Annotated in this window: 99 protein-coding genes; 50 read left to right on the top strand and 49 right to left on the bottom strand. The window is 71.1% G+C overall.

What is annotated here, in order from left to right; all coding sequences use genetic code 11:
• Nucleotides 1-73: 73 nt before the first annotated feature.
• From AW271_RS28860 to AW271_RS28870, 3 genes are all read left to right on the top strand, one after another.
• Nucleotides 74-541 carry a hypothetical protein gene (locus AW271_RS28860; RefSeq protein ID WP_062340753.1) on the top strand — a complete coding sequence of 156 codons (468 nt, stop codon included), beginning with the start codon at nt 74-76 and terminating at the stop codon, nt 539-541.
• On the top strand, nt 538-1,077 hold the full coding sequence (locus AW271_RS28865) for a ferritin-like domain-containing protein (RefSeq protein ID WP_063818148.1): 540 nt from the start codon (nt 538-540) through the stop codon (nt 1,075-1,077). Before AW271_RS28860 ends, AW271_RS28865 begins: the two co-directional genes overlap by 4 nt.
• 121 nt (nt 1,078-1,198) lie before the next feature.
• The gene (locus AW271_RS28870; RefSeq protein ID WP_030450894.1) at nt 1,199-1,384 is read left to right on the top strand and encodes a DUF4236 domain-containing protein; all 186 of its coding nucleotides are present in this window, start codon (nt 1,199-1,201) and stop codon (nt 1,382-1,384) included.
• A 98-nt stretch (nt 1,385-1,482) separates the two neighbouring features.
• On the opposite strand, the gene AW271_RS28875 is transcribed toward AW271_RS28870, so the two are convergent.
• The 3 genes from AW271_RS28875 to AW271_RS28885 form a co-directional block, all read right to left on the bottom strand.
• Nucleotides 1,483-3,222 carry a proline--tRNA ligase gene (locus AW271_RS28875; RefSeq protein ID WP_174553125.1) on the bottom strand — a complete coding sequence of 580 codons (1,740 nt, stop codon included), beginning with the start codon at nt 3,220-3,222 and terminating at the stop codon, nt 1,483-1,485.
• Nucleotides 3,223-3,269: 47 nt separating this feature from the next.
• Nucleotides 3,270-3,827 (bottom strand): hypothetical protein, encoded by a 558-nt coding sequence (locus AW271_RS28880; protein WP_062340755.1) that lies wholly within the window; start codon nt 3,825-3,827, stop codon nt 3,270-3,272.
• 158 nt (nt 3,828-3,985) lie between these two features.
• A complete protein-coding gene (locus AW271_RS28885) occupies nt 3,986-4,408 on the bottom strand; it encodes a hypothetical protein (RefSeq protein WP_245653254.1) in 423 nt (140 codons plus the stop codon).
• Nucleotides 4,409-4,605: 197 nt separating this feature from the next.
• On the opposite strand from AW271_RS28885, the gene AW271_RS28890 reads away from it, so the two are divergent.
• The 4 genes from AW271_RS28890 (at nt 4,606) to AW271_RS28905 (ending at nt 7,935) form a co-directional block, all read left to right on the top strand.
• Entirely contained in the window at nt 4,606-5,898 is a 1,293-nt protein-coding gene (locus tag AW271_RS28890; RefSeq protein WP_083977383.1) for an FAD-dependent oxidoreductase, read from the top strand.
• A 23-nt stretch (nt 5,899-5,921) separates the two neighbouring features.
• Complete coding sequence (locus AW271_RS28895; protein WP_062340756.1) at nt 5,922-7,055, top strand: DUF6986 family protein; 1,134 nt, start codon at nt 5,922-5,924, stop codon at nt 7,053-7,055.
• Nucleotides 7,056-7,139: 84 nt separating this feature from the next.
• Nucleotides 7,140-7,571: an Hsp20/alpha crystallin family protein gene (locus tag AW271_RS28900; protein WP_062340757.1), complete on the top strand. Its 432-nt coding sequence runs from the start codon at nt 7,140-7,142 to the stop codon at nt 7,569-7,571.
• A 16-nt stretch (nt 7,572-7,587) separates the two neighbouring features.
• A complete protein-coding gene (locus tag AW271_RS28905; protein WP_062340758.1) occupies nt 7,588-7,935 on the top strand; it encodes a MerR family transcriptional regulator in 348 nt (115 codons plus the stop codon).
• On the opposite strand, the gene AW271_RS28910 is transcribed toward AW271_RS28905, so the two are convergent.
• The 3 genes from AW271_RS28910 to AW271_RS28920 all read right to left on the bottom strand — a co-directional run bounded on the left by AW271_RS28910 (nt 7,921) and on the right by AW271_RS28920 (nt 10,314).
• Entirely contained in the window at nt 7,921-8,598 is a 678-nt protein-coding gene (locus AW271_RS28910; protein ID WP_062340759.1) for a copper homeostasis protein CutC, read from the bottom strand. The genes AW271_RS28905 and AW271_RS28910 overlap by 15 nt on opposite strands.
• 32 nt (nt 8,599-8,630) lie before the next feature.
• Entirely contained in the window at nt 8,631-9,227 is a 597-nt protein-coding gene (locus AW271_RS28915) for a GNAT family N-acetyltransferase (RefSeq protein WP_062340760.1), read from the bottom strand.
• Nucleotides 9,228-9,558: 331 nt separating this feature from the next.
• Nucleotides 9,559-10,314: a GntR family transcriptional regulator gene (locus tag AW271_RS28920; RefSeq protein ID WP_062340761.1), complete on the bottom strand. Its 756-nt coding sequence runs from the start codon at nt 10,312-10,314 to the stop codon at nt 9,559-9,561.
• Nucleotides 10,315-11,125: 811 nt separating this feature from the next.
• Here AW271_RS28920 and AW271_RS28925 point away from each other — a divergent pair.
• The 6 genes from AW271_RS28925 to AW271_RS28950 all read left to right on the top strand — a co-directional run bounded on the left by AW271_RS28925 (nt 11,126) and on the right by AW271_RS28950 (nt 21,585).
• Nucleotides 11,126-11,548, top strand: coding sequence for a GtrA family protein (locus AW271_RS28925; protein ID WP_169806408.1), 423 nt, complete (start codon nt 11,126-11,128; stop codon nt 11,546-11,548).
• A 53-nt stretch (nt 11,549-11,601) separates the two neighbouring features.
• On the top strand, nt 11,602-13,845 hold the full coding sequence (locus AW271_RS28930) for a glycosyltransferase family 2 protein (RefSeq protein ID WP_218008205.1): 2,244 nt from the start codon (nt 11,602-11,604) through the stop codon (nt 13,843-13,845).
• Nucleotides 13,842-15,317 carry a glycosyltransferase gene (locus AW271_RS28935; RefSeq protein ID WP_083977387.1) on the top strand — a complete coding sequence of 492 codons (1,476 nt, stop codon included), beginning with the start codon at nt 13,842-13,844 and terminating at the stop codon, nt 15,315-15,317. Before AW271_RS28930 ends, AW271_RS28935 begins: the two co-directional genes overlap by 4 nt.
• Nucleotides 15,318-15,325: 8 nt before the next feature.
• On the top strand, nt 15,326-19,420 hold the full coding sequence (locus AW271_RS42970) for a PQQ-dependent sugar dehydrogenase (RefSeq protein WP_063818149.1): 4,095 nt from the start codon (nt 15,326-15,328) through the stop codon (nt 19,418-19,420).
• Between the two features lie 115 nt (nt 19,421-19,535).
• A complete protein-coding gene (locus AW271_RS28945; protein WP_062340763.1) occupies nt 19,536-20,462 on the top strand; it encodes an NAD-dependent epimerase/dehydratase family protein in 927 nt (308 codons plus the stop codon).
• A 64-nt stretch (nt 20,463-20,526) separates the two neighbouring features.
• A complete protein-coding gene (locus AW271_RS28950) occupies nt 20,527-21,585 on the top strand; it encodes an NAD-dependent epimerase/dehydratase family protein (protein ID WP_062340764.1) in 1,059 nt (352 codons plus the stop codon).
• On the opposite strand, the gene AW271_RS28955 is transcribed toward AW271_RS28950, so the two are convergent.
• Both AW271_RS28955 and AW271_RS28960 read right to left on the bottom strand, forming a co-directional pair.
• A complete protein-coding gene (locus AW271_RS28955; protein ID WP_062340765.1) occupies nt 21,563-22,672 on the bottom strand; it encodes a sensor histidine kinase in 1,110 nt (369 codons plus the stop codon). The two genes, AW271_RS28950 and AW271_RS28955, sit on opposite strands and share 23 nt — an antisense overlap.
• Nucleotides 22,669-23,355 (bottom strand): response regulator transcription factor, encoded by a 687-nt coding sequence (locus AW271_RS28960; RefSeq protein WP_245653255.1) that lies wholly within the window; start codon nt 23,353-23,355, stop codon nt 22,669-22,671. Before AW271_RS28960 ends, AW271_RS28955 begins: the two co-directional genes overlap by 4 nt.
• Before the next feature lie 101 nt (nt 23,356-23,456).
• On the opposite strand from AW271_RS28960, the gene AW271_RS28965 reads away from it, so the two are divergent.
• The 3 genes from AW271_RS28965 to AW271_RS28975 are packed head-to-tail and all read left to right on the top strand — an operon-like array spanning nt 23,457 to nt 25,452.
• Nucleotides 23,457-24,125, top strand: coding sequence for a glycosyltransferase family 2 protein (locus AW271_RS28965; protein WP_245653256.1), 669 nt, complete (start codon nt 23,457-23,459; stop codon nt 24,123-24,125).
• Complete coding sequence (locus tag AW271_RS28970; RefSeq protein ID WP_062340768.1) at nt 24,122-24,748, top strand: TIGR04282 family arsenosugar biosynthesis glycosyltransferase; 627 nt, start codon at nt 24,122-24,124, stop codon at nt 24,746-24,748. Before AW271_RS28965 ends, AW271_RS28970 begins: the two co-directional genes overlap by 4 nt.
• Nucleotides 24,745-25,452 (top strand): methyltransferase domain-containing protein, encoded by a 708-nt coding sequence (locus tag AW271_RS28975; RefSeq protein ID WP_062340769.1) that lies wholly within the window; start codon nt 24,745-24,747, stop codon nt 25,450-25,452. The genes AW271_RS28970 and AW271_RS28975 overlap by 4 nt, the downstream gene beginning before the upstream one ends.
• Here the strand turns inward: AW271_RS28975 and AW271_RS28980 are convergent.
• Together AW271_RS28980 and AW271_RS28985 are read right to left on the bottom strand one after the other, a co-directional pair.
• The gene (locus tag AW271_RS28980) at nt 25,371-25,742 is read right to left on the bottom strand and encodes a hypothetical protein (protein ID WP_062340770.1); all 372 of its coding nucleotides are present in this window, start codon (nt 25,740-25,742) and stop codon (nt 25,371-25,373) included. The genes AW271_RS28975 and AW271_RS28980 overlap by 82 nt on opposite strands.
• Complete coding sequence (locus AW271_RS28985) at nt 25,739-26,848, bottom strand: molybdopterin-dependent oxidoreductase (RefSeq protein WP_062340771.1); 1,110 nt, start codon at nt 26,846-26,848, stop codon at nt 25,739-25,741. Before AW271_RS28985 ends, AW271_RS28980 begins: the two co-directional genes overlap by 4 nt.
• A gap of 114 nt (nt 26,849-26,962) precedes the next feature.
• On the opposite strand from AW271_RS28985, the gene AW271_RS28990 reads away from it, so the two are divergent.
• Nucleotides 26,963-28,270 carry a glycosyltransferase 87 family protein gene (locus tag AW271_RS28990; protein WP_062340772.1) on the top strand — a complete coding sequence of 436 codons (1,308 nt, stop codon included), beginning with the start codon at nt 26,963-26,965 and terminating at the stop codon, nt 28,268-28,270.
• On the opposite strand, the gene AW271_RS28995 is transcribed toward AW271_RS28990, so the two are convergent.
• Nucleotides 28,264-29,094: an NAD(P)H-binding protein gene (locus tag AW271_RS28995; protein ID WP_062340773.1), complete on the bottom strand. Its 831-nt coding sequence runs from the start codon at nt 29,092-29,094 to the stop codon at nt 28,264-28,266. The two genes, AW271_RS28990 and AW271_RS28995, sit on opposite strands and share 7 nt — an antisense overlap.
• A gap of 112 nt (nt 29,095-29,206) precedes the next feature.
• Between AW271_RS28995 and AW271_RS29000 the strand changes: the two genes are divergently transcribed.
• Nucleotides 29,207-29,575 (top strand): winged helix-turn-helix transcriptional regulator, encoded by a 369-nt coding sequence (locus AW271_RS29000; protein WP_245653257.1) that lies wholly within the window; start codon nt 29,207-29,209, stop codon nt 29,573-29,575.
• Here AW271_RS29000 and AW271_RS40200 read toward each other — a convergent pair.
• On the bottom strand, nt 29,536-29,952 hold the full coding sequence (locus tag AW271_RS40200) for a hypothetical protein (RefSeq protein ID WP_157554713.1): 417 nt from the start codon (nt 29,950-29,952) through the stop codon (nt 29,536-29,538). The two genes, AW271_RS29000 and AW271_RS40200, sit on opposite strands and share 40 nt — an antisense overlap.
• 240 nt (nt 29,953-30,192) lie before the next feature.
• On the opposite strand from AW271_RS40200, the gene AW271_RS29010 reads away from it, so the two are divergent.
• Genes AW271_RS29010 through AW271_RS29020 form a run of 3 tightly spaced genes read left to right on the top strand, consistent with a single transcriptional unit; the run spans nt 30,193 to nt 33,814 of the window.
• Complete coding sequence (locus tag AW271_RS29010; RefSeq protein ID WP_157554715.1) at nt 30,193-32,082, top strand: vWA domain-containing protein; 1,890 nt, start codon at nt 30,193-30,195, stop codon at nt 32,080-32,082.
• Complete coding sequence (locus AW271_RS29015; protein ID WP_062340777.1) at nt 32,079-33,434, top strand: extracellular solute-binding protein; 1,356 nt, start codon at nt 32,079-32,081, stop codon at nt 33,432-33,434. The genes AW271_RS29010 and AW271_RS29015 overlap by 4 nt, the downstream gene beginning before the upstream one ends.
• On the top strand, nt 33,434-33,814 hold the full coding sequence (locus AW271_RS29020) for a hypothetical protein (protein WP_218008206.1): 381 nt from the start codon (nt 33,434-33,436) through the stop codon (nt 33,812-33,814). The genes AW271_RS29015 and AW271_RS29020 overlap by 1 nt, the downstream gene beginning before the upstream one ends.
• On the opposite strand, the gene gad is transcribed toward AW271_RS29020, so the two are convergent.
• Genes gad through thrS form a run of 3 tightly spaced genes read right to left on the bottom strand, consistent with a single transcriptional unit; the run spans nt 33,808 to nt 37,714 of the window.
• A complete protein-coding gene (gene gad / locus AW271_RS29025; protein WP_062340778.1) occupies nt 33,808-35,178 on the bottom strand; it encodes a glutamate decarboxylase in 1,371 nt (456 codons plus the stop codon). The genes AW271_RS29020 and gad overlap by 7 nt on opposite strands.
• A gap of 36 nt (nt 35,179-35,214) precedes the next feature.
• Nucleotides 35,215-36,432, bottom strand: a complete 1,218-nt coding sequence (locus AW271_RS29030) for an aspartate aminotransferase type Ic (protein ID WP_062340779.1) — start codon at nt 36,430-36,432, stop codon at nt 35,215-35,217.
• Nucleotides 36,433-36,475: 43 nt separating this feature from the next.
• A complete protein-coding gene (gene thrS / locus AW271_RS29035; RefSeq protein WP_245653258.1) occupies nt 36,476-37,714 on the bottom strand; it encodes a threonine--tRNA ligase in 1,239 nt (412 codons plus the stop codon).
• A 276-nt stretch (nt 37,715-37,990) separates the two neighbouring features.
• Here thrS and AW271_RS29040 point away from each other — a divergent pair, with 276 nt between their 5' ends.
• Nucleotides 37,991-38,752, top strand: coding sequence for an SDR family oxidoreductase (locus AW271_RS29040; RefSeq protein ID WP_062340781.1), 762 nt, complete (start codon nt 37,991-37,993; stop codon nt 38,750-38,752).
• Here the strand turns inward: AW271_RS29040 and AW271_RS29045 are convergent.
• From AW271_RS29045 to AW271_RS29065, 5 genes are all read right to left on the bottom strand, one after another.
• Nucleotides 38,749-39,561, bottom strand: a complete 813-nt coding sequence (locus AW271_RS29045; RefSeq protein WP_157554717.1) for an ATP-grasp domain-containing protein — start codon at nt 39,559-39,561, stop codon at nt 38,749-38,751. The two genes, AW271_RS29040 and AW271_RS29045, sit on opposite strands and share 4 nt — an antisense overlap.
• 111 nt (nt 39,562-39,672) lie before the next feature.
• On the bottom strand, nt 39,673-39,933 hold the full coding sequence (locus AW271_RS29050; RefSeq protein WP_062340783.1) for a hypothetical protein: 261 nt from the start codon (nt 39,931-39,933) through the stop codon (nt 39,673-39,675).
• Between the two features lie 45 nt (nt 39,934-39,978).
• Nucleotides 39,979-40,236, bottom strand: coding sequence for a hypothetical protein (locus tag AW271_RS29055; RefSeq protein ID WP_030450924.1), 258 nt, complete (start codon nt 40,234-40,236; stop codon nt 39,979-39,981).
• Nucleotides 40,237-40,406: 170 nt separating this feature from the next.
• On the bottom strand, nt 40,407-41,894 hold the full coding sequence (locus AW271_RS29060) for a glycoside hydrolase family 3 protein (RefSeq protein ID WP_062340784.1): 1,488 nt from the start codon (nt 41,892-41,894) through the stop codon (nt 40,407-40,409).
• A 73-nt stretch (nt 41,895-41,967) separates the two neighbouring features.
• Nucleotides 41,968-43,269, bottom strand: coding sequence for an alkaline phosphatase D family protein (locus tag AW271_RS29065; protein WP_062340785.1), 1,302 nt, complete (start codon nt 43,267-43,269; stop codon nt 41,968-41,970).
• Nucleotides 43,270-43,333: 64 nt separating this feature from the next.
• Here AW271_RS29065 and AW271_RS29070 point away from each other — a divergent pair, with 64 nt between their 5' ends.
• The 4 genes from AW271_RS29070 (at nt 43,334) to AW271_RS29085 (ending at nt 46,286) form a co-directional block, all read left to right on the top strand.
• The gene (locus AW271_RS29070; RefSeq protein ID WP_062340786.1) at nt 43,334-43,987 is read left to right on the top strand and encodes a TetR/AcrR family transcriptional regulator; all 654 of its coding nucleotides are present in this window, start codon (nt 43,334-43,336) and stop codon (nt 43,985-43,987) included.
• Entirely contained in the window at nt 43,984-44,667 is a 684-nt protein-coding gene (locus tag AW271_RS29075; protein WP_062340787.1) for a DNA alkylation repair protein, read from the top strand. The genes AW271_RS29070 and AW271_RS29075 overlap by 4 nt, the downstream gene beginning before the upstream one ends.
• 64 nt (nt 44,668-44,731) lie before the next feature.
• Nucleotides 44,732-45,319: an RNA polymerase sigma factor gene (locus tag AW271_RS29080; protein WP_062340788.1), complete on the top strand. Its 588-nt coding sequence runs from the start codon at nt 44,732-44,734 to the stop codon at nt 45,317-45,319.
• A complete protein-coding gene (locus tag AW271_RS29085) occupies nt 45,312-46,286 on the top strand; it encodes a CU044_5270 family protein (protein ID WP_062340789.1) in 975 nt (324 codons plus the stop codon). The genes AW271_RS29080 and AW271_RS29085 overlap by 8 nt, the downstream gene beginning before the upstream one ends.
• Nucleotides 46,287-46,341: 55 nt before the next feature.
• Here AW271_RS29085 and AW271_RS29090 read toward each other — a convergent pair whose 3' ends face one another.
• The 5 genes from AW271_RS29090 to AW271_RS29110 form a co-directional block, all read right to left on the bottom strand.
• Nucleotides 46,342-47,754, bottom strand: coding sequence for a cellulose binding domain-containing protein (locus tag AW271_RS29090; protein WP_245653259.1), 1,413 nt, complete (start codon nt 47,752-47,754; stop codon nt 46,342-46,344).
• Between the two features lie 13 nt (nt 47,755-47,767).
• On the bottom strand, nt 47,768-49,039 hold the full coding sequence (locus tag AW271_RS29095) for a beta-N-acetylhexosaminidase (protein WP_062340791.1): 1,272 nt from the start codon (nt 49,037-49,039) through the stop codon (nt 47,768-47,770).
• Nucleotides 49,040-49,054: 15 nt separating this feature from the next.
• Nucleotides 49,055-49,876 carry a carbohydrate ABC transporter permease gene (locus AW271_RS29100; protein WP_062340792.1) on the bottom strand — a complete coding sequence of 274 codons (822 nt, stop codon included), beginning with the start codon at nt 49,874-49,876 and terminating at the stop codon, nt 49,055-49,057.
• Entirely contained in the window at nt 49,873-50,829 is a 957-nt protein-coding gene (locus AW271_RS29105) for a carbohydrate ABC transporter permease (RefSeq protein WP_218008207.1), read from the bottom strand. The genes AW271_RS29100 and AW271_RS29105 overlap by 4 nt, the downstream gene beginning before the upstream one ends.
• Nucleotides 50,830-50,930: 101 nt before the next feature.
• The gene (locus tag AW271_RS29110) at nt 50,931-52,199 is read right to left on the bottom strand and encodes an extracellular solute-binding protein (protein WP_062340793.1); all 1,269 of its coding nucleotides are present in this window, start codon (nt 52,197-52,199) and stop codon (nt 50,931-50,933) included.
• 136 nt (nt 52,200-52,335) lie between these two features.
• Here AW271_RS29110 and AW271_RS29115 point away from each other — a divergent pair, with 136 nt between their 5' ends.
• A complete protein-coding gene (locus AW271_RS29115) occupies nt 52,336-53,070 on the top strand; it encodes a GntR family transcriptional regulator (RefSeq protein WP_232320616.1) in 735 nt (244 codons plus the stop codon).
• Here the strand turns inward: AW271_RS29115 and AW271_RS29120 are convergent.
• Genes AW271_RS29120 through AW271_RS29130 form a run of 3 tightly spaced genes read right to left on the bottom strand, consistent with a single transcriptional unit; the run spans nt 53,062 to nt 56,674 of the window.
• On the bottom strand, nt 53,062-53,886 hold the full coding sequence (locus tag AW271_RS29120; RefSeq protein ID WP_062340794.1) for an alpha/beta fold hydrolase: 825 nt from the start codon (nt 53,884-53,886) through the stop codon (nt 53,062-53,064). The two genes, AW271_RS29115 and AW271_RS29120, sit on opposite strands and share 9 nt — an antisense overlap.
• A gap of 17 nt (nt 53,887-53,903) precedes the next feature.
• The gene (locus tag AW271_RS29125) at nt 53,904-55,295 is read right to left on the bottom strand and encodes an aldehyde dehydrogenase family protein (protein ID WP_062340795.1); all 1,392 of its coding nucleotides are present in this window, start codon (nt 55,293-55,295) and stop codon (nt 53,904-53,906) included.
• An 11-nt stretch (nt 55,296-55,306) separates the two neighbouring features.
• Nucleotides 55,307-56,674, bottom strand: a complete 1,368-nt coding sequence (locus AW271_RS29130; protein ID WP_245653260.1) for an NAD(P)/FAD-dependent oxidoreductase — start codon at nt 56,672-56,674, stop codon at nt 55,307-55,309.
• Nucleotides 56,675-56,782: 108 nt separating this feature from the next.
• On the opposite strand from AW271_RS29130, the gene AW271_RS29135 reads away from it, so the two are divergent.
• Nucleotides 56,783-57,487: a TetR/AcrR family transcriptional regulator gene (locus AW271_RS29135; RefSeq protein WP_083977395.1), complete on the top strand. Its 705-nt coding sequence runs from the start codon at nt 56,783-56,785 to the stop codon at nt 57,485-57,487.
• A 305-nt stretch (nt 57,488-57,792) separates the two neighbouring features.
• Here AW271_RS29135 and AW271_RS29140 read toward each other — a convergent pair whose 3' ends face one another.
• From AW271_RS29140 to AW271_RS29150, 3 genes are read right to left on the bottom strand one after another with little or no spacing between them, the layout of a single operon-like run.
• Nucleotides 57,793-58,827, bottom strand: coding sequence for an ABC transporter ATP-binding protein (locus tag AW271_RS29140; RefSeq protein ID WP_062340797.1), 1,035 nt, complete (start codon nt 58,825-58,827; stop codon nt 57,793-57,795).
• Nucleotides 58,824-59,603 (bottom strand): ABC transporter permease, encoded by a 780-nt coding sequence (locus AW271_RS29145; protein WP_063818150.1) that lies wholly within the window; start codon nt 59,601-59,603, stop codon nt 58,824-58,826. The genes AW271_RS29140 and AW271_RS29145 overlap by 4 nt, the downstream gene beginning before the upstream one ends.
• Nucleotides 59,596-60,417, bottom strand: a complete 822-nt coding sequence (locus AW271_RS29150) for an ABC transporter permease (RefSeq protein ID WP_245653261.1) — start codon at nt 60,415-60,417, stop codon at nt 59,596-59,598. The genes AW271_RS29145 and AW271_RS29150 overlap by 8 nt, the downstream gene beginning before the upstream one ends.
• A 155-nt stretch (nt 60,418-60,572) precedes the next feature.
• Here AW271_RS29150 and AW271_RS29155 point away from each other — a divergent pair, with 155 nt between their 5' ends.
• From AW271_RS29155 to AW271_RS29170, 4 genes are all read left to right on the top strand, one after another.
• Entirely contained in the window at nt 60,573-61,661 is a 1,089-nt protein-coding gene (locus tag AW271_RS29155) for a hypothetical protein (RefSeq protein ID WP_062340799.1), read from the top strand.
• Between the two features lie 12 nt (nt 61,662-61,673).
• Nucleotides 61,674-62,615 (top strand): SIS domain-containing protein, encoded by a 942-nt coding sequence (locus AW271_RS29160; protein ID WP_062340800.1) that lies wholly within the window; start codon nt 61,674-61,676, stop codon nt 62,613-62,615.
• Between the two features lie 211 nt (nt 62,616-62,826).
• Nucleotides 62,827-63,645 carry an SAM-dependent methyltransferase gene (locus AW271_RS29165; protein WP_083977397.1) on the top strand — a complete coding sequence of 273 codons (819 nt, stop codon included), beginning with the start codon at nt 62,827-62,829 and terminating at the stop codon, nt 63,643-63,645.
• Between the two features lie 10 nt (nt 63,646-63,655).
• Complete coding sequence (locus AW271_RS29170) at nt 63,656-64,303, top strand: MerR family transcriptional regulator (protein ID WP_062340802.1); 648 nt, start codon at nt 63,656-63,658, stop codon at nt 64,301-64,303.
• Here AW271_RS29170 and AW271_RS29175 read toward each other — a convergent pair.
• On the bottom strand, nt 64,271-64,945 hold the full coding sequence (locus AW271_RS29175; protein WP_063818151.1) for a ThuA domain-containing protein: 675 nt from the start codon (nt 64,943-64,945) through the stop codon (nt 64,271-64,273). The two genes, AW271_RS29170 and AW271_RS29175, sit on opposite strands and share 33 nt — an antisense overlap.
• A gap of 36 nt (nt 64,946-64,981) precedes the next feature.
• On the opposite strand from AW271_RS29175, the gene AW271_RS29180 reads away from it, so the two are divergent.
• Nucleotides 64,982-68,107, top strand: coding sequence for an NACHT domain-containing protein (locus AW271_RS29180; protein ID WP_062340804.1), 3,126 nt, complete (start codon nt 64,982-64,984; stop codon nt 68,105-68,107).
• Here the strand turns inward: AW271_RS29180 and AW271_RS29185 are convergent.
• The 3 genes from AW271_RS29185 to AW271_RS29195 are packed head-to-tail and all read right to left on the bottom strand — an operon-like array spanning nt 68,070 to nt 70,333.
• Entirely contained in the window at nt 68,070-69,278 is a 1,209-nt protein-coding gene (locus AW271_RS29185; protein WP_062340805.1) for an alpha/beta fold hydrolase, read from the bottom strand. The two genes, AW271_RS29180 and AW271_RS29185, sit on opposite strands and share 38 nt — an antisense overlap.
• Nucleotides 69,279-69,282: 4 nt before the next feature.
• Complete coding sequence (locus tag AW271_RS29190) at nt 69,283-69,684, bottom strand: hypothetical protein (RefSeq protein WP_157554721.1); 402 nt, start codon at nt 69,682-69,684, stop codon at nt 69,283-69,285.
• Between the two features lie 40 nt (nt 69,685-69,724).
• Nucleotides 69,725-70,333: a LuxR C-terminal-related transcriptional regulator gene (locus AW271_RS29195; RefSeq protein ID WP_062340807.1), complete on the bottom strand. Its 609-nt coding sequence runs from the start codon at nt 70,331-70,333 to the stop codon at nt 69,725-69,727.
• Nucleotides 70,334-70,691: 358 nt separating this feature from the next.
• On the opposite strand from AW271_RS29195, the gene AW271_RS29200 reads away from it, so the two are divergent.
• Both AW271_RS29200 and AW271_RS29205 read left to right on the top strand, forming a co-directional pair.
• On the top strand, nt 70,692-72,959 hold the full coding sequence (locus AW271_RS29200; protein WP_062340808.1) for a serine/threonine-protein kinase: 2,268 nt from the start codon (nt 70,692-70,694) through the stop codon (nt 72,957-72,959).
• Between the two features lie 134 nt (nt 72,960-73,093).
• Nucleotides 73,094-74,908 (top strand): CHAP domain-containing protein, encoded by a 1,815-nt coding sequence (locus AW271_RS29205; protein ID WP_062340809.1) that lies wholly within the window; start codon nt 73,094-73,096, stop codon nt 74,906-74,908.
• Here AW271_RS29205 and AW271_RS29210 read toward each other — a convergent pair.
• A complete protein-coding gene (locus tag AW271_RS29210; protein ID WP_062340810.1) occupies nt 74,896-75,774 on the bottom strand; it encodes a hypothetical protein in 879 nt (292 codons plus the stop codon). The two genes, AW271_RS29205 and AW271_RS29210, sit on opposite strands and share 13 nt — an antisense overlap.
• A 210-nt stretch (nt 75,775-75,984) precedes the next feature.
• Here AW271_RS29210 and AW271_RS29215 point away from each other — a divergent pair, with 210 nt between their 5' ends.
• From AW271_RS29215 to AW271_RS29230, 4 genes are read left to right on the top strand one after another with little or no spacing between them, the layout of a single operon-like run.
• Nucleotides 75,985-78,582 carry a helix-turn-helix transcriptional regulator gene (locus AW271_RS29215; protein WP_275935786.1) on the top strand — a complete coding sequence of 866 codons (2,598 nt, stop codon included), beginning with the start codon at nt 75,985-75,987 and terminating at the stop codon, nt 78,580-78,582.
• Nucleotides 78,583-78,630: 48 nt separating this feature from the next.
• A complete protein-coding gene (locus tag AW271_RS29220) occupies nt 78,631-79,947 on the top strand; it encodes an alkyl sulfatase dimerization domain-containing protein (RefSeq protein ID WP_062340812.1) in 1,317 nt (438 codons plus the stop codon).
• Between the two features lie 36 nt (nt 79,948-79,983).
• Nucleotides 79,984-80,742, top strand: coding sequence for a HipA family kinase (locus AW271_RS29225; protein ID WP_062340813.1), 759 nt, complete (start codon nt 79,984-79,986; stop codon nt 80,740-80,742).
• Nucleotides 80,739-81,125: a DUF3037 domain-containing protein gene (locus AW271_RS29230; RefSeq protein ID WP_062340814.1), complete on the top strand. Its 387-nt coding sequence runs from the start codon at nt 80,739-80,741 to the stop codon at nt 81,123-81,125. Before AW271_RS29225 ends, AW271_RS29230 begins: the two co-directional genes overlap by 4 nt.
• A gap of 62 nt (nt 81,126-81,187) precedes the next feature.
• On the opposite strand, the gene AW271_RS29235 is transcribed toward AW271_RS29230, so the two are convergent.
• The 3 genes from AW271_RS29235 to ispG all read right to left on the bottom strand — a co-directional run bounded on the left by AW271_RS29235 (nt 81,188) and on the right by ispG (nt 85,013).
• A complete protein-coding gene (locus tag AW271_RS29235; RefSeq protein ID WP_062340815.1) occupies nt 81,188-82,030 on the bottom strand; it encodes a GNAT family N-acetyltransferase in 843 nt (280 codons plus the stop codon).
• Between the two features lie 34 nt (nt 82,031-82,064).
• Nucleotides 82,065-83,756 (bottom strand): alpha/beta hydrolase, encoded by a 1,692-nt coding sequence (locus tag AW271_RS29240; protein ID WP_063818152.1) that lies wholly within the window; start codon nt 83,754-83,756, stop codon nt 82,065-82,067.
• A 90-nt stretch (nt 83,757-83,846) separates the two neighbouring features.
• Complete coding sequence (ispG, locus tag AW271_RS29245) at nt 83,847-85,013, bottom strand: flavodoxin-dependent (E)-4-hydroxy-3-methylbut-2-enyl-diphosphate synthase (protein WP_062340816.1); 1,167 nt, start codon at nt 85,011-85,013, stop codon at nt 83,847-83,849.
• A gap of 327 nt (nt 85,014-85,340) precedes the next feature.
• On the opposite strand from ispG, the gene AW271_RS29250 reads away from it, so the two are divergent.
• Nucleotides 85,341-86,417: a lytic polysaccharide monooxygenase gene (locus AW271_RS29250; protein WP_245653262.1), complete on the top strand. Its 1,077-nt coding sequence runs from the start codon at nt 85,341-85,343 to the stop codon at nt 86,415-86,417.
• A gap of 53 nt (nt 86,418-86,470) precedes the next feature.
• On the opposite strand, the gene dxr is transcribed toward AW271_RS29250, so the two are convergent.
• Nucleotides 86,471-87,649 carry a 1-deoxy-D-xylulose-5-phosphate reductoisomerase gene (gene dxr / locus AW271_RS29255; protein WP_157554723.1) on the bottom strand — a complete coding sequence of 393 codons (1,179 nt, stop codon included), beginning with the start codon at nt 87,647-87,649 and terminating at the stop codon, nt 86,471-86,473.
• Nucleotides 87,650-87,866: 217 nt separating this feature from the next.
• On the opposite strand from dxr, the gene AW271_RS29260 reads away from it, so the two are divergent.
• Both AW271_RS29260 and AW271_RS29265 read left to right on the top strand, forming a co-directional pair.
• On the top strand, nt 87,867-88,853 hold the full coding sequence (locus AW271_RS29260; protein ID WP_218008208.1) for a trypsin-like serine peptidase: 987 nt from the start codon (nt 87,867-87,869) through the stop codon (nt 88,851-88,853).
• A 51-nt stretch (nt 88,854-88,904) separates the two neighbouring features.
• Nucleotides 88,905-89,843 carry a trypsin-like serine peptidase gene (locus AW271_RS29265; RefSeq protein WP_062340820.1) on the top strand — a complete coding sequence of 313 codons (939 nt, stop codon included), beginning with the start codon at nt 88,905-88,907 and terminating at the stop codon, nt 89,841-89,843.
• Here AW271_RS29265 and ppk2 read toward each other — a convergent pair.
• Both ppk2 and AW271_RS29275 read right to left on the bottom strand, forming a co-directional pair.
• Entirely contained in the window at nt 89,840-90,763 is a 924-nt protein-coding gene (gene ppk2, locus AW271_RS29270) for a polyphosphate kinase 2 (protein ID WP_062340821.1), read from the bottom strand. The two genes, AW271_RS29265 and ppk2, sit on opposite strands and share 4 nt — an antisense overlap.
• A 66-nt stretch (nt 90,764-90,829) precedes the next feature.
• Nucleotides 90,830-92,260, bottom strand: coding sequence for an aldehyde dehydrogenase family protein (locus AW271_RS29275; RefSeq protein WP_062340822.1), 1,431 nt, complete (start codon nt 92,258-92,260; stop codon nt 90,830-90,832).
• Between the two features lie 193 nt (nt 92,261-92,453).
• On the opposite strand from AW271_RS29275, the gene AW271_RS29280 reads away from it, so the two are divergent.
• Nucleotides 92,454-93,119, top strand: a complete 666-nt coding sequence (locus tag AW271_RS29280) for a TetR/AcrR family transcriptional regulator (protein WP_245653263.1) — start codon at nt 92,454-92,456, stop codon at nt 93,117-93,119.
• Here the strand turns inward: AW271_RS29280 and AW271_RS29285 are convergent.
• On the bottom strand, nt 93,088-94,473 hold the full coding sequence (locus AW271_RS29285) for a PucR family transcriptional regulator (protein ID WP_062340824.1): 1,386 nt from the start codon (nt 94,471-94,473) through the stop codon (nt 93,088-93,090). The two genes, AW271_RS29280 and AW271_RS29285, sit on opposite strands and share 32 nt — an antisense overlap.
• Before the next feature lie 101 nt (nt 94,474-94,574).
• On the opposite strand from AW271_RS29285, the gene gabT reads away from it, so the two are divergent.
• Nucleotides 94,575-95,921: a 4-aminobutyrate--2-oxoglutarate transaminase gene (gene gabT, locus AW271_RS29290; RefSeq protein ID WP_062340825.1), complete on the top strand. Its 1,347-nt coding sequence runs from the start codon at nt 94,575-94,577 to the stop codon at nt 95,919-95,921.
• A 354-nt stretch (nt 95,922-96,275) separates the two neighbouring features.
• On the opposite strand, the gene AW271_RS29295 is transcribed toward gabT, so the two are convergent.
• Together AW271_RS29295 and AW271_RS29300 are read right to left on the bottom strand one after the other, a co-directional pair.
• Complete coding sequence (locus tag AW271_RS29295) at nt 96,276-97,478, bottom strand: saccharopine dehydrogenase family protein (protein WP_062340826.1); 1,203 nt, start codon at nt 97,476-97,478, stop codon at nt 96,276-96,278.
• 89 nt (nt 97,479-97,567) lie between these two features.
• Complete coding sequence (locus AW271_RS29300) at nt 97,568-98,716, bottom strand: type 2 periplasmic-binding domain-containing protein (RefSeq protein WP_157554725.1); 1,149 nt, start codon at nt 98,714-98,716, stop codon at nt 97,568-97,570.
• A 792-nt stretch (nt 98,717-99,508) separates the two neighbouring features.
• Here AW271_RS29300 and AW271_RS29305 point away from each other — a divergent pair.
• Nucleotides 99,509-100,951 (top strand): MFS transporter, encoded by a 1,443-nt coding sequence (locus AW271_RS29305; RefSeq protein ID WP_157554726.1) that lies wholly within the window; start codon nt 99,509-99,511, stop codon nt 100,949-100,951.
• A 92-nt stretch (nt 100,952-101,043) separates the two neighbouring features.
• Here AW271_RS29305 and AW271_RS29310 read toward each other — a convergent pair whose 3' ends face one another.
• The 3 genes from AW271_RS29310 to AW271_RS29320 all read right to left on the bottom strand — a co-directional run bounded on the left by AW271_RS29310 (nt 101,044) and on the right by AW271_RS29320 (nt 105,333).
• The gene (locus AW271_RS29310; protein ID WP_062340829.1) at nt 101,044-102,522 is read right to left on the bottom strand and encodes a CoA-acylating methylmalonate-semialdehyde dehydrogenase; all 1,479 of its coding nucleotides are present in this window, start codon (nt 102,520-102,522) and stop codon (nt 101,044-101,046) included.
• Nucleotides 102,519-103,796 (bottom strand): aspartate aminotransferase family protein, encoded by a 1,278-nt coding sequence (locus AW271_RS29315; protein ID WP_062340830.1) that lies wholly within the window; start codon nt 103,794-103,796, stop codon nt 102,519-102,521. Before AW271_RS29315 ends, AW271_RS29310 begins: the two co-directional genes overlap by 4 nt.
• 67 nt (nt 103,797-103,863) lie before the next feature.
• Nucleotides 103,864-105,333, bottom strand: coding sequence for an MFS transporter (locus tag AW271_RS29320; RefSeq protein ID WP_062340831.1), 1,470 nt, complete (start codon nt 105,331-105,333; stop codon nt 103,864-103,866).
• Between the two features lie 54 nt (nt 105,334-105,387).
• On the opposite strand from AW271_RS29320, the gene AW271_RS29325 reads away from it, so the two are divergent.
• The 5 genes from AW271_RS29325 (at nt 105,388) to AW271_RS29345 (ending at nt 110,685) form a co-directional block, all read left to right on the top strand.
• Nucleotides 105,388-106,137, top strand: coding sequence for a TetR/AcrR family transcriptional regulator C-terminal domain-containing protein (locus AW271_RS29325; protein ID WP_062340832.1), 750 nt, complete (start codon nt 105,388-105,390; stop codon nt 106,135-106,137).
• A 26-nt stretch (nt 106,138-106,163) separates the two neighbouring features.
• Nucleotides 106,164-107,762 carry a PucR family transcriptional regulator gene (locus AW271_RS29330; RefSeq protein WP_062340833.1) on the top strand — a complete coding sequence of 533 codons (1,599 nt, stop codon included), beginning with the start codon at nt 106,164-106,166 and terminating at the stop codon, nt 107,760-107,762.
• On the top strand, nt 107,759-108,793 hold the full coding sequence (locus AW271_RS29335; protein ID WP_062340834.1) for a DmpA family aminopeptidase: 1,035 nt from the start codon (nt 107,759-107,761) through the stop codon (nt 108,791-108,793). The genes AW271_RS29330 and AW271_RS29335 overlap by 4 nt, the downstream gene beginning before the upstream one ends.
• Before the next feature lie 92 nt (nt 108,794-108,885).
• On the top strand, nt 108,886-109,107 hold the full coding sequence (locus AW271_RS29340) for a hypothetical protein (protein ID WP_034382748.1): 222 nt from the start codon (nt 108,886-108,888) through the stop codon (nt 109,105-109,107).
• 243 nt (nt 109,108-109,350) lie between these two features.
• Nucleotides 109,351-110,685, top strand: coding sequence for a phosphodiester glycosidase family protein (locus AW271_RS29345; protein ID WP_245653264.1), 1,335 nt, complete (start codon nt 109,351-109,353; stop codon nt 110,683-110,685).
• Here the strand turns inward: AW271_RS29345 and AW271_RS29350 are convergent.
• Entirely contained in the window at nt 110,675-111,559 is an 885-nt protein-coding gene (locus tag AW271_RS29350) for a phenylalanine 4-monooxygenase (protein WP_062340836.1), read from the bottom strand. The two genes, AW271_RS29345 and AW271_RS29350, sit on opposite strands and share 11 nt — an antisense overlap.
• Nucleotides 111,560-112,609 lie beyond the last annotated feature (1,050 nt).

A 112,609-nucleotide genomic window follows, 5' to 3' on the forward strand; every position in this document is an offset into this window, starting at 1 on the left:
GCGTCAGTGTGGCGCGGGTCTGGTCTCGTCTGGAGCGCTCTACCATGGGCGGGTGCCTGTGGGAGAGTCCGGTATGAACCTGTCCCGGCGTGCCCTCCTGGGTGCCGGGGCCGGCCTGGTGCTGGTGGGTTGCGCGAAGGGCCAGGAGGCCGCGTCACCGGCGGCTTCGCCCTCCCCCGATCCGCACGCCGCGCTGCTGGCCGGGCTCATCGGCGGCAAGGAGAAGCTGGTCGCGCTCTACCAGCAGGCTGCGCTGTCCAACACGAAGCTGGCGCCGGTGCTGCAGCCGTTCCAGCAGCGCCACCTGGCCCATCTGGCGGCCCTGCGCAGACATCTGACCGAACCCGGTTCCCCCGCCGCGACCCCGACCCCCGTGGTCAACCCGGAGGTGACCGTGGAAGCGCTCAAAGAGGCCGAGCGGGCCGCGGCGGCCGAGCGGCCCGAGCAGGCCGCCGCCGCCAAGCCCGTCGTGGCGCAGCTGGTGGCCAGCATGGGGGCCTGTGAGGCCGTCCACGCCCAGGCTCTCGGGCGGCTGAAGTGAGCGCCTCCGTCGCGCTCTCGAAGGCGCTGGCCGCCGAGCACGCCGCCGTGTACGCCTACGGCGTCATCGGCGCCAAGACGAGCGGCGCGCTCCGGGTCCGCGCCACGACCGGCTTCGACGCCCACCGGGCCCGCCGCGACCAGTTGCGCGCCCTGATGCGCCGCCGGGGCGAGACCCCGGCCGAGCCGGGCACCTACCAGCTGCCCTTCGAGGTGACCACGGCCGCCCAGGCGGCCCGGCTGGCGGCCTACGTCGAGGAGCGCGTCTGCGCCGCCTACGTGGAACTGTCGGCCGACACCGACCCGGGGCTGCGGCGGCTGGCGGTGCTGGCGACCCAGGAGGCGGCCGTACGCGGCTTCGGCTGGCAACCGCAGATCACCGCCTTCCCGGGCATGCCGGGCCTCGACCACGCGGTCTCCAGCCCCGCCGTGACCGAACCCACGCCCATGAAGCCGAGCTCGGGCGAGCCGCGGCAGCCTCAGGAGTCGACGGCCCCGGCGATGCTCCCCGCACCGGGACCCGCCCCGACGCCCTGAGGCCGGGCAGCCTGACGACCCGTGCGCGGGGCTGAAAGCGTCACCGCGGCACTGTCGCCGGAGCACCCCGATTCATGAACGTTTCCGTTTATTCCCGATTTCTCGGGTAGTTCAGGACGTCATGAGTTGGGGCTTCCGAAAGACGATCAAGATCGGTCCGTTCCGGATCAATTTCTCGCGCGGCGGAGTCGGCCACAGCGTCGGCAAGGGTGGCGTGCGGTACACGAAGCGCGCCGACGGTGGAAAGCAGGTCAGCGTCGACCTGCCCGGTGGGTTCTCCTGGCGGCGGTCGTTGAGGCGCCGCTAGATCGGATAGCTCCCCTCCGCGCGAGCGGAGGGGGCGTGAGCGGGCGGTTCGTCACACTCCCCCCATAGTGACGAGCCGCCCCTCGCTGTGTCGGCGGGCTAGGCGCAGGCCTCGACGACCTTCTGGACGGCCTCGCCGAGCGGGATCTCGGCCCGCTCGCCCGAGGCGCGGTCGCGGAGCTCGACCACGCCGGTGGCCACGCCCCGGCCGACGATCAGCACAGTCGGGAGGCCGAGCAGTTCGCTGTCCTTGAACTTCACGCCCGGGGAGACCTGGGGCCGGTCGTCGAGGAGCACGCGCAGGCCCTTGGCCTCCAGCTCCTCGGCGATCTGCGTGGCGATCTCGATCTGGTTCTCCTTGCCGGTGCCGACGATGTGCACGTCGGCGGGCGCGACCTCGCGGGGCCAGGCCAGGCCGAGGGCGTCGTGGCGCTGTTCGGCCATCACGGCCACGGCGCGCGAGACGCCCACGCCGTAGGAGCCCATGGTGATGCGGATCGGCTTGCCGTCGGGGCCGAGGGCGTCGAGCTGGGCGGCGTCGGCGTACTTGCGGCCGAGCTGGAAGATGTGGCCGATCTCGATGCCGCGGTCGATCGACAGGTCGCTGCCGCAGACGGGGCAGGCGTCGCCGGCGCGGATCTCGGCGGCCTCGATCGTGCCGTCGGCGATGAAGTCGCGGCCGGCCACCACGTGGGCGGCGTGCTTGCCGGGCTCGTTGGCGCCGGTCACCCACGTGCTGCCGTCGACCACGCGGGGGTCGACCAGGTAGCGGATGCCGAGCTCCTTGAGGACCTGCGGGCCGATGTAGCCGCGCACGAGACCGGGGTGCCTGGCGAAGTCGCCCGCCTCGAAGATGGCCGGCTCGCCGGGGGCCAGCGCTGCCTCCAGTCGCTTGAAGTCGACCTCGCGGTCGCCGGGCACGCCGATGACCAGGGTCTCGGGCTCCTTCACGCCGGGCGTGACGACCTTGACGACCACGTTCTTGAGCGTGTCGGCCGCGGTGATCTGGAGGCCGTGGTGCTCGTTCATGTAGGCGACGAGCGTGTCGATGGTCGGCGTGTCGGGGGTGTCGAGCACCGTCAGGGCCGCGCGCTCGCCGGTGAAGGCCGCGGGGGCGGGGGTGGTGACGGCCTCGGCGTTGGCGGCGTAGCCGCAGGTGCGGCAGGCCACGAAGGTGTCTTCTCCGGTGGGGGCGGGGGCGAGGAACTCCTCGGAGGCCGAGCCGCCCATGGCGCCGGAGGTCGCGAAGCAGATCTTCACGTCGATGCCGAGGCGCTCGAAGATCCTGATGTACGCCGCCCGGTGGTTCTCGTAGCTGCGCTTGAGGCCCTCGTCGTCGAGGTCGAAGGAGTAGGAGTCCTTCATCACGAACTCGCGGCCGCGCAGGATGCCGGCGCGGGGACGGGCCTCGTCGCGGTACTTGGTCTGGATCTGGTAGAGCGTGACCGGATAGTCCTTGTAGGAGGAGTATTCGCCCTTCACCATGTCGGTGAACATCTCCTCGTGGGTGGGCCCGAGGAGGTAGTCGTTGCCCTTGCGGTCCTTCAGCCGGAACAGCGTGTCGCCGTATTCGGTCCAGCGGCCGGTGGCCTCGTAGAAGTCGCGGGGCAGCAGGGCGGGGAAGAGCACCTCCTGGCCGCCCATGGCGTTCATCTCCTCGCGGACGACCTTGGCGACGTTCTCCAGGACGATCTTGCCCAGGGGCAGCCAGGAGTAGATGCCGGGGGCGACGCGGCGCACGTACCCGGCCCTGACCAGGAGCTTGTGGCTCGGGACTTCGGCGTCCGCCGGATCCTCACGCAGGGTGCGCAGGAACAGGGTCGACATCCGCAGAAGCACGGCTACTCCTCGATAGGGCTGCTGTAGTCGTAAAAGGCTACCGAGAATCAGAGCGCCTGAAGCACCAACCCGTATCCGGCGCTGTAGGCGAGTCCGATCACGGCGCCGTAGACCCGGTCGCCGAGGCGGCGGCGGAACAGCAGCAGGAAGCCGGCCCACAACACCGCCGAGGTGGTGAGGGCGTAGGGCCACTCGTCCGACAGGACCAGCAGTTCCTCGGCGGTCATCGACAGCAGCACGCCCGCGGTGAGGCCGTAGCAGACGCCGCCGACGCGGTCGCACCGGGTCGCGCCGTAGCCCAGGGGGCCCAGCAGCGCGATGATGGCCAGGCCCACGACGATGCCGCCGGGCGCGGTGCCGAGCCCGGCGAAGGGCGCGTCGTGGTGGATCGCCGAGCCGGCGGTGATCTGGCCGACCAGCGCCCCGAACGCGGCCATGCAGCTGTTGAGTAAGGCCCAGCCGAACCCCGCCGCGCCCGCCCCGACGATGACGGCGAGCACCATGATCATGTACGGGTCGTACACGGCCATGATCCAGAAGGGCGCGGCGCCGGCGAGCCCTGCGCCGATGAATCCCACCAGTGCGCCGCCGACCAGCGCCGCCACCAGATACCACTGGCTGCGCCGATCGCGCCGGTCAAGTGCGATGAATTCCTGTTCAGGGCCAAGTGGGCCGTGTTTGCTCCGACTGAAAGCCCAGACCATCGATTCCCCCGAGCGATGTCCGCGTACAGCACTTTCAGTCTATAAGCGGACAAAGAGGATCACCCGCCCAGGAGCTCCTCCCACGGCTGGCGCGATCCGGTGCGCCGCGACGGGTCGAGGGCCTCGGAAAGACGCCACACGCCGGGGCGGGCGCGCATGCGGTCGAGCCCGAGCGGGTCGATGGCCCGCAGGTCGAAGCTGACGCCCATCACGTCGAGGCGGGCGCACAGCGGGGTCACCGGAGCGAGCGGGCCGACCAGCGGGCCGGGGAAACCCGGCTCGCGCACCCGCTCGATGAGCAGGTCGGCGACCTCGGTGGCGAAGGGGCCCTCGCGCCACTCGATCTCCCAGCCGTCGGTCCCGGGCCACCAGCCCAGGTCGCGGCAGGTCTCCATCATCTCGGGCTCGGTCGCGAAGGCGGCCATCACGCGGCCGAAGGCCTCGTAGCGCCGCGCGCCGATCTCGTCGCGGTGGAATCTCATGTCGGGGAGCGTTTCATCTCCCGTGCCATCCGCACCCGGATTTACGCCGGTGCGCCGTCGCCGTTTCCCCGCTCCGCCCACGAGGTCCAACTGTGATCGCGGAACAGATGTGGCGCAACCCCCAATATCGCACTGGCTACCCGGCCCCGGATGGGTAAAGAATCCGGAGAGCGGCTTCTTTGCAAGGAGGCATCCCCGTGGCGCTGCGTGTCGCTGTGGTGGGCTCCGGCCCGGCCGGGATCTACACCGCCGAAGCTCTGACCAAGCAGTCCCCCGGCCCGGTCGAGGTCGACGTCCTGGAGCGCCTGCCCACGCCCTACGGGCTGGTGCGGTACGGAGTGGCGCCCGACCACACCTCGATCAAGTCGATCGCGTCCTACCTGCGCCGGGTCCTGGAGGCCCCGGGGGTGCGGTTCCTCGGCGGCGTCGAGCTCGGCCTCGACCTGTCCGTCGACGACCTGCTGACCTGCTACGACGCGGTGGTCTACTGCACCGGGGCGATGGTCGACCGCAGGATGGGCGTACCGGGGGAGGATCTGCCCGGGAGCGTGGCGGCCACCGACTTCGTGAACTGGTACTGCGGCCATCCCGACGCCCCCGACTTCACCCTCGACGCCGAGGACGTGGTGGTGATCGGGGTCGGCAACGTCGCGGTCGACGTGGTCCGGATCCTGGCCAAGACCGCCGACGAGCTGCGCTCCACCGACGTGCCCCACAACGTGCTGACCGCGCTGGCCGAGTCGAAGGTCAAGCGGGTGCACATGGTGGGCCGGCGCGGGGCCCAGCACGCCAAGTTCACCCTCAAGGAGCTGCGCGAGCTCGGCGACCTGCTGAACGCCGACATCCTGACCTTCCCCCACGAGGTGGCCTGCGACGACCTGACCGAGCTGACCCGCCAGATCAGGGGCAACGTCGACGTGCTCCAGTCGTGGTCGGCGCGGGTGCCGGAGAACCGGCCCCGCCGCCTGGAGGTGCGTTTCTGGCTGCGGCCCGTCGAGATCCTCGGCGTCTCCCACGTCGAGGGGGTACGCCTGGAGCGCACCCGGCTCGACGGCCGGCGCGTCGTGGGCACGGGCGAGTTCGAGACGATCCCCGCCGACATGGTGCTGCGCTCGGTCGGCTACCAGAGCGTGGCCCTGCCCAGCGTGCCGTTCTCCGAGGAGACCATGACCGTGCCCAACGTGGCCGGCAAGGTGCGCGACCGCGAGTTCGTCGCGGGCTGGCTGAAGCGCGGCCCGACCGGGGTGATCGGCACCAACAAGTCCGACGCCGCCGAGACCGTCCGCACCCTGCTGGCCGCGGTGACCGAGAGCCCTCGGGAGGTGCGCGTCGACGACCTGCTGCGGGAGCGCGGCGTGCGGCCGATCACCTATCCCGACTGGCTGGCGATCGAGCAGGCCGAGGAGAAGCTGGCCCGCACCCTCGACCGGGGCGAACGGGTCAAGCTGGTGGGGCGGGCGGCCATGCTGGAGGCGATCGGCCGGAGCTGATCGGCGGGGGTTAGGGTCGGTTCGTGGAGATCAACGTCGCGGGCTTCGACAACGTCCACCGGACCCAGCAGGCGCGGTTCCCGGTCAGGGAGATCGCCTGGCAGCCGGTCCACACGGTCTACGTGCCGGCGAACCTGCTGACCGCCTCGACGGTCGCCGACTGGGGCGCGGAAGCGGCCCGGCTGCTCGCGCTGACCACGCCCGAGGAGTTCGCCGAGCTGTTCGGCGGCGACGTCCACGACCGGGTGGCGCGCACGCTGGCCCGAGAGCCGATCCAGGACCTGCGCGTCGACTTCGAGGACGGCTACACCGGTGCCGACGAGGACGCCGACGTGCTGCGGGCCGCCGAGGCGGTGGCGGCCATGCCGGCCCTCCCCCGGCGCTGGGGTCTGCGCGTCAAGTCGTTCGCCGACGGCGACCCGGGGCGGTCGTTGCGCACCCTGCGCAGCTTCCTGGCGCGGGTCGCCGAGCTCAGGGGCGGGCTGCCCGACGGCTTCGTGATCACCTTCCCCAAGGTGCTGATGGAGTCCTACCTGGGCATGTTCGCCCGCGCGCTGGCCGAGCTCGAACACGACCTCGGCCTGCCGACGCTGGGCTTCGAGATGCAGGTCGAGGCCCCGCAGACGATCCTGTTCCTCCAGCGCTCCCCCGACCTGGTGGCCAACCTGCGCGGGCGGTTGCGGGCGGCCCACTTCGGCGTCTTCGACTACACCGCCGCCTGCGGCCTGCCGCCCCACGAGCAGCGGCTCGACCATCCGGCCTGCGACCACGCCCGCCACGTCATGCAGACGGTGCTGCACCCCGAGGGCGTCGAGCTCTCCGACGGCTCGCTGGCCGCCGCGCCCGCCTCGGGGTCCAAGGCCGACGTGCTGGCCCTGTGGCGGCGGCACGCCGAGACGGTGCGCCACTCTCTGGCCCACGGCTACTACCAGGGCTGGGACATGCACCCCTCCCACCTGGTCAGCCGCTTCGCGGTGGTCTACGCCCACCATCTGGCGACCTACGACGAATACCGGGCGAGGGTGCGCGCCTGGCAGGCGAGCCGCCAGGAGGGCGGGGTGCTCGACGAGCCCGCCACCATCAAGACCCTGGTCGCGGCGCTGCGCCGGGCCGATCTCGCACTGGGACTTGACAGCGCTTCGACAGAAAACCTATAACTCTGCTTGTAGGTTCTCTCTCTGACAGGAGACAGGTTGACGGGAGCCCACAGGGGCCTCCCGGATCTTCGGAGGTGATGCGCGATGTTGCTGACGTCGATCGACCCGTTCGTGCAGGAGTTCGAGCGGCAGTTCAGTCAGCTGACCCGGCAGTACACGAAGGACGAGACCACCGCGGTCATGCCGATGGACGGCATCCGCCGCGCCGACGACGTGGTCCTCCGCTTCGACCTTCCCGGCATCGACCCCGGCTCGGTCGAGGTCACCGTCGACCGGGGCGTGCTGACCGTCTCGGCCCGCCGCTCGGAGGAGTACGCCGAGGGCGAGCGCCTGTTCGTGCGGGAACGGGTCATGGGCGCCTTCACCCGGCGGGTCTACCTCTCGGAGCACCTCGACGCGGAGGCCATCGAGGCCGCCTACGACAACGGCGTGCTCGCGGTGCGCATCCCGGTGCTGGAGAAGGCCAAGCCGCGCAAGATCGTGATCAGCACCGGCCACCGGGCCATCGACGGCTGAACGGGAAAGGGGGCGGATGAGCGCCGAACTGCCAGGGGCCTACCCGGTCGGCCTGTCGGCCATGGACGACGAGTTCGCCCCCATGTTCAGCGTGGGGCAGGTCGCCTCGATGCTGGAGGTGCAGCAGGCGTTCCTGCGCCGCATCGACCAGCAGCAGGTGGTCTCGCCCCAGCGGTCGGCCGGCGGCCAGCGCCGCTACAGCCGCCACGACATCGGCCAGATCCGGCAGGTGGTCGTCCTGATGGGCGAGGGCATGACCCTGGCGGCCGTCCGCCGGATCATCGAGCTCGAGTTCGAGGTCATCCGGCTGCGCCGCGAGCGCGACGAGCTCCTGGCCCGCCTGCGCCGCCTAAGCGTCGAGTAGCGCGCGCCAGCGGGCCACCCGCCGGGGGTCGACCGCCGACAACCACGACTCGCGGGCCGCGCTGCCGATGTGGAACGCCTTGATGCCGTAGTCGAGCAGCACCGGCACGTGGTCGAACGACAACCCTCCCCCGGCCATGATCAGCGCCGCGTCGCCCGCCTCGGCCCGGGTGCGCAGCACCGGCAGCCCCTCGCCCACCCCGCGCGGGGAGCCGGAGGTCAGGATCGTGGCCAGGTTGGGCAGCAGCCGCACGGCCCGCCAGCCCGCCTGGACGTCGGCCGCGTGGTCGACCGCGCGGTGGAAGGTCCACGGCAGCGGCGCGGCCGCGTGGATCAGCGCCTCGGTGGCCGCCAGGTCGACGGCTCCCTCGGCGGTCAGGAAACCGAAGACGAAACCGGCCGCGCCGGCCTCGGCCATCTCACGCACCTGGGCGCGCAACCGGGCCAGTTCCTCGTCGCCCGCGGTGAAACCGGCGTCGAGCCGGACCATCACCATCTGCGGCAACGTGCACTTCTCGGCGATCGCGGCGACCGTCTCCGCCGGCGGGGTGAGCCCGCCGGCGGACATGTCGGCCACGACCTCAAGGCGATCCGCGCCGCCCTCTTCTGCGGCCACGGCGTCGCGCACGTCGAGCGCGATGACTTCAAGCAACGGTCCGGTCATGGGGGAACAGTAGCGGGTCCCATCGCGCCTCTTCAGTGGGTCAGCAGGACCTTTCCGGCCGCGGTCAGGTCGCGCACCCGCGCCTCGGCACGGCCGCCGCGCAGTCCCGCCGGCCGCTCGAACAACGCCCCCGACGCGCGGTGCGGGAGGTCGACCGTGCGGACGTGCCGGAAGCGCTGCCCCAGGTAGTAGCCCTGGAGCCGGGTGTTCTCCTTGGAGCAGTCGAGCCGCACGTGCCGCCGCCCGGCCGCCAGGGCCCGCAGGCCGGCCCAGTCGAGCAGCACCTCGCCGAGTCCCCGGCCCGAGTGGGCCCGGTTCACCGCGAGCTTGTGGACGTAGAACGCCGATTCCGGACGGTCGGCCGCTGTCCAGAACTCGGCGTCGGCGTGGTCGTCCAGGGCCATCACGGCGGCCGTTTCGTCATCGACGGTCAGGACGTAGAGGACTCCCTCCTCAACGAGAGGGGCGATGCGCGCGGCCGGGAAACCGCCGCTCGGCCACTGGCGGACACCGAGACCGTCGAGCCACCGCGCCGCGTCCGCGAGAAGAGTGAGCACGTCGGGAAGGTCGGCGGCGTCCGCCCGGCGGAGCACAAGTTCTGCGGAGAGGTTGAGGGTGTCGATGCGCATGGGGGATCCCTTCGTTGCTGCGGGTTTACGTGTGATTACTGAGAGTGACCAATTAGGTGCGCAGGGCATCCGTCGCCCCTAAAGCGCGACCTGATTGGACGAAATGGGAGGGGGCTAACAGCCCGCGCGCCTCTTCGGCGGATTCACGGCGCGAGCCACAGCCGGCCTTCGGCCGCCCGCGTCTCGCTAACGGCCTCGCGTCAGAAGGCAGGCCTGATACCTGCGGTGGCGGCGTTTGACGCACAGGCGAGCGCCGCCCCGAGCGCGGCCCGGGGGGCGCTCGCGGCGCGACCACAGGTGAGACGGTCCTAGATGGACGGCCTGAGTTCGGTCAATGACGTTCCAGCTCGTACCTGATCAGATGCTTGTCGGCGGGGAGCACCGACACGGCGACCCGGACGGGTGCTTCGTCAGGGTCGTACCCGACACGGACATAGACGACAACTGGTGTACCGGGTTCTAGCTGTAGACGTGTCGATTCATCCGGAGTTGGCATACGTGCCGAAATATCGTCGACAAAGCGGACCTGGGGGTGCCCCAGCTCCTCGAGAACCCGGTTGGCCCCGCGGGTGATGTTGCCGGGACGCACGATCTCGGAGTCGGCGACCAGCCTGAGCGGGTAGTAGGAGTCGTTCGTGTTGTACGGCTGCCCGTCCACGTACCGCAGCCGCCGGCGCACCACGGTGAGGGCGTCGTCCTCGACGAGTTCGAGGCGGGTGGCGACGTCGTGGGGCGGCTGCACGATCTGCACTTCTATGTTCTGCTCGGCCACCCGCCCCTCGGAGGTGACGGCGTGCACGAAGGCGTCGAAGCGCGGGAAGTCGCCGCCGAGGGGTAACAGCTCGTCCTGCGGGCGCATCAGCAGGGGGCGGCGTTCGCGCACGAAGGTGCCGCGCCGGCGCATGCGGAGGATGAGGCCCTCGTTCTCCAGCTCACCCAGGGCCAGGCGGACCGTGTTGCGGCTGACCTGATGGCCGTCCATGAGCTCGGTCTCGGTGGGGATCTGATCACCCGGGCGGAACTCACCCGAGTAGATGGCCTTCCGGAGTTCGGCGGCCACCTGCTGGTAGAGCGACGATCGTGCCATCTTTCCTCAATCCACCCTTTTGTGCCAACAAATCTAGACGATCTCGGTCTAACTTGGAACAACCACTTGACCCCACGGCGTGAGCGCCGCATTATCCAAACGTTGGTACAAATCCATCCAATGGGGGTGGGCCGGTGTTGGCGGTCCGTTCGGGTAGGCCCTACCTGCCCTGGCGCGATCCCTGTGAGGCGACGCGACTCCTGAGGTACGCGCTGCATCGTCAGGGCTTCACCCACACCTACCAGAGCAACGGAAATGGGATGTCCGTTCTGTCGGTATCGGCCGATCTGACTGTTTGGTGCAAGCACGGGTCGTTCGTCTGGAATGAGGATGGTCACGAGATGACACATCCGTCCGACGACCCGGTGGGCGCGGCCCGGTTGATCCAACGCCACTACCGCGCACCGCTCGAAGAAGACGACGGTGCCCCAGTGACTCCGCGCGATTAGCGGCGCCTACGACCCCATCCCTCGCCGGGGTCGTCGGCATCCTCGCCGCGCCGCGCGGAGCGGTGCGTGTCCTGGCGGGTCCCCCACGCCCGCCAGGACACGCCACCGTTAATCCCCTGTTGACCGCGCCGACCGGCGAAGGCCCCCCGTGACCTGCCGGGACCGTTCCAAGACGGTATTTCGGCCGACGCGCCATTGTCATTCGGCCGTGTCAGAAGTTCACATACTTAACTTCTCTACAGAAGTTCTCGCTAGCTATAGTTCACGCTGCGATAACGCCACCCTTGTGCGCATGTCATGAAACTTCATGACGCTTGGCACGTACCAATCCGCGATCACCAGGCACAAGCCGTGGGGGACGAGTGGCGATTGTTCCGGATTATCACTTACGTGTGGTGCGATTTCTCCTGGTGGGTGGTTTCTGCTTCGGAGTCCAGTACCTCGCGATGACCGCAATGGCATCGGCCGGCGTCCCGTGGACCCCCGCCGATGCCATCGGTTTTCTGCTGTCAGCCCAGCTCAACTTCGTGTTGAGCTCGAAGTTCACCTGGGGGGACCGCCGCTTCCCGCTCACCGTCAAGAGGTGGTCGAGCTACAACGGCACCGCGCTCCTGTCGCTGGCCGTCAACACCGGCGTTTTCGCCCTAGTACATCCATTTCTGCCAACTCTCATTTCAGCTGCGACCGGTGTCCTAATCGGCACGATTGTCACCTATCTCATATGTGACAAGTTCGTATTCGCCACCCGTGAGAAGGCCCGAGAGAAGGCCGAGGCCCTCGCGTGACCCTCGAGATTCCCAGCGCGCCCCCCCGAGCCGCGCGCTTATACACCGAAGGCGTGACCGTCGTCATGCCGGCGTTCAACGAAGAGGAGAACCTGGCGGCGACGGTCGAGGACTTCCTCACCACGCTGGCCGGCATGGAGCACCGGATCGTCGTCGTCAACGACGGCTCCCCCGACGGGACCGGACGGGTGCTCGACGAGCTCGCCGAGCGCCACCCCGGCCGGGTCATCGCGGTGCACCACCAGGTCAACCAGGGGTACGGCGGCGCGGTCCGCACCGGCATCGCGGCCGCCCTCGACCAGACCGACATGCGGCGCATCCTGCTCACCGACTCCGACGGCCAGTTCAGGGCCGAGGACCTGCTGACCTTCCTCCAGGTGCAGCGCGACGAGCGCGCCGACGGAGTGATCGGCTACCGCAAGCACCGCGCCGACCCGTTCGTGCGCACGGTCAACGCGTGGATCTGGACCCAGCTGAACCGGGTGCTGCTGCGCACCCGCAGCCGTGACGTCGACTGCGCCTACAAGCTGCTCGACCGCAAGCTCCTGGACGACCTGACGCTGACCGGCGAAGCCGCCGCGATCTCGCCGGAGCTGCTCGCCAAGATCGGCGCGGGCCACACGCGCATCGTCGAACACCCGGTCAACCACTACCCGCGCCAGCACGGCCACCAGACCGGCGCGTCGATCAGGGTCATCCTGCGCTCGCTCACCAGCCTCGCCGGCGTCTACCGCGACCTGGTCAGAGACGGCCTCAAGTGGCGCCGCACCCGCCGGGCGCTCACCCCCGACGACCCGCTGCTCGCCGTGGTGACCGGCCTCGCGGCCGTCCTGTCGGTCGTGGCGGCGGTCTACTACTTCAACCAGGGCGTGGTCCTCAGCTACAAGGACGCGGTCTCGCACGTCCTGATCGCGGCCCGCGTGGTCGACAGCCCGACCGCGGGCGTCGCCCAGCTCGGCGGCGTGTGGCTGCCGTTGCCGCACGTCCTGGCGGTGCCGTTCGTGTGGATCGAGTGGTTCTACACGACGGGCATGGCCTCCAGCATCGTCTCGATGATCTCGTTCGTCATCACGGTGCGGTACCTGTACAAGATCGCCGACGGCATGGCGGGCACCCGCTGGGCCGGCGTCGCGGCGGCCGCGGTGTTCGCGCTGAACACCAACGCGCTCTACCTGCAGGCCACCCCGATGACCGAGTCGCTGCTGTTCGCGTGCATCGCGGGCGCGGTCTACCACCTGCAGGAGTGGTGCCGGACCGGACGCTACGGCCAGATCGCCCTCTCCTCGATGTGGACCGTTCTCGCGACGCTGACCCGGTACGAGGGCTGGGTGCTGTGCCTTGCGGTCACCTGCGTCGTGGGCTACACCGCGCTGCGCCGGTGGCGCGGCTACACCCACATCGAGGCGAACCTGATCTTCTTCTCGGTGATCGCCTACAGCGGCATCGCGGCCTGGTGCGGCTGGAACTGGATCATCTTCGGCAACCCGCTCTACTGGCAGGTCGGCGAGTACGCCAAACCGTCTCTCTGGGTGACCGCCGGCGACCAGACCGTCGGCGACATCGTCGTTTCGGCCCAGACCTACCTGATCGCGATGGCCGACGACGTCGGCTACGTGACGCTGGGCCTCGCGGCGCTGGGCGTGATCCTCTACTTCGCCCGCCACCGCATCCACGCGGCCACGCTGGCGCCGTACGCGCTGCTCGGGTTCCTGCCGTTCTACATCTTCACCCTGTACGCCGGGCAGCGCCCGCTGCACGTCGCCGAGATCCACGGCGACCTCTACAACGTGCGGTTCGGCATGGTGATGGCGCTGGGCGCGGCGGTGTTCGCGGGCTTCCTGGTGGCGTACGTCAAGCAGGCGCGGCCGTTCGTGGCGGTCGCCGTGGCGGCCACGGTGCTGGCGGTGCCGGGCACCAAGACGCTGGAGGAGCCGGTGGCCTACCTCAACTCCCCCGGCGGGCGCATCGACGTCGGCTCGGCCACCTGGCTGAAGCAGAACTACGACGGCGGCCGGGTGCTCATGCAGAACTTCGGCAACGAGCTCGTCACCTTCCAGTCGCAGCTGCCCCTCGGGGAGATCATCTACGAGGGTTCGTTCCGGATGTGGGAACCGGCGCTGGCCGACCCCGTCACGAGCAAGGTGCGCTGGATCTACATGCGCTCGTCGCGGGGCTCGGAGGACGGCGTCTACACGTCGCTGCACAACACCCGGGTCCTCAACGAGAACTACCAGCTCCTCTACCAGGACGCCGACCGCCTGATCTACCGCGCCATCCGAACGGAGCCCGTGCGATGAGCACCACCGCCGTCATCCCCGACGAACTGAGCGCGCGCCGGCTGCTCAGCCGTGGCCAGGCGGTCACCGGCACGCTGGTGATCGCCCTGCTGGCCGGGGCGCTGGCGCTGCACGTCGTCACCGGCTGGGGCCCCGGCCCCATCTGGTACGGCCAGGCCGCCGTCGCCATCGTCACCGCGATCTACGTCGCCGTCATCGCCTTCAAGCTGGCCATGGTGTTCGGCGCGTGGGGCTCGCCGGTGCTCCGGTTCGAGCCCTCCGACATCGACACCATCCCGCGCGACGCGCTGCCCCTCTACACCGTCCTGGTGCCGCTGCACCGGGAGGCGGAGGTGCTGCCGTTCCTGATCAAGCGGTTGTCCCAGATGGACTACCCGGCCGACAAGCTGCAGATCCTGCTGCTGATCGAGGAGGACGACGACGCCACCCGCGGCGCGCTGGCCGCCGTCGACCTGCTGCCGCAGTTCGAGGTCGTGATCATCCCCCACTCCAACCCGAAGACGAAGCCGAAGGCGTGCAACGTCGGGCTGGAGAAGGCGCGCGGCGAGTTCTGCGTCATCTACGACGCCGAGGACCGGCCCGACCCCGACCAGCTGCGCAAGTCGGTGCTGGCGTTCCGGCTGCTGGCCGACCGCGTGGTGTGCGTGCAGGCCGAGCTCCAGTACTGGAACCCGTGGACGAACTGGCTCACCCAGTGCTTCGCGGCCGAGTACGCCACCAACTTCTCCCTGTCGCTGCGCGGCCTCGACCGGCACCGGCTGGCCATCCCGCTGGGCGGCACGTCCAACCACTTCCGCACCGACGCGCTGCGCGCGCTGGGCGGCTGGGACGCCTACAACGTCACCGAGGACGCCGACCTCGGCATCCGCATCGCCCGGCGCGGCTGGGACGTGCGCATGATGGTGTCGGTCACCGAGGAGGAGGCCAACAGCCACCTGGGCAACTGGGTGCGGCAGCGGTCGCGGTGGATCAAGGGCTACATCCAGACCTGGCTGGTGCACACCCGCCACCCGGTCAAGCTCTGGCGCGAGCTCGGCACCCGCCGCTGGATCGCCTTCCACCTGACGCTCGGGTTCTCCACGTTCACCACGCTCGTCAACCCGTTCTTCTGGCTGATGACGCTGGTCTACGTCTTCACCGGCACGCAGTACATCGAGGCGCTGTTCCCGGCCGTGGTGCTCTACCTCGGCGTGCTGACGATGATCCTCGGCAACTTCCTGATGATGTACTGCCTGATGACCGGCTGCATGGAGCGGGGGCTGCACCGCGCGGTCAGGGCGATGCTCACCGTCCCGCTCTACTGGGGCCTGATGAGCGTCGCGGCCTACAAGGCGTTCTTCCAGCTGCTGCGCCCCTCGCGCCGGCACTACTGGGAGCTCACCGAGCACGGCCTGGTCGACCACGCGTCGGCCCACGAGGACGAGACCGCCACCCGGCCCGCTCCGGCCCCTTTGCCGGCCCTCACCGACTAGGCACCACCATGCGCACCCTCACCGCGTTACTGCTCCTCGTCGTGCTCGTCGTCGTGCCCGCGCCGGCGGCGCAGGCCGCGCCGCCGGTCGAGTTCGACAAGACCCTGCTCGCCGACGGCCTCGACATGCCGACGGCCTTCCGGTTCGCGCCGGACGGCCGCATCCTCATCGGCGAGAAGAACGGCGCCATCAAGCTGATCAAGAACGGCGTGCTCCAGACCACGCCGATGATCACCCTGCCGACGGCCAACGCCGACGAGCGCGGCCTGCTCGGGCTGGAGCTCGACCCCGACTTCGCCACCAACCACCACGTCTACGTCGCCTACACCCGCAGCGACAACTTCAACCGGCTGAGCCGCTTCACCGTCACCGGCGACACCATCGCCGCGGCCTCGGAGCTGGTGCTCGTCCAGTCGAACCAGCAGTCGAACGTGTTCCACCACGGCGGCGAGCTGCGTTTCCTCCCGGACGGCAAGCTGTACTGGTCGCTGGGGATGAACACCTACAACCCCAACTCCCAGAACCTCGGCACGCCGCACGGCAAGATCCTGCGCGTCAACAAGGACGGCACGATCCCGCCGGACAACCCGTTCGCGACCACCCCGGGCGCCGAGCGGGCCATCTGGGCCTACGGGCTGCGCAACCCGTTCCGGTGGGACGTGGTGCCGAACGGACCCAACGCCGGGAAGATCCTCACCGGCGACGTCGGCGGCTCGGAGTGGGAGGAGATCAACCTCGTCGAGAAGGGCGGCAACTACGGCTGGCCCCTCGCCGAGGGCTTCTGCGCCGGATGCGGCTACGCCAACCCGGTCTACACCTACCCGCACACCGCTCCCCCGGCCGCGGCCGGGTCGGTGACCTCGCTGGAGATCTACACCGGGGGCACGTTCCCGGAGGAGTACGACAACGCGGTCTTCTTCGCCGACTACACGCTCGGGTTCATCAAGTACCTGAAGATGGACGAGGAGTTCAAGAGCGTCATCTCGGTCAACGACTTCGACCTGAACGCCGGCACGCCGGTGCAGCTCTCGACCGGGCCCGACGGGAACCTCTACCAGCTCGACATCTACCCGGGCGCGTTCTACAAGATCGCCCCCTCGGGCGGCAACCGCGCGCCGGTGGCCAAGGCGGCGGCCACGCCCTCCGACGGCCTCGGGCCGCTGGAGGTGCACTTCTCGTCGCTGGGGTCGGGCGACCCCGACGAGGGCGACGAGGTGACGTACCTGTGGGACTTCAAGGACGGCACGACCTCGACCGAGGCGAGCCCGACCCACACGTACACGACCAACGGCACCTATGACGTCACGCTGACCGTCAGCGACGGCGCGAAGTCGACGCAGGCCGCGGTCAAGGTCACCGTCGGCAACCGGCGGCCGACCGGCACGATCACCGCGCCGGTCTCGCTGGCTACGTACGACGCCGGCGACGTCATCACCTACGCGGCCACCGGCGTCGACCCCGAGGACGGCACGCTGCCGGCCTCGGCGTTCTCGTGGTCGGTGATCTTCCACCACGCCGACCACGTGCACCCGTTCCTCGGGCCGGTCAACGGCGTGCGCGGCGGCACGTTCACCATCCCGCGCGTCGCCGACAACGTCGCCACGACCTGGTATCGGGTGCAGCTCACGGTGACCGACGCGGGCGGGCTCCAGCACACGTCGTTCGTCGACGTGAAACCCAACCTGGTCGAGCTGACCTTCACCTCCGACCCGCTCGGGCCGACGTACACGGTCGACGGCGTGCCGTTCACCGGGACCAAGGTGGAGCAGGCGGTCGTGGGGGTCGAGCGGGTGCTGAGCGCCCCGGCGACCCAGTTCTGGAACGGCAAGCAGTACGCCTGGCAGGGCTGGTCGGACGAGGGCGAGATCACCCACACGATCATCACCCCCGGCGAGGACGCCACCTACGGGGCCGACTTCCTGGAGCTGACCCAGCCCCCGGCCCCGTGGGCCAGCGCCGACATCGGCCCGCGCACCGTCGCCGGGACCACCTACTACGACGCCGGGTCGTTCACGATCAAGGGCGGCGGCAACGACGTCTGGGACCAGACCGACGAGTTCCGGTACGTCTTCCAGCCGCTCCAGGGCGACGGCACCGTCATCGCCAAGCTCACCGAGCAGACCAACACCCACCCGTGGGCCAAGGCCGGCGTCATGATCAAGGAGTCGGCCACCCCGATGGCTCCCTACGCGGCCGTGGCCCTGACGCCCGAGAACGGCATGCACTTCCAGTACGACTTCCAGGGCGACGGCGGCGGCTACCCGTCGCTGGGCGGCTGGATGAAGCTGACCCGGACCGGCGACGTGTTCACCGCCTACCGCTCCGCGGACGGCGTGGTGTGGACGGCGATCGGCACCACCACGCTCCCGATGGCCGCCCAGGCGACCATCGGCCTGTGGGTCAGCTCCCACGACATGACCGCGCTGAGCGAGGCGGTCTTCGAGAACGTGCAGGTCACCCAGGGCTCGACGGTCGGCCCGGTGCCGTCGCCGTGGACCCGCGTGGACGTCGACGGCGCGACCCCGGCGGGCTCGGCCACCTACGACACGGCGACCGGGACGTACACGGTCAACGGCGGCGGCACCGACGTGTGGGCCGACACCGAGGAGCACTCGTTCCTCAACCGCCCGCTGACCGGCGACGGCTCGATCACCGCGCGCGTCACCTCGCAGTCGGAGACCGCGCCGTGGGCGAAGGCGGGCCTGATGATCAGGGGCCCGTCGTCCTACGCCGACCTGTTCGTCACGCCCGAGAACGGCATGCACTTCCAGACCTCCGACCCGTCGTCGGTGGTCGGCGGCCCGTTCGTCTTCCCCGACGCGTGGGTCCGGCTGACCCGAGAAGGCGACGTGATCAAGGCGTTCCGGTCGCCCGACGGGGAGAACTGGACCCCGGTCGGCCAGCACACCCTGCCCGGCCTGCCCGAGACGGTCTCGGCGGGCCTGTTCGTGACCGCCCACCGCGACGGCACCGTCCTGGGCACCGCGACGTTCGACCACGTGACGTTCGAGTCGGCCGACGACAACGGCCTCCCGGCGTTGTGGACGGGCGGCGACGTGGGCAATCCGGTGCTGCCCGGCTCGTCCGGGGAGCTCGGCGGCGTGTTCACCGTCACGGCCGGCGGCGACGACGTGTGGGGCGCGACCGACCAGATGCACTTCGTGCGCCGCTCCCTGACCGGCGACGGCACCATCGTCGCCCGGGTGAACGCGCTGACCCGCGCCGAGGCGTGGACCAAGGCGGGCGTCATGTTCAAGGAGACGACCGTGTCGGGCTCGCCGTACGCGGCGTTGCTGCTGAGCGCCGACCACGGCGTCCACCTGCAGACGACGGGCGAGCACGACGTGACCGGCTCCGACCTGGAGACCCCGGACGTGTGGCTGAAGCTGGTCCGCGCCGGGAACACGTTCACCGCCTTCGACTCCGACGACGGCGTGACCTGGACCCGCATCGGCGCCCGGACCGTGACGATGGCCGCCGCGGCGCAGGTCGGCCTGTTCGCCGTCTCCCACGACGGCAGCCAGACGACCACGGCGACGTTCTCCGACGTGACCGTGACACCGGCGAACACGACCGGCCTACCGGCCGGCTGGAACTCCGTCGACGTGGGCGGCCCCGCCCTGGCCGGCACCGCCAGCGTCAACGGGAGGACCTTCACCGTCTCCGGCGCGGGCGGCGACGTGTGGGGCACGGCCGACCAGATGCACTACGTCTACCGCGACCTCCCGGCGAACGGCACGATCGTGGCCCGCGTGATCAGCCAGGAGAACACCGACGACTGGGCCAAGTCGGGCTTGATGATCAAGTCTGCCGCGACGGCGCTGTCGCCGTACTCCGGGGTGTTCCTGACCCCGGCGCACGGGATCCACCAGCAGGCGAACTTCAACTCCGACGCGGACGGCGGAGCCGCCACGGCACCCGTGTGGCTGCGGGTGTCCCGGGTGGGGTCGACGGTGACCACCTACCGGTCGGCGAACGGCGAAGACTGGACGGCGATCGGCACGGCGACCATCGCCGGGCCGGCGACGATCGGGCTCTTCGTCTGCTCCCATGAGGCGGGACAGCTCAACACGACGGTCTTCGACCAGGTGCTGGTGAGCTGAACCGCTCGACATATGCCGGGCGCCTCCCTGCGCGGGGAGGCGCCCGGCCCCTTTCCGGGCCGGTCCGGCGGCGCGGGAACGCGGCGCTGACCTGCGGGTTCCGTAGTTTTCTGGCATGCGAGTTCTCGTCACAGGAGGAGCCGGGTTCATCGGCTCCCACATCGTCGCCGCGCTCACCGCCGCCGGTCACGAACCCGTTCTCGGTGCGGACCCGCGTGGTGTCGACGCCGTCTGCCATCAGGCCGACGTCGTCGGCGGCTTCGCGGACGCGCCCGCGATGGTGGCGGGCAACAACCACGCCACCGCCGTGTTGCTGAAGGCCATGGCCGAGGCGAAGGTCCTGCGGCTGGTACAGGCCGGGTCGGTGGCGGTCTACGGCGAGGGCCGCCACCACTGCCCCTCCCACGGCGTGGTCCACCCCGGCCCCCGGGAGGTCGCCGACCTCGCGGCCGGCAGGTTCGAACCGTGCTGCCCGTGGTGCGGGACCGAGCTGCGCCCAGGTTTGACCGGGGAGGACTCCCCCACCCGCCCCTGCGACGTGCACGCCGCCACCAAGCTCGCGCGGGAACACCTCGCCGCCTCCTGGGCCCGCGCCACCGGCGGCACCGCGATCACGCTGCGCTACCACGACGTCTACGGAGCGGGCGACCTCCCTGCCCAGGTCATGGAGGACGGTCGCCAGCGGCGCGACTTCGTGCACGTCAAGGACGTGGCGGCGGCGAATCTGCGGGCGCTGGAGGCCGATCGGCCCAGAGGGAGCCATTCGGCGTACAACACCGGCAGTGGCGAGCCCCGGACGGTGGGAGAGATGGCGGCGGCGGTGGCCGTCGCGGCGGGGCGGCCCCGGCCGGTGGCGAGCGGGGAGTTCCGGCTCGGGGACGTGCGGCACATCACCGCCGACTCGGCGCGGTTGCGGCGGGAGCTCGGCTGGGCGCCCCGGGTGCGCTTCGCCGACGGGGTGGCCGAGTTCCGGCGGGCCGGGGGCCGGTGTGAGCCGGCGTTCCTGCTCGGTCATCCGGCGTTCGGGTTCGTGCGGGTGTGACGGAACCCTTACGGCCCGGCGCGGGAACACCCTCCGGGGCGTGGTCTTCCGTAGCGTCCCTGACATGCGAGTTCTCGTCACAGGAGGAGCCGGGTTCATCGGCTCGCACATCGTCGCCGCGCTCACCGCCGCCGGTCACGAGCCGATCGTGTACGACGCCCTGCTGCCCGCCGCCCATCCCCGGGAGCCCGAGATCCCGGACGCCGTGTTCGTCCGGGGCGACGTCCGCGACGCCGGAGCGCTCAGGGCCGCCCTCACGGGGGTCGACGCGGTCTGCCACCAGGCCGCGATGGTCGGGCTGGGGTCCGACTTCGGCGACGCGCCCGACTACGTGTCGTGCAACGACCACGGCACCGCCGTGCTGCTGTCGGTCATGGCCGAGCTCGGGGTGTCCCGGCTGGTGCAGGCGGGCTCCATGGTCGTGTACGGCGAAGGCCGTTACGTCTGCCCGGGCCACGGCGTCGTGCGGCCCGGGCCCCGCGACGTCGCCGACCTCGACGCCGGGCGGTTCGAGCCGCGCTGCCCGCTCTGCGGCGCGGAGATGGCCCCCGGCCTGGTCACCGAGGACGCGCCCGTCGACCCGCGCAACGTCTACGCCGCCACCAAGCTCGCCCAGGAGCACCTGGCCGCCGCGTGGGCGCGGGCGACCGGCGGGCGCGCGGTGTCGCTGCGCTACCACAACGTCTACGGGCCCGGCATGCCGCGCGACACCCCCTACGCGGGGGTGGCGTCGTTCTTCCGGTCGGCGCTGGAGCGCGGGGAGGCGCCCCGGGTGTTCGAGGACGGCGGGCAGCGCCGCGACTTCGTGCACGTCAGGGATGTGGCCATGGCCAACCTGGCCGCGCTCGGCGCGGTCGGCGACCTGCCCGGGGGGCGGCACGCCGCGTACAACGCCGGGAGCGGCCACCCCCACACCGTGGGCGAGATGGCGGCCGCGCTGGCGACCGCGTTCGGCGGGCCGATGCCGGTCGTGACCGGGGAGTACCGGCTGGGCGACGTGCGGCACATCACGGCCGACTCCGCGCGGCTGCGCCGTGACCTGGGCTGGAAGCCCTCGGTCGTGTTCGCCGACGGGGTGGTGGAGTTCGCCCGCGCGCCTCTCAGGTCACCAGCGGCAGGGTGACCTCGAACCGGCAGCCGCCGGGCACGTTCCGGACGTCGGCCCGGCCCGCGTGGGCCTCGACGATGCCCCGGACGATCGCCAGCCCGAGCCCCGCCCCGGCGGGCGGGGTGCGGGCGGCGGAGCCGCGCCAGCCGGTGTCGAACACCCTCGGCAGGTCGTCGGCGGGGATGCCGCCGCAGCCGTCGGTCACGGCCAGCACCGCGTGGCCGTCGTGGCGGGCCGCGCTGACCGCGACCGTGCCGTCGGCCGGGGTGTGCCTGATCGCGTTGACGAGCAGGTTGGCCAGCACCCGGGTCATCTCCTTGCCGTCGACCTCGACCGGGACGTGGTCGAGGTCGTCGCCGACCAGGCGGACGCCGCGTTCCTCGGCCAGCGGGGCGGCGCCGAGCAGCGCGTCGGCGGCCAGGTCGCGCAGCGACATCCGGGCCGGTACGGGCAGGAACGCCCCCGCCTGGACGCGCGACAACTCGAACAGGTCGCCGACCATCGTGGTCAGCCGGTCGACCTCGGCGCGGATCTGCCGGTGGTAGCGGGCGGGGTCGTCGGCGACGCCGTCCTCCAGCGCCTCGGCCATGGCGCGCAGGCCGGTCAGCGGGGTGCGCAGGTCGTGGGAGATCCAGGCGACCAGTTCGCGGCGGGAGGTCTCCAGGGCCCGTTCGCGCGCCCGGGAGGCGGCCAGCTTCTCGCTGGTGGCGGCCAGTTCCCTGGCCAGTCCGGCGAGTTCGGCGGTCGCGGGCGTCTCGGGGGGGGCGAAGTCGCCGCCGTCGCCGAAGTCGCGGGCGGCGCGGGCCAGGTCGTGGCTGCGGGCCACCACCCAGCGGCCCAGCAGCAGCGCGGTCGCCAGCGACACCACGGCGGCCATCGTGATGACGAGGGTCACCACGGTCAGGTCGTGGGGCGACAGGAACATCGCCCAGGCCACGGCGAGGGTGCCGGCCAGCATCGCGGTCACCGCGACGACCGCGACCACGGCCAGGGAGACCGTCACCGACCGGTGGCGCAGCGGCATCAGCACGGCCGCGCCCAGGAGGCCGGCGGCGACCGCGCCGCCGAACGCGAACAGGGCGATGAGCAGCAGGTCCCTCATCGGGCCTCTCCCGGGTCGAAGCGGTAGCCCACACCCCAGACGGTGTGGATGAGCCGGGGCCGGGCCGGATCGTCCTCGATCTTCCCGCGCAGTCTCCTGACGTGGACGGTCACCGTCGACAGGTCGCCGAAGTCCCAGCCCCACACCTCGCGCATCAGGCTCTCGCGGGTGTGCGCCCGGTGGGGGTGGGCCAGGAAGTGGGCCAGCAGATCGAACTCGCGCAACGTCAGGGTCAGCTCCACGCCGTCCTTCTGGGCGCGGTGGGTCGCCGGGTCGACGGTCAGCCCGGCCGCCCGCAGCGGGCCGGGCGGCCCCGGCCGGCCCGCCCGGCTGCGGCGCAGCACCGACTCGACGCGCAGCACCAGCTCACGCGGGCTGAACGGTTTGGTCACGTAGTCGTCGGCGCCCGTCTCCAGGCCGGCGATGCGGTCGTCCTCCTCGCCCCGCGCGGTCAGCATGATCACCGGCACCGCGCTGGCCGCGCGCAGGCGGCGGCACACCTCCAGCCCGTCGAGGCCGGGCAACATCAGGTCGAGCACGACCAGGTCGGGGCCGCCGCGCAGCGCCAGGTCGAGCCCGGCGGGGCCGTCGGCGGCCCGGTCGACGGTGTGCCCGGCGACGCGCAGGTAGTCGGCCACGACGCCGGCGACGGTCGGGTCGTCCTCCACGACCAGGATCCTCATGAGCCCAGCCTGGCACCGAAGAGCATGCATATCGGACGGCGTCCGCGTTTCGTAAGGACTCAATGGCCGTCTTCCGGCCCGGTCCTTCCTACGGTGGCAGGGTGATCGAAAAATCCGTGGACGTCGTGCTGCCCTGCCTGAACGAGGCTGAAGCCCTGCCGTGGGTCCTGGAGCGGATCCCGCCGGGCTGGCGGGCGCTGGTCGTGGACAACGGCTCGACCGACGGGTCGGCGGAGATCGCCCGCTCGCTCGGCGCGACCGTGGTGGCCGAATCCCGGCGCGGGTTCGGGGCGGCCTGTCACGCCGGGCTGCTGGCGGCCGAGGCCGACGTCGTCTGTTTCTGCGACTGCGACGCGTCGCTCGATCCGGGGCTGCTGACGGAGTTCGTCCAGCTGCTCTCCGAAGGCGACGACCTGGTGCTGGGGCGGCGGCGGCCGCAGTCGCGGGGGGTGTGGCCCGCGCACGCGCGGGCCGGGAACTGGGCGTTGTCGAAGATGGTGCGGCGGCGGACCGGCCTGCGGCTGCACGACCTCGGCCCGCTGCGGGCCGCGCGGCGGGAGGCCCTGCTCAAGCTCGACCTGACCGACCGGCGCAGCGGATATCCGCTCCAGATGGTGGTCAGGGCCGCCGACGCCGGGTGGCGGGTGCGCGAGATCGACGTGCCCTACCTGCCGCGCAGCGGGAAGTCGAAGGTCACCGGTACCTGGAAGGGAACGTTCCAGGCGGTCCTGGACATGCGCAAGGTGCTGCGCGAGGGAGCCGCCCGATGACGACCCTCCTGGTGATCGCCAAGCAGCCGGTGCCCGGCCGGGTCAAGACCCGGCTGACCCCGCCGTTCACGCCCGGGGAGGCCGCCGCGCTGGCCGAGGCGGCGCTCGCCGACACCCTGACGGCGGTGCTCGCCACCCCCGCCGACCGGCACGTGCTGGTCCTCGACGGCGCTCCGGGCCCGTGGACGCCGCCCGGCTTCGAGATCCGCCCCCAGTGCGGCGGCGGCCTCGACGAACGCCTGGCCGCCGCGTTCGCCGCCTGCGCCGGCCCGGCGCTGCTGATCGGCATGGACACCCCGCAGGTCACGCCCGACCTGCTCGAACCGGCGCTCGACTTCACCGGGTGCGACGCCTGGTTCGGCCCCGCCGACGACGGCGGCTTCTGGGCGCTCGGCCTGGCCGACCCCGACCCGGCGCTGCTGCTCGGCGTGCCCATGTCGGTCCCGGAGACGGGGGCCGCCCAGCGGGCCCGGCTGCGCGGCAAGGGCCTGACGGTCGCCGACCTGCCGGCCCTGCGCGACGTCGACACCGCCGACGACGCCCTGCTGGTGGCCGCCCAGGCGCCGTGGAGCGCCTTCGCCGACCTGCACGCCCGCCTGGCGCTGCGGACGCCGGCCCGATGACGGCCTGGCTCGACGACCCCTACACCGTGGCGTTGCGGAACGGGCGCGGCCCGCTGTTCCTGCGGCGGGCCGACGGCGGGCTGCTGCCGCTTGAGGTGGACCGCTGGTGCGCGGGGGCGGACGCCGCCGACCGGTCGGTGCTGGCCCGCTGCCGGGGCGCGGTCCTGGACGTCGGCTGCGGCCCCGGCCGCCTGGTCGAGGCCCTGGCCGGGCAGGGCCGCCGCATCCTCGGCGTGGACGTCAGCCCGGCGGCCGTCCGCAGCACCCGCGGCCGGGGCGGCATGGCCCTGTGCCGGTCGGTGTTCGAGCCGCTGCCCGCCGAGGGCCGCTGGACGACGGCCCTGCTCATCGACGGCAACGTCGGCATCGGCGGCGACCCGGCGGCCCTGCTGACCCGGATGGCCGACGTCGTGGCCCCCCACGGCCTGCTGATCGCCGAAGCCGACCCCGAGGACGTCGACGAACGCCACGAGGTGGTCCTGGACGACGGCCGCGGCGGCGCCGGCCCCGCCTTCCCCTGGGCCCGGGCGGGCCGGGCCGCGCTCCGCCGCCACGCCGAGCGGGCGGGCTGGACGCGGGTCGCGGAGTGGACGGTGACCGGCCGCCACTTCGTGGAACTGGCTCAGCGCCGGCGGCGCAGCAGCACCAGCACGACCGCGACGACGGCCACCGCCGCCAGGCAGATCAGCAGGTTGCGCGGGTAGTCCTGGACCAGCACGGTCGGGTTGGGCGAGGGTCCCGGCCGCAGCAGCGCCGGGATCGTGATCAGCACCAGCCCGCCCATCGTGATCAGCGCGCCGCGCACCACGGCCCGGTCGGGCAGCCGGGCCACCAGCAGGCCGGTGACCAGCACGATCGGGCCGATCAGCACGTCGTGCAGCGCGATGGCCCCGGCGAACCAGACGACCACCCCGAGCAGGCCCGGCAGCGGCAGCAGGAAGAACAGGCCCACGCCGATGAGGAAGACCCCGGCCGCGCCCACCGCGATTCTCATACCGCCTCCAGCCGGGACACCCACTTGGTCTGCAGCACGCCGGGCCGGTTCGGGGCGATGATCCGCGCCGGGTAGCCGTGGTCGAGCGAGAGCACCTCGTCGTTGAGGCGCAGCGCGAGCAGGGTGGACGGGTCGTCGGCGTACTGGGCGGGCATCTCCATGACCCGGTAGTAGCCCCAGACCTCCAGCGACTCCACCCGCACGGCGGTGCCGGGCGGCGCGCCCGCGCGGGCCAGCAGGTCGCGGATCGGCACCCCGCTCCACCACGCGTCGGCGCTCCAGCCCTCGACGCAGGCGATCGGGAGCCGCACCCGCCGCTGCGGCAGCGCTTCGAGCTCGGCCAGGGTGATGCGGTAGGGCTTCGGCCCGGCGACCTCCAGCGCCCAGCCCTCGGACGAGGCGTAGGTGACCTGCGCGGCGGCGGCCGTGCGGTTGATCGGCATGCCCTGGGTCGCGACGTCCGGGCTGCGCGGCGCGAGCAGGTCGAAGCCCCGCAGCGCCGACAGCGACTGCCCGACCGTGGTCAGCGTGACCGCGCCCACGGCCGCGCCGACCCCCGCGAGCAGGGCCCGCCGGTCGGCCGCGTCGACGTCGGCCTTCTTCTTCCGCCAGTTCTCCCTGATCAGCGGCGCCTTGACGGCCAGGTGCAGGAGCAGCGAACCGGCCACGATCCAGGCGACGGCGTAGTGGGTCTGGGTGAACGAGAACGGCCACGGATACCACTGGAGGATGTTGATCAGGCCGGTGAACAGCTCGAACACGGTGGCCGCCACCAGCAGCGCGATCGACAGCCGCTCCACGAGATGGGGCAGCGACCGGAACGCCGGCCAGGTGAACAACCTCGGGTAGACCGCCCACAACTTCGCCATCACCAGCACGATCGCCGCCAGCCCCGACGCGACGTGCAGCCCCTGCGTGAGGCGGTAGCCCCAGGCCGGCCGGACCGGCAGCAGGCCGGTCATCCAGCCCGGCGGATGCTGGAGCACGTGGCTGATCAGCCCGGTCAGGAAGCAGACCACGACGGCCGACCCGAGCCACCGGCCGATCGCGACAGCCGTCCGCGCGTCGTGCAACCGGCCCCTGAACTGCGGAAGCGTGGGATTCATGGATCCCATGCAATCGTGCCGGAGGCCCATAGGCGGGGCTACGACACCTTACGAATCACGGACGTCCGGCCCGGCGGCCGGTTCCCGGGCCCGCATCGCTGAGACCCTGACCTGGTGAAACTCACCGTCGCCCTGCTGACCGCCCTGGTGGCCGCGCTGGCCGTCGCCGTCACCCGCCGCGGCCAGCTGGCCGACCCCGCCGGGCTGATCGGCTGGTACGCGGTCTGCTGGGCGCTGTTCGCGGCGGCGGCGTGGTCGCTGCGGCGGGTGCCACCGGGGCGGGCGGCCGCGCTGGTGGTGGCGGGCGGGCTCGTGGCAGGCGCCGTCGGGCTGCTGGACGTCCCGCGCACCAGCACCGACTCCTACCGCTACGCCTGGGACGGGCGGGTCCAGGCGGCAGGCGTCTCGCCCTATGACCACCCGCCGATCGCCGAGGAGCTGGCCGGGCTGCGCGACGACTGGTTGTTCCTCGACGGCCCCGTGTGCGAGACGGCCTACATGTCGTGGTTGTGGGGCGGCGGCTGCACCCGCATCAACCGGCCGAGGGTGCCGACCATCTATCCCCCGGTGTCGGAGGCGTACTTCCTGGCCGTGCACACCCTGTCGCCGCCGGGTTCCCGGCACAAGCCGCTGCAGGCGGGCGGCCTGCTGCTGGCGATGGCGACCACGTTGCTGCTGGTGCGGCTGGCCGGGCCCCGGGGGGCGTGCCTGTGGGCGTGGTGCCCGGCGGTGCCGATCGAGGCGGTCAACAACGCCCACGCCGACGCGCTGTCGGTGTTCCTGGCGGTCGGCGCGCTCGGCCTGCTGACCCGGCGGCGCGCCGCCGGGGGCGCGCTGCTCGGCGGGGCCGTCGCCGCGAAGTTCCTGCCCGCCGTCCTGCTTCCCGGGGCGCTTTCGGGTGTACGCCGCCCGCGCGACGCCATGACCGTCCTGGGGCCCGCCCTGCTGGTGGCGGTCCTCGCCTATCTCCCCTACGTGCTGACGTCGAAGGCGTCGGTGTTCGGCTACCTGGGCGGTTACGCGTCGGAGGAGGGCTACGCGGCCGGGTCGGACGGGCGGTACGGGCTGGTCCGGCTGCTGGTGCCCGACGTCTGGGCGTTGCCGGTGGTCGTGCTGCTGCTGGGGGCCGTGGCGGCGTACACCATCTGGAGGGGCGACCCCGCGCGGCCCTGGCAGGGCGGGCTGGTCGTGACCGGCGTCGCGTTCCTGCTGCTCACGCCCGGCTACTCCTGGTACGCCCTGCTGCTGGTCGCCCTGGTCGCCCTCGACGGGCGCTGGGAGTGGCTCGGCGTGGCCGCCGCCGGGGCCGTGGCCTACGTGACCGGCCTCGGCGTGGCCGCCTACGCGCTGGCCGCGCTGACGGTGCTCGTCGGCTGGTCGGTGCGGACCCGGGCCCGCACCGACCCCGCCCTTACCTACTGAGCCAGCGCCTCCCGCAGCGACACGGGCGGCCGGCCGAGCAGCTTCGCCAGGTCGTCGCCCGAGGTCGCCAGGTTCCCTTCGGCGATCCCGAGGTCGATGCCGACCACGAAGTCGGCGACCTCGTCGGGCAGGCCCGCGCCCTTGAGGACCTCCCGGTACTGCTCGCCGGTCAGCGGCGCGTAGCCGACCGTTGTCCCGGTGACCTCGGTGACGACCTCGGCCAGGGTGGCCAGGGTGAAGACCTCGGCCGCCAGTTCGTACACCTGCCGCTCCGGCCCCTGGGTGAGCACCGCCGCGGCGGCGTCGGCGAGGTCGGCGCGGGCCGCCCCGCCGATCGGCCCGTCGCCGGCCGCCCCCGCGATCCCGTGTTCGAGGTAGGTCGGCAACTGGCCGGTGTAGACCTCGTAGTAGAAGCCGTTGCGCAGGAAGACCGACCGCAGCCCCGACTCGGTCAGCAGCTTCTCGGTGGCCCGGTGGTCGTGGGCCAGGTCCATCGTGGAGGTGGCCGCGTTCAGGATGCTCGTGTACGCCACCAGCTCCACCCCCGCCTCGACGGCCGCCGCCACGACGTTGGCGTGCTGCGTGAGCCGCCGCCCCGGCTCCGACCCCGACACGAACAGCAGCTTGCCCGCCCCCGCGAAGGCGTCGCGCAGCGCGCCGGGGTCGTCGTAGTCGGCCTTCCGGATCTCCACGCCCAGGTCGGCGGCCTTCTCGATCTGGCGTCCGATCCCCCGGATCTCCCCGGCGGGCACGCCGCGGCGGATGAGGCTCTCGATGGCGAGCCGGCCGAAGGGTCCGGTGGCGCCGGTGACGACGTAGGTCATCTCGCTCCCTCTCATTACGATGTAACGGAGGCAACAGGGCAGGTCAGGTCATGCTTCCCCATCGATAGCGGGCACCTTGAAGTGCAGTACTCACCTGGAGGATAGTGAGCAGGTGGACAGCCTGAGAGACTGCGCGAGCCGCCAGGTGCTCGACCGGATCGGCGACGCGTGGAGCGTGCTGATCGTGACCCACCTGCGCGGCGGCCCGCTGCGCTTCACCGAGTTGTCCCGCAAGATCGACGGCGTCACCCCGAAGATGCTCACCCAGACCCTGCGCGGCCTCGAACGCGACGGCCTGGTGACCCGCACCGTCCACGCGGTGGTGCCGCCCCGGGTCGACTACGAGCTGACCCCGCTCGGCCGCAGCCTCGAAGGCGTCGTCGACGCCATCACGGCCTGGGCCGACACGCACATCGGCGACGTCCTGACCGCCCGGGGTTCCTACGACTCGAAGCCGTCGACGGCGAAGAACCCGTCGTGAGCGCCACATCCGGTGGCGATTTCGGCCCCCGCGAGCCATGACCCGCCCTGCTTGAAGGCGTCGCCGTCGAGGATCTCGCCCTTCCCCGGCACCCGCACCCCGCGCCGCCCGTCCGCCGCGCGGACGGGCGTGGTGTCCTTCGGCCAGACGGGCACGACGGTCTTGTCGCGGGTCACCGCGACGAGGCACGACTCGTTCTCCAGCCACGTCAGGCGGGCTTTCAGCGAACCCAGATTCGCCGGTTCCAGGTCGTGGACGACAATGGCCGGATCGGAGCCGATATGGCAGAAGAACGACGTACACGAAAGCGCTGAATTCGGGCGCTCTATGGGCGCTTCCACGGCGGAATCAGCGGCGCTACAGGCCGAGATGCCCATGACGCAGGCGAATGCGACAATTGTTGTCGGCCTCATGAAAGCGCCCCCCGACGGTTCGATTAGCGCCACCTTAACGGGCGGCGCGTCGAATGCGGCCGATATCCAAAGCAGGCCGTGACACGGTGGTGGCTGACCGCAAAGGTCTCAATTCCAGCATTCCGCGTGAAATACGGACGCCCACTGCTTACGCTCTGTCCGCACCGGATCGAGTGCACGGACCGGCAAGGGGCAGCGGAGTCCATGAGTCCTCCAGGCGATTCAGCGCACGGCGCCAACCCCTGGTTGGCGCCGCTCTTCGCGCTGCTGGGCTCCCTCACCGAGGTCGCGCAGGCGGTGACCGGCGACGAGATCGCCGCGCGCTGGCTCATTCGCGCCGCCGTCGCCGTCATCGTGCTCGGCGCGATCCGCCACGCGCTCCGGGGCCGGCTCGCCCGCTGGCGGCCGAGCTTCGGCGGCAGGCTCGCCACGGCGACCGCGTCCACGCGACGGCTGGGCTCGGCCCTCTGGCCCTGGTTGCGCATGCTCGCCATCGGCATCGCCGCCGGAGGCGCCGTGCTCGCCCTGTGGGTGCTGGCCTCGGCCGGGTGGCGGCTGCTCCAGGCGCATCTCGGACAGTGCCCGATGCCCCGGGAGATCATCGTCAGCGTGCCGTCGTACGACGTCGCCCGGTTCGAGGACCTGACGGACGCGTTCACCCGGGCCCGCGCCACGGGCCGGTGCGCCGGCACCCGGATGAAGGTCGTCGCCTCGCCGCCCATCGCCGGTCTGGCGGCCGCGTCACGCAACGGCTGGCGCACCCCCGACGGGCAACGGCTGATCGGCCCGCGGCCCGACCTGCTGGTCGTCGAGAGCCGGGAGATCGCGAACATGCTCGACGTGGCGACGGGGAACGGGCTCGTCGAGGACGTGGGGCAGATCGCGTACACGGAGATCGTGGTCGGGGTCACCGAACCCCTGCGCAACCAGGTCGAACGGGACACGCGGGGAGCCGGCCTCGAATCGGTGCTCCGGTTCTTCACCGAGGACGACCGCAACTTCGTCCGGCCCGACCCGCTGATCAGCGGCGCGGGACTGCTGGCCACCGTCGGCCTCGACTCTCACCGCGTCTTTCCCGACCTCGAATCGGCCGAGGACCGGATGCGGACTCTGCCGGAGGAGATGGGCGACGCGTTCTGGAACGACCAGGCGAACCCCGTTTCCCTGCTGTGCAACCTGCAGCGCGATTTCGACCCCCGGCGGAACAACCTGCTGCGCCGGTCGGCGTTTCTGGCGCCCCGCCACCTGATCGAGGATTACAACCGCCGCACCGCGCGATTCTGCGCCGAGGGCGACCGGGGCGACGGCCGGTTGTGGATTCCCGAGATCCCGCCGCTGGCCGTTCTCGACTATCACGCGATCAGGCTCGCCTGGCCCGATCGCGACAGCCCCGAACGGGTCACGGTGGTGCACGACCTGGCCGACTGGTTGCGAACGCAGGACGTGCTGCCCGGAAGCGAACCCCGGCGGCAGGCCGCCAAGGCCCGGCCGACCGGCGCGGCCGGCGAACTGGCCCGCGCGATCGAGACGATCAGAGGACGGGAACAGCGGCTCGACGTGGCCCTGGTGCTCGACGGGTCGGGCTCGATGCAGCGGCACCTGCCGGTGGCGGTGCGGTCGGTCAAGGAGATCGTCGACGCGCTGCGGCCCACCGACCAGGTCTCCGTGGACATCGCGCGCCGGCCCTCGCGCCAGGGACCGCCGCAGGTCTACCCGGCCTACCCCCTCGACACCGTCGGCGCGCAGGGCGAACAGGTCGTGCAGTACCTGGGCCAGTGGACCCCGCGCGACTGGGACCTCGACGTGGCCGAGACCATCGCGCGCATGAGGAACCGGACCATGCACGTGCTGGTGATCGTGACCGACACCAGCATGGGCAAGCAGGCCGATCTGCGGCGCATCACCGCCGAGGTCATCGGCAACGCCGCCGAGATCCCGAGCGACGCGCCCGTCTACATCGTCAACACCGGCGACGACGACTGCCCGCCCGCGCTGCGTCCCGACGCCGGCCTCGGCGACAGCGGCGCCTTCTGCGTCGACGCCGCCGGCCTCGACGTCACCACGGCCCTCGACCGGCTCAGGGAGCCCTCATGACCGGCCGCCGACGGCTGCTCTGGCCGTTGATCATCGGGTTCCTGGTCCCCCTCGCCTTCGGCTGGTCGAGCCTGACCTCGGCCCCCGCCCCCGATTGCGAAGGCGACCCCAACGAGGTGATCGTGGGCGCGGGCTACGACGACAGCATGGACCGCTCACAACGAAGCGTGGTCGACGCCTGGAACGAGAACGGCTACCGGGCGCGGTTCGTCGAGATCTCCCGGATCCCCGACGACGCCAGAGCCGAGATGGCCGCCACCGACCCCGACGGCGGCTGCCCCTACGACGTCCTCGTCCAGGACGTCGCGCATCTGGCCGAATCCGTGGAGAAGGGCACGGCCTCCCCCGTCGAACTGCCCCGCCCGGCCGCCGAGTTCATGGCCAGATCGGTCGCCGCCGGCCAGATCGCCGGAGTGCAGTACGGCGTCCCGTTCGCCGCCGACGTCCCCCTCGCCTACGCGATGGGCCCGGCCGACGCCCTCATCGCACGCATCTGGGGCGACGACCGGTCGGCCGCGAAACCCCCGGGCCAGGCGCTGACCCAGCTGACGAACTACGAGGGCGCGATGGTCAACCTCATCGAGGCGATCGGCCCCGAGGTCGTGCCGCTGCTCTCCGACCCGGGCGCCATGCCCGACGGCGCGACACTGCACCGGATCGTCGGCCCCCGCCTGGAGTCGTGGCGGACCGCGCTGACGACCGGCCTGATCGACGGCGACTCCACCGCCCACTCCGAGAGCCGCACCCTGCAGGCCTTCCGCGCCGCCTCCCGGTCGGCCCCGGTGGTCATGCGCCACTGGCCGTCGGTCTTCCGCGCCCTGTGGCTCGACCGCCGCTTCCGCGACGCCGACGGCAAGCTCACCTTCTCCTACCGCCCGCTCCCCCGGGGCGGCGTCCTCGGCGGCTCACTGCTGGTCATCTCCCCGAAGGCCCGCAACCGCGCCGCCGCCGAACGCCTGGTCGACCATCTGACGCAACCGGCGGTCCAGGCGAAACTGTTCGCCTGCGGCAGCTACGCGCCGGTCCTGGGCGCCGCCTACGAGGTGAGCGCCTACGAGACCCGCCGGTACACCGAGGCGCTGACCTGCCTGCGCGGCGACTCGGAGCAGCCCGACACCCTGGTCGCCGAGTTCGACGACTTCGCCACCACCGTGCGCCGAGCCATGGACGACGCCCTGCTGCGCCCGCAGATCCCCTACTACAGCCGCCTGAGCGAAGTGTTCCGCACCTGCGCGCTGACGGTCCTGCTCTCGGGCGGCCCCCGTGACCTCGCCTTCTACGACGCGTTCGCCGAGCGCCTCCGGGCCGCGGCGGCGGGGCGGCTGCCCGAGGAGAACTCGGCCTGCGGCTAGTGCGCGATCATGACCCCGGCTGGCTGGCGCTCAAGGACGCCCCGCTCGTGTTGTGCGCGAGTTTCGTCGTGGCGGAGGCGACGGCCCGGCTGCTGCGCGGCCGCGACGACGTCACCTTCGTGGTCACCGGCGAGGACGGCCGGGCCGACGAGGATTTGGCGTGCGCGCAGTACCTCGCCCGCAGAGCCGTCGAGGCCGAGACCGACGCCGCCGGATTCCTCCAGCGGGCAGGCCGATCGCGGGCCGCCGCCGAACTGGCGGAGGGGGTGCGGCAGGGGGTGCATCCCGACGACGTCACCCTCTGCCTGGAACTCGACCGGTTCCCCTTCGCGATGACCGCGAGCACGGAGGACGGGCTCACGGTCCTGCGCCGTCAGTGATGGAAGCCCATCGCCTTCATGTCCCGGTGCATCGGATGGGGCTGCGCCTCCAGGTCGGGCAGCACCCGCTCCAGATCCGCCAGCAGCAGATCGGCCAGGTCATGGGTGAACCCGTTCCGCACCACGATCCGCAGCACCGCCAGATCCTCCCGGTCCTTCGGGAACGTGTACGCCGGCACCAGCCACCCCCGCTCCCGCAGCCGCCGCGACACGTCGAACACGTCGAAGGCCGTCACGGAGTCGGCCGTCGTGAACGCGAACACCGGCAACTCGTCGCCCCGGGAGATGAGCCGGAACACCCCCAGCTCGCCGATCTTCCGCGACAGGTGGGTGGCCACCGCGCGTGAGATCCCCTGGACCTCCTGGTACCCCTGCCGCCCGAGCCGCAGGAAGTTGTAGTACTGCGCCACCACTTCGGCCCCGGGCCGGGAGAAGTTCAGGGCGAAGGTCGGCATGTCCCCGCCGAGGTAGTTGACCCGGAAGATCAGCTCCTCCGGCAGGCACGAGGTGTGCCGCCACAACACCCACCCCACCCCGGGATACACCAGCCCGTACTTGTGGCCCGACGTGTTGATCGAGGCCACCCGGGGCAGCCGGAAGTCCCAGACCAGCCCGGGGTCGAGGAAGGGCGCGATCATCGCCCCCGAGGCGCCGTCGACGTGCACGGGGATGTCCCAGCCGCGCGCGTCCTGGAGCGCGTCGAGCGCCCCGCAGATGTCGGCCACCGGCTCGTACGACCCGTCGAACGTCGACCCGAGGACCGCGACCACGCCGATGGTGTTCTCGTCGCAGTACTTCACCGCCTCCTCGGCGGTCAGGTGGAACCGCTCCCCCGACATGGGCACCAGCCGGGGCTCGACCTCCCAGTAGCGGCAGAACTTCTCCCAGCACACCTGGACGTTGGCCCCCATGACCAGGTTGGGTTTCCCGGGCCCCGACCAGCGGCGTTTCAGCGCCAGGCCGGCCAGCATGCACGCCTCGCTCGAACCCGTCGTCGAGGTGCCGATCACGTCGGCGGGTGAGGGGGCGTTCCACAGGTCGGCCAGGATGCAGACGCAGCGCCGTTCGAACTCGGCCGTCTGCGGATACTCGTCCTTGTCGATCATGTTCTTGTCGGCGCACTCGGCCATCAGCCGGGCGGCCTGCGGCTCCATCCACGTCGTCACGAACGTGGCCAGGTTGAGCCGGGCGTTCCCGTCGAGCATCAGTTCGTCGTGGACGAACTGCCACGCCGCCTCGGCGGGCACCGGTGTGTCGAAGAGCCGGTGGGTGGGGGCGGTCAGGTCGAGACCCAGCGCCGTGACCGGGTTGACCGATCGCGACGCCGGGTGCTTGTGGTGCGCGTGTCCGGAATGCAACGCCATGCTCGATGTCTATCAGTCACCGAGCCGTCACACGGGTCAGGCGCGCTCGGCCGCCACCAGCCGCACGCAGACCGCCAGGCCGCTGATCGCCGCCTCCAGCTCCGCCGTGTCGGGGAACGTGGGGGCGATGCGGATCACCGAGTCGGACGGGTCGTCCCCGTAGGGGTGGGTGGCCCCGGCCGGGGTCAGCGCGATGCCGGCCTCGGCGGCGCGGCGCACGACCTCCTTGGCCGTGCCCTCGGGCACCGAGAGCGAGATGAAGTAGCCGCCGAGCGGCGACGACCAGGTCGCCAGGCCCGAGAGCTCCTTCGACAGGATGCGGTCGACGGTCTCGAACTTGGGCCGGATCAGGTCGGCGTGGGCGCGCATGTGGGCGCGCACGCCGTCTTCGTCGCGCAGGAACTCGACGTGGCGCAGCTGGTTGACCTTGTCGGCGCCGATCGTGCCCTTGCCCAGGTAGCCGAGGAACCAGGCGATCGTCTCGGGCGAGCCGCCGAAGAACGACACGCCCGAACCGGCCAGGGTGACCTTCGACGTCGAGCCGAAGACGAACACGCGGTCGGCGTTGCCGGCCTCGGTGGCCAGCGCCAGCAGGTCGGCGAGCTCGGCCTCCTCGTCGAAGAGGTGGTGGATGGCGTAGGCGTTGTCCCAGAAGATCCGGAAGTCGGGCGCCGCGGTGGTCATGGTGGCCAGCCGCGCGACGGTCTCGGCCGAGTAGGTGGTGCCGTCGGGGTTGGAGTACTTCGGCACGCACCAGATGCCCTTGATCGCCGGGTCGGCGGCGACGAGGCGCTCGACCTCGTCCATGTCGGGACCGGCGGGGGTCATCGCGACCGGGATGAGCTCGATGCCGAAGCGCTCGCACAGCGCGAAGTGGCGGTCGTAGCCCGGCACGGGCGCCAGGAAGGCCACCCGCTCCTCGTCGGCCCACCGCCGGGCGGCGCCGAGCGGCACCCCCAGCAGGCAGTGGACGATCGCGTCGTGCATCAGGGCGAGGCTGGAGTTGCCGCCCACGATGAGCTGCGAGGCCGGGACCTGGAGGAACCCGCTGAACAGCGCCCGGAGCTCGGCCAGGCCGTTGAGCCCGCCGTAGTTGCGGGTGTCGGTGCCGTCGGCGGAGCGGTAGGACGTCCCGGGCAGCGAGAGCATCGGGGTGGAAAGATCGAGCTGGGCCGAGGCGGGCTTGCCCCGGGTCAGGTCGAGCTTCAGTCCCCTGGCCTTCAGCTCCTCGTACTCGGCACGCACGTCGCTCATCGCGGGTTCCCTCGGTAGTAATGGGCGGTCAGCGAAAGCTTAGTCACCACAACCCGCTCTCCCGCCGCGAGGTGATCTCCCCGATCCTCGCCAGCGCCTCCCCCACCGGCAGGGCGGCGAGCTTGCGGCCGTCCCGGAGCCGGATCGACACCTCGCCGGCGGCGACCTCCCGGGACCCGATGATCAGCTGGTACGGCGCCAGCCGCGCCTCCCGGATCCGCGCCCCCAGGCTGCCCTTCTCCGGCCCGGCCAGCTCGGCGCGCAGCCCGAGACCGGCACAGCGCGAGACGACCGAGTCGGCGAACGCCACCTCGTCCTCCCCGAGGGGCAGCACCACCGCCTGCACCGGCGCGAGCCAGGCCGGGAACGCCCCGCCGTGCACCTCGATCAGGTGGGCGACGGCCCGCTCGACGCTGCCGACGATGCTCCGGTGGACCATGACGGGCCGGTGCCGGGCCCCGTCGGGGCCGGTGTACTCCAGGTCGAACCGGGCGGGCTGGTAGAGGTCGATCTGGACGGTCGACAGGGTCGACTCGCGCCCGAGGTTGTCGGCGATCTGGATGTCGATCTTCGGCCCGTAGAAGGCGGCCTCGCCCTCGACGGCCTCGTACTCGACGTCGTGCAGCACCTCGCGGAGCATCTCCCCGGCGCGCTCCCACAGGCCCGGGACCGCGACGTACTTCCCGGAGGCGCCCGGGAGCGAGAGCCGGTGGCGCACGGGCTTGATGCCCATGGCGGCGTGGGCGGCGGCGATCAGTTCGAGGGCGGCGCGGGCCTCCTCGACGGCCTGTTCGGCGGTGCAGAAGATGTGCGCGTCGTTGAGCTGGATGGCGCGTACGCGGGTCAGCCCGCCCAGCACCCCTGACAACTCCGACCGGTACATGCCGCCGAGTTCGGCCAGCCGGAGCGGCAGGTCGCGGTAGCTGCGCCCGCGTGCGCGGTAGATCAGCGCGTGGTGCGGGCACAGGCTGGGCCGCAGCACCACCTGCTCCCCGCCGACCGCCATCGGCGGGTACATGTCGTCGCGGTAGTGGTCCCAGTGGCCGGAGATCTCGTAGAGCTCGCGCTTGCCCATGATCGGCGAGTAGACGTGCCGGTAGCCGTTGCGTCTCTCGACGTCGCGGACGTAGTCCTCCAGCGCCATCCGGACCGCCGCGCCGTCGGGCAACCAGAAGGGCAACCCGGCGCCCATGAGCGGATCGCCGTCGAACAAATCGAGCTCGCGGCCGAGCCTGCGGTGGTCGTACATGATCGTGTCTCCCTTGGTGAGAAGGGGGCGCACACGAACACCGAAGCCCGGGGCGGTGCGCCCCGGGCTTCGAAGTAAGGCAGTGGTCAGCGCGCCGGGACGGAGTCCGGCGTCGTCGTCAGATGGGCGCGCTGCATACCCGAACGCTAACACGAGGGCTCTTCCGAGGTCTCCCAAAATTCCGGCCCCCTCCCACCCGGGGGTCGGCGGCCATCATGCCCCGCGCGACCGACGTTTCCGCCGAACCGGCCCGCCCCCTGTGGAAAGCCGGTGTTCCGAACAGACCGACCGGTCGGTACCCTCAGCCTCATGACTCTCTTCTCGGTCGAAGGCAAGATCGTCGTGGTGACCGGCGGGTCCCGTGGGATCGGGCGGATGATCGCCCAGGGGTTCGTCGACGGCGGCGCGACCGTCTACCTCACCGCCCGCAAGAAGGACCAGCTGGAGGAGGCCGCCGCCGCGCTGGGGTGCGGCTCGGTGCAGGCCGACCTGTCCACGCGCGAGGGGGTCGAGGCCGTGCACGACCTGGTCGCCGCCCGTCACGACCGGCTCGACGTGCTGGTCAACAACGCCGGCGCGGCCTGGGGCGCGCCCCTCGACGACTATCCCGATTCGGCCTTCGACAAGCTCTGGAACATCAACGTCAAGGGCGTCTTCGCGCTGACGCAGCGGTTCCTGCCGCTGCTCAGGAAGGCCGCGAGCCCCGACGACCCGGCCCGGGTCATCAACATCGGCTCGGTCGACGGCCTGCGCACCCCCGCGATGGAGAGCTACGCCTATTCGGCCACGAAGTCGGCGGTCCACATGCTGACCCGGCACCTGGCCGACCGCCTGGCCAAGGAGTCGATCACCGTGAACGCCATCGCCCCCGGCCCGTTCGAGTCGAAGATGATGGCGTTCGTGCTCGACGACCCGCAGGCCCGCGAGATGGTCGCCGCCAGCGTGCCGCTCGGCCGGATCGGCCGTCCCGACGACATGGCCGGGACGGCGATCTTCCTGGCCTCACGGGCCGGTTCCTACCTCACCGGGACCGTCATCCCGGTGGACGGCGGCATCACCGCCCACGGCTAGGAGAGCATCTCCTTCAGCGCGCGGGCGAAGAAGGCCGGCGCCTCGAGTTCGGTGTCGAGGTAGAGGAACGGCTCGGTGAGCTCCAGCTCGATCAGCACCGGCTCGCCGCCGGGCATGCGCACGAGGTCGACCCGGGCGTAGAGGAGCGGCTCGGCCACCTTGCCCAGGATCTCTTCGGCCAGGTCGAACTGGTCGTCGTCGGGGTCGCGCAGGGTGGCCTTGGCCCCGGCGTCGTTGAGGTCGCCGACGCCCGCGACCAGCAGCGGGGTGCGCCTGACGGCGTGGCTGAACTGGCCGTTGAAGTAGTGGAGGGACAACTCGCCCTCGTGCTCGACGCTCTCGACGTAGGGCTGCACCATGATCGGCCGGCCCTGGGCCTCAAGGGAGGCGGCGAACGCGGCGGCCTTCTCGGCGGAGGGGGTGCGGATGGTGTCGCGGGCGCCCGCGGAGATGGTCGGCTTGACGACGTACTCGGCCCAGTCGGGCAGGGCGAGGGAGCTCCAGTGGGTCGGCACGGTCGGCACGCCCAGGTGCTTCAGGTAGGTCTTGTCGGTGTTCCAGGCCAGCACCGACGCCGGGTTGAGCACCCGCGTGTGCTGTTCGGCCCGCCAGGCCCAGTCGATGAACTCGTCGCGCCGGCCCACGTAGTCCCACGGTGAGCGGACCACGGCCGCGTCGAACTCCGACCAGTCGGCCTCGGGGTCGTCCCACCGGACCGGTGCGCCCTCGATCCCCTCGGCGAGCCAGGCCGAGAGCACGGTCTCGCGTTCCGGATCGGGCCCGTCCCAGGTGACATACGCGGCCTTCATCGACATTCCCCTTGCATGTGCGGATGACGTACAAGGACCCATCATGGCCGCAACGCACGGCGGCGCGCGCCGGGCCCGGAAGGAGAGCCCGGCGCGCGCCGGAGTCGACGACTAGTCGTCGAAGCGGTAGGCGAGGCCCGCCACGCTGTTGCGGGCGGTGACCGAGACACCGTTGATGGTGTTGGAGTTGGTCGACGAACCGCCGCCGATGTTGGTGGCGGCGACGTTGCCGAACACGTTGCCCGACTGGGCGGAGCCGCGGTTCACGCTGCCGTTGCTGATCCAGGTGTCGGCCTGGGCGGGCGCGGCGGCCAGCAGGGTCGCGCCACAGGCGGCGAGGACGGCACCGGTCACGGCGAGCTTCTTGAACATGTTCTCTCCTTCGGGTGGGGTGAGTGCTGGGGACGCGACCGCGGTTTACTTGAAGATGTAAACCACGGTCACGCTGCCGCCAGTGGCGGTAGCGGAGATGCCGTTGATGGTGTTGACGTTCGTCGAACGGCCGGAGCCGGCGTTGCGCGCCGCGACCCAGCCGAAGTTGTTGCCCGACTGAGCCGAACCGATGTTCGCGCTCCAGTTGTCGGACCACGTGTCGGCGTGGGCCGGGGTGGCGATGAGGCTCGCACCCGCGGCGGCCGCGAGCATCGCACTGGTCACGCAGATCTTCTTGATCACTACGGCTCCTTCTCGCGCTTTCCTTGACGGTCTGTTTGACTGGCCGGTCAAAGCACTGCCGAGCATATAGCTCTGCGTAGTCGATTGATAGCACTCTGTGATCAGAATTTTGGTCTGGAAATGGAAACGGCCCCGCGGCTGCGCCCGCGAGGCCGTTGCTTATGGGGATTTCACGGCAAACGACCGGTCAAGGTCTCGGCCGCCGCCTGACCGCAGACGCGCGACGCGCCGTGTGTCGCGATGTGCACGGAGCCCAGGTCGGTGCGTCCCGGCAGGCCCATCTCGACCACCACGCCGTCGGGGCGGGCGGCCAGCATGTGGCCGAGGGCGTCCATCTGCCAGGCGTGGCGGTGGGCGTCGCGCACGACCACGACCAGCGGGCGGTCGGCGGCCCGGTCGAGGAGGTCGGCGGGCACGCCGTCGGCCAGTTCGGCCTCGCCGAGACGGGTCACCGTGGTGCCGGGGAGGAGCGCTCCCAACGGCTCGCCGACGCCCCACGGCTGGCCCTTGTCGATGGCCAGGTTGGTGTCGGGCGACAACTCGACGACGTGGGGGGCCGTGCTGAGCGGCAGGCGGGCGCCGTCGTGGTGGACGACCCTGATCGCGCGGCGGGCGGCGGCCAGGCCGACCGGCCCGCCGTTCAGCACCCGGTCCTGGAGCGGCAGCCGCCAGGCGGCCAGCTTGGCCACCCGGGCGCACGCCTCGTGCAGGCGGGCCTCCGGCAGCAGGCCGCTCACGACGGCGTCGGCGATCGACTCGCGGATGTGGTCGAAGGTCGCCTCGTCGGCGTGCTCGCCGCCGACGCAGATCGAGTCGGCCCCGGCCGCCACCGCGCGGGCGGCCGCGCCGCCGATGCCGTAGACCTGCGCGACGGCGGCCATCTCGATGGCGTCGGTGATCACCACGCCGTCGAAGCCGAGCTCGCCCCGGAGCAGGTCGGTGAGGATGCGCGGGCTCAGCGTGGCCGGCATCGCCTCGTCGTACGCCGGCACGACCAGGTGCCCCGTCATGATCGCCCGCACGCCCTCCTCGATGGCAGCGCGGAACGGCCAGAGCTCCACCTCGTGGAGTTCCTCGCGGGTGACCGCGACGACCGGCAGGCCGTGGTGGGAGTCGACGGCGGTGTCCCCGTGGCCGGGGAAGTGCTTGGCGCAGGCCGCCACGCCGGCCGACTGCAGGCCCCTGATCCAGGCCGCCGTGTGGCGGGCGACCAGGCCCGGGTCGGCGCCGAACGAGCGCAGCCCGATCACCGGGTTGTCGGGGTTGGAGTTGACGTCGGCGGCGGGGGCGAAGTTGATCGTCACCCCGGCGGCCGCCAGGTCGTGTCCGACGTCCCTGGCCACCTCCTCGGTGAGATGCACGTCGTCGACCACGCCGAGGGCGTAGTTGCCGGGGCGGGAGCTGCCCGTACGGGCCTCCAGCCGGGTGACGTCGCCCGCCTCCTCGTCGATGCCGACCAGGAGCGCGGGGTTCTCCGCGCGCAGCGCGGCCGTGAGGGCCGCCAGCTGGTCCGGCGTGTCGACGTTCCGGGAGAACAAGACCACTCCGGCGAGGCCGTCGGCGAGACGCCGGCGCAACCAGTCGGGGGGCGAGGTCCCGACGAAGCCGGGGAGGATGACCGAATCAGCCAGACGCAGCAGCTCCGTGCTTCGCGTCATGCGGCACCGCACTTGGGCATGCCCGAAATCTAATAGGAAAGTTTCCTATTCGCTAGAGGTCTTACCTGCAATTTCACAAGTCGATTCGTTCGAGCTTGTTACCGACGGCACGGAACGAGGCCGCCGTGGACACCGGGGCGCCGGGGCGGTCGACGTGGGCGACGGCACGGTAGTCGGCCGTGAACTCCTCCATCGAGACGTTCGCGACCAGGTAGCCGCGCCGCCCGTCGAAGAACGCCAGATGCGGGTTGCGCTCCAGCGCGTCGTCGCGGACGGCCGGCGGCGCGCTGCTGATGGACGTCGCGACGAATTCCACGCCCCTGTCAAGACGGGCCGCCCAGGCGTTGTGGACGTCGCCGCTCAGCACCACGAAGTTCTCCGGCGCGGCGTCGAGGACCTTCTTGCGGCTCTGCGGGTAGGCGTCCCACGCGTCGGCGCTCGGCGGGGTGCGCGGCGCGAAGAACAGCGCCTGGGCCAGGACGGTCCAGCGGGCCGTGGACGTCTTCAGCTTGTCGAGCAGCCACGTCGTCTGGGCCGGCCCGAGGATGTCGCCCGCCACGCGGTACTGCCGGGCGTCGGCCACCAGCAGGTCGAGCACCCGGCCGAACGGACGCCGCCGGTAGTACTGCATCGCGTCGCCGGCCGGCTTGACGCGGTAGGGCAGGTGCTCGGCGTTGGCCTGGTAGGCGGCCTTCCTGCGCTTCGGGTCGGCGGTGCGGCCGCCGTAGTTGTTCACCACCTCGTGGTCGTCGGGGACGGTGATCCAGGGCGCGGCGGCGTGGGCGGCCTGCAGGTCGGGGTCGAGGCGGTAGAGGGCGTAGCGCTCGCGGTAGGCGTTGAGGGTGACGCAGGCGGCGGTCGAATCCTTCAGCGGGCGCACGTAGCGGCCGGGCTCGGGAACGGCGGGCTTGCCGTACTCGTAGATGTAGTCGCCCAGGTGCAGGACCACGTCGGGGGCGTCGGCGACCAGGTGCTCGTAGGCGGTGAAGTGGCCGTGCTCGTAGCGCTGGCAGCTGGCCACCGCGATCCTCAGCGGCGCCGTCGAGTCGGGCGCGGGCGCGGTCTTGGTACGGCCCACGCGCGAGGTGTGGCCGTCGGCGCGGAAGCGGTAGAAGTACACCGAGGCCGGGCGTAAGCCGGTGACCTTGACGTGCACGCTGTGCGCGCCCGCCGGCTGGGCCCTGGTCGTGCCCGAGGCCGTGAGCTTCGCGAACGTGTCGTCCTCGGCCACCTCCCACCGCACGTCGAACGCGCTCGCGGGCATGCCGCCGCCGTTCAGCGGGTCGGGGGCGAGCCGGGTCCAGATGATCACACCGTCGGGCGCGGGCTCCCCCGAGGCGACGCCCAGCGTGAACGGGAATTTGATTTTCGCCATCCTCGATCATCGCCGATTCCGCGCTCTGAATGGTCCGTCGGCGACAACGGACCATAATGGGTGGGTGAACCAGCGCAAGAGCACCGCGACGGCGCGCAGAACCCACGGGGTGACCGCCTCGGAGCGCCGCGACCACCTGGTCAAACTGGCGGCTGAACTGTTCGCGCGCAAGGGCTTCCAGGCCACCACCGTCCGGAACATCGCCGACGAGGCCGGCATCCTGTCCGGCAGCCTCTACCACCACTTCGACTCCAAGGAGTCGATCGTCGACGAGGTCCTGCGCACGTTCCTCGACGACCTGACCGCGCGCTACCGGGTGATCCTCGACTCGGGCAAGGGCCCGGCCGAGGTGCTGGCCCAGATGGTGCGCACCGGCTTCGCCACGCTCGAACCCCACCGGGCGGCGATCACCGTCATGCAGAACGACTGGAACTACCTGCGCTCGCTGGAGCACCACCGCTTCGACTACCTCGTGAAGGCCGAAGACGAGATCGAGCGCATGTGGCTGGAGCAGATCAAGAAGGGCCAGGCCACCGGCGAGCTGCGGGCCGACGTCGACCCGAAGCTGACCTACCGCATGCTGCGCGACTCGATCTGGGTGGCGGTGCGCTGGTTCCGTCCGGGCGGGCGGCTCAACACCACCGCGCTCGCCGACCACTACATCACGGTCCTGTTCGACGGCCTGGCGACCGGAGAGCGGACCAGCCAGCCGGGATGAGCCTCGTCGACGCGGTCCGGGCCGCTCTCGGCGACCTCGCCGACCCGGAGAAGGCGCCGGTGATGCGGGCGTACATGAAGTCGGAGATGCCCTTCCTCGGCGTGCAGAGCGGGCCGCGGCGGCTGGCGTTGAAGAAGGTGTTCGCCGACCACCGGCTCGACTCCGCGCCGGTGTGGCGGCGGGCCGTGCTCGAACTGTGGCGCGAGGCCAAATACCGCGAGGAGCGCTACGCGGCGGTCGACCTGACGGGCTTCCGCTTCTACCGCCCGTGGCAGACCCTCTACACCCTGCCCATGTACGAGGAGATGATCGTCACCGGCGCCTGGTGGGACCTGGTCGACGAACTGGCCGTCCACCGCGTGGGCGGTCTGCTGCGGCAGTTCCCCGAGACGATGCGCCCGACGATGCTCGAGTGGGCCCACGGCCCCGACCTGTGGAAACGGCGCACCGCGATCCTGTCGCAGAACACCTTCAGGGAGCACACCGACAGCGCGCTGCTCTACGCGTGCATCGAGCCGAGCCTGTCCGACACCGACTTCTTCGCCCGCAAGGCGATCGGGTGGGCGCTGCGTGAGTACGCCAAGACCGACCCGCGCGAGGTCGTGCGCTACGTCGAGCACCAGGGGCTGAGCGGGTTGTCGCGGCGCGAGGCCCTGAAGAACGTGCCGGGCAACGACTAGCGCGAACCCGATTCGCGTCATCGGGTGAGTGCAGGGTGATCGGCCCCTAGGAACGGAGCCCCGTTTGATCACCCATGGCCCTGACGACGCGGAGGTGATCGAGCGCGCCCGGCGTGATCCGGCCGCCTTCTCCGTGTTGTTCGACCGGCACGCGCCCGCGCTGCACCGGTACGTGCTGCGCCGTCTCGGTGACTCGCTGGCCGACGACGTCGTGGCCGAGACGTTCCTGACGGCCTTCCGCCGTCTCGGGCGGTACGACACCGCCCACCGCGACGCCCGCCCCTGGCTGCACGGCATCGCCGCCAACCTCATCGGCCGGCACCGCCGGGCCGAGCTCAGGGCCTATCTGGCGCTGGCCAGGACCGGCGTCGACGAGGTCGCCGAGAGCTACGCCGACCGGGTCGAGGCCAGGGTGTCGGCCTCGGCGCTGCACCGGGAGCTGGCCGAGGCGCTCGCGGTGTTGTCGCCGGGCGACCGCGAGGTGCTGCTGCTGGTCGCCTGGGCCGACCTCAGCTACGAGGAGGTGGCGCGGGCCCTCGGCATCCCGATCGGCACCGTGCGGTCGCGCCTCCACCGGGCCCGGCGCAAGACCCGCGCGGCCCTGGGCGGGAGCGACCCGTCCGCCGTCCAGGAGGAGGCCCGCCGTGGATGACCTGAAGCTGCTGGGCGAGCTGCGCGCTGACGCCCCGGAGCCCTCCGCCGACCGGCTCGACGCCCTGCGCCCCCGTGCGCCGCGCCGCCGCCACGTCCGGTTCGTGCCGCCCCTGCTGCTGGTGGCCGCCGCGGCGGGCGTCGCGGTCGTGGTGGTGGGCGGCGTCGGCACGCCGGTCCCGGACCTGCCGACGACGGCCCGGCCGGTCGTCACCGCCGGGATCCGGCCGATGAACGCGGAGGTGGTGCTGCGGCGGGCCGCCCGGGTGGCCGAGCGTGGCGCGCCCGTCCCGGCGCCCAGAGACGACCAGTGGGTGTACTGGAAGCTCCTCGTCCAGAACGGCGACGACCCCGCGCCGATCGCCGAGGAGTACTGGATGCGCTTCGACGGCACCGCGCAGTCCTTCCGCCGCGCGCAGGGCGGGATGGAGCACCTGGCCATCGAGCCGGAACCCGGCGACGACCAGCTCACCCCGCGCGAGTTCGCGGCCGAGTTCGCCGAGCTGCCCACCGACCCGGCGCGGCTGCTGGACCACGTGAAGAACGATCCGGTCTGGAAGGCGGACGGCGAGCACGAGGACGCGCGGGCCTTCCGGGTGTTCTCGGTCTTTCTCTACCAGGAGGTTCCACTGCCGCCCAAGCTGAGAGGGGCGATGTTCCGGGCCCTGGCCGAGATCCCGGGCGTGCGCGTCGACGCCGGGGTCCGCGACGCGGCGGGCCGGACCGGCATCGGCGTGGCCTTCGAGGGGGACGTGCCCGGCTCCGGCGTCCGGCGCGACCTGAACGGCCAGGTGACGACGCGGTCGTATCTCATCTTCGACGACACGACCTACGAGTTCCTCGGCCGGCGGGAGGAGCGGTTCAAGAATGAGATCCTTGGCACGATCTTGGTTCGGGCCGGAACCGAATTCGTCAGCGCCGTGGTCGCGACGGGCGTCGTCGACGAGCCGGGGCAGATCCCCGGATAGGCCGAACGGCTCGCGCGCCCCGAATGCGCGCGAGCCGTCGCTCAGCCGGGGAGGGTCAGCTCGCCGGGACGGTGTCGACCCAGCTCGTGCCCGCGGTGCGGTAGTTGTTCACGCGCTGGATGACGGTGGCGGGCGCGACCACCTCGTTCTTGGCGTGGTAGAACCAGTCGACCTGCTGGATCCACTGACGCTGGGTGCTGCTGCCGACGAGGCCGCCGCTGATGAACCACAGGTTGAAGTTCACCGACTGCACGGTCTCCGGGTAGTAGTCGCCGCCGTGGGTGGCGAACAGCTGCCCGTCGATGTAGTACTTGATCTCACCGCCGGAGACCTGGAGAACCAGGTCGTGCCAGCCGGCGTAGCTGATGCGGTTGGCGGTGTGGGTGTTGACCGCGAGCCAGGGCTCGTTGCGGTAGGTCTCCCACGAGGTGGCGTACATGATGTTCGCGGGCTCGCCCCAGCCGCCGTTGGGGAGGTACTCGAAGTCCTGCTCGCTGTAGTTGGGGTCGAGGTCCTGGTTGAGCGGGGTGATCGTGAAGAAGGTCTGCACGATGTGGTCGCCGTCGGGGCCGGTCGTCGGGGTGTCGGTGAAGAAGACCCGCGCGGCGTAGGTGCCTTCGAGGAACTTGCGCTGGTGCAGCACCTCCGACTGCTGGGTGCCCGACGAGGTGCCGTCGGTGACCGACTTGAGCTGGAGGGCCTTGTTGCCGCCGCTCACGGTCGGGAAGGTGACGTTGGACGCCGGCCAGGTCGCGCCGGGGATGCCAGGGCCGCCCTGGTTGGTGCGGATCGTCCAGTTGTGCGCGTTGATGTTCGGGTCGGTGTGCGAGGAGTAGCTGAAGTCGTCGAACACGACGCCGTTGTTGCCGCCCGGGTTGTTGGGCGAACCCGAAGGAGAGGGCGAGGGAGACGGCGACGGGCTGGGGTTGCCGCCCGCCGGGGCGTTGCCCCACAACAACGCGCCCGACTGGTAGACGGTGATCTTGTTCCAGTCGGCGTAGGAGGTCTGCGCGCCGAACGAGTAGTCGTCGCTCTGCGTGATGCGCTGCCAGTCGGCCCGGTAGAACCGCAGCTGCATGTCGCTCGTGGAGGCGCCCGGGGCGAGCGACCCGCTGGTGAAGCCGATCTCCAGGTAGCGGTCGGCGGTGGCCGTGCCGGGAGAGATCGTGCCGAAGGTGCCGGTGATCGTCGAGCAGCCGACGACCGCCCACGAGCAGGCGAAGCGGTACTGCTGCGACGCCGAGTCGGCCTTGAAGTAGTAGCGGATCTTGACGGTGTTCAGCGCCACGGTGGTGGTGCCGGTGTTGACCAGGTTCAGCCAGGGCTCGACCTGGTCGGCCTGGGCGCCCGACGCGCTGGTCTTGTACTGGACCTTGACGGCGGTGGCGGCCTCGGCCGGCAGCGCGACCAGGCCGATGAGGGCGAGGGCGGACATCAGTCCGCCGGCTAACCACTTCTTGCTGGACACATCTGTCCTTTCTTTACGGGATGAGCGGACCCACCGAGACGCCTTGCGCGGCCAGGCGGGACAGGTGGGGGTCGAGACGGCGCAGGAAGTCGGAGTAGTCGCCCGCCGAACCCCAGGCGACCTCGGCGAAGGCCAGCAACCGGGGGAAGGCCTGGCGTTCGACGTCGGCCGGGGTCGGCATGTACTCGGTCCAGAGCTGGGCCTGGACGCCGATGATCCCCGGGGCCGACGGGGGCGCGAAGTGGTAGGTGTTCGACAACGACAACACCCGGTCGGGGAAGAACGGGCCGGCCTCCTGCTCGGGCGGGTAGTCGAGGTAGGTGCGCAGGTGCGGGGCCAGCACCACGTCGCGGCCCTCGAGGGCGGCCAGCTCGCCGCTCTCCTCGTCGAGCCAGGTCATGGTGGTGGCGCCGGGGGGACCGTCGGGCTTCTCGTACCAATAGACGAGCTTGCGGCCCTTCTTCGCCAGGTGCTCGGCCATCCGGGCGGTGATCCAGGCCCGGCACGCGTGCGCGCCCGGCAGGCCGAGTTCGCCGATGCGCTCCTGGGCCCGCGGGGTGTGCTCCCATTCGGTGTTGCGGCACTCGTCGCCGCCGACGTGGACGTACTCGCCGGGGAACAGGTCGCAGACCTCGTCGAGCACGTGGTGGAAGAAGGCGATGGTCTCCTCTTCCAGGTTGAGGGTGTGCTCGCTTATCCCCCAGCTGGTCCACACGTCGTAGGACCGCGAGGGGTCGTTGCCGAGTTCCGGGTAGGCCGCCAGGGCCGCCTGCACGTGCCCCGGCAGGCCGATCTCCGGGACGACGCGGACGAACCGCTCCTGCGCGTACCGGACGATCTCCCGGATGTCCTCGTGGGTGTAGTGGTCGCCCGAAACCTCGGTGAGACGCGGGTAACGCCGGATCTCCAGCCGCCAGCCCTGGTCGTCGGTGAGGTGCAGGTGCAGCACGTTCAGCTTCAGCTCGGCGATCAGGTCGATCAGCCGCAGGATGAACGCCTTGGGCATGAAGTGCCGCGCCACGTCGAGCATCACCCCGCGCCACCCGAACCGGGGCGCGTCCTCGATCACCCCCTCCGGGAGCCGCTCGCCGAGCTGGCGGAGCGTCTGCCGCCCGTAGTAGGCCCCGGCGGGCCCACCGGACGCCAGCTCGATGCCGCCCTCGCCGACGGTCAGGCGGTAGCCCTCCTCCGGCAGGCCCGGGTCGGGTCGGTGCCGGACGAGATCCTCGGAGAACGTGACGGAGCCCCCGAGGACGGCCAGGTCACGTGGCCGCGGAATGATCACGTTGGGTTTCCTTTCTCAGCCCTTGACCGCGCCGGCGATGATCCCGGAGGTCACCCGGCGCTGGAGGATCAGGAAGATCAGCAAGACCGGCAGCATGAAGAGCGTGGCGGCGGCCATGGTGGCGCCCCAGTCGGTGCCGAAGACGTTGGAGAAGGACGAGAGCCAGACGGGCAGCGTGCGGTCGTCCTGGTTCTTGATGATGAGCGCGTTGGCGAACGCGAACTCGTTCCACGCGGTGATGAAGCCGAACAACGAGGTCGACATCAGGCCCGGTGCGAGCAGCGGGAGCACGACCTTGCGGAACGCGGCCGACCGGCTGGCGCCGTCCATCTGGGCGGCCTCCTCCAGTTCCTCCGGGATGGCCGCGAGGAAGCCGCGCAGGGTGACGATCGTGAAGGGCAGCGTGCTCATGAAGTAGATGAGCGTCAGCATGGAGAGCTTGTCGAGCATGCCGGTGTCGCGGGCGATGATGAACATCGGGATCAGCAGCGCCTCCCACGGGGCCATCTGCGCGATGAACACCATGAGGATGAACGCCTTGCGGCCGCGCCAGCGCATGCGGGCCACCGCGAACGCGGCCAGCAGCGCCACGACCAGGCTGAGCAGCACCGCGCCGAGCGACACCAGCAGCGAGTTGCGCCAGAACAGGGCGAAGCCCTCGGAGCCGATCGCGGTGGCGAAGTGGTCGAGCGTCGGGTGGAGCGGGAGGAACTGCGGGGTGTCGGCCTGGATGTCGCGGGTGGGCTTGAACGCCGTGACGACCATCCAGTAGACGGGGAAGACCGAGACGACGAGCACCGACAGGGCGGCGAGCGTGATGGGGAGACGCCTGATCACTTGTCCGCTCCCTCGTGCTTGTACATTCGGCGCAGGTGCGGCACCAGCACGACCAGGAGGATCAGCACGGTCAGCGTCGAGATGGCCGAGCCGAGGTCGTATTTGTGCAGCGACTGGGCGACCTGGTAGGCGTACACCGGCAGGGTGGTGGTCGCGCCGTCAGGGCCGCCCTGGCTGATCGCCCAGATCTGGGCGAAACACTTGAAGACCCAGATGATCTCCAGCGACGTGATCAGGCCGAACAGCGGCCGGAGCATGGGGAAGGTGACGTCGCGGAAGACCTGCCACCCGGTCGCGCCGTCGATGCGGGCCGCCTCGAACAGCTCCTGGGGGATGGTGGTCAGGCCGGCGTACAGGGTCAGCGCCGCGAACGGCACCGACTGCCAGACGACGAGCAGCACCATGATGGCGAACGTGGCGGTCCCGTTCGCGAACCACGTGTAGCCGTCGAACCGGCTGAACCCGATGGTGGTCAGCAACCAGTTGACCACTCCGAGCTTCGACTGGAACAGCCACTGGAAGATCGTGGTGGCCGCCAGGACGGGCGTCGCCCAGGTCAGCACCAGCCCCGCCAGGACCGCCAGCCGCAGCCTCTTGCCGAGCCGCGCGACCATCAGCGCGACCAGGGTGGAGATGACCATGATCAGGACGACGTTGACGCCCGTCCAGACCAGGGTCCTTCTGACGACCGCCCAGAACTCCGCCGAGCCCAGCGCCTCGTGGTAGTTCTCCAGCCCCACGAACGCGGCCCCGCCCCTGATGAGCTCGCCGGTCCTGAAGTGCTGGAACGAGATGATCACACTGCGGATCAGCGGATAGAACAGCAGGTAGGCGGTGCCGGCGACGGTCGGGATCACCAGCAGGTACGGCCACAGGGCCGGGAGGCCGCGCCTCCGTCTCGGTGGCGGCGGGGCCGCCGCGGCGACGGGCCGCTCGGGAGCCTGCGTGACCACAGGAGTCCTTCCTTCTCTGTACGAACCGGTCAAGGACGGGCCCGCCCGCGCGACCCCGGGAATTGGGAGACGCGGCCGGCACGGACGGGCCCGGGACTGTGTCAGGACTTCGTGTTGAGGATGTCGGCGATGACCTGGGACGCCTTGGCGGCCTCGGCCGCGCCGTCGGTGCCGGTCAGGTAGGTCGTCATGTACTCCTTGATGACGTTCTTGGCCTCGACCGCCGCCCAGTTCGCCGAGTTCGGCGTGGCGTGGCCGTTGGCGGCGCCCTTGGCCATCGCGGCCGCGCCCTCGCTGGTCAGCACGCCGCCGAGCGAGACCCGGTTCGGCACGTAGGACATCTCGGTGGCCATCGCCGTCTGGAACTTCTCTCCGGCGAGGGCCTTGATGACCTCGTACGCGAGATCGGGGTTCTTGGACGCCTCGGGGATGATCAGGTCGCTGCCGCCGGTGAAGACGGCGCCGGGCTTGTCGGCGGTCTTGCCGGGGATCGGGAAGAAGCCGAGCTTGCCGGCCAGGTCGGGGTTGGCCTTCTCGATGGCCACCGCGCCGCCGGGCGAGGAGATGAGCTGCGCGACGTTGCCCTTGGCGAACACGTCGGCCTGCGGCGGGTTGGCCTCGTCGGAGTCCTTCGGGCCCTCGCCGAGCGCCTGGAGCTGCTTGTAGAAGTCGATCCCGGCCAGCGCCTGCGGGCTGTCGAGGCCGCCCTTCCACATCCCGCCCTCGTTGAGGGCCAGGTCGCCGCCCTCGTCCCAGATGAACCCGGCCAGGGTGTACCAGTTCTGGCCCGGCAGGTAGATGCCCTGGTTGCCGTCGGCGTTGAGCTTGGTGGTCACGTCGATCCACTCGTCCCGCGTCGCGGGCGGGGTGGTCACGCCGGCCTTCTCGAACAGGGCCTTGTTGTAGATGACGACGCGGTTGGCGGCGTACCACGGGATGCCGAACTGCTTGCCGTCGATCTTGCCGGGGTCGGCGAGGCCGGGCAGCCAGTCGGCCCCCTGGAGCTCGGTGACCTTGTCGGTGAGGTCCTTCACGCCGCCGCTGGCGGCGTACTCGGCGACCTGGGTGTTGCCGACCTCGATCACGTCGGGGGCGTCGTTGCTGGCCAGGGCGCTGGTGACCTTCTGGCCGATGCCGTCCCACTCCTGGATCTGGACGTCGAGCGTGACCCCTTGGTGCGCGGCCTCGAAGTCGCGCTCGAAGGTGCCGAGCAGGGCGTCGGACATGCTGTCGCGCATGATCCAGACGGTGAGCGCGGTCGCGGCGGGCGCGGTGCTGTCAGTGGGCGACTCGGTGGACGAAGAGCCGCATGCGGTGAGCCCGGCGGCGAGCGCCAGGACCGCCGCCGCGGCGAGGAACCGGGGGGCCATTGGTTCTCCCAGTGGTCAGATATTGGTAAGCAATCTGCCTGCTGGCGCTAGAGTGGTCTTAACCAGTAGACCCGTCAAGACCCGTTATTCAGTGTTTACATTCGACAACTGGTAAGACGCTGGTAAGGTCGGGGACGTGACTGTCAACATGCGGGCGGGGCTGAAGCGCGACCGGGTACGCGACTTCCTGCTCGACTACGTGGCCGACAAGAAACCCGGCGAGGCCATCCCGTCGGAGCGTGACCTGTGCAAGGAACTGGGCGTCTCCCGCCCGACCCTGCGCGCGGCCATAGACGACCTGGTGCGCTCGGGCGTCCTGGTCCGCGAACACGGCCGCGGCACCTTCACCGGCCCCCAGCGCGTCACCCAGGCGCTGTCGGCGACCCAGACTGGATCGTTCTACGCGCCGCCGGCCGAGGGGAAATGGCTGAGCGCGATCCTGGAGTTCGCCTCGTCACCGGCCGGCCCGCAACTGACCAGCCGCCTGCAGCTCGCGCCCGCGACGCCCGTCCTGCGGGTGGTGCGCCTGCGCGTCGTCGACGACGCGCCGATGGCGATCGAACGCCTCCACCTGCCCCACGAGCTGGTCGCCGGGCTGCGGCCGGCCGACATGGAGACGGGGTCGTTCTACAAGGTGCTGCGCGAACGGTTCGGGGTCGACGTGCGCAGCGCGGTGCAGACCATCGAGGCGACGGTGACCGACGAGACGGAGGCCGAACTGCTGGGCGTGCCGGAGCACTTCCCGGCGCTGCTGGTGGAGCGCACGACGCGCGACGTGAACGGGCGCATCGTGGAGTTCACCCGGTCGATCTACCGGGGCGACCGCTACCGGGTGACCTCGGAGCTCTACTTCGACGCCGAGTCAGGCTGACGACACGACGGTCGCGACGAAGGCGGGGGCGTCGTCGAGCCACGGATAGTGCCCGGCCCGGGGCTGCACGACGCAGTCGGCGACGGGGAACAAGCCGGCGAACTCGCGCACCTTGGCGGGGACGCTGTTGACGTCGTACTCCCCGGCGACGAGCAGCACCGGCGCGGCCAGCCGGCCGAGCGCCGCGCGGGTCGCGGCCGGGTCGTAGGCGCCCTCGGAGCTGAAGATCCCGGCCGCCTCCGCGTTGCGCGCCGGGCCTTCGATCGCCGCTCTGGCCGCCGCGTCGTAGCGGCCGTGGAAGAACGGCGTGATCGCCTCGGGGTCGGCCGGATGCCCTCCGATCAGCCGTTCCAGGGCTTTTATGGCCTCGGGGTACCAGGGCTCGCCGGCGCGCAGGCGGGCCACGGCGAGCCGGTCCTCTCCCGTCGGGTCGAGCCCGACCGCGAACAGGCTCGGGGTGACCAGCACCAGGGAGCCGACCGCCTCGGGGTGCGCGGCGGCATACAGGACCGCGAGATTCGCCCCCGCGGAGTGGCCCAGCAGGGCGATCCGGCCGAGGCCCAGATGGAGGCGGAGCGCCTCCACGTCGGCGACCTGGCGGTCGCAGCGGTACGTCGCCGGATCGGCCGGGGTCGCCGAGCCTCCGGTGCCGCGCGGGTCGAGGATAACCAGCCGGCGGTGGGCCGGCAGGCCGCCGAGGTCGCCCAGGTAGGCGGCGTCCTGCATCGGCCCGCCGGGCAGCACGACCAGGGGGTCGCCCTGGCCCGTGACGCGGTAGGACAGGACGGTGCCGTCGAATGCGGAGAACGTGGGCATCGAACGTATTTTGCCAGTCAGGCCGGGCGGAAGGAGTCGCGTTCGGCGGGGGCGGCGTGCTTGATCATCAGGTGCCGCGTCACCGAGTACTCCCCCACCGCCTCCTGGCTCATGTCCTTGCCGAACCCGCTCCCCTTCACCCCGCCGTGCGGGGCTTCGGAGGCGATCGGCAGGTGGTCGTTCACCCAGGTCACCCCCACGTCGAGCCGGTGCGAGACGCGCAGCGCCCGCGCGACGTCCGACGACCACACCGAGGAGGCCAGCCCGTAGGGCGTGTCGTTGGCCAGCCCGACCGCCTCGTCCTCCCCGTCGAAGGGCAGGGCGACGAGGACCGGCCCGAAGACCTCGCCCTGCACGATCTCGCTCGACTGGTCGGCGTCGGCCACCAGGGTCGGCGCGTAGTAGTAGCCGGGAGCGTCGAGCGGGCCGCCCCCACGGACGACCCGGCCCGACGCCCGCGCGACGAAGCCGTGCACCCTGTCCCGGTGCTCGGCGGAGATGAGCGGGCCGATGTCGGTCCCCTCGGCCCAGGGATCGCCCGGGCGCACTTTCTCCAGCGCGGCCGCGAGGGCGTCCACGGCCTCCGCGTAGCGTGCCCGCTCCACGTAGACCCTGGTCGCCGCTGTGCAGTCCTGTCCGGTGTTGTACGTGGCCCCCATGGTCACCCCGAAGGCCATGGCCTCCAGGTCGGCGTCGGCGAACACCAGGGCGGGGGCCTTGCCGCCCAGCTCCAGGTGGACGCGCTTCAGGCCGTCGACCGCGCCGCGCATCACGGCCCTGCCGGTCGCGGTCGAGCCGGTGACGCTCACCATGTCGACGCCCGGGTCGGTCACGAGGGCCTGGCCGACGTCGCCGCCGCCGGTCACGACGCCGAGCAGCCCTTCGGGCGCGCCCGCCTCGGCCATCAGCTCGGCCAGGCGCAGGGTGGTGCGCGGGGTGCGCGGGGCGGGCTTGACGACCACGCCGTTGCCGGCCGCGACGGCCGGGCCGACCTTCCAGACGGCCATGATGAACGGGAAGTTCCACGGCGCGATCGAGCCGACCACGCCGATGGGCCGCCGGATCAGCACCGAGGTGTAGCCGGCGCTGAGCACGCCCGCGCCGGTGCCGTCGAGCGAGCGGGCCGCGCCGGCGAAGAAGCGCAGGTTGTCGGCCGCGAAGGGCAGTTCGCCGTCGCGGAAGACCGCCGCGGGCTTGCCGGTCTCCTCGACCTCCAGGCGGGTCAGCTCGTCGGCGTCGCGTTCGACCAGGTCGGCCAGGCGCAGCAGCACCCGGGCGCGCTCCGACGGGGTCGCCTCGCGCCACTGCTCGAAGGCGGCCCGCGCCTGGGCGACCTTCGCCGGGACGTCGGTGCTGTCGGGGATGTCCTCGATGACCCGGCCGGTCGCGGGGTTGATCAGAGTCGTCATGTGCGGGTCTTCTAACTGTCGAAACCGATGCCGAAGCGGTCGAGCACGCGCAACCACGGGCCGCGCCTGCCCTCGTTCGCGTCGGCGCGGGCCAGGGCCCGGCGGGTGAACTCGACCACCGGCCACCTGAGGGGCTCGGGCGGGAACGGCACCGGGCGGCGGCGCACCATCGTCAGCCCGGTACGCCGCGTCTCCCGCCGCGCCAGCAGGTCGAGCCCGGCGAGGGCGCCGAAGCGCGAGGCGCCCACGCCGAGCCCGGTGTAGCCGAGGGCGTAGGCCACCCGGCCGCCGAGGGCGGTGCCGAAGAACGGGGTGAAGCGGCTGGTCGAGTCGATCAGGCCGCCCCAGCGGTGGGTCGCCCGCACGCCTTCGAGCTGCGGGAACGTCTCCAGCAGATGGCGGGCGAGCAGGGCGTGGGAGGCGGGGCGCTGGTCGGTGCCGCCGCCCGCGAAGTTGTAGACGGCGTCGTAGCCGCCGAACAGCAGCCGCCCGTCGGCGGTCAGCCGGTAGTAGTGGAACTGGTTGCCCGCGTCGGTGATGCCCTGCGCCTCGGCCCACCCCAGCGAGGCCCGCCGTTCGGCGTCGAGCGGCTCGGTGACCAGCACGTAGTCCCACACCGGCAGCACGTAGTTGCGCAGCCGCCGCAGCGGCGACGGGAACGCGTTGGTCGCGATGAGCACCTGGCGGGCGTCGAACGCGCCGTGGGGCGTGGGCACGCGTACCGACGAACCGGAGCGTTCCATGCCGGTCACCGGCGTGTGCTCGTAGATCCGCACGCCCAGGTTCTCGGCGACGCGGCGCAGGCCCCAGGCCAGTTTCACCGGGTCGACGAGGCCGCCGGTGCCGCGCAGCCGGAGTCCGCCCAGGTAGGTGGGCGAGTGGACGTCGGCCCGCATGTCGTCGGCGTCCAGGAATGTGGCGTCCTCGCCATGGTCCCGGTGGCGCTTTTCGGCGGTCCGCAATTCGGTGACCTGGTGGGGCGCAACGGCGACCGTCGTCTTGCCGATCAGCCGCAGGTCGGCGTCGATCTCGTGCCGGGCCACGAAATCGGCGATGGCGGCCAGGTTCTCGCGGCCGATCGCCAGCAGCAGATCGATCTCCCCAGGCCAGCGGTGCGCGCCGTGCGTCAGGCCGTGGGTGATGGAGTCGGCGATGAAGCCCCCGTTGCGGCCGGTGGCGCCGAACGCGATACGTTCGGCTTCCACCAGAACGACGTCGCAGGCGGGGTTTTCTTGTTTGGCCAGCACAGCAGCCCAGAGGCCGGTGAAGCCGCCGCCCACGATCAGCAGGTCGGCCGTCGTGGTCCCCGTCAGCGGCGGATACGCGGCCGGAGCGGGCCGGTCGGTCCAGAAGACCCGCGGCAGTGCGTCCGTAATCACGATCCCCTCCGACCGATATTTGTTGAATCGTGATTCAAATACTTATCGAGCAACCACGTCAAGAGCTGCGACACTAGTTGTGAGATCCTCCATACGGGGCGGGGTGCGATGACTCAGCGCAAGAGCAGGGCAGACCGGCGGGTCGAGCTGATCGACGCGGCCAGGCGCGCGATGATCCAGCACGGTGCCGAGGGCGTCCATCTGAACCAGATCGCAGAAGAGGCGGGTCTCACGTCGGGTGCGGTGCTCTACCACTACCCCGATCTGCGCGACCTGCTGATCGAGGCCCACCACGCCGGCATGGAGCGCTTCTACGAGCAGCGGGTCAAGAAGATCAGCGGCATCGCCGACCCGGCCCAGAAGCTCATCACCACGATCCGCTCGGGCCTGCCCGAAGGGCCCGACGACGCGGGCGTGCGCCTGCTGTGCGAGCTCGGCGGCGCGGCCGGCCGCAACCGCGTCTACGGCACCCTGCTGACCACGCTGTACGACCGCCAGGTGGCGATGTACCAGACCATCCTGGAGATCGGCGCCGCCCAGGGTGTCTTCAAGCTGGCCGGCGACTCGGAGCAGATCGCCCGCAACCTGGTCGCCCTCGAAGACGCCTACGGCTACCGCATCATCGCCCGCCACCACTCGATCGGCCCCGACGAGGCCGTCGGCCTCATCCTCGACTTCGCCCGCATGTCGACCGGCCACCCGCTCAAGGAGACCCCGGCGGCCCGCCAGAAGACGACCCGAACCCCCCGCCCCAGGAACGGCGGCCCGGCCCGGGGCGCCACCACGACCCCGCCCCAGCAGGACGCCTCCTGAAAGCCGCCTACCCGGGCGTCGCGCGACGGTGCGACCACGGCCAGACCCCGCATGCGGCCGTAGCCGGAGCAGGGCCCTGGGAGGCGGCCCGAAACGCCGCGGAACGCAACCAAAGCGCGATGCGGGCACTGAAGCGCCGCCGCCGAGCCGCAGGGTGCGCCTGATCGCCACGCTGATCGCGGCGCCTGCCGGCAGCGGCTCGCACCAGCTGCCCGGCACGCCGCGCAGGTCGTCGCACTGCCGGAAAACAGCCCGCCGCGTCCCGGAATGACCGGAACGCGGCGGTGGTGGATCTGAAGCCGTCGTCAGTTCGCGATGAGGACCGCGTCCTCCGGGCGCCACGTGACGCCCACGACGGTCCCCGGGGTGATGCGGGCCGAGCCCTGCGTCGCCGCCAGGACCTTGCGGCCGAGGCCGGTGACCTCGACCGCGATGTGCGACACGCCGCCGTAGAAGCTGACGTCGACGACCACGCCCTGCACCATGCCGGGGGTCGGCTCGGTCAGCCTGACCCGTTCCGGGCGGATCGCCAGCGCCGCCGAGCCGTCGGCCGTGGTCGCCTTCGACGGCAGCGGGCCGAGGCCCTCGGCCGAGAAGACGCCGCCGCGGATCGCGCCCGTGAACAGGTTGTTCGCGCCGATGAAGTCGGCCACGAAGTAGGTGCGCGGGCGGTCGTAGAGGGTCACGGGGGCGTCGACCTGCTCGACCCGGCCCTGGTCCATGACCGCGATGCGGTCGGCCAGCGACATGGCCTCCTCCTGGTCGTGGGTGACCACGACGAAGGTGATGCCGACCTCGTGCTGGAGGCGCTTGAGTTCGAGCTGCATCTCGGCGCGGACCTTCTTGTCCAGGGCCGAGAGGGGCTCGTCCAGGAGCAGCAGGCGGGGGCGCTTGACGATGGCGCGGGCCAGCGCCACGCGCTGCTGCTGGCCGCCGGACAGCTGCGCCGGACGCCGGTTCGCCATCGGCTCCAGGCCGACCTTCTCCAGCACCTCGCCCACCCGGGCCTTGATCTCGGCCCGGGGGAGGTTCTCGCGCTCCAGCCCGTAGGCGACGTTCTTGGCCACCGTCATGTGCGGGAACAGCGCGTACGACTGGAACATCAGGTTGACCGGCCGCTTGTGCGGGGCCAGTTTGAGCAGGTCGGCGCCGTCGAGGCGGACTCCCCCGTGGTCGGGCGTCTCGAATCCGGCCAGGATGCGCAGCAGCGTCGTCTTGCCGCAGCCCGACGGGCCGAGCAGGGCGAAGAACTCCCCCTGCTGGATGTCGATCGAGACGTCCGAGAGGGCCGTGACGTTCCCGAACCTCCGGGATACCCCCTCGATGGAAAGCAGTGTCATTTGAGGGACTCCGTGATTCGGGTCATGCGCTGGACGGCGAGCACCGCGACGACGCTGACGGTCAGCAGGAGGGTGGCCAGGGCGTTGATGTCGGGGGTCACGCCGAACCTGACCATCGAGTAGATGACGATGGGCAGCGTCGGGTCGGTCGGGCCGGCCGAGAAGAAGGCCAGCACGAACTCGTCGAGCGAGAACGTGAACGCCAGCAGGGCGCCGGCCGCGATGCCGGGGGCCAGGCCGGGCAGGGTGATGCGGAAGAACGTCTGCAGCGGGCTCGCGCCGAGGTCGGTCGAGGCCTCTTCGAGCGAGGTGTCCATCGAGGCCAGCCGCACCCTGACGACCACCGCGACCAGCGGGATGCCGAAGGTCAGGTGGGCCAGCAGGATCGACGTCAGCCCCAGCGTGAAGTCGATCGCGGTGTAGAAGATGAGCAGGCCGATGGCCAGCATCAGCTCGGGCAGGATGGCCGGCATCGTGGCGATGGCCTCGATCACCTTCGAGCGGGTGTGCCGGGCCAGGCCGACGGCGAGGAGCGTGCCGACGACCGTCGAGACCACGCAGGTGCCGACCGCGACGATGAGGGTGTTGCCGAGCCCCTGGAGGATGGTCTCGTCGCCCGCGAGCTTGCCGTACCAGTCGAGGCTGAAGCCCTCGAAGATGTACGGGTTGTCGCCCGCGTTGAACGACATGAAGACCACGACCGCGATGGGCACGTAGAAGAACAGGTAGACCAGCCACAGGGGCAGGAAGACGAGACGCGACGACTTCTTACGCACTTCTCGTCCTCCGCGAGACGACCGCCTGGGCCAGCAGCAGCACCACCGTGACCACGACCATGACCAGCGCGATCGTGGCGCCGAAGGGCCAGTCGCGGGCCTTGAGGAACTGGTCGCGGATCAGGTTGCCCACCATGATCGCCTTTCCGCCGCCGAGGATCTCCGGCACGACGAAGTTCCCGAAACTGGGCACGAACACGAGCACGGCCCCGATCAGCGCGGACGGCAGCGTCAACGGCAGCGTGACGCTGAAGAACGTGCGGACCGGAGAGGCGCCCAGGTTGGCGCTGGCCTCCCGCAGGCGCGGGTCGAGCCGCTCGACCGCCGAGTAGATCGGCAGGATCATGAGCGACAGGTAGCCGTAGAGCAGGCCGACGACCACGGTGCCCCGGTTGTAGAGCAGTTCGAGCGGTTTGTCGATCAGGCCGATGCCGGTGAGCGCCTCGTTGACCAGGCCCGGACCACTGAGCAGGATCGTCCAGGCGTACATCCGGATCAGGAAGTTCGTCCAGAACGGCAACATGACGGCCAGCAGCGCGATCGTCTTCCACTTCGGCGGAAGCTGCGCGATGGCGTATGCCGTCGGATAGCCGATCAGCAGTGCCAGCACCGTCACCAGGCCCGCGACGACCAGGCTGTCCTGGATCACGTTCAGGTAGAGCGGCTGGAACAGCCTGCTGAAGTTGGCGGTGGTGAACTCGTAGACCACTCCACCGAAACGACCGCGCTGGAAGAACATGGTGCTGAGCATGAGCAGCATCGGCACCACGGCCAGCAGCGTCAACATGATCAGCCCAGGTCCGAGGAAGATCAACCGCGCGAGGTTCGAACCTCGCCCACGCGACATACCGGGCCCCCCTTCTGATGTTTGGCGAGTGTTGCAGGAGACATCAAATTAGACAAGACTGTGCCGCGCGGGGTGAGCTCTGAGTTTGTGTTTCCAGTTGAACCGACATTCAGGAGAGCGCGGTGGAGTCCGCAGACTGGGCGTTGCCGGGGAACGTCGTCCTGCGCCTCGGCGAGGAGCTTGAGGCGGGTCCCGGGGTGACCGAGCAGGTCCTCCGGAACCTGGGCGCCGCACCGGCGCCCTTCGCGGTGCGCGAGATGCGCCCGCTGCCGGGCTTCCCGGCGGGAGAACGCGCGATCACCGTCGACCAGACCCACCGGTCGGTGGTCGTGGGCGAGAAGGTGATCGTGAAGTGGTTCCCCCATCCGTCGGAGGGCCCGCATCCCGGCTTGGAGATGCTGACCCACCTGGCCGAGGCGGGGTTCACGCGCACGGCGGAGCCGTACGCGGCGATCTTCTGCGGGGCGGCGCTGGCCGGGCTGGCCACGGCGTACCTGCCGGGGGCCCGCGACGGCTGGGAGTGGTGCGCCGAGGAGGCCGCCGCCGGGCGGACCGCCTTCGCGGCGGAGATCGGCGTCCTGGCGGCCGATCTCCACCTGGCGATGGCGACGCCGTCGGAGGTCGTCGCCGAGCCGGTGCGTCTCATGCCGGCCACCGACGGCTGGTCGGCGCGGGCCGCGCGGGCGCTCGACGAGGCGCTGGCGCTGACGACCGACGAGACCGACGCGGCCTGGCTGGCCGACCACGTCGCCGACCTGCGGCGCGAGCTCGCGCCGTTGCAGGTGGCCGGCGAGACGCAGGTGATGCGCGTCCACGGTGATCTGCACGTGGGCCAGATCCTCGAATGGGAGGGGGGCTTCTCGCTGATCGACTTCGACGGCAACCCGACCGTGCCGGACGCGTCGCCCTACCAGCCGGCCGCCCGCGACCTGGCCCAGCTCGTGATCAGCGTCGAGAACGCCGGGCAGGTCGCGATCAAACGGCGCGGCGCCGACCCCCAGGCGATCTCGGCCTGGGTGTGGGGGGCGCGCGAGGGGCTGGAGCAGGCGTACACGAGACGGCTTGAGGAGGCCGGGCGGGCCGACCTGCTCGACCGTTCGCTGCTGCGGCCGTTCGAGGCCGAGCAGTTGTGCCGGGAGCTCATCTACGCGGGCCGGTTCCTGGAGCGCTGGCGCTACGCCCCCATGGGCGTGCTGCGGACCTGGTTCTGAGAGGCTGCTGAGATGGACGCCGGAAAGTTCCTCGACGACCTGCTGAGGAAGCCCGAGTCGCTCGATCGGCTGGCCGCCGCGCTCGACGCGGGCGGCCTGTTCGACGGCGTGCCCGAAGCCGCGCGGCGGGTGCTGTTCCTGGGCATGGGCAGTTCCCGGTACGCCGCGCGCGTCGCCGCCCTGCGCCTGCGCGCCCTCGGGGTCGACGCCGCCGCCGACTACGCCTCGGCGGGCCTGGGCTACCCGCCCGACCCGGCGACCCTGGTCGTGGCCATCTCCGCCACCGGGGGCAGCCGCGAGACCCTCGACGCGGTCGCCCGCCACCGGGGCGGGTCGTTCGTGGCCGCGCTCACCAACAAGGAGGGCTCGCCGATCACCGAGGGCGCCGACCACGTCATCCCGATGCTGGCCGGACCGGAGGAGGGCGGGGTGGCGTGCCGGACCTTCCAGCACACCCTCGCCCTGCTGCTCGCCCTGAGCGACCGCGGCATGGACGGCTCTCTGGTCAGACGGGCCGCCGAGGCCACGCAGGACCTGCTCGACCGGCGCGGCGACTGGCTGCCGGGGGTCATGGAACTGCTCGACGGCCCCCACGGCGTCTACACGATCGCCCCGGCCGAGCGCCTGTCGTCGGCCGACCAGTCGGCGCTGATGGTGCGCGAGGGGCCGCGCCGCCAGGCCACCGCCTGCGAGACCGGCGACTGGGCCCATGTCGACGTCTACCTCACCAAGACCTACGACTACCGCGCCCTGCTGTTCCCCGGCTCGCCCTACGACGGGCAGGCGATGGAGTGGGTCAGGGAACGGGGTTCCACGGTCGTCACCGTCGGCGGCGAGGTCGCCGGGCAGGCCGGGAGCGTGCGTTACCGGCATGACGACGATCCCGGCGTCGCGCTCCTCACGGAGACGCTCGTGGCCGAGCTGGTCGCCGCGTCGTGGTGGGCGCACGGGTAGGAAAGCTACCGGTGTTCCGGCTCCGCCCGGACCCTAAGTGGCTCAATAGTGACATTCCACACCAATTCATAGAGGCCCACCGGGGCGGGGCGCGATCCGTCCCGGTGGGCACAAATCACGCTAATCCCGCACGATTTCCCACTCAAGTGCCAGGTGCGGTGATCCGATATTTCGCCATACCGGTGAGTCTGTTGCGGTTTAGGATCGCGGCGTGACCCTCGAAAAGGCACCCCCCGGCGTCGACCCTCTCACGCCGAGTGTGGCCCGGATGTACGACTACTTCCTCGGCGGCAAGGACCATTTCGCCGTCGACCGCGAGGCCGCGGAGGCGATCAACGCCATCTCGCCCGACGCGAAGGAACTGGCCCGGGCCAACCGCGAGTTCCTGGGCCGCGCCGTCCGCCACCTGATCGACCGGGGGGTGCGCCAGTTCCTCGACATCGGGGCGGGCCTGCCCACCCGCGACAACGTCCACGAGGTGGCCCTCCGGCACGCGCCCGACTGCAAGGTCGTGTACGTCGACAACGACCCCATGGTGCTGGTCCACGCCCGTGCGATCCTGGCCGAAGACCCCGGCGTCATCGTGGCCGAGGGCGACCTGCGCGAGCCCGCCTGGATCCTCGGCGACCCCGACGTGCGGGCCCACCTCGACTTCTCCCAGCCGGTCGCGGTCCTGATGGTCGCGGTGCTGCACTTCGTCCCCGACGACGAGGAGGTCCGGCGGCACGTCGCCGGCTTCCGCGACGCCCTGGCCCCCGGCAGCCACCTGGTGATCTCCCACATGAGCCCCGGCGAGGCGGTCGGCGACGACCTGGCGGCCGGCCGGGAGATCTACGCGAAGAGCTCGGCCGGCGGCCTGGCCTTCCGGACCCACGACGAGGTGCTGGCGCTGTTCGACGGCTTCACCCTCGACGAGCCGGGGCTGGTCGAGATCGCCGACTGGCGTCCCGACGACCCGGTCGCCCGCGAGCTGACGACGGCGTCGAGCGGGGCGGTCGGGCTCGCCGGAGTGGGCCGGTTGGATAGCTAAGATATCCAGCGTGCGGATCTCCCAGCTCAGCGAAGCGACCGGCGTGCCCATCCCGACCATCAAGTACTACCAGCGGGAAGGGCTCCTACCGCCGGGCGAACAGGCCTCCGCGACCCGTTCGGTGTACGGCGCCCCGCACGTGCGGCGGCTCCGCCTGATCAGAGCCCTGCTCGAAGTGGGCAAACTGCCCATCTCCTCGATCAGGGCCGTGATCGAGGCGGTGGAGGACGAGTCGAAGGGCGTGCACGAGATGCTCGGCACCGCCCACTACGCGTTGTCGCCAAAGACCGAACCCGAGGACACCGAGGAGTGGGCCGACGCCCGCGCCATGGTCGACGAACTCATCCGCGAACGCGGCTGGCGGGTCGAACCCTCGGCCCCCGGCCGCGACGAGCTCGCCCAGACCATCGTCACCCTCCGCCGCCTCGACCAGCGGGTCACCCTGCCCGACCTGCGCCCCTACGCCGCCGCGGTCGGCGGGCTGGTGCGCGACCACGAGATGTCGCGCATCCCGTTCGACGGCCCCCGCGAGACGGCCGTCGAGGCCCACGTGATCGGGACCGTGCTCTACGGCCGGGTCCTGGACGTGGTGCGCCGCCTGGCCGAGGAGTCGGAGTCGGCCCGGCTACTCGCAGATGCCGACGGGCTGCCGAAGTAGCCACTGGGCCGCACGGCAGAGCAGCGTGCGGTGGACCGGCGAGTCGTAGGACCGGGTGTCGTGCCCGAGGGCGTCGTACACCAGACGACCCCTCCTGACGTTCCGCGCCCAGAGCACCGGCTGCCCCAGCGCGGTGGCCAGCGGCGTGACGTCGGGCAGCACGTCGAGGTCGCTGTAGACCTCGTCGACGACGTCGAAGTCGCGCAGCCCGTCGGTGATGACGTGGTCGCGGTTGACGTGGACGGTGGTCCAGCCGATCGGCGGATGGTGCGACTTGCCCCACTTCCACGAGGCGCCCAGCACGCGCGGCCAGCCCTGCCAGTCGTCGAAGCAGATGGACGCGGTGTGCATGGCCAGCACGCCGCCGCCCTTGTTCAGGTGGTCGAGCAGCACCGCGCGGGCGTCGGCGCTGAGCGGGAGGTGCCACTGGTCGCGCTGGTCCTCGAAGTGACCACGCTGGTTCTTCCACCGCATCGCGTTGATGGTGATCAGGTCGACCTGCGGGGGTTCCGACAGGGCGCCCGCGATGTCGTCGGTGATCTCCGACTCGACGCCCGCTTCGAGGAGGACCTCGGCCAGGGTGCGTGACGTGGCCGCGAAGTCGTGGGCCACACCTCCGGAAAGAATGAGATTTCGCGCCATGCCCGCAACTGCATCACACGTCCCTAGGATCGGGGAATGGCCAAGCGGGTGACCTACGCCGACGCGGTTGCGTTACTGGGCGGCGACTCGAAGGTGATCAAGGCGCTGGACAACGCGCTGGGGGCGGCGCTCTTCCTGGGCGGCCCGGCGGCCGTGAGCCTGTTCGACGCGAAGACCGAGGCGATCCGGCTGGCGAACCAGCTCTTGGGGAACCTGCGCGAGAAGCTGGGCCGGGCGCCTCGCGCGACCCGCACCGAACGGCTGGTCGCGGCGCACGAGGTCATCATCACGACGGCGTTCTTCGAGGCGCTCGACGACGTGGTCACCCCGCGTTTCTCCCTCGACCTGCTGCGACTCGACGGCCCGGCGACCGAGTCGACGATGAACGACCTCAGGCGACTGCGGTCTGTCCTGCTTGAACGCGATCCGGTCACCCCTACCCGCCCCCAACTGGGCGATCTGCGATCGGCCTACGAGCTCGCGTCGAGGACACTCCCGGTGTTCCTCCGCAACCGGAGCCTCATCAGCCGCGAATGGTGGGAGGAGGTGATCACGGAACTCCCCGGGGCCGCGGCGCGCCACTACGAGGAGCTCTATCACCGGCTCGCCGCCGACTTCCCCGAGTTCGCCTTCTGGGCGCAGCTGCGGGCCCACGAATCGACCCAGACGGCACTCGCGGGCCTGGAGACGATGCTGCTGGAGGTGACGGCCGGGCGGGTGCCGTCGGCGAAGGTGCGGAGCCTCCACGCGCTGAACGCCGGCGCGCTGATCCGGCCGATCATCACCGGCGACGAGCAGGCCGCCGGCCTGCGCATCCCGAGTCTCGGCGAGGGCTACGTCGTGCCGCTCTTCCGGCGCGTGGACGACCCGAGCGGCAGCGACCTGAGCCTGGAAGCCACGTGGGAGGACAAGGAGGTCCGGGGCGACCTGGGACAACTGCTGGCCGGACACCTCACGTCGTTCGAGGCGTTACGGGCTCCCCTGCTCATCCTCGGTCAGCCGGGGGCGGGCAAGTCGGTGCTGACGCAGATGCTGGCGGCACGGCTGCCGCAGAGCGACTTCCTGCCGATCCGGGTGCCGCTGCGGCAGGTGCCCGCCGACGCGGGCATTCAGGAGCAGATCGAGGCGGGTGTCCACGTGACGACCGGCGAGACGATCTCGTGGCCCGACCTGGCCCGGTCGGCGGAGGGCGCACTGCCTGTCGTCCTTCTCGACGGCCTCGACGAACTGCTCCAGGCCACCGGCGTGAACCGGGCCGACTACCTGCGTCAGGCCATGGAGTTCCAGGAACGCGAGGCCTCGCTCGGCCGTCCGCTCGTGGTGATCGTGACGACCCGGACCGCTGTCGCCGACCGCTGCCGGGTGCCCCGCGAGTCGGTCGCGCTCCGGCTGGAGCCCTTCTCCGACGACCAGGTCCGCGATTGGGTCGACGCGTGGAACCGCAGCACCGGCTCTCGCCTGTCCTCCCACGACGTGCTCTGTTATCCCGACCTGGCCCGGCAGCCGCTGCTCCTGCTGATGCTCGCCCTCTACGACGGCCCGCTCACCGGCCGGCTTCGCCAGTCGGAGTTGTACGAACGCCTTCTCGCCAGCTTCGCCGCGCGCGAGATCCGCAAACACGAGAAGGACCTCGACGACCGCGGGCTGGCCGAATCGGTCGAGTTCGAGTTGCTGCGGCTGTCGGTCGCCGCGTTCGCCATGTTCAACCGGGGCCAGCAGTGGGTCACCCACGACGACCTGAACCGCGACCTCGCGGCGCTCATGCCGCAGGGCACGGTCACGACGACCGGGTTCCAGCGGTCGCTGACCGCCGCGCAGAAGGTGCTGGGGCGGTTCTTCTTCGTCCACCAGGCACAGGCCCGGCAGGACACCGGTTCCTTCAGCACCTACGAGTTCCTGCACGCCACCTTCGGCGAATATCTCGTCGCCCGGTTGATCATAGATCTGGTGCTGGAGGAGGCGGCGGCCGAGGCGCGGCCCAGCCGATTCCGCGCGGTCGCGCAGACCAATCTGGAAGAGCTGCTCTCGTTCGCGGTCATGGCGGTCCGGGTGCCGATTCTGCGTTTTCTCAATGAGATGCGCGACGAGAATCCGCATATCCGGGCCGTGTTGCTGAGAATGTTCCAGTCCGCCATTTTCGGCGCTTCCGCCGAAGAGGGCGGTTACCGGCCGGCCCCGATCTCGGCCGTGCAGCGGGTCGCGCGGCGCACCGCCAACCTGGTGCTGCTCCTGGTCCTGTTCGACGGGCCGATTCGAGCGAAGGAGCTGTTCGGCGGCCGCGAACCGCGGATCGCCCTGTGGCAGAACCTCGTCGACCTGTGGCGGGCCGGGCTCACCGGCGAGGACTGGCCGGCGATCCACGAATGGCTCGTCATCGCCCGGACCTGGGAGGGCGAGGAGCGGGAGCTCACGGTCACCCTCTTCGACGTCCCCATCGAGGGTGGCCTGTCCGCGACGGGCGACGTCATCGAGTGGACGCACAACATCAGGCCGGGCACAGACTTCAGGCAGTGGGAGGTACGGGCTGCGCGCACCTCACTCGACACCGGACGCGGCCGCCAGCCCATCACCGCCTTGGCCCGGATGGTCTTCCATCATCAGTCAGACCTCCCCACGACATATTTTCGAAATCGGGACCATACGGCGGACTCCATCATCGGACCGCTGCTCAACGCCTGGCTCATGGACAATCCCGGCACAGAGGACCTCGTGCGGGTCGAACCATTGCTCACGCCATGGATGATGCGCCGCCGACTTCAGTTGCTCTACAACGAGAGACACAAGGTGTCTACGGAGGACTTCGCCCGCGCCTGCCTGAGGGCCGCAAAGATGGGCTCCTCGGACATCCTCCTCGACTGCGTGCTATATGTGGTCGCCCGTGAGCGGCGTCATCTGAATCTCATAGTCGCGGTGCTGCGCAACTCCGATGCCCGCCCGTCGCAGGCGCTGCTGGCGGCCGTGACGTTGATGGAGCTCGACGTCGACCCCGCCGAGATCCCGGTGGTCGCGTTCGACTGGGTGCGGCAGATGACGCCGGCCGACTTCGAGGAGATCGCCCGGTCAGACCCGCACCTGTTCGCCCGCGCCCGCCGGATCATCCGCGCCGAAGGCGGCCGCTATCGGCTCATCTGGGCTGGATCAGGCCCATCACCTTCCGGATGACCGTCTCCCCCGACACCCGCAACCCGTCGTGTTCCCACTCGTTCGTCACCCACGTCGTCACGTTGGCGACCTCACGCGCCGTCCGCGCCGACAGGCCCTCGTCGACGTACATGTCGTCGTAGTAGACGACCGCGCCCACCGGCACCTCGTTGGCAGCCAGGCGCTCCGGGTCGTAGAGGGGAGTCCAGGTCGTCTGGGCCAGGTGCTCCGCCGTCTCCCGGAACGGGCGCAGGGCGCGGATCTCGTCGAACATCCAGGGGTAGATCATCTCCCCGGTCAGGGGGAGGTCGGGGGCCAGGCGGTGGGCCGACCAGTTCGTCGGGGCGCCCTGTCCGTAGATGGACTCGTGCATGACCGCGTACAGGGGATTGCCGGCGAAGGACGTCTCGGCCATCACCTGGTAGAGGAACTCGTCGGACAGTTCGCCGCCGACCCAGGCTTCGGTCAGGAGCCAGTGCAGGGACTGCGCGCCGCTGCCGGTGCCCAGTTCCATGCCCAGGAACTTCAGGCGGCGGGGGGTGAGGCGGTCGCCGTCGGGGAGGCGGACGTCGTTGCGCTCCAGGAAGGCGAGCAGGCCGTCGAGGCGGGCGCGGTCGCCGGGGTGGCGGGTGAAGTACCTCTGGAGCTTGTCGGCCACGCGGCGGTAGGTGCGGGCGTAGACCTCGTCGGCGTCGGCGTGCAGGCCCGGCAGGCCGCCCGTCACGTAGCAGGCCGACAGGGAGCCGGGGGCCTTCGACAGGTACGTCAGCGTCACGAAGCCGCCGTAGGACTGGCCCAGGGTCGACCAGCGCTCGATGCCGAGGGCGCGGCGGATGTGCTCGGCGTCGTCGACGATCGCGTCGGCGCGGAAGTGCGACAGGTAGGCGGCCAGTTCGGGGCCGTCGGGGCGGGGCAGCGACTTGGCCGTCACGGGGCTGCTGCGGCCGGTGCCCCGCTGGTCGAGCAGGAGCACGCGGTGGGTGCGCAGCAGGTGTCCGAGCCAGCCCTCGCCGTCGAGCGGGCGGGGGGCCTTGCCGCCGGGGCCGCCCTGGAGGAAGACCAGCCAGGGCAGGTCGTCGTCGGCGCGCCGGGGGTCGACCGCCTCGCGGGCGAACACCTCGATCAGGCCCTTCGACGGGTCGGCGTGGTCGAGGGGGACGGTGAAGACGTGGTCGGTCAGCGAAACGGTCACCGCGTCACGATAGCGACTCGGCTTCGGCCTCGGCGGCGTCGGCTTCGGCCGTCTTCCCGGCCGCGCGGAGCACCCGTGACAGGGTCGCCAGGGAGACGATCAGCGGCGGGCCGCCCAGGCCGCGGGCCAGCGAGACGGCCTCCTCAGCCAGTGGCAGCGCCATGGCGGGACGCCTGATCAACGTGTCGGCGCCTGATCGGAGGGCGCGCACCAGCGTGCCGCCGTGTTCGAGGGCGTCGTGTTCGCACAACAGGCGGGCGGCGCGGACCGCGCCGTCGACCGAGGCCGGTGAACGGGCGACCCGGGCGTGCGCGAGGAGAGCGTCGACGACTTCCGGGCCGGCCGCTCTTCGGGCTATCGCCGCGAGGTGCAGGCGGATCTGCTCCTCGTACTCGTTCGGTTCCACTGGGCCCAGCGTCTTCCCGACGCCGAGCCACACGCAACCCTCAGAGCCTTTGGAGTCCCAGGTCTTCGGTCACGCGGCGGAGGTCGCGGGGGTTGCCGAAACCCAGTTTCACCTGGATACGGACGACCAGTTGGTCGACCGACAACTCCTCGATGTTCATGGCCTTGGCCGTCTCGGGCTGGGTGCAGCCCTTGGAGATGAGCCGCAGCGCCTCGGTCTCGCGCGGGGAGAGCGCGGGGCGCAGGCAGAGGGTCGAGGTCGCCGAGGCGAGCTGGCCGCGCAGGACCTCGGCCAGGCCCTGGCCGAGGGCGAACCCGCCGGCGGCCGCTTGGAGGACCGCGTGGCGGAACTCGTCGGGCGCGGTGTTCCTGGGGAGATAGCCGGACGCGCCGGCCTGGAGGGCGTCGACGACGTCGGCCGGCTCGCCCGGGGCGGCGGTCACCAGGACGCGGGCCCGGGGCGTCCACCCCTCGATCTCGGCGAGGGCCGGGCGGCGGTCGCCGCCGTAGAGGGCCAGGAGGACGACGTCGATCTCGGCGTCGGCGGGCGGGGCGGCGACGACCGACCCCACCTCGGGCATCCGGGTCAGCAGGCGGCGGATCCCGGCCTGTGCGTGCGGGTGATCGTCGGCAACGGCGACTCTGATCATGGTGTCCCACCCCCAAAATTAGATTCTGGACACGCGATACGGTCCGGGACAAGGGGATATCCGGACGAACTTTTTCGCTATTTACGCGTGTCCGCGATACGGACCGGGCATACCGGTCACCTCTGTCCTCCAGTATTGCCAACGGACATCCATGCTCGCGCCCTGTTCGCCAAGGTCGCACCAACGGAGCAGGTCAGAGCCTCGCGACTGTCGGTTACGCCCTATGCCCAACCGGTTTGCAGCGACAAGGTGACATTTCTAGTCCGGTGACAAGCTGACGATGCGGTGAGACCTTCGTATGAGTACGCGGCGTTAGGTGACATTTCGCGCCGGGTGCCCGATGGAGGGGGCTTCGCAGTTGAGCACGTGGACGGTCCCGGGCTACCGGGAGGTACGCGAACTCGGCGCCGGGGGTGGCGGCCGGGTCGTGCTGGCGACCTACGAGACGACCGGAGCTTACGTCGCCATCAAGTATCTGAGCGAGACGCTGCGACGCGACCCTGGCTTCCTGGCCAGCTTTCAGCGCGAGGCCCGGCTCATGGTCGAGCTGGAGAACCCGAACGTGGTGCGGCTGTACGAATACGTGCAGTCGCCCCGGGGCGACGCGGCCATCGTGATGGAGCTGGTCGACGGGGTGTCGCTGCGCGGCATCCTGGCCGAGCACGGCACCACCTCGCCCGAGGCGGCGCTGGTCGTGCTGAAGGGGTCGCTGATGGGCCTGTCGGCGGCGCACGCCCACGGCGTGGTGCACCGCGACTACAAGCCCGAGAACGTGCTGGTCCAGGCCGACGGCACCAGCAAGCTGGCCGACTTCGGCATCGCCAGCCACGTCGGCGAGGCGGGGCAGGCGACGGGCACGCCGTCGTACATGGCCCCTGAGCAGTGGGCCGGGAACCCGGCCAGCCCGGCGACCGACGTCTACGCGGCGACCTGCGTGTTCTTCGAGTGCCTGACCGGCCACCGGCCCTTCCACTCGCTCGACGTGGGCACCCTGCGGCGGCAGCACCAGGGGGCGCCGATCCCGACGATGGAGGTGCCGGCCTCGGTGAGGGCGCTGGTCGGGCGCGGCATGGCCAAGGACCCGATGGCCCGGCCGCCGACCGCCGACCAGTTCGTCGCCGACCTGGAGCTCGCCGCGCTGGCGGCCTACGGGCGCGACTGGGAGGAGCGCGGCCGGCGGCACCTCGCCGAGCTGGCCACGCTGATGGCGCTGATGTTCCCGCTGGCCAAGTCGTCGTCGCCGGCGCCGCAGGTGAACACCTCGCTGGCGCGCACCATCCTGAGCCAGCGGCTGACCCGGTTCGCGCCGCGCTTCGCCATCGCCGGGTCGCTGGTGGCGGCCGTGGTGATCGCGATCGTGGTGGCGGCCAACGGCCAGACCCCCGTCGCGGGCGGCACCACGTTGCGCCCGCCCTCGCAGACCCCGACTCAGGAGGAGCCGACGACGGCCGTACCGGAGGAGGAGACCACGCCCGCGGCCACGCCGGAGGAGCAGCCGTCGAGCGAGGAGCCGTCGGAGGAGGCCGCCACCGAGCAGCCGTCGACGGTCCTGCCGCCGGGCACCGCCACGCCGACGGTCACCGCGACCGCCACCGCGACGGCCACGGCCGGCCCGACGACCCCCGCTCCCCCGCCGCCGCTCAAGGTGTCCGGCCTCGCCATCCAATCGTTCGACGGGCAGTCGGCCACGGTCCGGCTCGCGACCACCACCCCGGCCCAGGTCACGATGACGGTCCGGTTCGCCGAGGGCGCCGACGAGAAGGCGCTGAACACGCTGCCGCCGCAGGTGGTCCCGCTCGCGGGCGCGACCGCCTACGCCCCCGTCGTGCAGCAGGCCTTCACCCCACCCGCGTGCGGTACGACCTCCTACCGGCGCATCACCGTCGAGACCTCGCCCCCGGCGGGCAAGGCGGCGTCGAAGACCGTCACGGTCAAGGGCGGCCCGTGCCCGCCCCCGGCGGTCGAGAACGTCACGATCACCGGCTGGGACGGCAAGGCCGCCGGGGTGCGGCTCAAGGCCGACGGCATCGGCCGGGTGAAGGTGGTGGCTCGCTTCGGCCGCGACGGCGAGCTCACCAAGTCGGCGACCACGACCCTGTCGGGGCACCGGGAGTACTCCTTCACCGCCCGCACCGACCTGGGCGAACCGGCGTGCGGCCAGACCTCGACGTACGTCGTGCAGATCACCACCGAGCCGGCGGCGGCCAACGGCGCCCAGACCAGCCGCAAGCAGGTCACCGGGCCCAAGTGCGCGCCGCCCGCCGTCAGCCTGCAGGGGTGGAACGGCTCGCTGGCGACCGTCAGGGTGACCTCGGGCAGCACCGCGCCGATCACGCTGACGGTGACGTTCACCCGGACGGTCCGGGTCGGCGAACGGGAGACCAGCCCGATCGTGACGACCTCGACGGCCGAGCTGAGCGGGGACAAGGACTACGTCCGCGAGTTCCAGACGGGCTACCGGCAGGCTCCGTGCGGCGCGCGGGACGTCCGGCAGGTGAGCGTGACGGCGGCACCGGGGGGAGACACGGCCGCCCAGACGGTCACGCTGGAAGCTCCCGCCTGTCCGGTCGAGGAGGAGCCGGAAACCCCGGCGCCGTCGGACTCGGAGCCCGGTCGAGCCCTCTGACCTGGGCGTATCCTGTATGTCCAGTTTGGTCATGTTTGAGTAAAGTGAGTTGACCTGCACCTTAAAGGTCCATGAACATCCCATTCACGCAGATTGACCCCGAAGCGTAATGGATGTCACATATGACCCCAGAGATGCAGAAGCTCATCACGTTGTTGAGGAAGGAGATCGGATACCAAGAGCAATCCGGCGGCTACACCAAGTTCGGGGACTGGTACAACGCCGTCGAGACCGACGCCGACTACTCGTACCAGCCCTGGTGCGACATGTTCCTGTCATGGGGGGCGAACAAGCTCGGCTACAGCGACTGGTTCGGAGAGTTCTCCTACACGGTCGCGCACGCGCAGTGGTTTCAGGCGCAGGGGGCCTGGGGCCACGAGGCGAAGCCCGGAGCGGTCGTCTTCTTCGACTGGAACGGCGGAGGAAGCATCGACGGTATCGATCACGTAGGACTCGTGACGAAGGTGAACGGCTCGCAGTTCACCTCGATCGAGGGCAACACCAGCAACATGGTCCGGGAACGAACCCACGACGAGGGGACGGTCGTCGGGTTCGGCTACCCGGAACAGATCCTGGAGAAGACCGCCGGCCCAGCGGAGACCGGCGCGGACACCACGACCGACACCACCACCGGCACCGGCCCGGACACCGAAACCGGCACCGAAGCAGGCACCGAAACCGGCACCGAGACCCGGCCCGGCATGGGCCCCCACCCACGCCCGTGGGACCGGCCGGACACCCGCTCCGGCGGCGGCTTCGAAGACAAACCCGGCATCGGCTTCGACGGCCGACCCGGCCACGGCAAGGGCTCGGACACCGAATCCGGCCCGACATCCGGCACCGACTCAGGCACCGAATCCGGCCAGACATCCGGCGCCGACTCAGGCACCGAATCCGGACCTGACACCGCCGCGAAGACCGGCCCAAGCACCGCGCCCGGAGCCGACACCGGATCGGATGCCAGGAACGGATCCGACGCCGGAGCTGACACCCCGGACGCCAAGACCGGAACTCACGCCGGCGCGGGTACCGGCCCTCGAACCGACACCGGATCGCACACCGAAACCGGAACCGACACCGGCCCGGGTGTCGACAGGGGATCGGACACAAAGACCGGAACCGGCACGGGCCCGGGTGTCGACAGGGGGTCGGACACCGAAAGCGGCGCCCGCACCGGCCGGGGCTCCCACGATGGCGCCGACACCGGATCGAATGCCAGGGACGGATCCGACACCAGCGCGGGCACCAACCCCGAAGCCGGGACCGACACCACCGCGGACACCAACCCCGGAGCCGGGACCGGCACCACCGCGGAGACCAACCCCGGGGCCGGGACCGACTCCGACGCGGAGACCGGAGCCCGCACCGGCGCTGACACCGGGACCGGGTCGCACACCATGCCCAAGTTCGGGATCGGCTCCCGGCCGGGCGACCGGCCCGACACCAGGTCCGGTGGCGGGTCGGAGGACGGGCACGGGTTCAGGGACACCTGGTCCGGGCCCGGACCACAGCACGTCTGGTCGGGGATCGGCGCCGACGTCACTCCTGGGATCTCGTCCGACTCCGGCTCGCTTGCCGGTGTCGGCCCCGGCGGGTGCACGGGCAGCGACGAGAACGGCTGTCCGGACCGTGGTCCGCTCGTCTGGGCCGACACACCCCCGGCCACGTCCGAGGAGGCCCTCACGGCCCCCGCGACGCCCCGGGGGCCGACCCCCAAGGTCATCCTCCTCAAGGAGATGGCGGCGGAGTCGCCGCTCGTCCACCCTCAGATCAGTGCCCTCCCGGTGGCCGCGAGCCGGCCGGCGCCCTCCTCCGTCCCGCACGCGCTGAGCGCGCAGGGGCTCGTGGCGCCGTTGCTGGTGGTGCTGCTGGCGCTGGCCTTCCTGGCCAGTCACCGGCGTCCGGCGTCCTCGGCGTCGAAGGACTACCTGGGCCGTCACCGGCGGTAGAGCTCCGGGACCCCCAGGCGCGCCGCTCTGAGCCGCGCCCGGTGCAGTCCGGTGTCTCCGTACGCCGACCCGAGCGACCACACCCGGGCCACCCGGAGGTCGTGCCCGCGCGATCCGTGCCGCAGGATCGCGTGGGCCGCCCCGGCGGCGGCCTCCCCGGCTGCGGCCTTGGCCGCGCTGACGGCGCGCACGACCTCCCCTTCGGTCCGCGACTCGTGGTCGCCGGCGACGACCGCGGCGTCGTCCACGAGGGAGGCCGCGCACTCGGCCGCGTCGGGCGGGATGTCAGCGACCGCGCACAGGTGCCGGGCCAGGCCGACGAGCTGGGCGGCCACCGCGACGGTCGCGATCCGCAGGGCCGGCAGGGCCGACACCCGCGTGCCCAGGGGAAGGCCGGGACGCTCGGCCGCCACGCTGAACAGCCGGCGGCCCGGGTCGAGGCCGGGGCGGGGCGTCAGCCGCGCCGAGGAGGGCGGGAGGGCCTCCAGGACCCCGCCGGGACGCTCGACGACCAGCAGGCTCGCGGTGTCGGCGTCGGGGGCGTACACGGCGTCTCCGACGCGGGCCGAGACCCGCAGCTCGCCGCGGGCGAGCGGCCCGTGGAGACACTCCGGCAGCAGCAGCGCGCCGAGCACGCACGTCTCCACCAGCGGGCCGGGCAGCGCGGCGCGGCCGGTCTCGGCGAACGCGGGCACCGTGTCGGCGAACCGCAGGCCGAGCCCGCCGGACGCCGGCGATACCAAACACCCGAGGAATCCGGTCGCGGCGAGCGCGTCCCAGCCGGGCAGCCGCGCGTCGGCCGGCGGCGCCAGGAGGGCGGCCCGGACCTGGGCGGCAAGGCCGAGCTGCTCATCGGTGTAAGCCACGATCTGTTATGTACGTTCCGGCGAACCCGTCCGCCATGTCACTAATCGCCGAATCTGACGGTGCGGCCGCCGGTCTGGTCACGACCGCCGTGGCAATCTACGATTTCTGCACACATCGGGTGAACGTTCAACCGGATCACCGCGTCAGCTCTGTGACGCACGTGAAGGGGGTGACGTCCCGTCGACAGGGGCCTCGGCCGTGTCCAGCTCCTGCGTGAGCTGGAATCGGCTCTCCGGGAAACGCCGCGCACCATCTTGATCACCGGTGCCGCGGGGCTCGGCAAAACCCACCTGCTGGGTGAGCTGACCTCCCAGGCGGCGGGTTTCCGCGTGCTCAGAGGACGGGCCCGCGAACTCGACGAGGGCCTGGCCTACGCGCCGCTCGTCGACGCGCTGGAGTCGCTCGGCCGCGAGCCGAAGGCGCAGCAGCGGTTGTGGGAGCTGTACGACGCCATCGACCGGGCCGCGCTGGGCAGCCAGCCGGGCCGTCCGGTGGCCTCGCCGGGCGCGCTGGCCGGGCAGCTGCTCGCCGGGCTGCCGGGCCGCACCCTGCTGGCCATCGACGACGTCCACCACGCCGACGCCGACACGCTGCGGCTGCTCAAGACGCTGCCGCGCAGCTGCCCGGGCCTGGCGATCGTGGTGACCGCGCGGCGGACGCCGTCGCTGGAGGTCGACCTGGCGGTCCGCCTCGACCCCCTCTCGCGCGCCGAGGTCAGGAACCTGATCACGTCGCTGCTCGACCGGGCCCCGAGCGACAGCATGCTCGACCGGGTGCTGGCCGAGAGCCAGGGCAACCCGTGGTTCGTCCAGGAGGCGGTGCTCGCGCTCGTCCAGGGCGGGGCGGTGCGCTCCCCCGACCCGGGCGCGCGGCGCGGCGCGATCCTGAGCCGCATCTTCCAGCGCGACAAGGCCGGCCGCGACCTGGCGCGGGTGCTGGCCACGCTGGGCCGCACCCGCGACACCACCGCGATCGACACGCCGGGCACCCTGGAGGAGGTCGCCGAGCTCGCCGGGCTCGACAAACGCGCCGCCGAACGCGCGCTGGTCGCGCTGGTGCGCGACGAGGTGCTGGTCGACACCGGCGACGGCTACGCCTTCGCCCATCCGCTGGTGGCCGAGGCGCTGCACACCGACCTCAACGCGGGCGAACGCCGCCGCCTGCACGCCCGCATCGCCGCGACGCTCCAGCGGCAGGGCCTCAGCGGCGCGCGCCGGGTGCTCGAATGGGCCACCCACATGGCCGAGGGCGGCTCCCCCGACGAGGCGCGGGCGGCGATGTCGCGGGCCGCCGAGGTGACCCGCTGGACCGCCCCCCTGTCGGCCGCCCACTGGTACGGCCGGGCCGCCGAGATCACCGAGGACAAGGGCGAGCTGCTGGCGTTACAGGCGCTGTCGTACTGGAAGGGCTCCCGCCCGGCCCTGGCGCTCAACTCGGCCCAGCGGGCGCTGGCGCAGCTGCCGCCGGGCCGCCGCCACACCCGCACCTCCTATGTGGCCGTCGGCGCGGCCCACGCGATGGGCTGGTACGACGTCGCCCTCGCCATCCTGGCCAAGCAGCTGCCCCGCGCCGACGACCCGACCGCGATGCTGGCCCAGCGGGCGCTGCTGCTCGGGGAGCTGCGCCGCCCGCCCGACGACGCCGCGCGCCTGGCCTGGGCGGGGTTGCCGAGCTGCCCGCCGGAGGACCGCGTCATCACGGCCGGGGCGCTGGCCATGTGGGCGCTGGTCGAGGGCGACTGGCCGCAGACCGAGCGGGCGGTGTCGTTCCTGCTGACGTTCGCCGCCGCGATGCCGCCGGGCGCGCGGCTGGCCGCGCTGGAGTCGGCCGCCCACGTGCTGGCGACCGGCGGCGAGCTCACCCGTCCGGTGAAGTTGCTGGAGGAGGCCGAGCACATCCACCGCGGCCTCGGCTGGCACGACATCGCCGGGCAGAACGCCCGCACCACGGCCGTGGTCCGCCGCCTGAGCGGCGAGTGGGAGAAGGCCCTGGCCGACATCCGGGCCTCGGCCGGGCCGCTGACCGAGGCGGGCCTGCTGGAGAACCACGCGCTGCTGCGCAACGTCGAGGCCGACATCCTGCTCGACCAGGGCCGCTACGACGAGGCGCGGGCGATCCTGGCCGACCCGCCCCCGGCGAGCGCGACCCAGACGGGCCTGCGCCACATGTACACCGCGCGGTTGTTCCTCGGCACCGGCGACCGCGCCGCGGCGTGGCGGTCGATCGAGCTGGCCAAGGCGACCGAGGTGCCCGAGGTGCTCCACCGGGTCCTGGCGGTCGAGGTGATCTGGCACGCCATCACCGGCGAGACCGTAGGGGCCCGGCCGGCCGCCGAGCGGCTCGACGACTCGGCCCGCAACGGCACCCCGCGCACCAAGGTGGCCGCCGACCTGGCCATGGCGTGGGCGTTCGGCGACGCCGACCGCGCCCACGCCGCGCTGGAGAAGGCGCGCGGCCTCCCCTACGAGGAGGCCCGCGCCCGTCTCATGCTCGGTCTGTACGCCGACCCGGCGCAGCTCGCCAAGGCGCACACCCTCTTCACCGCCCTCGGCGCGGCCCCCTGGCGCGACCGCACCCTCCAGCACATGCGCGAGGCCGGCATCGCCCCCGCGCCCTCGGCCACCCTCACCCCGGCCGAACGCCGCGTCATCGAACTGGTCGCCGAGGGCCGCTCGAACCCGCAGATCGCCGACGAGCTGCACTACAGCCGCAAGACCGTCGAGGTCTACCTGAGCCGCGTCTACGCGAAGACGGGCCTGCGGTCGCGCCTCGAAGTGGCGCTCGCCGTCGAACGCGGGGAGCTGTAGGGAGCTCCCTACTGCGACAACCGAAGCCAGCACGGCACCATCGGCTCCATGGGGATCCTGGAGTACGCCGACAAGGTCTGGCGCGGAGCGGTGCGGGCGCACGAGGTGCCCCTCGCCGAGCTGCGCGCCGACGGCGTGCAGGAGGTCACCGAGGGCGTCGCCATGTGGCCGGCCTTCGGAAACGTGTACGCCGTCAAGGGGGAGGCGGGGCTGGCGCTGTTCGACACGGGCAACGCCATCGACGCCCCGGCCATGCACCAGGCCATCCGGGCCTGGTCGGACGAACCGGTTCGCTACGCCGTGTTCTCTCATGGGCACTTCGACCATGTGGGGGGAATGGAGTGCTTCGACGGCGAAGATGGGACGCGGCCCATCGTCGTCGCGCATGAGGGCGTGGCGAACCGGTTCGCCCGTTACGCCCGGACCGCCGGCTACAACTCGGTCATCAACCAGCGCCAGTTCGGGTTCGGGCAGATGCAGTGGCCGGCCACCTACCGGGTGCCCGACCTGACCTACCAGGACCGGCTCACCCTGACGCTCGGGGACGTCACCTTCGAACTGCACCACGCCCGCGGCGAGACCGACGACGCGACGTGGGCGCACATCCCCGAACGCAACATCCTGCTGACCGGCGACCTGTTCGTCTGGGTGACCCCCAGCGCCGGGAACCCGCAGCGGGTGCAGCGGTATCCCGACGAGTGGGCCGTCGCGCTGCGGACGATGGCCACGCTCGACGCGGAGATCCTGCTGCCCGGCCACGGCCTGCCGATCACCGGCGCCCTGCGGGTGCGCCGGGCCCTGATCGACACGGCCGACTACCTCGACAGTCTGGTCGAGCAGACGCTCGACCTGATGAACGCGGGGGCGCGCCTCGACGAGATCCTGCACACCGTGAAGCCACCGCTGGAGTTGTCGCAGCGCCCCTACCTGCAGCCCTACTACGACGAGCCCGAGTTCATCGTGCGCAACATCTGGCGCCTGCACGGCGGCTGGCACGACGGCAACCCGGCGAGCCTCAAGCCCGCCCCGGACGCCGTCTTCGCCAGAGCCATCGCCGACCTGGCGGCGGGCGCCGGAACCGTGGCGGGGCGCGCGGTGGTCGCCGCGGCGGAGGGCGACCTTCGGCTGGCCTGCCAGCTGGCCGAGCTCGCCGTCCAGGCGGAGCCCGACGACCACAAGATCCATGAGATAAGGGCGCGGGTGTACGCCCTCCGCGTCCAGCAGGAGCCCGGGGCGATGGCCAGGGGGGTCTACGCCTGGGCCGCGGCCGAGTCGCGCAGCAAGGTGACCGGCTGCGACCTGCTCGACGTTTACCACGAGGTGTCCGACGGCCGGATGTGGTGGATCCCCGCCCACGACCGGTGACCGACACGCGCACCCAGTCCAGGTAACCTGTCCGGCGTGCTGGAACGGATCACGGCGACGCGTTACGTCACGCCGCTGCGCGAGGGCGGCTCGCTGCCCGGTGTGATGGAGGCCGACGACCTCGGCACCCACGTCGTCAAGTTCCGGGGCGCCGGGCAGGGCCGCCGGGTGCTGGTCGCCGAGGTGATCTGCGCCGAGCTGGCCCGGGGCCTGGGCTTCGCCACCCCCGACCTGAAGGTGATCGACCTCGACCCGCAGCTGGGCCGCCGCGAGCCCGACGAGGAGATCCAGGACCTGCTGAACGCCAGCGCGGGCGACAACCTGGCCATCGACTTCCTCCCGGGCGCGCTGGGCTTCGACCCGCCGGTCTGGAACCCCGACCCCGACTTCGCGGGGAGGCTGATCTGGTTCGACGGCCTGATCCACAACGTCGACCGGTCGTGGCGCAACCCCAACCTGCTGGTCTGGCACGACGCGATCTGGCTGATCGACCACGGCGCGGCCCTGTGGTTCCACCACAACTGGCCCCGCGCCGACCCGCTGCGGCCCTTCGACGCGAGCGACCACGTGATGACGAGGTTCGCGACCGAGGTGATCCCGCTCCCGGTGACCGAAGACCTGCTGCGGCACGCCGTCTCCCTGGTCCCGGGCGAGTGGCTCGGCGACGACTCCCGCGACGCCTACGTCGACCACCTGCTGACGAGAGCCGCCTCGACCGCCTGGCATCCCGACCTGACCGCGGCACCCAAGACTCCCGTGCGGACCAACACGATCGGCGGCTTCTGGCGCTCATGACCCGCGACGTCTACGAGTACGCGCTGATCCAGATCGTCCCGGACATCGAGCGCGGCGAACTGATCAACGCCGGCGTGATCGTCTACTGCCAGCCGCGCGGCTACCTGTGCGCCCGCACCGACCTCGACGCCGCCCGCCTGCAGGCCCTCTGCCCGTCGGCGAACCTGCCCGGGGTGCTGCACTCGCTGATGGCCTACGAGCTGAGCTGCTCGGCCGAAGAGGGCCCGCTTCGCTCCGAATCGCTGGGCAGCAGGTTCCGCTGGCTGACCGCCCCGCGCTCGACGATCGTGCGCACCGGCCCCGTCCACGCGGGCCTCACCGGAGATCCCGAGGCCGCCCTGAACCGCTTGCTCGACCGGCTGGTCAGAATCACATCTACCTGACCAGCCCGATATCCCGAAATTTCGGGCGGTGGAAGCGACCGGATCCGCCGATCGGAAACGACCTAGAACAGCACCGAGGTGAACGTGTCGACCTCGTGGAAGCCCACCCGGCGGTAGGCCGCGCGGGCGGGCGCGTTGTAGTCGTTCACGTAGAGGGTCACCACGGGGGCGAAGTACTTGAGGGCCTGTTCGACCACGGTCGCCATGCCCGACGAGGCGTGGCCGCGCCCCCGGTAGAGGGGGTCGACCCAGACGCCCTGGATCTGGCACGCCTGGGGGGTCACCGCGCCGATCTCGGCCTTGAAGACCACCCGGCCGTCGTCGATGCGGGCGTAGGAGCGGCCGATGCGGATCAGTTCGGCGACCCGTGACCGGTAGAGCGCGCCGCCGTCGCCGTTGTCGGGCGAGACGCCGACCTCCTCGGTGAACATCGCCACGCAGGCGGGCAGGACGGTGCCGAACTCCTCGGGCCGCACCCGCCTGACCAGCTGGTCGGGCGTGACGAGCGGGGCCGAGCTGATCGACATGACCGGCTGGGCCCAGCGGATCGCCCGCGCCGGGCCCCAATGGGGCTCCAGCCTTTCCCACAGGTGCTCCACGGCGGCCGAGGGCCCGACGATCGAGGAGCAGCGGCGGCCCTGCTTGCGGGCCCGGTCGGCGAAGGCGTGGACGGCCTCGCGGGAGGCGTTGACCGGCACGAGATTCGCGCCGGCGTAACAGAGGGAGGTCAGCCCGCCGCGCGGGCCGAACCCCCACATCTGGCCGCCCAACCGGGAGGGACTCAGGCCGACCGACCTGACCCGGGAGGCGACGAAGACGTTGGCGACCGGATCTGCGTCGAGGATCTGGAGCACCTCGTCGCGATCGTTGTCGTCCAGCACGCGCGACGCCGACGTACGCAGCATCACCCGCCCAGCCTACGCCAGACCCCCCGATTGGTCAGCGACCGAGGAGGACTTGGGTGAGCGTCTCGTGGGTCGGATTCCCGGCCGTGGAGGCCATCCGGGTGGCCGCCCGCGCCCCCGGCGGCGGGCAGGTGAGGTCGGGCTCGCTCCCCGGACGGCGGCGCTGGGGCAGCACGCCGTCCTTCAGGTAGGCCGCCACCTGCCGGTCGACGCACGGGTTGCCGCCGAAGCTGACCCCGTGGTTGCCGCCCCCGACCAGCATCATCCGGGCCGACGGGAACCGGTCGCGGACCGTCAGCGCGCCCCGCAGTGGCGTGGCGGCGTCGCGGCGCGACTGGAGGATCAGGACCGGCACGAGGCCGCGGTTGCCGCCCACGGTCACCGGAGGGCCCCCGGCGTGCGGCCAGAAGGCGCAGGGCAGGTTGTAGACGGTGTTGCTCCAGGTCATGAACGGCGACCGGGCGTAGATGCGGCGGGCGTCGGCGCGCCAGGTGCTCCAGTCGCGCGGCCAGGCGGCGTCGCGGCACTGGGTGGACAGGTAGACGGCGTAGTTGTTCTCGTCGGCGGCGTCGTTCTCGCCGTGCTGGCGGTAGGCGCTCACCAGGGCGGTGACGTCGCCCTTGCGGACGTAGTCGGAGAAGGCGCGGGCGAAGGAGGCCCAGACCGCGTCGGTGTAGCCGCCGACGGTGAAGGTGTCGTCGAGCTCGCTCGGGCCGACGACGCCGCCGGCGGGGCGCTCGGCCAGCCGCTTGCGCATGCCGTACCAGGCGAAGGAGACCTCCTCCTCGGTGTCGCCGAGGCGGAAGAGCTCGTTGTTGTCGGCCACCCAGTCGAGGAAGTCGCGGTGGCGCTCGTCGAAGGCGACGTTCTGGTCGAGGTTGGCGTCGTACCAGACCTTGGTGGGGTCGACCACGCTGTCGAGCACCATCCGGCGGACCCGGTCGGGGAACAGGGTGGCGTACACCGAACCCAGGTAGGTGCCGTAGGAGTAGCCGAGCCAGCTGATCTTCTCCTCGCCGAGGGCGCGGCGCAGCGCCTCGACGTCGCGGGCCGCGTTCTCGGTGGTCATGTACGGCAACATCCACGCGAACCGGTTGCCGCACCCGGCGGCGTAGGTCTCGGCGCGGGCCAGCAGCACCCGCTCGGCGGCCTCGTCGGCCGGCACGTTGTCGGCGCGCGGCGTCGCGTAGTAGCGCTTGGGGTCGACGCAGCTCAGCGCGGGCTTGCTGGCTCCGACGCCGCGCGGGTCGAAGCCGATCACGTCGTAGCGGGCGGCCACCTCGGGCGGCAGCGAGGCCGCGACGTGGCGGGCCAGCGCGAGCCCGGAGGCCCCCGGTCCGCCGGGGTTGACCAGCAGCGGCCCCAGGTGGTTGCCGTCACGGGGCGCGCTGCCCTTGAAGCGGTTGAGCGCGATGGTGATCTGCTGCCCGCCGGGCTGCGCCGGGTCGAGCGGCACCCGGACGTTGGCGCACTCGGGGCCTGCGGTGGTCCGGGCCGGCACCGCCTGGCCCAGGCCGCCGCCGTTCCCGGTCAGCTCCTTGAGGATCTCGGCCAGCGTGGCGGGCGGGGCGCCCTTGGGGGCGGGCGCGGCGCACGCCCCCCACACGATCCGCTGCGAGGGCACGACCTGGGCGGCATCGGCCCCTTCGGGCTCCGTCACCACCCCTGCCACCAGCCCGGCGGACAGGACCGTGACCCCGGAGACCACCCCGACGACTCGCTTCACGTGCTCTCTCCTCTGCTCACACGACAGAGGCCAGCTTCCCCCAAGTGACGGGGCGATCACACGGAGTCGCCGAGGCGGATTACCGAATCATCACCGGACGATGACCTGCGGCCCAGGAGCGTCGTCGTCGTCGAGGTCGACGTCGACGCCCATCTCCTCGGCCAGCCGCAGCGCCTCTTCGATCAGGGTCTCGACGATCTGCGACTCGGGCACGGTCTTGACGACCTCGCCCTTGACGAAGATCTGGCCCTTGCCGTTGCCGGAGGCGACGCCGAGGTCGGCCTCGCGGGCCTCGCCGGGGCCGTTGACGACGCAGCCCATGACGGCCACCCGCAGCGGCACCTTCAGCCCGTCGAGCCCGGCGGTGACCTGGTCGGCGAGGGTGTAGACGTCGACCTGGGCCCGGCCGCAGGAGGGGCAGGAGACGATCTCCAGGCCGCGCTGCTTCAGGTTGAGGGATTCGAGGATCTGGTTGCCGACCTTGACCTCTTCGACCGGGGGCGCCGACAACGAGACCCGGATGGTGTCGCCGATGCCCTCGGCCAGCAGGGCGCCGAACGCGACCGCCGACTTGATCGTGCCCTGGAAGGCCGGCCCGGCCTCGGTCACGCCCAGGTGGAGGGGGTAGTCGCACTTCTCGGCCAGCAGCCGGTAGGCCTTGATCATGACGACCGGGTCGTTGTGCTTGACCGAGATCTTGATGTCGCGGAAGTCGTGCTCCTCGAACAGGGAGCACTCCCAGAGCGCCGACTCGACGAGCGCCTCGGGGGTGGCCTTGCCGTACTTGGCGAGCAGGCGGGGGTCGAGGGAGCCGGCGTTCACGCCGATGCGGATCGGCACGCCGTGGTCCTTGGCCGCGCGGGCGATCTCGCCGACCTTGTCGTCGAACTTCTTGATGTTGCCGGGGTTGACCCGGACCGCCGCGCAGCCGGCCTCGATGGCGGCGAAGACGTACTTCGGCTGGAAGTGGATGTCGGCGATGACCGGGATCTGCGACTTCCTGGCGATCATGGGGAGGGCGTCGGCGTCGTCCTGCGACGGGACGGCGACCCGGACGATCTGGCAACCCGACGCGGTGAGCTCGGCGATCTGCTGCAGCGTGGCGTTGACGTCGGCGGTGAGCGTGGTGGTCATGGACTGCACGGAGATCGGGGCGTCACCCCCGACCGGCACCGAGCCCACCATGATCTGACGCGAACGGCGCCGGGGGGAGATCGGCTTGACCGGCAGGGAGGGAATCCCGAGATCAACAGACATTTCAGCACCTTGCGCTAAGAGTCGTCCTTGACGTCCATCAGTCTAGGCAGGCGCCGGATCAGCCAAACCCGCGCGGCCACCCGCTGCCCCAGCTTCTGATGAATCATTCATCGCCGACCTGGGCAAAAGCCGCGAACGACCCCTGTGACCTGGGCACGCCGGGAAGCCCGATTTACATTCCGAATCGCGTGAGCGCTCCCGCAGCAGTGCGGCGATTGGCCGCCCCATAACGAGGCTGGCAGCAGCCACGGCCAGGTGAAAGGGACATCCGTGGTCGGACCACGTAGTAGAACGCTCAGATTCAGGCTCACCGCCATAGCCACCGCGGTGGTGGCACTGGCGGCCACGGCGGTGACCGTGCTGGTCTCCAGCCCCGCCCAGGCCCACGGCGCGCTGATGGTGCCGGGCAGTCGTACGTACCTGTGCTGGAAGGACGGCCTGAACGGCAACGGCGCCATCCAGCCCAAGAACGCGGCCTGCGCCGCGGCCGTCGCCCAGAGCGGCACCAACTCCCTCTACAACTGGTTCGCGACGCTGCGCTCGGACGGCGCGGGCCGGATGTCCGGGTTCATCCCCGACGGCTCCCTGTGCTCCGGCGCGGCGGTCGTCTACAACTTCAGCGGCTTCGACCTGGCCCGCAACGACTGGCCGGTCACGCACCTGACCTCGGGCGCCAACATCCAGATGCGGTACAACAAGTGGGCCGCCCACCCGGGCACGTTCCGCCTGTACATCACCAAGGACTCGTGGAGCCCGACCCGCCCGCTCGCGTGGAGCGACCTGGAGTCGACCCCGTTCGACTCCTCGACCAACCCGCCGAGCGTCGGCAACCCGGGCAACGAGAACGCCTACTACTACTGGAACGCCAACCTGCCGTCGGGCAAGAGCGGCCGTCACATCATCTACTCGGTGTGGCAGCGCTCCGACAGCAACGAGACGTTCTACGGCTGCTCCGACGTCGTCTTCGACGGCGGCAACGGCCAGGTGACCGGCATCGGCGGCACCTCCAGCCCGTCGCCCAACCCGACGCCGACCCCCACGCCCACCCCGACGCCCACGCCGACCCCGTCCCCGACGCCCACGCCGTCGCCCAGTGGCGGCAACGGCGGCTGCACGGCGACGTACTCGATCGCCAGCTTCTGGCCGGGGGCCTTCAACGGTTCGGTGACGGTCAAGGCCGGCAACTCCGCCATCTCGGGATGGACGGTCAGGTGGACCTTCGCCAACGGCCAGACCATCAGCCAGATGTGGGGCGCGACCCACACCTCGTCGGGCGGCCAGGTGACGGCCGTGCCCGAGAGCTACAACCGCAACCTGGCGGCGAACGCCACAGCCACGTTCGGCTTCCTCGCCTCCCAGTCGGGCACCAACCCGATCCCGACGCTCACCTGCACCGCAGCGTGACCTGATGTGATCTGAGAAGGCCCGGGGCGCACGCGCTCCGGGCCTTTCCGGCGTCAGGCGGTCAGTTCCGCCGCCCGCGCGCGGGCCCAGGCGTCGGCCGCCAGGACCTCCTCGATCGACTCGGCCCGGCCGACCTCGTGCTCCTCGACCACCTCGGCCACCGTGTCGACGATCGCCAGGAACGGCAGCGCGCCCTTCATGAACGCCTCGACGCACACCTCGTTGGCCGCGTTGTAGACCGCGGGCGCGGTGCCGCCCTGCTCCCCCACGTGGCGGGCCAGCGGCACCGACGGGAACGCCTCGACGTCGAGCGGCTCGAAGGTCCACGTGTGGGCGCGGGTCCAGTCGACCGGCGACGACACCCGGGGCAGGCGGCCGGGGTGGCTCAGCGCCAGCGCGATCGGGAGCCGCATGTCGGGCGGGCTCGCCTGGGCCACCGTCGAGCCGTCGACGAACTCGACCATCGAGTGGATCACCGACTGCGGGTGGACGACCACCTCGATCCGGTCGAACCCGATGTCGAACAGCAGGTGGGCCTCGATGACCTCCAGGCCCTTGTTCACCAGCGTCGCCGAGTTGATCGTGATGACCGGCCCCATGTTCCAGGTCGGGTGGTTGAGCGCCATCTCGGGCGTCACGTCGGCCAGGTCGCCGCGCCGCCGCCCCCGGAACGGCCCGCCGCTGGCGGTCACGACCAGCTTGCGCACGGCCTCGGGCCGGTAGCCGGCCGGGCCGGACGCCCACAGGCACTGCGAGAGCGCCGAGTGCTCGGAGTCGACCGGGATCAGCTGGCCGGGCGCGGCCAGCCGCTTGACCAGCGGCCCGCCGATGATCAGCGACTCCTTGTTGGCCAGCGCGAGCGTGGTGCCGGCCTTGAGCGTCTCGAGCGTCGAGGTCAGCCCAAGGGCCCCGGTGATCCCGTTGAGCACGATGTCGCACGGCCGCGCGGCCAGTTCGGCCACCCCTTCGGGGCCTTCGAGCACCTCGGGCGCGGCCCCCAGGGCCGAGAGCGCCTCGCGCACGGCGGGCAGCGCGGCCGGGTCGGCCACGGCCACGACGGGGGCGCCGGTCTCGGCCGCCTGCCGGGCCAGCAGGTCGGGACGGCCCCCGCCGGCGGCCAGCCCGGCCACCCGGAACCCGTTGCGGACGATGACGTCGAGAGCCTGGGTGCCGATCGAGCCGGTCGAGCCGAGCACCGTGATCGAACGAGGGGGGATTTCCGGTCGGTTCACCGCACCATTGTGCGCCACGTCCCGGTACGCCTGAGCCTCGGGTTATTCCAGGCGATCTATGCCCGTATCCCGCTATATCCATATGTACATAAAGGAGAAAGAGGGACACCGGGGTCGCTAATTTCGCGCGTCAGGACATCCGATAACGGAGGTACGCATGCATGGCTCGGCGCCCCGCCGCCTGACCCGATTGGCCCCCTTAGTCACCGTCCCGGTCGTGGCCGCGCTGTTGCCCGCGACGGCCGCCGCCGCCGGGGGCGCGGAGCCCAAGCCGGTGGCCGTCGCGGCCGCCGACAGCAAGAGCGAGCAGCGCGCGGTGGAGAACTTCTGGACCGAGGCCAAGATGGAGGCCGCCAAGCCGCTCGACGCCCCGGCGGCCAGCGCGCAGCGCTTCGCCAGCGGCGCGGCCGCCTTCCTCGACCTGCCCGACGCCAAGCCCGCCTCGGTCAAGCCCACCCTCACCGCCGACGCCGCCGCCGGGGAGCCCGCCGCCGCCTCGGCCACCTCCGACGGCGCCCCCTGGAACGGCGGCGGCGCCGTGGTGAAGACCTCGGGCCGGGTCTTCTTCACCGTCGCCTCGGGCTCGGGGGCCGGCAGGAACGCCTCCTGCTCGGGCAACGCCGTGACGAGCGCCAACAAGAGCGTGGTCATCACCGCCGGGCACTGCGTGCGCCTGGGTGGAGCGTTCCACAAGAACTGGGTGTTCGTGCCCGCGTACGACAACGGCCAGCGCCCCTACGGCACCTGGGTGGCCACCAACCTGCTGACCACGCCGCAGTGGAGCCGCAGCGAGGACATGAACCACGACGTCGCGGCGGCCGTGGTGGCCCCGCTCGACGGGGAGTACCTGACCGACGTGGTCGGCGGCCAGGGCATCGCCTTCAACCAGCCGCGCGGCCGCCAGATGTACGCCTTCGGCTTCCCCGCCGCCGCGCCGTACAACGGCTCGAAGCTGACCTACTGCAGCGGGCGGGTGTTCGACGACTTCCTGCTGTCGGACGACCTCGGCCTGAACTGCGACATGACCGGCGGCTCGTCGGGCGGCCCCTGGTTCTCCAACTTCAACGAGAAGACCGGCGCCGGCATGCTGAACTCGGTGAACAGCTTCAAGTACAACTTCGCCAGCTTCTGGATGTTCGGCCCCTACTTCGGCGGCGAGGCCCAGGCGCTCTACAACGCCGCCCAGCGGACCGCGCTCACCTGATTTACCAAAAGTAGTCATACGAACACGGATAGTGGTCCACAATCTGGGGCCATGACCCCCGTCCTGACCGCGCTGACGCTCGTTCTCGCCACTCTCAGTCCGGCCGCGAACCCGGCCGCCGGGCCGCCGCCCGACGTCGTCCACCACTGGGCGGCGGCCGCGCCGGCCGGCTACTGGACGCCCGAGCGCATGGCCAAGGCCCTGCCCATCGGGCTGCTGGAGGTCGTGCGGCAGTTGTCCGAGAACCTGGGGCCGAAGCGCAAGCGCCAGGCGGCTCCGGCGACGACGCGGCAAGCGCGGCGGGTGCCGGTGTCCTCGGCGCGGTGGCAGTCCGGCGGCCTGGTGGGGCGGGCCGCCGGCCGGGTCTTCCTGACCATGGACGGCGTCGACTTCGTCTGCTCGGCCGGGTCGGTCCGGTCGGCCAACCGCGACGTGGTGGTCACCGCCGGCCACTGCGTCAAGGACGGCACCGGCGCCTGGGCCCGCAACTGGGTGTTCGTGCCCGGCTACGACGAGGGCGCCCGCCCGCTGGGCACGTTCTCGGCCCGCCGCATGTTCGTCGCCGGGCCCTGGTCACGGGCCGCCGACGACAGCTACGACGTCGGCATGGTCGCCCTCAACGCCCAGTTGGGCCGCCACGTCAACGACGTCGCGGGCGCCCTGGAGATCGGGTTCGGGGTGAAGCGCGGCCAGCAGACCCACGGCTTCGGCTACCCCGCCGACCCGCCCTACGACGGCGAGCGGCTCATGTACTGCGCGGGCCCGGCCAAGCCCGACCCCCACAGCCAGACCCACGACCAGGGGCTCCGGTGTGACCTGACGGCGGGGGCGAGCGGCGGCCCGTGGCTGACCGGCTTCGACGCGGCCACGGGACGCGGCACGGTGACGTCGGTCAGCAGCTTCAAGTACAGCGACGACAACTCGATGATGTACGGCCCCTACTTCGGCAGCGCCGCCAAGCAGGTGTTCGACATGGCCGAGAAGGCCTAGAGGCTGAACTCGTCGCCGTCGTCCGAGAGGTCCTCGTCGACGATGTCGGCGGCCTTCCTGACGATCAGGGGGTCGGGGGTGCCGACGATGGTGGTGTCCTTGTCGTCGTAGTCGAACAGGCTGAGCACGTGCCGCATCGCCTCGACCCGGCCGCGCTTCTTGTCGTTCGACTTGATGACCGTCCAGGGGGCCTCGTCGGTGTCGGTGCTGACGAACATGCGCTCCTTGGCCTGGGTGTACTCGTCCCACTTGTCCAGGGAGGCGATGTCCATCGGGGACAGCTTCCACTGGCGTACCGGGTCGACCTGCCGGATCACGAACCGGGTGCGCTGCTCGGCGCGGGACACCGAGAACCAGAGTTTGACCAGCTTGATCCCGTCGCGGACGAGCAGCTTCTCGACCATCGGGGCCTGGACCATGAACTCCTCGTACTGCTCATCGGTGCAGAAGCCCATGACCCGCTCGACGCCCGCGCGGTTGTACCACGACCGGTCGAACAGGACGATCTCGCCGGCGGCCGGCATGTGGTGGATGTAGCGCTGGAAGTACCACGAGGTGCGTTCGCGCTCGCTGGGCTTCTCCAGCGCGACCACGGTGGCGCCACGGGGGTTCAGGTGCTCCATGAAGCGCTTGATCGTGCCGCCCTTGCCGGCCGCGTCGCGGCCCTCGAACAGGATGACCAGACGGCCGCCGGTGTCCTTGAGCCAGTACTGCAGCTTCAGCAGCTCGATCTGGAGCAGTCGCTTGTCGCGCTCGTAGCTGGGGCGCTCGAGACGCTGGTTGTAGGGGTAGTGCTCACGCCAGGTGTCAACCGGGCTGCCGTCCGAACGCAGCAGCACCGGATCGTCGTCGCCGTCTTCGTCATTGACCCACAGCCCCGGGGTGCGGCCCAGGAGGTCCACGACATCGTCCGCCTTCATGGCCGAAGCCTTTACCTAATCAGGGAGACCCAATCCCCTATGCCCGTTTTTGTCACCCAAAATTCGTCAGAGCGTCAGGCCCGTAAGGACCATGACCTTCTCGTAGGTGTAGTCGTCCATGGCCGACCGCAGACCTTCGCGGCCGACGCCGGAGTCCTTCACGCCGCCGTAGGGCATCTGGTCGGCCCGGTACGACGGCACGTCGCCGATGATCACGCCACCCACCTCCAGCTCCCGGTTGGCCCGGAACGCCAGGTCGAGGCTGCGGGTGAAGACGCCCGCCTGGAGGCCGTACGCCGAGTCGTTCACCTCGGCGAAGGCCGCGTCGGGCCCGTTGACCCGCTGGACGACGAGGACCGGCCCGAAGACCTCCTCGCGGACCACCTTGGCGTCCTTGCGTACGTTGGCGAGCACGGTCGGGGCGTAGGCGGCGCCGTCGCGGGAGCCCCCGGCCAGGACCTTGGCGCCGGCCGCGACCGCCTCGTCCACCCACGCCTCGACGCGTTCGGCGGCCTCCACCGAGACCAGCGGCCCGACCTGGGTCTTCTCGTCGGCGGGGTCGCCGGTGACCAGGGCGTTCACGGCCTCGACGAGCTTGCCCTCGAAGGCGTCGGCGACCAGTTCGTCGACGATCACCCGCTGGACGGCGATGCAGCTCTGCCCGGCCTGGTAGTTGGAGAACAGCGCGATGCGGGTGGCCGCCCAGTCGAGGTCGGCGTCGGCGAGCACCACGGCCGCCGCGTTGCCGCCGAGTTCGAGGGTGACGTGCTTGCGGGGCACCTGGTCCATGATCGCGTACCCGACGGGGGTGGAGCCGGTGAACGACACCACCGGCAGGCGCGGGTCGTCGACCAGCGCGGCGGCCCGGTCGTTGGGCACCGGCAGGACCGAGAACATGCCCTCGGGCAGGTCGGTCTCGGCCAGGATCTCGCCCAGCGCCAGCGCCGACAGCGGCGTCTTGGGGGCCGGCTTGACGATCACCGGCGCGCCGACCGCGATGGCCGGGGCGACCTTGTGGGCGACCAGGTTGAGCGGGAAGTTGAAGGGCGAGATCGCCAGGACCGGACCACGCGGCACCCGGGAGACGTAGGCCATGCGCCCGGCGGCGGCGGCCTCGGTGTCGAGCCGGACCACCTCGCCGCTGAACCGGCGGGTCTCCTCGGCGGCGAACCGGAAGGTGGAGACCGCCCGGTTGACCTCCCCCCTGGCCCAGAACATCGGCTTGCCGTTCTCACCGCTGATCAGCCGGGCCAGTTCGTCGGCCCGCTCGGCGATGCGCCGCGACACGTGGGCGAGCGCCTCGGCCCGGACGTGGATCGGCAGCGCCGCGGCCTGACGCGCCACGGCGTGGGCGGCGGCCACCGCCTCCTCGACCTGATCGGGGGTCGCGAAGGAGGTCACCCCGACGGTCCGGCCGTCGTGGGAGTTGGTGACGGTCAGCTCGGCCTCCCCATTCGCGGGACGGCCGGCGATCCAGAAAGGCATGGCAACGCTCATGCAACTGACGCTATGCCACTATCGTGTAACGGGCCTTACTCCGCATCGCACAATCGGCTGCAATCTTCTGGCCATTGCGGACAAGTCCCCATGCTCCAACCCCATGTCACGGTTGCGCCGCAATTTCGGGATGTTTTCCATTGCGGTGCGGTTTGAACGCTGAGTGGCGTGGTTAAGTCAAGGTTCGGGTCCGATGCGAGGGCCCCTTGATGAGAAGGGCTCGTCGCTCATGGCCACGCCGGTCCCGCTCGGATTGCAGGGCGCGTACGCTCTCGGCCAGCGGAGTACCTACGACGAGCTGCGCACCAAACTCCTCGACGTCGCCAGCGAACTGCTGATCAGCGCGGGGCCCGAGAGCCTGACCGTGCGGCGCATCGCCGCCGAGGCCGGGTGCGCCACCACCGTCATCTACACGATGTTCGGCAGCAAAGAGGGCCTGGCCGAGGCGCTCTACCTCGAAGGCTTCGAACGGTTCCGCCGCCGTCTGGCCGCCGTGCCGGCGCGCACCGACCCGTTCGAGTACCTCCAGTCGCTCGGCCCGGCCTACCGCGAGGCGGCGCTGGCCGAGCCCGGCTACTACAGCCTGATGTTCGAGCGGGCGATCCCGGGCTTCGTCCCGTCGGAGCGGGCCCGCACCCTCGCCCGCGCGGCGCTGAACCTGTTCGACCGGGTGATCTCCGACTGCATCTCGGCCGGATACCTGACGCCGACCCAGCCCCGCAAGATCGCCGACGCGTTGTGGGCCGCCGCCCAGGGGGCGATCTCACTGGAACGTGCCGGGCATCTGCCCGACGCCCAGACCTACACCGTGGTCACCAACGCCACGATCAACCAGTTCCTGGTGCCCCAGGCGCACTGAGGGCGATCCACAACTCCGCCCGCGCGGCCGGGTCGTCGAGGTCGCGGCCGAGCAGGTCGGCCGCCTTCTTCATGCGGTAGCGCAGGGTGTGCCGGTGCACGCCGAGCCGCTGCGCGGCGGCGTCCCAGTGGCCGTTGCAGGCGAGATACGCCTGGAGAGACTCCCGCAGGTCGCCGCGCTGCTCGTCGAGCGGGGCCAGCAACACCGCGGCGTAGGCGCGCACCGCCTCGGGGTCGAGCAGGTCGAGGAGGCCCTGACCGGCCAGGTCGGCGAAGCTCAGCTTGCCCCGCCCGGCCCGGTAGGCCCGCACCGCCTGGTCGACGGCGGTCGCGACGCAGGTCAGCGGGCCGGGGAGGCTGATGCCGACGGGGCCGTCGAAGGCGTCGCGCAGGGCCGGCATCTCCGCTTCGCCGCAGATCACGACGGTCGCGTCGCCGTGGGGCGCGTGGAAGGCCCTGATGGGGCCGCTCTCGGCGACGGCCAGAACGACCACCGGATCGTCGGGCAGCGTCACGCCGACGTCCGACAGGACCGCGCGGGCCGTCTCGGTCTCCCCCGCGACCAGCAGCCGGAGCACCGCCGAGCGCAGCCGCTCGGGCGCGGCGCCCTGCTCCAGCGCCAGGGTCAGCAGCGAGGCCGCCGCGTTGACGATCGTGTGGGCGATCGGCGTGAAGGGGTGGCCGGCGCCGACGGCGAAGAAGCCGCGCCCGCCGAGGGGCTGGACCACCACGTTCTCCTGCGGCCCGGCCAGCGCCACGGCCGCCGCGCCGCTCCTGAGCCGGGCGAACTCGCTGCGCAGCCCGGCGGCGCGCTCCTGCGCCTCGGGCGGGGTGGCGTGCCGGACCGTGCCGGTCTCGTCGAGCAGCACCACCCAGCCGCCGAGCTCCCGGGCCAGCCGGTCGGCCACCGACGCCGCACCGTCGCCGCGCAGGGCGGCCCTGGTCAGCCGGCCCTGGGCCTCGAAGGCCCCGGTGATCTCCTCGTAGTGTTCGGCCGCCAGCAGGTCGCTCACGGCCTTCCCGATGGCGATGAAGGGGGTCTCCCTGGCCACCTCGACCAGCGGCAACCCCGCCTCGGCCGCCGCCGCGACCAGCTCGGCGGGCACCCGCGCGTGGCTGAGGCCGATGCCGAACCCCAGGCCCGCGACGCCTCGGCTCACGAGCCGGGTGATGTACGGTCGCCACGAGGCCGTCCGCATCCCGGTGGTGAGCACCAGCTCGTCGCCCTCGAGGAACGGCGTGGGGTCCTCCAGCTCGCTCACCGCGACCCAGCGCACCGGGCGGTCGAGCGCGCCCGACCCGGCCAGCACGCGCAGCCCGGCCATGGTGGTGATCCTGCGCAGGGACGGCGCCACCTATCGGCCCCCTCGAGTTGTCCATTCCGGCACGTGGCGATCCTCGATTCTGCCACGTCGGAGCATCGAGACTTCGCACGGGGGGACGTAACGTCGACCACATGACCACTACAGCCCACGGCGGCCCGGGGCTTCCCCAGGAGCGCCGCCTCGTCACCGAGATCCCCGGCCCCAAGTCGCGGGAGATGTTCTCCCGCAAGCAGTCGGCGGTGCCCGCCGGCGTGGGCACCACCCTGCCGGTCTTCGTGACGAAGGCCGGTGGCGGCGTGCTGGTCGACGCCGACGGCAACTCCCTGATCGACTTCGGTTCGGGCATCGCCGTCACCAACGTCGGCAACGCCGCCCCGAAGGTGGTCGAGCGGGTCCAGAACCAGGTGGCCGACTTCACCCACACCTGCTTCATGATCACGCCGTACGAGTCGTACGTCGCCGTCTGCGAGAAGCTCAACACGATCACCCCGGGTGACCACGAGAAGCGCACGTTCCTGGTGAACAGCGGCGCCGAGGCGGTGGAGAACGCCGTCAAGGTGGCCCGCCTGGCGACCGGCCGCCCGGCGGTGGTCGCCTTCGACCACGGCTACCACGGCCGCACCCTGCTGACCATGACCCTGACGGCGAAGAACATGCCGTACAAGCAGGGCTTCGGGCCCTATGCCCCCGAGGTCTACCGCATGCCGCTCGCCTACCCCTACCGGTGGCCGGGCGAGAACGTGGCCGAGGAGGCCGCGGCGCAGGCGATCGACCAGATCACCAAGCAGATCGGGGCCGAGAACGTGGCCGCGGTCATCATCGAGCCGATCGCCGGCGAGGGCGGCTTCATCGTGCCGGCCAAGGGCTTCCTGCCGCGCATCGCGGAGTTCTGCAAGGCCAACGGCATCGTGTTCATCGCCGACGAGATCCAGACCGGCTTCGCCCGGACCGGCCAGATGTTCGCCTGTGAGGACGAGGGCATCGTGCCCGACATCATCACCACGGCCAAGGGCATCGCGGGCGGCCTGCCGCTGGCCGCCGTGACCGGCCGCGCCGAGCTCATGAACGCCGTGCACGCCGGCGGCCTGGGCGGCACCTACGGCGGCAACCCGGTCGCCTGCGAGGCGGCCCTGGGCGTGCTGGAGACGATCGAGGAGGAGGGCCTGGTCGAGCGGGCCCGCGCGATCGGCGACCTGATGCTGCCGCGCCTGCGCGCCCTCCAGGAGCGCTTCGACGTCATCGGGGACGTGCGGGGCCGGGGGGCCATGACGGCGATCGAGCTGGTCGTCCCGGGCACGAAGGACCCGAACCCGGCCGCCGCGTCGGAGATCGCCAAGCGGTGCCACGCCGAGGGGCTCGTGGTGCTGACCGCCGGCACCTACGGCAATGTGCTCCGGTTCCTCCCGCCTTTGGTGATTCCGGACCACCTGCTCGACGAGGGTTTGACCATCCTCGAAAAAGCCGTCAGTGAGGTGTGATTCACCCCAAATAGGGCACCCGGCTTGTGGCCGGGTGCCCGTTTTGTTGTTGTACGCCCTGTCGGATGCCAGTCATTTAACCCCGACTTGGCGTCGTGCTGGTCGATCACACCAGGTAGTCGCGTTATAACGGTTCCGACACATGACCGAGGAGGCGGACAGGTTTGCTGACGTTCGACCCGGCAGGTCTCACCTCGCTCCAGCGCGACGGAGACGCCTGTGTGGTCTGCCACAAGAAATGGCCTCGCCCCCGCGTCCGAGTCGGCCGGTTGCCCGACGACACCACCGTCCACGCGTGTGACGAGTGCGCCGAAGCCCTTCTTCCGGTCGTGCCCAGACGCGGTGAGCGGCAGCTCACTGCTCGCGGAGCGCCCAAGGAGAGCCGTAGTCGGTGAGCAGGTCGAGGAACGGCACCGCGTCGAAGGCCTCCGGGCCGAGCACGCCCTTGCCCTTCCAGACCCCGTTGGCCAGCAGCTCCAGCGCGACGACCGGGTGCACCGCAGTCTGCCACACGACGGCCTGACAACCGTACTCACGCATCGACCACTCGTTGTCGACCACGTGGTAGAGGTAGACCTCGCGCGCCCGGCCGTCCTTGCCGACGCCCTTGACCCAGGTGCCGGCGCAGGTCTTGCCGCGCATGCGGTCGCCGAGGGTCGAGGGGTCGGGCAGCGAGGCGGCCACGACATCGCGCGGCGACACGTCCAGGCCCTTCACCTTCACGGTGCCGGGTGAGTCGAGGCCGAGCTTGCGCAGCGTCTTCAGCACCTCGATGAACTCGTTGCCGAGGCCGTACTTGAAGGTGACGCGGCGGGTGTCGACCCACCGGGGCACCAGCAGCACCTCTTCGTGCTCGACGTTCACGCACTCCACCGGGCCGATGCCCTCGGGGAAGTCGAACACCTCGGGCTCGCTGAACGGCTCGGTGGTGTGCCAGCGGCCGTCCTCCCACACGATCGGGGGGTTCAGGCACTCCTCGATGGTGGTCCAGATGGAGAAGGTCGGGGCGAAGTCGTAGCCGTCGACGCGCAGGTTGGAGCCGTCGCGGATGCCGATCTCCTCGATCGTCTCGAAGAGGTGGTCGGCGGCGTAGCGGGCGAACACGTCGGCGAGGCCGGGCTCGACGCCCATGCCGACGAGGGCCAGCTGGTCGCGCTCCTCCCACTGGTCTGCCAGGGCGAACTGGTCGTCGCCGAGCTTCACACCGGGCATCTCATAGGGGCGCTGGGGGTGGCGGGCGCTGAGCGACATCGCCATGTCGAGGTAGGTCACTCCGGCGTTCAGGGCCGCGGTGAACAGCGGCATGTCGAAGCGCGGGTCGACGGCGTTGAACAGCACGTCGCACTCGTGGGCTCTGAGGGCCGCCTCGACCTCGGCCGCGTTCGAGGCGTCGAGCCCGATCGCGGAGAAACGAGGGTCTTCGATCCGGGCACATGCGGAAACGGCCCGGTTCACGTCGTAATCGGCAACAACGATGTGGTCGTAGAAACTGCGCCGCGAGGCGATGGCCACCATGGCCGAACCCACGCCACCAGCGCCGACAAGGAGGATCCGCATGGAGAGCAGGCTAACAGCTGACTGACTGACCATTCAATAAGATGGACGAATTCGACTGGTCCACCAATCAGTGAACTTGTTCGGGGGCCCTACTCCTCCTTCAGGGAGGTCCAGGCCTTGATCCAGTCGTCGTAGGCCGTGCACGACCCCGCCCCGCCGCCGCAGTCGACGGCCGGGAAGGTGGCGAACACCACACCCTTGTCGGCGTGCTCGTCGCACAACGTCCCGACGCGCGCCTGCTTGGCCGCCTCGCCGGGCGGCGCGTCCTCAGTGATCCTGTACGTGCACGCCTTCGGGTTCGCCGGCGCGGTCCCCGTCCACCAGGCGACCTCCCGCTGCACGTCGGGCCGCAACGACCACTCGAGCCAGCTCTCGGCGCACGAGGGATGAGCCGCCCGGGCCGAGACCATCCACGACATCACCCACCCCGTGACCGGCCCCCCGGCCCGGGTGACGGCCAGCCCGGCCCCCGCCATGCCGCCCAGCACATAGGGCGTGGCCTGCGCCATCGTCGCCCCGCCCGCGAAACCCTCGATCACCTGGACGGGGTCGCGCCAGTAGACCCGGCCGTCCTTGTTCTTCTCCAGCAGCGCCACGGCCTCGCCGAGCTGGTCGGCGCTGAGCTGGTAGGGATCGTCGAACCCGAGCGACAGCGCGGCGTCGGCGATGGTCAGCGGGCTGTCGCGGAGCAGCACCGGCCCGTCGGCCTCGAAGATGGAGCCCTTCGCGCCGTCCTTCAGCGCCACCACGGTGGTGTCCCACACGTAGGGCACGCCGTGGTCGCCGACCAGCTCGCGCGCCCACTTCGGCAACCCGGAGTAGCCGGCCACCTTCCCGGTGTCGATGCGGGCCGCCCCGCCGTCGGCGACCAGCTTCCCGGCCAGATCGGGCCCGGCCGCGACCACGTCGAAGGTGTCGACGTTGACGGGGTTGCCGGCGACGTACTCCCACGGCCGGTAGGTCACCCGGCAACCGGTCTCGCGCTCGAACGGCGCGACCCAGTTGACCTTCCGGTCGTTGCCGCCCCACTCGACGAACCCCCGGGGCGCCAGCACGGTCAGCGCGCCCTCCCCCGTGCCCGAAGCGGTCGGCGACGGCGACGGCGTGCGCGACGGCGTGACAGAAGGGGACCTGGTCGCGGAGGAGGACGGAGTCGGCGCGGAGACGACCTGCTGACCACACGCGGCCAGCAGCAGGACGGCGGCCCCGGCGAGGGCGGTGAGACGACGCGACGCCAACGATCCTCCACGGCCTGGAACCGGACTCCCCGGAAGCCTACTCGCAGGTCCTAGGACCAATATCCGAGTGAGTTCTGTCGGTGGACCTCCGTAGAGTCGAGCCCATGAGCTCCACCCCGTTCCCACCACCCCGCTCCACCGCCGCACTGAGCACCAGTGCGTCCGGCCGGGGGCCCGGCGCATGACCACGGCCGTCTCTCCCACTCCCGCCCGAACTCCCGGCGCGCTTCGCCGGATGGTTCCGGGGTCGAGCACGCCTCTCCCGCCACGAAACCCGAAGGCGACCCGCCGGGAACCGGCCGACAACGCGCCCGTTGCATCACGAAGCCCCAAGGCGATTCATCAGGCGTCCGCCGAGAACCCGGCCGTTCCGCCACGAAGCACGAGGGCGGTTCGCCCGGAGTCCGGCCAGAACGCGCTCCTTGCGCCACGAAGCCCGGCAGCGACTCGCGGGGCATCCGCCGACAAGGCACCCCTCCCGTCACGACGCACGAAGGCGACTCGCCGGGCATCCGCAGGTAAGGCACCTCTTCCGTCGCGGAGCACGAAGGCGACACGCCCGGTGGCCGGCGAGAACGCGCTCCTTCCGTCGCGTCGCCCGGGAGCGGTTCGCCGGGAATCCGGTGAGAACGCGTCGAAGGTGGTTCACCGAGCTTCTCCGGTCCTCTCCACCGCTGCGGCATTCGCCGAGAACATGCCGGCTCCGGGTGTCGCTCGCAAGGCCGGCATCGTGGGCGCGGCCGCGTCCTGGGCCGGCGACCGTGACCACTGGGTCGCCGCGGGGTGGGCCTCGTGACCGCGTCCGTCTCCCCGGCCTCGACGGCCGCGGAAGACGCGCCGCTCGACCGCACCGCCGTCGCCGTCATCGTGCTGGCCTGTCTGGGCCAGTTCATGGTCGTGCTCGACGTGTCGATCGTGAACGTGGCGCTGCCCGCGATGCGCGCCGAGCTCGGCTTCACCGAGACGGGTCTCCAGTGGGTCGTCAACGCCTACGCGCTCACCTTCGCCGGGCTCATGTTGCTCGGCGGCAGGGCCGCCGACCTGTTCGGCCGCAAGCGCGTCTTCCTCACCGGCGTCGCCGTGTTCGCGCTGGCCAGCCTGCTGGGCGGGCTCGCGGCCGACCCGGGGCTGCTGATCGCGGCGCGGGTGCTGCAGGGCGTCGGCGCGGCCGTGCTGGCCCCGACCACCCTCACGATCCTGACCACGACCTTCTCCGAGGGACCACGCCGCACCGCCGCCATCTCGGCCTGGAACGCCGTCGGCGCGGCCGGGGGCGCGGCGGGCGGCATCCTCGGCGGTACCCTCACCGAGCTGCTCTCCTGGCGCTGGACGTTGCTGATCAACGTGCCGATCGGCCTGGCCATCGTGATCACCGGCCTGCGGGTGATCGCCCGCGACCGGCCCGAGGGCTCGGCCCGGCTCGACCTGCCCGGCGCGGTGCTGGTCACCGGCGCGCTCACCGCCATCGCCTACGGCACGGTGGAGACCCACGAACACGGCTGGGGCTCGCCGGTCGCGCTGGTGCCGCTGGTCGTGGGCGTGCTGGGGCTCGGGGTGTTCGTCCTCGTCGAGTCGAAGACGGCGAGCCCGCTGGTCCCGCTCGCGCTGCTGAGACGCCGCACGGTCGCCGGCACCACGATCATCCAGGTGCTGTCCGGGGCGATCTTCTTCGCGATGTGGTACTTCCTGTCGCTGCACATGCAGGGCGACCTCGGCTACTCGCCGATGACGGCCGGCCTGGCGTTCCTGCCCCACGCGCTCACCCTGATCGCCACCGGTCGGCTTGCCCCGCTGCTGCTGCGGCGCATGACGCCACGCACCCTCCTGATCGGCGCGACCGTCGTCGGCATCGCGGGTCTGCTGCTGCAGTCGGCCGTGCTCGACGGCTACGTGCTCGGCCTCCTGATCCCGGGCGTGCTGATGTGCGGAGGCGCAGGGCTGGCCTTCACCCCGCTGGTCGTGCTGGCGACCAACGGAGTGGCACGGTCGGAGTCGGGCCTGGTGTCCGGCATCCTCGGCGCCTCCCGGCAGGTCGGCGGCTCCCTCGGTCTGGCGGGCCTGGCCACCGTGGCGGCCACCATGTCCACCCCGGAGGCCGGCTACGGCGCGGTGTTCCTGATCGGCGCGGTCCTGATGGCGATCACCATCGTGGTGGCCGTGGTCGTCCTGCCGAGCCGCGCGGCGACCAGGCGCGCCGAAGCAGAAGCCGCAGCGAGCGTCGGCGCACCGTCGTAGCCGACCAGCGAGCTGACCGAACAACGACCTAGCGGCAGGCGGCAGGCCGGGCCACGCCCTCCGGCCCGGTTTCCGCCTGCCGCCCCGTTCGGCTAACCGTTGGTCGGGAAGCCCAGGTTCACTCCCCCGTGCGAAGGGTCGAGCCACCGGGAGGTGACGACCTTCCCGCGGGTGTAGAAGTGCACGCCCTCCACCCCGTGCACGTGGGTGTCGCCGAAGAGGCTGGCCTTCCAGCCGCCGAAGCTGTAGAAGGCCATCGGCACCGGGATCGGCACGTTCACGCCGACCATGCCGACCTCGACCTCGTTCTGGAATCTGCGGGCGGCGCCGCCGTCGTTGGTGAAGATGGCGGTGCCGTTGCCGTACTCGCCCTCGTTGATCAAGGTCAGGCCCTCCTCGTAGGAGGCCACCCGGATGACTGAGAGGACCGGGCCGAAGATCTCCTCGCGGTGGGTGCGGGAGCCCGGCGGCACGTGGTCGACCACCGTCGGGCCGAGCCAGAAGCCGTCGCCGTCGGGGAGGCCCTCCCGGCCGTCCACGACGATTTTGCCTTCGCCGAGGTCGAGGTAGGAGGCGACCTTGTCGCGGTGGACCTTGGTGACCAGGGCGCCCATCTCCGACGCCGGGTCGTCGCCGGGGCCGACCTTGATCTTCCGGGCCCTCGACGCGATCTTCTCCACCAGTTCGTCGCCGATCGGGTCGACGGCCAGCACGACCGAGATGGCCATGCAGCGCTCGCCGGCCGAGCCGAAGCCGGCCGAGACCGCCGAGTCGGCGACCAGGTCGAGGTCGGCGTCGGGGAGCACCAGCATGTGGTTCTTCGCGCCGCCGAGCGCCTGCACCCGCTTGCCGTTCGCCGTGCCGGTCTCGTAGACGTGGCGGGCGATCGGGGTCGAGCCGACGAAGCTGACGGCCTTCACGTCGGGGTGTGCCAGCAGCCGGTCGACGGCGACCTTGTCGCCCTGGACGACGTTGAAGACGCCGTCGGGCAACCCCGCCTGCTGCCACAACTCGGCCATCAGCAGCGACGCCGACGGGTCGCGTTCCGACGGCTTCAGGACGAACGTGTTGCCGCAGGCGATGGCCACCGGGAACATCCACATCGGCACCATGGCCGGGAAGTTGAACGGGGTGACGCCGGCGACGACGCCGAGGGGCTGCCTGATGGAGAAGGAGTCGACGTTGGTCGAGACGTTCTCCGAGAAGCCGCCCTTCAGCAGGTGCGGGATGCCGCACGCGAACTCGACGACCTCCAGGCCGCGCGCCACCTCGCCGAGGGCGTCGGAGTGCACCTTGCCGTGTTCGGCCGAGATGAGGGCGGCGAGGGCGTCGCGGTTGGCGTACAGGAGCTCTCGGAACTTGAAGAGCACGTGGGCGCGCTTGACCAGCGAGGCGTCGCGCCAGGCGGGGAAGGCGGCCTTCGCGGCGGCCACCGCCGCGTCGACGTCGTCGGCGGAGGCCAGCGCCACCTGGGCGCTCACCGAACCGGTGGCCGGGTTGAACACGTCACCGGACCGCTCGGAGTCCCGAGGGGCTCCGCCGATCCAATGGGTGATGCGCTTGTCAGTCACAACTTCTCCAGAGCGGCGATGATGATGCCCAGGCCCTCGCGGGCCTCCTCCTCGGTCAGGGTGAGGGGCGGGGCCATGCGGATGGTGTGGCCGTAGAGGCCGCCCTTGCCCGCGAGCAGGCCGAGCTTCTTCGTCTCTTCCATGAATGTGGCGGCCAGCTCGGGCGACGGCGAGCCGTCAGGGCCGACCAGTTCGACGGCGAACATCAGGCCCTTGCCGCGCACGTCCCCCACCGAGGGGAGCCTTCCAGCGGCCTCGCGCAGGCCGTCGATGATGATGGCGCCGGTCGTGGCGGCGTTGGCCTGCAGGTCGTGATCGAGCACGTAGTCGAGGGTGGCGTTGGCGGCGGCCATCGCGACCGGGTTGCCGCCGAAGGTGGCCAGGCCGACGGCGTGCAGGTTGTCCATCAGGTCGCCGCGCGCGACGACGCCGCCGACGGCGAAGCCGTTGCCCAGGCCCTTGGCGAAGGTCATCATGTCGGGGGTGACGCCGTGGTTCTGGATGCCGAAGAACGCCGATCCGGTACGCCCCCAGCCCGTCTGCACCTCGTCGGAGATGAACAGGATGCCCTGTTCCGCCAGCACCTCCTGGTAGGCGCGGAACAACCCGTCAGGGGCCATGGTGAACCCGCCGACGCCCTGGATCGGCTCGGCGATGATCGCGGCGACGTCGCCGCCGACGGCGGTGGCCAGCACGTGCTTCAGGTCGTCGACGCAGGCCGCGATGTACTGCTCGTCGTTCATGCCGCGGAACTGGGTCAGGTGGCGGTCGGCGCCGTGCAGGAAGTGCACGTTCAGCGGCGACAACGAGTTGTTCTTCCACGACCGGTTCGAGGTGACCGCCACGGTGCCGAACGACCGGCCGTGGTAGCTCTGCCGCATCGCCAGGATCTGGTCGGTCTTGCGGGCGTAGGTGGCCAGCAGCAGCGCGGTCTCGTTGGCCTCGGTGCCGGAGTTGGTGAAGAAGACCTTGGCGTCGGGGATGCCCGACAGGCGGGCGATCTTCTCGGCCAGCTCGACCTGGCCGCGCAGCAGGTAGACGGTCGAGGTGTGCACGACCCCGGTGGCGATCTGGCGCTCCACGGCGTCGCGGACCTCGGCGACGTCGTAGCCGATCATGTTGGTCAGGATCCCGGCGAAGAAGTCGAGGTAGGACTTCCCGTTCGCGTCGACGACGCGGTTGCCCTTACCGCTGACGATCTCGATGGGCTCGTTGTAGTAGAGGGCCAGCCAGTTGGGCATCACCGCGCGGTGGCGGGCAAGAAGGTCCGACATGCCTTGAGTATCCCGGCTCATAACGGTTGGCCATACCCGCAGCATGTCGGACCATCCATGTGTTCCCTTACACAGTGACGGGCTCGGGAACGACCGCCTTCCGGGGCAGCACCACCAGCGCGACCAGGGCCGCGAGCAGGGTGAAGCCGAGCCCCACCCACGACCCGATCGACATGGCCGCCAGGAACGACTCCTTGCCGGCCAGCACCAGGTCGGGGGCGCCGCTCGCGAGCGCCGAACTGATCGACTCGCGGGCCGCCTCGGGCGCGTCGGCCGGCATCGCGGCGGTGTACGCCGCCGCCAGCACGCTCCCCAGCACCGCGATCGACAACGCTCCGCCGACCTGCTGCACGGTGTCGTTGAGCGCCGAACCGACCCCCGCGTGCTTGGGCGGCACGGCGCCCATCAGGGTCGCGTACGCGGCCGGGCCGGCCAGTCCGCCGCCCACGCCCATGACGATCAGACAGGTGATCAGGAAGCCGTACCCGTCGGCGACGTCGAGCGTGGAGAGCAGGCCGAAGGCGCCCGCCAGCACGGTGAGGCCCACCACGATCAGGGTCTTGTTGGACACCTTCTTGCCGAGGGCCGCCCCGACGCCGCTGAAGACGAACGACGCCACCACGTAGGGCACGAGGGCGAGCCCGGCCTGGAGGGGCTCGTACCCGAGGACGAACTGCAGGTACTGCGTGAGGGCCAGCATGAGCGCGCCCGCGCCGAACGACAGCAGCACGATCGAGAACGACGCCCCGGCGAACGAGCGGTCGCGGAACAGCTCCAAGGGCAGCAGCGGATGCCTCGCCCGGCGTTCCCACCACACGAATCCGCCGATCGCCAGCACCGCGACGGCCGTCATGAGCGGGTCGAAGCCCTCCTGGGGCAGCATGATCACGACCCAGACGGCCGAGCTCAGCCCGGTGATCGACAGCACCACGCCGAGCGGGTCGAAGCCGCGGGGCTCGCCCTTCGACTCGGGCATCAGCAGCAGCGCGGCGACGATCGCGATGATCGCGATGGGGATGTTGAGGAGGAAGACCGAGCCCCAGTAGTAGTGGTGGAGCAGGAAGCCGCCCAGGGTCGGCCCGGCGATCACGCCGACGCCGGCGACGGCGCTCCAGGCGGCGATGGCCGTGCGGCGTTCGTCCTCGTCGAAGACCGTGATGAGGATCGACAGGGTCGAGGGCATCATGAACGACCCGCCCACCCCCATCAGCACCCGCGCGCCGATGAGGTGCCAGGGCTCGGTCGCGAGCATGGCCAGGCCGGAGGCCGCCCCGAAGATCACCAGGCCGAAGACGAGGAACCTGCGGCGGCCGTAGCGGTCGGAGAGGGATCCCGCCGTGAGCAGCAGCCCCGCGAAGACGAGGATGTAGCCGTCGATGATCCACTGGACGTCGGCGGGCGTGGCACCGAGGTCGCGCATGAGCGCCGGGATGGCCAGGTTCAGCACGGTGTTGTCCACCACGAGAACCAGCAGGGCCAGACAGAGGGCGACGAGAATCCACCAACGCCGGGGGTCTCGTACGGTGTTCGAGGTCACTCGCACACTGTACGACCATCCTCGAACAGTGTGCGAGCGAATTACTGTTGATGGATGCCGGAACAGCGCTTCACCAGCGTGTGGACGCGGGAGCACAAGCCGCGCCGCGCGCAGCAGGGCCTCAGCCGTGAGCAGATCGTGCGGGCGACGGTCGAGCTGCTCGACGCCGAAGGCATGGAGGCACTCAGCATGCGCAGACTGGGCGCCAAGCTCGGGGCCGGGGCCACCAGCCTCTACTGGCACGTCGCCAACAAGAACGAACTACTCGAACTGGCCATGGACGAGGTCTTCGGCGCGGTCCGCATCCCCGATTCGGAGAGCTGGCGGGAGGTCACGAGCAACGTGGCCTGGGGGCTGCGCGCCGCGATCATGGCCCACCCGTGGTTCACCTTCGTGCTCGGCTCGCTGCCCGCGCTCGGCCCCAACGCGATGAACTGCTCGGCCACGCTCTGCGCCGCCCTGGCGCGCGCGGGTTTCCAGAAGCACGACATCGACTACGCCGGGGCGGCGGTGTTGTCGTACACCATCGGCGCCACCGCGCCCGAGGCCGCCTACACCTCCGCGCTCAAGAGGCGTGGCATCACCATGGAACAGGCCCAGCGCGATCTCGCCCCCGCAGTCGAGGAGGCCGCCCGCGCCCACCCCGAGATCCACGCACGCTTCCAGGAGGCCGTCGAGAGCACGATCGACCCGATCGCGCACCGGCAGCTCTCGTTCGACTTCGGGCTCGTCTCCATGCTCGACGGCCTGGCCCTGCGACTCCCCCGAAGTGCGGACATGTCGGCCGACCACCTGACAAAGTGAGACGTTGAGCGGCTAATGTCGCTGACATGCTCCCCACCGTCGCGGACGTGCTCTCTCTCGACACGGTCCGGCGCGGCGACCCCACCGTGGTGGCGGGCGCCGACCGGCTGAGCGGCCGGGTCCGCTGGGTCCACGTGGGCGAGATCACCGACATCGCCCCCCTGCTGCGCGGCGGCGAACTGGTGCTCACCACCGGCGTCGCGCTGCCCCCTGAACCCGACAAGCTGGCCGACTACGTCGCCGACCTGGCTCAGGTCGGCGCGTCCGGCCTGGTCGTCGAGCTGGGCCGCCGGTTCGTCAGCGAACTGCCCGCCGCCGTGGTCGCGTCGGCCGAAGACCACGGGCTGCCGCTGATCACGCTCGCCCGCGAGACGCCGTTCGTGCAGATCACCGAGTCGGTGCACAACATGATCATCGACTCGCAGCTCCAGGAGCTGCGCGCCTCCGAGCAGCTCCACGAGATCTTCACCGAGCTCTCGGTCGAGGGCGCGTCGCCGGCCGAGGTGCTCGCCCAGGTGGCCCGCCTCTCCGGCCGCCCGGTCATGCTGGAGAACCTGGCCCACCAGGTGCTCGCCTGCGACTCGGCCGGGCAGGACGTCGGCGCCCTGCTGGCCAGCTGGGAGACCCGCTCCCGCGCGGTCTCCCCCGAGGGCCGCACCGCCTATGACGAGGCCGCCGGCTGGCTGGTCACCGTCGTGGGCGCGCGCGGCCAGGACTGGGGCCGGCTGATCCTGCTCGCCGACCGCCCGCCGGGGCCGCGCGACATCGTGCTGGCCGAACGGGCCGCCACCACCCTCGCTCTTGGACGTCTCCTCGAACGCCACCAGCTCTCCCTGGAGCGCCAGGCCCACGGCACGATCCTGACCGGCATCCTCAGCCACGCCTACGCCGACCCCGACGAGGCCGCCGCCCGCGCCCGCGCGGTGGGCGTGCCGCTGACCGGCCGCAAGCTGGTCAGCGTCGTGATCAGGCCGACCACCCCCGGCGAGGGCACCTTCGACGAACAGGCCCGGCTCGCCGACCTGGCCGACCTCACCGCCGCCGCCTGCCGCGACGCCCGGCTGCCCGCCCTGGTGGGCGCCCTCGACCAGGCCCACGTCGGCGTGCTGCTCCCGCTGCCGCCCCGGGTCGGCGCCGAGTCGGCGCTCACGACCCTGGCCGAGCGGCTCCGCGCCGCCGGGGCGGTGCTCGCCGCCGGTTCGACGGTCGATTCCCTCCGAGATGTACGCCGCAGCTTCCTCGAAGCCGAACAGGTCGCCGACGTGGCCGTCCGCCAGCACGACGGCCGCCCTTATTACCGGCTGCCCGACCTGCGCCTGCGCGGGCTGCTGCACCTGCTGCGCGACGACGCCCGGTTGCAGACCTTCGCCGAACGGGAACTCGGCCCGCTGCTGGCCCACGACGCCCAGCGGGGCTCCGACCTGACCCGCATCCTGCGCATCTATCTGGAGGCGGGCCGCAACAAGGCGGTCGCCGCCCAGCGCGCCCACCTGTCGCGGCCGGCCTTCTACGACCGCCTGCGCCGCCTGGAGCGGGTGTTGTCGACCGACCTCGACGACGTCGACTCCTGCCTGTCGCTGCACGTCGCGCTGCTGGCGCTGGAGTCGTTCCGGGAGACCCGATGAGGGCACGCGACCACGGCATCGTGATCGGGACCGCCGCGCCGGGCCCGCACAACGCCATCACGGACGTGCCGGGGGTGCGGATCGGCCACACGACGCTGGTCTCCGGCGCGTCGGTCCGGACCGGCGTGACCGTCATCCTGCCGCACGACGGCGACACCTTCGCCGAGCCGGTGTTCGCCGGATACCACTGGCTCAACGGCAACGGCGAGCTGACCGGCCTGGCCTACGTGCGGGAATTCGGCATGCTCGCCTCCCCCATCGGCCTGACCAGCACCGGGTCGGTCGGCGTGGTGCGCGACGCGCTGTCGGCCCTGGACCCCGGCGGCCAGGGCTGGGCGTTGCCCGTGGTCGGCGAGACCTGGGACGGCTCCCTCAACGACATCACCGGCCGCCACGTGACCGCCGAGCACGTCGTCGCGGCGTTCACGGCCGCGTCCGGCGGCCCCGTCGCGGAGGGCGCGGTCGGCGGCGGGACGGGGATGATCTGCCACGGCTTCAAGGGCGGCGCGGGCACCGCCTCCCGGGTCGTCGGCGCGTACACGGTCGGCGTCTACGTGCAGGCCAACCACGGGCACCGCGACCGGCTCACCGTGAACGGCGTGAACGTCGGCCGCCGCCTGGGGGCCTCGGAGGTGCCCCACGAGGGCGCCGGATCGATCATCGGCGTCGTGGCCACCGACGCGCCGCTGCTGCCCCACCAGTGCGCCCGCCTGGCCAAGCGCGCCGGGCTCGGCGTCGGCCGCACCGGCGGCGCGGGCGAGAACTCCAGCGGCGACGGCTTCCTGTGCTTCAGCGTGGGCAACCGCACCCTGCCGGCGAACGTGCTCGGCGCGGAGGTCCCGGCGACCTATCAGGTGACCGTCATGGCCGACGACCACCTCGACCCGTTCTACCACGCGGTGATCGAGGCCACCGAGGAGGCCATCGTCAACGCGCTCGTGGCCGGGGAGACGATGACCGGTTTCGGCGGCCTGACCGTCGAGGGCCTCGACGGCGCCCGGCTGGCGTCTCTTCTACGCACGACAAGGTGAATGAGCATGAGTTTCCACCAGGTGTAAAACCTGCCCCACCCCACGAACCGGGCATTCCGGGTTCACCCTCCGGGACGTGATTGTCTCGCTACGTGACGATAACCGAGTCCGAGACCCCGCCTCGCGCCTTCCCCGCCCCCGACCACCGCGCGATCGTACGCGCCCTGTCGGCGCGCTTCCCCCACTGGAGCATCTGGTACGGCTCCGCCACCGGCCACTACTGGGGCCTGCGCCGATTCGACGACGGGCGGATCGGCTTCATCGAGGCGCTCTCGCCGCAGGAGTTCGTCCGTCAGGCGACGACCGGGTATTGACCAGGCGAAATACTCAATTCAGTCGAGATTTCTCATATCGATTGGCGTGTTTCGCCCACTTATAAGTGCCAATCTCGCCACGATGGTCACTCACGTCCACTATTGGGGAGAGACCATATGAGAGGCCGTCTGACCGTCGCAATCACGGCACTGGCATCCGTTTTGCCGGTTATGCCGGTTTTTGCCGACAGCCAGAAGACCACGGGACTGCCGTCGTCGAGCTTTCCGCTGGGAGTACCCGGATTGGCGAAGACGACCTCGAAGATGGTCATACCGGGCATCGAATACATCACCTTGCGCCACGGCACGAACCAGGACGGCTACACCGTCAGCGTGCTGGCCGGCGCGAACGACGCGTACACCCAGCGCACGGCGGACAAGCAGGCGCTCGCCGTGCAGATGGCCGGGTTCGAGCCGGTGGTGGTGAAGTTCACCCGGCCCGCGATCGCCGACTTCCCCGCGCAGGACTACTGGATGGTCCGGATCGGCCAGTGGCCCCTCGCCGAGAAGAAAGAGGCCGACAAGGTCGTCAAGGAGCTCAAGAAGGCCGGGATCAGCGCCAAGACCGACTACACGGGCGACGACGGCTTCGTCACCGCCGGCCCCTGGTCGATGAAGATCCTGATGGTCGACCCGAGGTCGTTCCGCGGCAGCTTCGCCGCCAGCCTCGGCAAGAAGACGGCCGTCCGCGAGCGCGTCACCGACATGGCCAAGGGCGCGGGCGCCATCGCCGGCGTCAACGGCGGCTTCTTCGACATCCACACGGGCGCCGCCTACCGGGGCGACCCCACGGGCATCTCGGTCGTCGGCGGCAAACTGCTCAGCGAGGCCGTCGAGGGCCGCACGGCGGTCGTCCTGAAGGGCCGCACCGCCCGCATCACCGAGCTCAAGTCGGCCGTGAACGTCGCCGCGGGCGGCGCGCTCGCCCCCGTCGCGGGCGTCAACCGGGTCGGCAAGGACGGCGAACTCGTCCTCTACACCGAGGAGTTCGGCGCCAGCACCCCGAAGGTCGGCGCGACCGAGGTCGTCATCGACCCCGAGGGCGTCGTCACGGCCGTCCGCTCGCCCGGCGCCAAGATCATGAAGGGCATGCGCGTGCTCCAGGGCGTCGGCGCCGGGGCCGACTGGCTCGCCGCCTACGCGCCCGAAGGCGGCAAGGTCCAGCTCAAGACGACGGTCATCGACCTGCGCAAGAAGCGGACCGTTCCGCTCACCCCCGACACCCACATCGTGGGCGGCGGCGTGGGCCTGCTGAAGAACGGCAAGACCTGGATCACCGCCTCGACCGACGGCATGGCCAACATCAACATGATCGTCCGCCGCCACCCCCGCACCCTCGCGGGCGTGACGCGGAACGGCAAGCTGATCCTGGCCGTCGTCGACGGCCGCGCCCCCGGCCAGACCGTCGGCGCGTCCTTCCACGAGGCCGCCCGCGTCATGCAGTGGCTGGGCGCCCGCGACGCCATCAACCTCGACGGCGGCGGCTCCAGCGCCATGGTCGTCAAGGGCAAGGTCGTCAACAAGCCCAGCGACGGCTCGGAGCGCGCGGTGGGCGACGCCCTGCTGATCAGGCCGTAGCGCGCAGCTTGGCGATCATCTCGTCATCGCACGACGCCCAGAACTGACCGACGACGTCTTCGAGGTGGTCGAACGAGGCCGCCTCGAAGAGCACGTCCTGGTACTTGGTGATGTCATAGACCGTCGTGCCCATCACGGTGACGTCGAGGGGCCGGATGTCCATGCCCCGGAACTCCTCGATCTCGCCGTACGAGCTGAGGATCCCGGCCCCGTAAGCCTTCAGATCCCGCCCTTCCCGCATGACCCCGAACTCGAGGGTGAACCAGAAGACCTTCGAGACGAACTCCAGCGCCTCGGCCGACTCGACCCTCCGGGCCGCCTGCCCCGCCAGCCGGTAGAGCGCCGCGAACCGCTGGGACGCGAGCGTGTTGCCGTGCCCGATGACCTCGTGGATGACGTCCGGCTCCGGGGTGTAGAACGGCACCGAGTGATGCCGGATGTACTGCGTCGAGTGGAAGAACGAGTCGGCCAGCACGCCGTAGAACTCCCGCAACGGCACCAGCCCCGCGGCCGGCAGATAACGGAACCCCGTCAGCGGCTTCAGCAGCTCGCTGACCTCTTCGAGCTGCGGGATACGGTCCTTCGGCAGCCCTAGCTCCTCGGCGGCGTCGAGGAACTGGCTGATGGCGTACTTCCGGTGCTTGACGGCCAGCTCCCGGGTCACCAGGGTCCAGACCTCGTGCTCCTCGTCGGAGTACTCGGCGTGCGGGATGGGCTCCCCCCGCGTGTAACCCACGGCGAGCCCTGCGATGGCGTTGCGACGCGCCCGATATACGGGGTCGGCGAACCCCGGATGGCTCTTGGCCAGCTCAACGGTGACGGATCCGTCCTCGTTGGCGGCGACAGGAGCGAAGTACTGCGCTTCCTCGAACATCTACAAATGACAACAAGAAGGGAGGCAGAAGAGCAAGTATCCGCAGCTCAACCTAGACAATCCGGTCAATCTGCCGGGCGGATGGTGGTGGGGAGTGGACAGATTGCGGGGTGCGCGGCGGGTCGGGTTCGGCGGGGGTCCTCGGCAAGGGTGACCGCCGGCGACGGCGTCGAAGGCGCGGCTGACGTGGGACGCCTGTGACTTGTGTGAGCCGAGTGACACCGACCAGAACGAGGCGAGTTGCTACCTGATCACCAAGGCGGAGCGTCGCGGGCAGTTGGGCAGGCCTTGATGACGTGGGACCTCAGCGGGGGCCGGCTCGACTCCGCCTCGCGTGGGCGCCTCCCCACAGGTGACCGGAAGTCCGACCGTGGCAGCCGAGCCGCATCATCGTCGCAGAATACACAGCTCAGCCCGATCGGCGGGAGAACACCTGGCGAACCATGAACGCCAGCCAACGCGGCTGATGCCAGGCCCACCGAAACCATGCCTTCAAACAGGTGTCCCAGAGACAACGAAAGCCCGGCCGAATAGCCAGGCTGCCAGAACACTCGGAAACCAAGAAGGCCGGCCCATGCGGCTGACGCAACACCCTCGACATGATCACCGGAAACGACGAAAGCCCGGCCACACGGCCGGGCAGAAACCACACCAGCGCCATTCCGGCCTCGCCATCGGCGCAGGCCCGCGATAGTGACTTGTGAAACGTCGAGGGCCACCCGTTCGCCTGGAAGGCCCGGCTTAACCAGCCTGAACCCTTCCCCCCGCGATGCGGACCTGCCCGGAAACGATGAAGGCCCGGCCGCGCGGCCGAGCCAGAACAACACCCGCAAACAGCCACAGCCGGCCGCCCGACCGGCGCCAGACCGATACCCGATGGCCTGCCGGCAGCTTGCACGCGCCCTGGAAACGACGAAAGCCCAGCCAAACGGCTGGGCTCACACCCGTGAAACGTCGAAAGCCCCGACCATTCAGGTTGGGGCCTTCGGTAGAGAAACGACGAAAGCCCGGCCGCATAGGCCGGGCAGAGAAAACACCCCTACGCGAACT

Origin of the sequence: Herbidospora sakaeratensis, from assembly GCF_001570525.1 — a bacterium.
Lineage (GTDB): Bacteria > Actinomycetota > Actinomycetes > Streptosporangiales > Streptosporangiaceae > Herbidospora > Herbidospora sakaeratensis.

Bases quoted from the DNA above. Each gene is read 5' to 3' on its own strand.
- AW271_RS42970 (WP_063818149.1), top strand. From the start codon at position 15,326: ATGCGCACCCTCACCGCGTTACTGCTCCTCGTCGTGCTCGTCGTCGTG.
- ispG (WP_062340816.1), bottom strand. From the start codon at position 85,013: ATGTCTGTTGATCTCGGGATTCCCTCCCTGCCGGTCAAGCCGATCTCC.
- AW271_RS28915 (WP_062340760.1), bottom strand. From the start codon at position 9,227: ATGCGCATCGACACCCTCAACCTCTCCGCAGAACTTGTGCTCCGCCGG.
- AW271_RS29045 (WP_157554717.1), bottom strand. From the start codon at position 39,561: ATGAAGGCCGCGTATGTCACCTGGGACGGGCCCGATCCGGAACGCGAG.
- AW271_RS28900 (WP_062340757.1), top strand. From the start codon at position 7,140: ATGTTGCTGACGTCGATCGACCCGTTCGTGCAGGAGTTCGAGCGGCAG.
- AW271_RS29265 (WP_062340820.1), top strand. From the start codon at position 88,905: ATGACCCCCGTCCTGACCGCGCTGACGCTCGTTCTCGCCACTCTCAGT.
- AW271_RS29335 (WP_062340834.1), top strand. From the start codon at position 107,759: ATGAGGGCACGCGACCACGGCATCGTGATCGGGACCGCCGCGCCGGGC.
- AW271_RS29030 (WP_062340779.1), bottom strand. From the start codon at position 36,432: ATGAGCGACGTGCGTGCCGAGTACGAGGAGCTGAAGGCCAGGGGACTG.
- AW271_RS29175 (WP_063818151.1), bottom strand. From the start codon at position 64,945: ATGGCGCGAAATCTCATTCTTTCCGGAGGTGTGGCCCACGACTTCGCG.
- AW271_RS29065 (WP_062340785.1), bottom strand. From the start codon at position 43,269: ATGGCGAAAATCAAATTCCCGTTCACGCTGGGCGTCGCCTCGGGGGAG.
- AW271_RS29110 (WP_062340793.1), bottom strand. From the start codon at position 52,199: ATGGCCCCCCGGTTCCTCGCCGCGGCGGCGGTCCTGGCGCTCGCCGCC.
- AW271_RS29330 (WP_062340833.1), top strand. From the start codon at position 106,164: ATGCTCCCCACCGTCGCGGACGTGCTCTCTCTCGACACGGTCCGGCGC.
- AW271_RS28970 (WP_062340768.1), top strand. From the start codon at position 24,122: ATGACGACCCTCCTGGTGATCGCCAAGCAGCCGGTGCCCGGCCGGGTC.
- AW271_RS29120 (WP_062340794.1), bottom strand. From the start codon at position 53,886: ATGCCCACGTTCTCCGCATTCGACGGCACCGTCCTGTCCTACCGCGTC.
- AW271_RS29205 (WP_062340809.1), top strand. From the start codon at position 73,094: ATGCAGAAGCTCATCACGTTGTTGAGGAAGGAGATCGGATACCAAGAG.
- AW271_RS29180 (WP_062340804.1), top strand. From the start codon at position 64,982: ATGGCCAAGCGGGTGACCTACGCCGACGCGGTTGCGTTACTGGGCGGC.
- AW271_RS28985 (WP_062340771.1), bottom strand. From the start codon at position 26,848: ATGAATCCCACGCTTCCGCAGTTCAGGGGCCGGTTGCACGACGCGCGG.
- AW271_RS29075 (WP_062340787.1), top strand. From the start codon at position 43,984: ATGAGCCTCGTCGACGCGGTCCGGGCCGCTCTCGGCGACCTCGCCGAC.
- AW271_RS29010 (WP_157554715.1), top strand. From the start codon at position 30,193: ATGAGTCCTCCAGGCGATTCAGCGCACGGCGCCAACCCCTGGTTGGCG.
- AW271_RS29235 (WP_062340815.1), bottom strand. From the start codon at position 82,030: ATGCTGCGTACGTCGGCGTCGCGCGTGCTGGACGACAACGATCGCGAC.
- AW271_RS28945 (WP_062340763.1), top strand. From the start codon at position 19,536: ATGCGAGTTCTCGTCACAGGAGGAGCCGGGTTCATCGGCTCCCACATC.
- AW271_RS28995 (WP_062340773.1), bottom strand. From the start codon at position 29,094: ATGACCTACGTCGTCACCGGCGCCACCGGACCCTTCGGCCGGCTCGCC.
- AW271_RS29050 (WP_062340783.1), bottom strand. From the start codon at position 39,933: ATGTTCAAGAAGCTCGCCGTGACCGGTGCCGTCCTCGCCGCCTGTGGC.
- AW271_RS28920 (WP_062340761.1), bottom strand. From the start codon at position 10,314: ATGGCACGATCGTCGCTCTACCAGCAGGTGGCCGCCGAACTCCGGAAG.
- AW271_RS28955 (WP_062340765.1), bottom strand. From the start codon at position 22,672: ATGAGGGACCTGCTGCTCATCGCCCTGTTCGCGTTCGGCGGCGCGGTC.
- ppk2 (WP_062340821.1), bottom strand. From the start codon at position 90,763: ATGAAGGCGGACGATGTCGTGGACCTCCTGGGCCGCACCCCGGGGCTG.
- AW271_RS29275 (WP_062340822.1), bottom strand. From the start codon at position 92,260: ATGAGCGTTGCCATGCCTTTCTGGATCGCCGGCCGTCCCGCGAATGGG.
- AW271_RS29350 (WP_062340836.1), bottom strand. From the start codon at position 111,559: ATGTTCGAGGAAGCGCAGTACTTCGCTCCTGTCGCCGCCAACGAGGAC.
- AW271_RS29195 (WP_062340807.1), bottom strand. From the start codon at position 70,333: ATGATCAGAGTCGCCGTTGCCGACGATCACCCGCACGCACAGGCCGGG.
- AW271_RS28980 (WP_062340770.1), bottom strand. From the start codon at position 25,742: ATGAGAATCGCGGTGGGCGCGGCCGGGGTCTTCCTCATCGGCGTGGGC.
- AW271_RS29295 (WP_062340826.1), bottom strand. From the start codon at position 97,478: ATGCGGATCCTCCTTGTCGGCGCTGGTGGCGTGGGTTCGGCCATGGTG.
- AW271_RS28870 (WP_030450894.1), top strand. From the start codon at position 1,199: ATGAGTTGGGGCTTCCGAAAGACGATCAAGATCGGTCCGTTCCGGATC.
- AW271_RS28905 (WP_062340758.1), top strand. From the start codon at position 7,588: ATGAGCGCCGAACTGCCAGGGGCCTACCCGGTCGGCCTGTCGGCCATG.
- AW271_RS29325 (WP_062340832.1), top strand. From the start codon at position 105,388: ATGCCGGAACAGCGCTTCACCAGCGTGTGGACGCGGGAGCACAAGCCG.
- AW271_RS29280 (WP_245653263.1), top strand. From the start codon at position 92,454: ATGCGAGGGCCCCTTGATGAGAAGGGCTCGTCGCTCATGGCCACGCCG.
- AW271_RS29140 (WP_062340797.1), bottom strand. From the start codon at position 58,827: ATGACACTGCTTTCCATCGAGGGGGTATCCCGGAGGTTCGGGAACGTC.
- AW271_RS28975 (WP_062340769.1), top strand. From the start codon at position 24,745: ATGACGGCCTGGCTCGACGACCCCTACACCGTGGCGTTGCGGAACGGG.
- AW271_RS28960 (WP_245653255.1), bottom strand. From the start codon at position 23,355: ATGAGGATCCTGGTCGTGGAGGACGACCCGACCGTCGCCGGCGTCGTG.
- AW271_RS29220 (WP_062340812.1), top strand. From the start codon at position 78,631: ATGGGGATCCTGGAGTACGCCGACAAGGTCTGGCGCGGAGCGGTGCGG.
- AW271_RS28860 (WP_062340753.1), top strand. From the start codon at position 74: ATGAACCTGTCCCGGCGTGCCCTCCTGGGTGCCGGGGCCGGCCTGGTG.
- AW271_RS28950 (WP_062340764.1), top strand. From the start codon at position 20,527: ATGCGAGTTCTCGTCACAGGAGGAGCCGGGTTCATCGGCTCGCACATC.
- gabT (WP_062340825.1), top strand. From the start codon at position 94,575: ATGACCACTACAGCCCACGGCGGCCCGGGGCTTCCCCAGGAGCGCCGC.
- AW271_RS28935 (WP_083977387.1), top strand. From the start codon at position 13,842: ATGAGCACCACCGCCGTCATCCCCGACGAACTGAGCGCGCGCCGGCTG.
- AW271_RS28885 (WP_245653254.1), bottom strand. From the start codon at position 4,408: ATGAGATTCCACCGCGACGAGATCGGCGCGCGGCGCTACGAGGCCTTC.
- AW271_RS29230 (WP_062340814.1), top strand. From the start codon at position 80,739: ATGACCCGCGACGTCTACGAGTACGCGCTGATCCAGATCGTCCCGGAC.
- AW271_RS29315 (WP_062340830.1), bottom strand. From the start codon at position 103,796: ATGTCGGACCTTCTTGCCCGCCACCGCGCGGTGATGCCCAACTGGCTG.
- AW271_RS29060 (WP_062340784.1), bottom strand. From the start codon at position 41,894: ATGACGCGAAGCACGGAGCTGCTGCGTCTGGCTGATTCGGTCATCCTC.
- AW271_RS29015 (WP_062340777.1), top strand. From the start codon at position 32,079: ATGACCGGCCGCCGACGGCTGCTCTGGCCGTTGATCATCGGGTTCCTG.
- AW271_RS29125 (WP_062340795.1), bottom strand. From the start codon at position 55,295: ATGACGACTCTGATCAACCCCGCGACCGGCCGGGTCATCGAGGACATC.
- AW271_RS29160 (WP_062340800.1), top strand. From the start codon at position 61,674: ATGGACGCCGGAAAGTTCCTCGACGACCTGCTGAGGAAGCCCGAGTCG.
- AW271_RS29135 (WP_083977395.1), top strand. From the start codon at position 56,783: ATGACTCAGCGCAAGAGCAGGGCAGACCGGCGGGTCGAGCTGATCGAC.
- AW271_RS28910 (WP_062340759.1), bottom strand. From the start codon at position 8,598: ATGACCGGACCGTTGCTTGAAGTCATCGCGCTCGACGTGCGCGACGCC.
- gad (WP_062340778.1), bottom strand. From the start codon at position 35,178: ATGGCGTTGCATTCCGGACACGCGCACCACAAGCACCCGGCGTCGCGA.
- AW271_RS40200 (WP_157554713.1), bottom strand. From the start codon at position 29,952: ATGGGCATCTCGGCCTGTAGCGCCGCTGATTCCGCCGTGGAAGCGCCC.
- AW271_RS29040 (WP_062340781.1), top strand. From the start codon at position 37,991: ATGACTCTCTTCTCGGTCGAAGGCAAGATCGTCGTGGTGACCGGCGGG.